Genomic DNA, 115343 nt, shown 5'->3' on the forward strand with positions numbered 1-115343 from the left:
TGGCTCCGCGCGGTTAAAATACGCAATAGAAGCCCCCATCCGAAGCGTCGGGTCGGGCCGAAGCTGCGTTGAGTCGTTATATCATGAGGCTAATCGATGGAACCGGGCGGCCTGAACGGCGCATGAATCGCGTCAGACCATCGCCATCAGGCTCGCATTTCCACCCGCCGCGGTGGTGTTGATCGAGGTGGACACCTCCTCCACCAGCCAGTCGAGCCGGTAGCTGCCGGCCTGCGGCAGCGCGATCGGCCCCGGCAGCGCGGCCAGCCCGGCCAGCGCCTCGCGCACCCGCGCGGGCTCGCCCTCGATCAGCGCGCCGGCGAACGGCCCGGCCTTCGTCCAGTCCGCCACGCGGGAGACACGCCGCGCCACCGACGGCGGCAGTTCCGGGAGCAGCGCGGCGCCTCCCGCGACCACCGCGTCATTGCCCCCGGCCAGCGCCGCGCCGAGCTGCGCGATCAGCCCCTCGCGCGTCTCCGGCAGCAGCAGCACCCGCCCGCGCGGATGGAGCGCATAGAGGTTGCGCTCGCCCACCGGCCCCGGCAGCTCCACCTCGCCGCCGAGCAGCGAGGCGCTGATCGCCGCGCGCACCCGCGCCGCCGCCGCGCCGTCGCCCGCTTCCTCCAGCCACAAGGCGAGGTCGCGCGCGGCGGGATCGGCGCTGTTCGAGGAAAGCCGCGGCGGCACCGGCGCCCCCGTCACCAGCCGGCCGAGATAGAGCGGCCCGCCCGCCTTCGGCCCGGTCCCGGAAAGCCCGCGCCCGCCGAACGGCTGCACGCCGACCACCGCGCCGATCACGTTGCGGTTGATGTAGATGTTGCCGACCTTCACCCGCGCCGTGACATGCGCGATCGTCTCGTCAAGCCGCGTATGCAGGCCGAAGGTGAGGCCGTATCCGGTCGCGTTGATCGCGTCGATCAGCCGGTCCAGCCCGGCGCGGCGGAAGCGCACGACGTGCAGCACCGGGCCGAAAACCTCGCGCGTCAGGTCCGCGATATCGTCAAGCTCGATGATCGTCGGCGGCACGAAGGTGCCGTGCGCGGTTTCACCCGCCAGCGCGATCTGCTCCACCGGGCGGCCGAGGCCGCGCATCCGCTCGATATGCTTCGCGATGGTCGCCTGCGCCTCGGCGGTGATGACCGGGCCGATATCGATCGCCAGCCGATCGGTCCGCCCGATCGACAGCTCGTGCAGCGCGCCCTTTATCATGTCCAGCGTGCGATCGGCGATGTCGTCCTGCAAGCACAGGATGCGCAGCGCCGAGCAACGCTGCCCCGCACTGTCGAAGGCGGAGGCGATCACATCCGCCACCACCTGCTCGGCGAGCGCGGAGGAATCGACGATCATCGCATTCTGCCCGCCCGTCTCGGCGATCAGCGGGATCGGCGCGCCATCGGCGGAAAGCCGCGTGGAAAGCTCGCGCTGGATCAGCCGCGCCACCTCGGTCGATCCGGTGAACATCACCGCCGCCGTCTCGGGCGCGGCGACCAGCGCCGCGCCGATCGCGCCGTCGCCGGGCAGCAGTTGCAGCACGTCCGCCGGCACGCCCGCCTCATGCAGGATCGCGACGCCCTGCGCGGCGATCAGCGGGGTTTCCTCGGCCGGCTTGGCCAGCACCGGATTGCCCGCGACCAGCGCCGCCGCCACCTGCCCGGTGAAGATCGCCAGCGGGAAGTTCCACGGACTGATGCACGTCACCGGCCCGAGCGCGCCATGCGCCGGCCCGAGCGTGCGCCGCGCCTGATCGGCATAATAATGCAGGAAGTCGATCGCCTCGCGCACCTCCCCGATGGCATTGGGCAGCGACTTGCCCGCCTCGCGCACGATCAGCCCGAGCAGCGCCGGCATCCGCTGCTGCATGATCGCCGCCGCGCGATCGAGGCATGCGGCGCGATCGGCCGGGGGCACCGCCGCCCATGCCGGGGCCGCCGCCAGCGCCCGCGCCGCCGCGGCGCGCGCCTGCTCCGCCGACGCCTCGACCACCGTGCCGACACGGTCGCGGTGATCTGCCGGGTTGAGCACCGGCCGCACCGTTCCCTCCCCGTCCGCCGGCGCGGCTCGCCACGCGTCGGACGCCCCCGCGCGCATCGTCTCGCCCAGCGCGGCAAGCGTGGTTTCATCGCTCAGGTCCAGCCCGGCGGAATTGGCGCGCGCGCCGTACAATTCGCGGGGAAGCGCGATCTGCGGATGCTTCTGCCCGATCACCGGCATCGCGCGCACCGCCTCGACCGGATCGGCGACCAGTTCCGCGATCGACACTTCGGGATCGGCGATGCGGTTCACGAAAGAGGAATTGGCGCCATTCTCCAGCAGCCGCCGGACGAGATAGGCGAGCAGGGTCTCATGCGTGCCCACCGGCGCATAGATGCGGCACGGCCGGTCGAGCTTGTCCTTGCCGACCACCTCGTCATACAGCGGCTCGCCCATGCCGTGCAGGCACTGGAACTCGTAGCGGCCGATCGCGAAGTCCGGCCCCGCCATGTGGTAGATCGTCGCCAGCGTCTGCGCATTGTGCGTCGCGAATTGCGGGAAGACGTGATCGGTCGCCGCCAGCAGCTTCCGCGCGCAGGCAACATAGGCGACATCGGTGTGGATCTTGCGCGTATAGACCGGGAAATCGGCCAGCCCGTCGACCTGCGCGCGCTTGATCTCGGCATCCCAATAGGCGCCCTTGACCAGCCGCACCATGATCCGCCGGTTGGCGCGTTTCGCCAGATCGACGATCCAGTCGATCACGAACGGGCAGCGCTTGCCGTATGCCTGCACGACGAAGCCGAGGCCGTTCCACCCGGCCAGATCGGGATCGAGCGCGAGGCTCTCCAGCAGGTCGAGCGACAGCTCCAGCCGGTCGGCCTCCTCGGCGTCGATATTGAGGCCGATGTCGTAACCCTTGGCGATCACCGCCAGCGCCTTCACGCGCGGCAGCAACTCGCCCATCACGCGATCCGCCTGCGACCGGGCATAGCGCGGGTGAAGCGCGGAGAGCTTGATCGAGATGCCCGGCCCGCCATAGACGCCGCGCCCGGCCGAGGCCTTGCCGATCGCGCGGATCGCCTCCTCGTAATCGCGATAGTAACGCTCGGCATCGGCCGCAGTCGTCGCCGCCTCGCCCAGCATGTCGTAGCTGTATTGGAAGCCGCGCGCCTCAAGCTCGCGCGCGCGCTTCACCGCCTGCCCGATCGTCTCGCCGGTGACGAACTGCTCGCCCATCATGCGCATCGCCATGTCGACGCCGCGCCGGATCACCGGCTCGCCCGCGCGCGCGATCAGCCGGGTGAGCGCCGCGCCCAGCCCGCTGTCGTTGACGCTGCTGGTCAGCTTGCCGGTGACGACCAGCCCCCAGGTCGCCGCGTTGACGAACAACGAGCGCCCGTCGCCCAGATGCGCGCGCCAGTCGCCCCCGGCGATCTTGTCGCGGATCAGCGCGTCGCGCGTCGCATCGTCGGGGATGCGCAGTAGCGCTTCCGCGAGGCACATCAGCGCCACGCCCTCCTGGCTCGACAGCGCATATTCGTGGACCAGCCCCTCCACGCCGCTGCCCTTGTGCTTGGCGCGCAGCGCGGTGACGAGCGCGGTCGCCGTCGCGGCGGCGGCGGCGCGGACCGGCTCGGGCAGCGTCGCCTGGTCGAGCAGCGCGGCGACGCATTCCGGCTCGGGCCGGCGATAGGCGGCGGTGATCGCCTGCCGCGGCGGCGTCTGCGGGCGGATCGGCGGGGCGAAATCGGCAAACAATGGTGCGAACGCGTCGGTCATCTCGCGCCATTAGCAGAGTCGATCGTGGCAATCCGACCGATCATCAGCCATAATATGACTGAATGGACTTCATTTTGGCATATGGTCAGGTGATATGAATGGCAAAACGGCGCTTCATGGTGAAATCGACGTGTTCGACAGCCGCATCATCGGCGCGCTGCGTGAGGACGGGCGCATGTCCGTGACGGAGCTGGCGCGGCGGGTCGGCCTGTCCAAGACGCCGTGCCAGGTGCGGCTCAGGCGGCTGATCGAGGAAGGCTATATCCGGGGCTTCCGCGCGGTGATCGATCCGGCCAAGCTCGGGCTGGACCATGTCGCCTTCGCCGAAGTGAAGCTGTCGGACACGCGCGAGACAGCGCTGGACGAATTCCGCCGCGCGGTGCTGAAGATTCCGGAGGTCGAGGAATGCCACATGATCGCGAGCAACTTCGACTATCTTCTCAAGGTGCGCACCGCCGACATCCGCCGCTACCGCATCGTGCTGGGCGAGCGCATCTCCAGCCTGCCGCATGTAGCGAGCACATCGACTTTCGTCGCGATGGAGACGATCCGCGACACGACGACGTAGAGCGGCGCATGGCCGCCCGGCGAACTATCGCGAAATCAATGTATTGAGGAGGAGGATGGTGGAGCCGAGGGGGATCGAACCCCTGACCTTCGCAATGCCATTGCGACGCTCTCCCAGCTGAGCTACGGCCCCATTTCCGTCCGGGAAGCGCCCCCTAGCGGGGCGCGACGGCCTTGGCAAGCGGCTGTTTCGCCGCTCGCCAAAAACCGTCAATTCTCTTCGTCGTCGCTCGACGTCTCGACGCCTAGGTCGTCGTCGCCGCCGAGATCCACCTCGTCGTCGGCCGAGGGCTCCTCGTCCTCGCCGGTGTCGATATCGACGTCGTCGTCGCCGGCCAGATCGCTGTCCGGCTCGCCCTTGTCGGTCTTCGCCTCCTCGAACGGAAGCGGCTGCTTGGATTTCAGGATCGGCTCCGGCTCCCATGCATAGCCGCAGCTGATGCAGGTGACGGGGTCGTTCTTTTCGAGGTCATAGAAACGCGTCGCGCATTTCGGGCACGTACGCTTCGTGCCCCATTCCGGCTTGATCATGCCGTGCAAAACCTTTCGGATGGGTGGTTCAACAGGCCATTCCCTGCGAAGTGGCGGGCGCCTTGCCATAGCATGACCCGGCTGGCAAGGCCGCTCGAACATGACCCATGTCGCCGCCCAACCCGTCACCGTCGCCGCCGCCAGCGCCCTGAGGGGCAGAATCCGCGTGCCGGGCGACAAATCCATCAGCCACCGCGCGCTGACGCTGTCCGCGCTGGCGGTGGGCGAAAGCCGCGTCGAGGGGTTGCTGGAGGGCGAGGACGTGCTCGCCACCGCCGCCGCGATGCGGGCGATGGGGGCCGGGATCGCGCGCGGCGAGGACGGCATCTGGCGTATCCACGGCGTCGGGGTCGGCGGGCTGCTCCAGCCACAGGCGGCGCTCGACATGGGCAATTCCGGCACCTCGACCAGGCTGCTGATGGGGCTGGTGGCCAGCCATCCGGTCACCGCGACCTTCATGGGCGATGCCTCGCTCTCGGCGCGGCCGATGAAGCGGGTGATCGACCCGCTCTCGATGATGGGCGCGGACTTCACCGCCTCCCCCGGCGGGCGATTGCCGCTGATGGTGCGCGGGCTCTGCCCGGCGGTGCCGATCGCCTATACTTTGCCGGTCGCCTCGGCGCAGGTGAAGTCGGCGATCCTGCTCGCCGGCCTCAACACGCCGGGCACGACCCGCGTGATCGAGCCGGTCGCCACGCGCGACCATAGCGAGCGGATGCTGACCGGCTTCGGCGCGGCGCTGAGCGTCGAGCAGGTGCCGGAAGGCCGCCTCATCTCGATCACCGGCGAGGCCGAGCTGAAGCCGCAATCGATCGTCGTCCCCGGCGACCCCTCCTCCGCCGCTTTCTGGCTGGTCGCCGCCTCAATCGTGCCGGGCAGCGACGTGGTGGTCGAGAATGTCGGGATGAACCCGACGCGCAGCGGCATCGTCACCGCGCTGCGGCTGATGGGCGCGGACATCGCGGAGCTGAACCCGCGAATCGTCGGCGGCGAGCCGGTGACCGACCTGCATGTCCGCCATGCCGCGCTCACGGGAATCGAGGTGCCGCCGGAACTCGCGCCCTCCATGATCGACGAATATCCCGCGCTGTTCGTCGCCGCCGCCTTCGCCGGGGGCCGCACCGTGGCCCGCGGGGCCGAGGAACTGCGCGTCAAGGAATCGGATCGCATCGCCGTGATGAAGGCCGCGCTGGAGGCGAACGGCGTGTCGCTGATCGAGCATGAGGACGGCCTGTCGATCGACGGGAGCGGCGGCGACGCCATTCCCGGCGGCGCGCGCATCGCCTCGAAACTCGATCACCGCATCGCGATGAGCATGGTGGTCGCCGGGCTTCACGCCCGCGCGCCCGTGACGATCGACGATGCGGCGCCGGTCAGGACGAGCTTCCCGACCTTCTTCGCGCTGCTCGAATCGCTCGGGGGGCAGGTGACGTGGAACTGATCGACAGGCGGCTGCTGCTTGCCGGCGGACTGGCGGCGCTCGTCCCGCTGCCGGCGCTGGCGCGCGGCCTCGCGAGCTATCCGCCGCCGACGCGCGAGGCGATGGTGCCGGTGGAGGGCGGCCGGGTCTACGTCCGCGTCAACGGCGATCTCGCCGGGCCGCGCCCGCCGCTGCTGCTGATCCATGGCGGCCCCGGCGGGACGCATGACGCGCTGCTGGAGGCGCTGCCGCTTGCCGACGAGCGCGCGGTGATCTTCTACGACCAGCTCGATTCGGGGCGCTCCGACCGGCCGGACGACCCCGCCAACTGGCGCGTCGCCCGCTTTGTCGACGAGGTGGAGGCGGTGCGCCGCGCGCTGGGGGTGAAGCGCTGGCATGTGCTGGGGCATAGCTGGGGCGGCACGGTCGCGCTGGAATATGGCGCGCGGCGGCCGGGGGCGCTCGCCGGCCTTGCGCTCGCCAGCCCGCTGATCGCGACGAAGAGCTGGATCGGCGACGCCAATATCCTGGTCGACGCCCTCCCCGCCCCGATCCGCGACGAGATCCGCCGCTGCGAGGCGATCGCCGCGCCGCAGCCGCCGGACTGCGGGACGGCGACCCGCGCCTTCTATGCCGCCTATAACGGGCGCGAACCGGCCTCCCCCGCGCGGCGCGCCTATGCGCAAGCGGCCGGCGGGCGCGGCTTCAACGCGAAGCTGTACGAGACGATGTGGGGATCGAGCGAGTTCGTCTCGACCGGCACGCTCAGCAAATATGACGGCGAGCCGTTGCTCGCCAGGCTCGATGGAAGGCGCACCTTGTTCATCTGCGGCCAGTATGACGAAGCCCGCCCGGCGACGATCGGCAACTATGCCGCGCGCGTGCCGGGCGCCGAGTTCGCGGTGATCCCCGGCGCGGCGCACAATATCTTCGGCGACCGCCCGGAAGAGACGATCGCGACCGTGCGCGGGTGGCTCTCGCGGCAGGACGCGCTGGCATGATCATCGCGGTCGACGGGCCGGCGGCGTCCGGCAAGGGCACGATCGCCAAGGCGCTCGCCCGCCATTACCACCTGCCGCATCTCGATACCGGGCTGCTCTATCGCGCGGTGGCGGCGACGGTGGAGCGGCTCGGCCTCGACCCGACGAAGGAGGCCGACGCGGTCGCCGCCTGCGATTTCGACGAGCTGACGCTGGCCGATCCGGTGCTGCGCGACGGCGAGATCGGCAAGCTCGCCTCGGTCGTCTCGGCGCATCCGCTCGTCCGCGCCGCGCTTCTCCGGCGGCAGAAACGCTTCGCGCATCAGGAGGGCGGCGCGGTGCTCGACGGGCGCGATATCGGCACGGTGATCGCGCCCGACGCCGACGCCAAATTGTTCGTCAAGGCGACGCCGACGATCCGCGCCCGCCGCCGCCATGCCGAGCTCCGGTCGCACGGCTCGACGCAGAGCTTCGATCAGGTGCTGGCCGATATCCGCGCCCGCGACGAGCGCGACAGCACGCGCAGCGCCGCCCCGCTCGTCGCCGCGCCCGATGCGGTGGTGCTCGACACCAGCTTCCTTTCGATCGAGGCGTCGGTGCGCAAGGCGATCGACATCGTCGAGGAGCAGCGCGCGCGCAAGGCGGCGGCGCGCGCCTGATCCGCTCGCGAATCCGCGCCGTTCCACCGCATCGCCACGCGCTTTCGCTTGTGGATAACCGTCACTTGCGCTAAGGGCGCGCGGTCCGGCGGGCTGGGGTCCGCGGGGGCCGGGCGCGGAGGTTGCTCTCTCGCGCCCTTTTCGCATGTGCGTTCCGGCCCTTCGCAAGCCCTGTCCGGCGGATGCCGCATCGGCACGGGGCTGGCGCGGCGGTGAAGGCCAAGACCAGCGGATTCAACCGCTTGGCCGGAAACGACATCAAGGAATCGAAAGTTTATGGCCTCTACGGCAACCCCCACCCGGGACGATTTCGCGGCGATGCTCGATGACATGTTCGGCGGCGCCGACAGCTTCGAGGGCCGCGTGGTGCACGGCACCGTCACCGGCATCGAAAATGACATGGCGATCATCGATGTCGGCCTCAAGAGCGAAGGTCGCGTGCCGCTGCGCGAGTTCGCCGCCCCCGGCCAGAAGGCCGAGCTGAAGGTCGGCGACGAGGTCGAGGTCTATGTCGATCGCGTCGAGAACATGCACGGCGAAGCGATGCTGTCGCGCGACCGCGCGCGCCGCGAGGCCGCCTGGGACAATCTGGAAGCCGAATTCGCCAAGACCGCGCGCGTCGAGGGCGTGATCTTCGGCCGCGTGAAGGGCGGCTTCACCGTCGACCTGAACGGCGCCGTGGCCTTCCTGCCGGGCAGCCAGGTCGATATCCGCCCGGTGCGTGACGTCACCCCGCTGATGGATATCCCGCAGCCGTTCCAGATCCTGAAGATGGACCGCAAGCGCGGCAACATCGTCGTCTCGCGCCGCGCGGTGCTGGAGGAAACCCGCGCCGAGCAGCGTTCGGGCCTGATCCAGAGCCTGCACGAGGGCCAGATCATCGACGGCGTGGTGAAGAACATCACCGACTACGGCGCCTTCGTGGACCTGGGCGGCATCGACGGCCTGCTGCACGTCACCGATCTCAGCTACAAGCGCGTCGCCCACCCGAGCGAGATGATCAACATCGGCGACACCGTGCGCGTCCAGATCATCCGCATCAACAAGGACACGCAGCGCATCTCGCTGGGCATGAAGCAGCTTGAGAGCGATCCGTGGGATGGCGTCGGCGCCAAATATCCGGTCGGCGCGAAGCTGTCGGGCCGCGTCACGAACATCACCGAATATGGCGCGTTCGTGGAGCTGGAGCCGGGCATCGAGGGCCTCGTCCACGTCAGCGAGATGTCCTGGACCAAGAAGAACGTCCATCCGGGCAAGATCGTCTCCACCTCGCAGGAAGTGGACGTCGTGGTGCTGGAGGTCGATGAGGACAAGCGCCGCATCAGCCTTGGACTCAAGCAGGCGCAGGCCAATCCGTGGGAGGCGTTCGCCGCCGCCCATCCGATCGGCTCGACCGTCGAGGGCGAAGTCAAGAACGCGACCGAGTTCGGCCTGTTCGTCGGTCTCGACAACGACGTCGACGGCATGGTCCACATGTCCGACATCGCCTGGGGCGTTTCGGGCGAGGACGCGCTGGCGCTGCATCGCAAGGGCGAGATGGTGCAGGCCATCGTGCTCGACATCGATCCGGAGAAGGAGCGCATCTCGCTCGGCATGAAGCAGCTTGAGCGCGGCGGCCCGGTGGTCGGCGCGGCGACGGGCGGCGAGCGCCTGTCGAAGAACGCGGTCGTCACCGTCACCATCCTCGAAGTCCGCGACGCCGGTCTCGAGGTGCAGGCTGGCGACGACGGCGCGACCGGCTTCATCAAGCGCACCGACCTCGGCCGCGACCGCGACGAGCAGCGTCCGGAGCGTTTCCAGGTCGGCCAGAAGCTCGATGCGATGGTGACCGGCTTCGATCGTTCGAAGAAGCCGACCTTCTCGGTCAAGGCGATGCAGATCGCCGAGGAGAAGCAGGCGGTGGCGCAGTACGGCTCGTCCGATTCGGGCGCGTCGCTAGGCGACATCCTGGGCGAGGCGCTCAAGGCTCGCGAATCGAAGAAGTGAGATCGGCGGAACCGGGCAGGAAAATTTCCTGCCCGGTTCTCGATCCGGCACAAAAATTACAGGGAATTGTCGTTTCGATCCTATTCCGATCGGCAGTTTCTCGGCTAATATCGCGATCCGCCGGTTCCGCGCGTCGGGGAACCGCTTCAGGACTTGCAGAATGATCCGTTCCGAACTCGTCCAGCAACTCGCCGAAGCCAATCCCGAGCTTTCGCTGCGTGAGGTCGAAGCGATCGTTTCCACCTTCTTCGACGAGATCGTCCGCCGCCTGGCCGAAAACGGCCGGGTCGAGCTGCGCGGTTTCGGCGCTTTCTCCACCCGCGCCCGCGACGCCCGCTCCGGCCGCAATCCGCGCACCGGCGAGACGGTGGACGTGAATGCCAAGCGCGTCCCCTATTTCAAGCCGGGCAAGGAAATGCGCGCGCGGCTCAACGTCGCTTGACGTAAGGCTCCGGGTAGCCTTCACGTCGCGTGCGATGCGCGGACGTGGCGGAATCGGTAGACGCTGGAGACTTAAAATCTTCTGCCCTTGGCGTGCGGGTTCGAGTCCCGCCGTCCGCACCATCGCGTGTGCCGCGCTGGCGCTGATCGCCGGCTGCGAGCGGCGCCCCGACGTCGGCCCGGTCGTGGCGAGCGTGATCGGCGGCGCTCCCGAATTGCGTGATTCCAGCCGGGGCGAACGACCGGAGAGCGACCGGCTGCTCGCCGACTCGGTCGCGCAAGGGCTGGTCCGCTTCGACGCGACGGGGCAGATCGAGCCGGGTATCGCGGAACGCTGGATCGTCACCGACGAGGGCAAGACCTATATCTTCCGCCTGCGCGAGACCTTGTGGTCGGATGGCCGCCCCGTCACCGCGCAGGAAGTGGTGGCGATCCTAAAGCGGCAGATCGCGGCGGCCTCGCGCAACCCGCTGAAGCCCTATCTCACCGCGATCGACTCGATCGTGGATATGACGCCTCAGATCATCCAGATCGAACTGTCCTATCCGCGCCCCGACCTGCTGAAGGTGTTCGCCCAGCCCGAGCTGGCGATCATCCGGCTGCGCGATCCGGCTGGCACCGGCCCGTTCCGCATCGCGCACCGGAGCCGCTATTCGCTGCTGCTGACGCCGGTGCGCGAGCTGAACCGCTCGCCCGACGAGACGCCCGAAAAGGCGCCGGAGGACAACGTCCGGCTGATCGGCGAATCGGCGGCGCGCGCTATCACCCGCTATGCCGCGCGTCGGTCGGATCTCGTCACCGGAGGAACGTTGCGCGACTGGCCGCTGCTGCAAATCGCCGCGGTCGCGCCGAACAATATCCACCTCGATCCGGCCGCCGGCCTGTTCGGGCTGGCGATCGTACGCCGCGATGGCTTCCTGGCGACACCGGAGAACCGCGCCGCCCTTGCCGGCGCCATCAACCGTAGCGCGCTGACCGGCGCCTTCTCTCCCGATTGGCCGGTGACCGAGCAACTGCTGCCCGAGCAGCTCGATTCGGCCACCGCGCCGGCGCTGTCGCAGTGGGTCGCGCTCGATCAGGATAGCCGCCGCCGGCAGGCGCTGGCGAGCGTCGCGGCGTGGCGACGCGCGCATCTCGAACCGCTTCAACTGCGCGTCGCGCTCCCCGCCGGGCCGGGCGGCAACCTGCTATGGGCGCGGATCGGCGCGGACCTGCTGGCGATCGGCATCCAGCCCGAGCGCGGCGCGGCGGACGATCCTGACGCGGACCTGCGCCTGATCGACGCCGTGGCGCCCTACGACAGCGCGCGCTGGTACCTCGCCCACGCCTGCGCGCCGTGCAACGAGGCAGCGAGCCAGGCGATCGAGGCGGCGCGGGTCGCCCCGACATTGGCCGAGCGCGCGACCGCGATCGCCGCCGCCGATGCGGCCATGGCCGCCGATGTCACCTTCATCCCGATCGCCCGCCCGCTGCGCTGGTCGCTGGTGTCGCTGCGGTTGCGGCAATGGCAGCCGAACGCGCGCGCATGGCACCCGTTGAACCGCCTGCGTGCCGCCCCCAAGTGATGCTGCATGAACCAGCGCACCACCCGCATCCACGCCGCCGCGCTCGATAACCTGCCGCTGAGCCGCGATCCGGCCCACGTCCGCCAGCGGATCGAGGCGATGGAGAAATTGCTCGAGGGGCTGTTCGTCGTGCCGGGGATCAACCGGCGCGTCGGGCTGGATTTCCTGCTCGGGCTGGTGCCGGTGGCGGGCGACGTGGTCGCCGCCGCGCTGGGCGCATGGATCGTGTGGGAGGCGCGCAACCTCGGCATGAGCCGCTTCCAGCTCGCGCGGATGAGCGCACGGGTCGGTTTCGACGCGCTGATCGGCATGGTGCCGGTGGTGGGCGACGCGGCCGATTTCTTCTATCGCTCGAACACGCGCAACCTGAAGACGATCAAGCGCCACCTCGACCGGCATCACCCATCGACGGTGACGATCGAACGATAAACCTCCGTCAATACAGCAGGAATGCGCGCCGGCGCTCATCCCATGCGCGCTCGTCGGGGATGGTGAGCGCATCGAGGTCGCCAGCCGCCGCACCGGCGTCGTCGACCCATTCGCGCAGCGCCGGCCCACCGTTGATGACGTCGATCGCCAGCTTGCCGAACTCATATTCATACGGGAAGTCGCGCCACAGCGGGTAATCCGACCACAGCCGCCGGATCGCCTTGAACGCCAGCGCCTGAAGCCGCCACGGCCGGAAAGCCGCGTGGTCGTACCCCGCGCCCTCGGCGTGGATGAACACGCCCGCGCAAAGCTGCCCGACATGCTTGTGGAAAGTCGGCTGGAACCAGAAATCGCGCAAGGTGCAGCCGGCGAGCCATGCCGGCGCCAGCGCGCGCATCTCCGCCATCACCGCGCGCGCGTCGATATCGGGCGCGCCGAACAGCTCCAGCGGGCGCGTGGTGCCCCTGCCCTCGCTCAGCGTCGTGCCCTCCAGCATCACCGTGCCGGCATAGGCGCGCGCCATGTTGACGTTGGCGGCATTGGGGCTGGGATTGATCCACACCCGCTCGGGCGGCCAGCCGTAACCGGGCGCCTCGTCGGGCCGCCAGCCCTCCATCGCGATCACGCGATAATCCACGTCGAGCCGGAAATGATCGACGAACCACCGGCCCATCTCGCCGAGCGTCAGCCCATGCCGCATCGGCATCGGCCCCGCCCCGACGAAGCTCTCCCAGCCCGGCCGCAGCGCCAGCCCCTCGACCGGGCGGCCGGCGGGGTTGGGGCGATCGAGCACCCATACCGCCTTGCCGTGCGTGGCTGCCGCCTCCAGCACATAGAGCAACGTCGTGACGAATGTGTAGATGCGGCAGCCCACGTCCTGAAGGTCCACCAGCAGCACGTCGAACGTGCCCATCGACTGCCCGGTCGGCCGCCGCACCTCGCCGTAGAGGCTGAACACCGGCATGCCATAGGTCGGATCGGTGAAGTCGGGCGACTCCATCATATTGTCCTGAAGGTCGCCGCGAACGCCGTGCTGCGGCCCGAACACCGCGCTGATCTCCACGCCCGCCGCGATCAGCGCGTCGAGGCTGTGCGTCAGATCGGCGGTGACGGAGGCGGGATGCGCGAGCAACGCGACGCGCTTCCCCTCCAGCGGCTTACGAAGGCTCGCATCGGCGAGCAGGCGGTCGATCCCGAACTTCATGGCGCCTCAGGTGCCGGGAGCCGCGCGACAAAGCAATCGTCGCGGTGGAAATCCGGCGCGCCCGGCGGATGCGCGAGCGACCAGAAGGAACGCCGCCCGCCGGTTTCCTCGATCACGGCGGTGAGGGCGATGCGCCGCCCGTTTACATCGTCCAGCCCGCTCACCGTGACGCCATCCCCACGCCGCTCGATGCGCGGATCGACCGGAAGCGGCAGGTCACGCATCCCCGCGCGATATCCATCGAACGCATAGGCCGCCCAACGTCCGGACGGCGAGAAATTGAACTCGGCATACCCTTCACCGCCATCCGGCTTCACGAACAGCTCGAAGCAGGTCGCCTTCCACAATTCGTCCATCCGGCCGGGCGCGGCGGGTTCCGGCCACACCAGCTCGCCTGCGCCCTCGACACGATAGTGCAGGCATAGCTCACCGCCCCGCCGCTCCACCTCGACGCTCACCTCTTTCACCGCCAGCGGGGGGAAATCGGGATGCGGGATCAGGGTGTAAATCGCCATGTCGCGCCCACCCTAGGAAAAGCGTGCGGAAATCGCTATGTGGCGCGCCTTCCTATGGCGACAAAACTCCCCTCCCCGCCCCGCGTGGGCATGGTCTCGCTCGGCTGCCCGAAGAACCTTGTCGACAGCGAGCGCATCCTGACCCAGCTCCGCGCCGACGGCTACCAGATGTCGGCCGACTATGCCGGGGCGGATGTCGTGCTGGTCAACACCTGCGGCTTCCTCGATTCGGCGAAGGAGGAAAGCCTGGAGGCGATCGGCGAGGCGATCGCGGAGAACGGGCGCGTCATCGTCACCGGCTGCATGGGCAAGGAAGCGGAGCTGATCCGCGCGCGCTTCCCCGACGTGCTCGCCGTCACCGGCGCGCATCAATACGAGCAGGTGGTGGAGGCGGTGCATGACGCCGCGCCCGCCAATATCTCGCCCTATGTCGATCTGATCCCCGACGCCGGGCTGAAGCTCACCCCGCGCCACTACAGCTACCTCAAGATTTCGGAGGGCTGCAATCATCGCTGCGCCTTCTGCATCATCCCTTCGCTGCGCGGCGATCTGGTCAGCCGCCGCCCGGATGCGATCCTGCGCGAGGCGGAGAAACTGGTCGCGGCCGGGACGAAGGAACTGCTGGTCATCAGTCAGGACACCTCCGCCTACGGGGTGGACCTGCGCCACAAGGCTTGGCCATGGAAGGGCGGTGAGGTGCGCTCGCACATGACCGACCTCGCGCGCGAGCTGGGCCGGATCGCGCCGTGGGTGCGGCTGCACTACGTCTATCCCTATCCGCACGTCGATCAGGTGATCCCGCTGATGGCGGAAGGGCTGGTGCTGCCCTATCTCGACATCCCCTTCCAGCACGCCAGCCGCGCGGTGCTGAAGGCGATGAAGCGTCCCGCCAACGAGGCGAAGGTGCTGGAGCGCATCCGCTCGTGGCGCGAGATCTGCCCCGATATCGCGATCCGCTCGACCTTCGTGGTCGGCTTCCCCGGCGAGACGGAGGACGATTTCCGCTACCTGCTCGACTGGCTGGACGAGGCGCAGCTCGACCGCGTCGGCGCGTTCCGTTTCGAGCCGGTGGAAGGTGCGGCGGCCAATGCGCTTCCCGATCCGGTGCCGGATGAGGTGAAGGAGGAACGCTACGCCCGCGTGATGGAAAAGACCGCCGCCATCTCCGCCGCGAAGCTTGCCGCGAAGGTGGGGCTCACGCTGGACGTCATCATCGACATGGTGGGCGAGGAAGGCGGCGCGACCGGCCGCTCCTATGCGGATGCGCCGGAAATCGATGGCGAGGTGCATCTGCGCGACGCGGGTCATCTGTCGCCCGGCGATATCGTGCGGGTGGCGATCGAGGACGCCGACGAGCACGATCTGTTCGGCGCGCCGTCCGACGCCTGAACTGGGCGCTTGACCGCTCCGGCGGCGCTGCTAATAGGCGCCCCTCGCTTCGGCGAAAAACGCCCTGGGGCGGAGTAGCTCAGCTGGTTAGAGCAGCGGAATCATAATCCGCGTGTCGGGGGTTCAAGTCCCTCCTCCGCTACCACCTTCATCCGAACAGATGACGCGACAGCGGCTCCCACTCGCCGCCGCGATACCACCATGACCCAAGGCCGGTGACCGTTACCGGCCGGGCACGAAACCCGGCGCGCAATGCCGCCAGCAAGACTCCCGCTTCCCTCGGCGCCACCTTGTTCTGGACCGTGACATGCGGCCGCCAACCCGCCATGTCTTGTGGCACCAGCAGGCCAGCGAACGCCTCGGCGAGCCTTGCGCGGACAGCCGCCAGCCCTTCGCTCTCGATCCGCCACGCGACGCCCTGCGCCAGCGAATAGGGCTCACGCAGCATCGCTGGCGGCGCTGGCATGCCGCGCGTTTCGTGGCTGAGGCGCTGCTTCACCTCCGCCTCCAGCGAGGGCGGCAGGTGGTGGAACAGCGTGAGGTGCGCGGGCACGCGGTTGCGCTCCGCCGGATAATGCGCGCGGCGCAGCGAATCGAACCATCCCTGATCGCCAGCGCCGAACAGCGCGGTGACGACGATCGGCGCGCTCAAATCTCGATCTGCGTGCCCAGCTCGACCACGCGGTTGGTCGGCAGGCGGAAGAATTCCATCGCACTTTCGGCGTTGCGCAGCATCCACGAGAACAGTTTCTCGCGCCAGATCATCATCCCCGGCCGCTCGGACGGGAGGAGCGTCTGCCGCGAAAGGAAGAAGCTGGTGTCGATCATGCGGATATCGGCGCCGCACCCGTCGAACCGCTTGAGCGCCGCCGGCACGTCGGGCGCCTCCATGAAGCCATAGCGCAGGATCACGCGGTGGAACCCCTGCCCCAGATCGTCGTGCAGGAAGCGATCGTCCTCCGGGAAATAGGGCAGGTCCGTCACCTTCACGGTGAGCAGGATCACCCGCTCGTGCAGCACGCGATTATGCTTCAGGTTGTGGAGCAGCGCGTGCGGCACGCCTTCGGGCGTCGAGGTCATGAACACCGCCGTTCCCGGCACGCGCGTCGCCGAGCTGGCGGCCGAGCCGATGAAGATCTTGATCGGCATCGCGCCCTCACGCATCCGCTGGATCATCAGCTTGCGCCCGGTCGCCCAGGTGGTGAGCATGACGAAGCAGACCATCGCGACCAGCAGCGGGAACCAGCCGCCGTCGAACACCTTGGTCAGGTTCGACGTGAAATACATGCCGTCGACGAACATGAACGTGCCAACGAACGGCACCACCGCATACCACGGCCAGTGCCACACCCGCCGGATCAGCACCCCGATCAGGCAGGTCGAGATGAACATCGTCCCCGTCACCGCGATGCCGTAGGCCGCCGCGAGGTTGGAGGATTCGCGGAAGCCGAAGATCAGCAGCACGACCATCACCATCAGCGTCCAGTTGATCGACGCGATGTAGATCTGCCCCGCCTCCGACGCGCTGGTGTGGCTGATGCGCAGGCGCGGCATCAGCCCGAGCTGGATCGCCTGCTGCACCACCGAATAGCAGCCGGTGATCACCGCCTGGCTGGCGATCACCGTCGCCACCGTCGCGAGGATGACGAGCGGCAGGCGCCATTGCTCGTTCGCCAGCATGAAGAACGGGTTCTGCGCCGCCGCCGGATTGCCGAGCAGCAGCGCGCCCTGCCCGAGGTAATTGAGCATCAGCGCGGGGAAGATGAACCACAGCCACGCATAGGCGATCGGCTTGCGCCCGAAATGCCCCATGTCGGCATAGAGCGCCTCCGCCCCGGTCAGCGCCAGCACGACCGAGCCGAGCGCGAGGAACGCCAGCCGCCCGTCCGTCGTGGCGAAGCGCACCGCCCAGCGCGGATCGAGCGCGAGCAGGATATGCGGTTGCTTGATGATATGGATCAGGCCCAGCGCGGCGATCGTGACGAAATAGACCGCCATGATCGGGCCGAAGAACTTGCCCACCCGCGCCGTGCCGACCGACTGGATGTAGAACAGGCCGACGAGGATCGCCACGGCGACCGGGATGACGAAGCTGCTGAACCCCCGCTCCACCGTCACCAGCCCCTCCACGGCGGAGAGCACGGATACGGCGGGGGTGATCATGCAATCGCCGAAGAACAACGCGGAGGCGAGCACGCCGAGGATGACGAGGCTCGGCCCCCATCTCTTCCCCGCCCCGCTGCGCCGCTGGATCAGCGCGAGCAGCGCGAGGCTGCCGCCCTCTCCCTCGTTATCGGCACGCAGGATCACCGTCACATATTTGAACGAGACGATCAGCAACAGCGACCAGAAGACGAGGCTGACCACGCCGAAGATGTGGAGTTGGTCGACCGTCAGCGGATGATGGCCGACGAACACCTCCTTCATCGAATAGAGCGGGCTGGTGCCGATATCGCCATAGACGACGCCGACCGCGCCCACCGCCAGCTTGGCGAGGCTGTCGCGGCGAAGGTCGTGGCCAGACGCCGCGCCCGAGGCTGGGGAGGTGCTCACGAAATGTTCGCAGATTCCGGAATCACGGCAGAAAGCCTGCAATCACCCTGTTGGAGCGGCGCGCCTAGCACGCCCCCCCGCGCCCCGCAACATGAGGCTCAGCGGGCCTGCGCGCCGCGTGCGGCCATCGCCAGCACGCGATCGAGCAGCAGGAGCTGGCGCGCGATCTCCTTCGCGTAATCCGATCCCGGCGCGGACAGAGCGAGCGCACGGCGCCACAATGGGCGCGCCGCGGCGAGATTGCCCGCGCGCAGATAGGCGAGCCCCATGAAATAGGGCGGCGCGGGATGTTTCGGGGCCAGTCGCATCGCCTGCCGGAACGCCGCCAGCGCGGGCGGTGACATCTGATCGCCGTCATGCAGGGCGAGGTTGGTGCCGAGCTGCGTCCACAGGATGAAACTGCCCGGCATGGCGCGAATGCCGCCGAGCACCACCTGGGTCGCGGCCGCCGTGTCGCCGGTGCGCAGCATCGCGTCCGACGCGACGAGATAGGCGGCGTCGGCGGTATAGCGCCCGCCCATCAGCCGGTCGCGCAACGCGATCACTTCCGGCTCCACCGCGATCGGCTCGGTCGCGGGGGTCGCCGGATGCGCGGGCAGCGCCGGCCGTCCCTGCCACGCATAGCCCGCCGCGCCGAGGAACAGCGCCGCGCCGGCGAAGGACCAGAGCGACTTCGGCAGGCGGAACAGGAGGAGCGCGGCGAACGCGAGCAGGCCTAGCAGCGCGAGGAAGGTATAGCCGATCATTGCTTCAGCGTCTTCGTCTCATGCATCTTGCCGGCGACTTCGGGCGGCATGTATTTCTCGTCGTGCTTGGCGAGCAGGTTGGTCGCGACGAACGAGCCGTCCGGGTGGAACTCTCCCTCCGCCACCACGCCGGAATCCTCCTTGAACAGATCGGGCGCGATGCCGGTGAAGGTGACCGGCGTGGTCGCGCGGCCGTCCGTGACGCGGAAATGGATCGTCACGCCGTCGCTCGCGCGCTTGATCGACCCCTTCTCGACCATCCCGCCGAGCCGCACCGCCTTGCCCAGCGGCAACGTCCGTGGCGTGACGTCGGACGGGGCGTAGAAGAACGCCGCCTGATCCTTGAGCGCGGACAGCGCGAGCAGCGCCGCGCCGACGATCGCCGCCACCGCCAGCAGCGCGAGCGTCAGCCGCTGATGCTTGGCCTTCACTTCTCCGCCTTCCGCATCGCGATCCAGCTCCACAGCGCGACCGCCGCCGCGCCGATCAGCGTCACCGCATAGGCCGCCGTCACGAAGGGCCAGGGGTTCATGCCGCCGCCTTCCGGCGCATCCGCGCCTCCGCCTTGGCGACCGCCAGGATCGCGCGCATCCGCATCAGCACGATGCCGATGAACAACAGGGTGAAGCCGCCCATCATGATCGGCAGCGGCCACAGCAGCGAGGAATCGATCGTCGATCCGGTCAGCCCGATGCTCGGCCCCTGATGCAGCGTGTTCCACCATATCACCGAATAGCGGATGATCGGCAGCAGCACGGTGCCGGCGATGCCGAACAGCGCCGGGATGCGCCCGTCGCCGCCGCGCTCGCGATCGGCGCGGGCCAGCGCGATATAGCCGAGATAGACGAAGAACAGCAGCAGCATCGAGGTCAGCCGCCCGTCCCATTGCCAATAGGTGCCCCAGGTCGGCCGCCCCCACAGCGCGCCGGTGACGAGGCAGATCAGCGCGAACGCCGCTCCCGGCGCCGCGATCGCGCGCGCCGCGACATCGGCGAGCGGATGGCGCCAGACGAGGAAGGCGATGCTGGACAGCGCGATCCCGCTCCACCCGCCCATGCCTAGCCATGCGGCGGGAACGTGGATGTAGAGGATGCGCACGCTCTCGCCCTGGAGATAGTCCGGCGGGGTCTGCGTCAGCCCCGCCCAGCAGCCGATCGCGATCAGCGCGACGCCGAGCCACATCGTGACCGGCGTGAGCGGGCGTGCCAGCTTCAGGAAGCGGGCCGGATTGGCGAAGGCGTGGAGTGCGGGCACGATGCCCGGCCAATATGGCAAGATCGCGCGGTCGTCACCCCTTGCCTGCCGCTTTCATTCCGGTTCGCGTTCGCCCCTGCGACGGCCGCCGGTTGACAGCCGCCGCCCCGCCTCATCATAACTTTGGTTACGGACGACGGACACGTCGGCCATGAAAGAGGATGCGCGATGGCGGAACTGACGGCGGAAGAGCGCGGGGCCTTGCTCGATTCGGTCCGCCGCCTGCTCGCCGACCGCTGCGCCGAAAGCGACGTGCGCCGCGTCATGGACAGCGACTCCGGGTTCGATCGGGCGCTGTGGCGGGCGCTGGCCGATCTCGGCGTCGTCGGCCTGACCGTGCCGGAGGAACATGGCGGCGCCGGACTCGGCCCGGTCGAACTGGAACTGGTGATGGAGGCCGCCGGCGCCGCGCTGCTGCCCGCCCCCCTGCTCTCGACCGCCGTGGCGGCGACGCTGCTCGATGGGGAACGGCTCGCCAGCCTCGCGGGCGGATACAGCATCGCGGCGGTCGCCTTCGCCGGCAGCCGTGACTGGACCGGGCGCGGCGACGTGCATGTGGAGGGCGACCGGCTCGCCGGCACCGCGCGCTTCGTGCCCGACGCCGCGATCGCCGACACGATCCTCGTCACGCTCGACGATGCGGTGTTCGCGGTCGCGCGCGAGCATGCCACGATCACTCCCCTTCCCGTCTTCGATCGCACGCGGCGCATGGCCGACGTGACATTCCACGGCCCCGCGACGCGGATCGGCGACGGCACGCGCATCGCCACGGCTCATGCCACCGCGCTCGTCGCGCTGGCGGGCGAGCAGGCGGGCGGCGCGCGGCGCATCATGGATATGGCCGTGGACTATGCCCGCGAGCGCCACCAGTTCGGCCGCGCGATCGGCAGCTTCCAGGCGGTGAAGCACATGGCGGCCGACCTGCTGCTAGAGGCGGAGAGCGCGACCAGCGCCGCCCGCGACGCCGCTCGCCAGCTCGCGCAGGGCGCGGCCACGCAGGACGCCGCCATCGCGCTGGCCGCCTTCGCCTGTGGCGACGCCTATGTCCGCTGCGCCAGGGATGCGATCCAGATGCACGGCGGCATCGCCTTCACCTGGGAGCATCCCGCGCATCTCTATCTGCGCCGCGCGCGATCCGGCGCGCAGCTTTACGGCGACGGTAATCATTGGCGCGAACAATATGTCCGCGCGCTGGAGGTTGGGGCATGACCGACGAACAGTTGAAAGCCGAGGTCGAGGGGTGGCTCGCCGCCAATTGGAAGGGCGTGAAACCGCACCATGACACCTTCGGCCGCGATCCGCGCAGCGAATGGCTGGCGAAGGTGCGCGACGCCGGCTGGGCCGTGCCGCGCTGGCCGGAGGAATGGTACGGGCGCGGCCTGCCGGACGATCAGGCGAAGATCGTCGAGCGCGCCTTCGCGGCGCTCGATGCGCCCGGCGCCGGGCAGGACCGCACGAACCTGTGGGCCAATACCGCGCTCGCCCATGCCACCGACGCCTTCAAGCGCGAGATCGTGCCGAAGCTGCTCGCCGGCGAGGTCGGCATGTGCCTGCTCTATTCGGAGCCGGGCGCGGGCAGCGACCTCGCCGCGATCCGCACCCGCGCTGACAAGGTGGAGGGCGGCTGGCGCGTCACCGGGCAGAAGGTATGGACCAGCGGCGCGAAGGTCGCCGATTACGGGATGCTGATCGCGCGCACCGATTGGGACGTGCCCAAGCATCGCGGCATCAGCTTCTTCTTCCTGCCGATGAAGCAGAACGGCGTGGAGGTGCGGCCGCTGCGCCAGATCACCGACGAGGCGCATTTCAACGAGGTGTTCATCGACAACGCCTTCGTGCCCGACGCCAACCTGCTCGGGCCGCTCGGCGGCGGCTGGGGCGTGTTGCAGACCGCGCTGGCCTACGAACGGTCGGTGATGGGCGATCGCGCGCGCGGGCCGCGTTCGGGCGCGGGCGGGCCGAAGGGCGATTATTCGCTGATCGGCCTGGCGCGCGAAGCCGGGAAGCTCGGCGATCCGGTGATCCGGCAGGAGCTGGCGCAGGCGATCGCGTGGCGCGCGCTCAACAAGCTCAACACGCAACGCGCCAAGGCCGAGCTGCGACAGGGCACATCGTCCTCGATCATGTCCCTGGGCAAGCTGGCGATGAGCCGCATCCTGCACGAGGAAGCGCGCGTCCGCACCCTGCTGCTCGGGCCGGAGAGCCTGTTGCAGGGGCCGGAGCATCCGCGCGCGGAGGACGCCAACTTCCTGACGCTCAACGCCTATTTCACCTCGATCGGCGGCGGCACGGACCAGATCCAGCGCAACATCATCGGCGAGCGCGTGCTGGGCCTGCCCAGGGAACCGGAGGTCGATCGCACCATCCCGTTCCGCGAGGTGCGGGCGGGGTAGGACTTACGCGGCAGCCCTCCGCGTCGGCGCGGGCGTCTTGGGCTTGTAGGCGCACAGGTCCACCTCCACGCAGCGCCAGCATTCCGGCTTGCGCGCCTTGCAGACATAGCGGCCGTGCAGGATCAGCCAGTGATGCGCGTGGACGCGGAACGGCTGCGGCGTCTCCTTATCCAGCTTCTTCTCCACGGCGAGCGGCGTCTTGCCGGGGGCGAGGCCGGTGCGGTTGCCGACGCGGAAGATATGCGTGTCCACCGCGAAGGTCTCCGCGCCGAACGCGACGTTCATCACCACGTTCGCCGTCTTGCGCCCGACGCCGGGCAGCTTCTCCAGCGCGTCGCGGTCGGCCGGCACCTCGCCGTCATGGTCGGCGATCAGCGCCTCGCTCAGCGCGATGACGTTCTTCGCCTTGGTGTTGAACAGGCCGATCGTGCGGATGTGCTGCTTCAGCCCTTCCTCGCCCAGCGCGACCATCTGCTGCGGCGTCCTCACCGCCTCGAACAAGCGCCGCGTCGCCTTGTTGACGCCGACGTCGGTGGCCTGCGCCGACAGCACCACCGCGACGAGGAGCTGATAGGCGTTGCCCGATTCCAGCTCCGTTTCGGGATGCGGGTTCAACTCGGCCAGCCGGCGGTAGAATTCGAAGATGTCGGCCTTCTTCAAAGCCCCAGCACCTCGGCCATATGATAGCGCCCGGCCGGCTTGCCCGCGAGCCACAGCGCCGCCTTCAGCGCGCCGCGCGCGAAGATCGTGCGGTCCTCGCCGCGATGGCCCAGCTCGATCCGCTCGCCCTCGCCCGCGAATACCACCTGATGATCGCCGACGACCGAACCGCCGCGCAGCGAGGAGAAGCCGATCGTCCCCTCGGTCCGCGCGCCGGTGAGCCCCGCGCGGCCGTCGACGCGCACCTCGGCCAGCGTGGTGCCACGCCCCGCCGCCGCCGCCTCGCCGAGCAGCGTCGCGGTGCCCGAGGGAGCGTCGACCTTGTGGCGATGGTGCATCTCGACGATCTCGATGTCCCAGTCCGCGCCCAGCCGCTGCGCCGCCTCGCGCACCAGCCCCGCGAGCAGCGTGACGCCGAGTGAGGTGTTGCCGGTCTGGAGCACCGCGATCCGCTCCGCCGCCTTGTCGATCATCGCGTGATGCGTCGCGGAAAGCCCGGTCGTGCCGATCACGATCGGCGTTCCCGCCGCGACCGCCGCCGCCAGATGCCCCTCCAGCGCGGCCGGCGCGGAAAAGTCCACCAGCACGTCCGCCGCCCGCGCCAGCGGCGCGGGATCGTCGCCGGTATCGACCCCGCCCGCGACCGTCACGCCTTCCTCGCCGGCGATCGCCGCGATCGCGCGACCCATCCGCCCCGCGCTGCCATAGATTCCGACCTTCGTCATATGTTCCTCGCGGTTTGGCGGTTCAGGCGCGCGCTCTTGGCACAGTTCGCCGGGCCGCGCGACACTTTCGGCCGCCTTGCGCCCCGCTTCGCCCGCTGCCAAACAACGCGCAACCGATCCCGTCACGGAGCATGTAATGCGTTCTCGCCCGCCCCTGTTCCTTCCCCGGACCGCGCCCATCGCGCGGGGCGCCGCGCAGTGACCCGCACGCCGCCGGCCGAATGGGCGCGCCACAAGGCGGTGTGGATCGGCTTCCCGTCCCACCCGGAATTGTGGCAGGACGATCTCGATCAGGCGCGGCACGAGGTCGCGGCCTTCGCCCGCGCGGTCGATGCGGAGGGGCGCGGGGAAAAGGTGCTGCTCGTCGCCGCCGATGCGGAGGCGGGTGTTGCGGCGGCAAGCCTCGCGCCGTTCGCGGAGGTGGTGGTCGAGCCGTTCGGCGATATCTGGCTGCGCGACACCGCGACGATCGTCACCGGCGACGGCACGGTGCGCGACTTCGCGTTCAACGGCTGGGGCGGGAAATACGATTTGCCCGGCGACGAGGATATCGGCGCGCGGCTCGCCCGCCGCCGGGGCAAGCGCATCGTGCCGTGCGACTGGGTGCTGGAGGGCGGCGCGCTCGACGGCGACGGCACCGGCCTTGTCGTCACCACCGAGCAATGCCTGCTCAACCCCAACCGCAACGGGCTGATCGGCAAGGCGGAGATCGAGGAGCGGCTGGAGCGCGACCTCGGCTATGATCGCGTGCTGTGGCTGGGCGACGGGCTGCTCAACGACCATACCGACGGTCATGTCGACAATCTCGCCCGCTTCGTCGGCGAGGGGCGGCTGGCCATCCCGGTCGCGGCGGAGAACGATCCCAACTGGCAGGTCTATCAGCAGGCCGCCGAACGCGCGCGGGCGTTCGGCGTGACGGTGATCCCCGTCCCCTCCCCCGGCCGCGTGATGCGCGACGACGAGATCGTGCCGGCGAGCTACATGAATTTCTACATCGGCAACGCCAGCGTGGTCGTGCCGGTATACGGCGCGCCCGACGATCAGGCGGCGGTGCAGCAGTTCCAGGCGCTGTTCCCCGATCGCAAGGTGATCGGCCTGCGCGCCGACGCGATCCTGACCGGCGGGGGTAGCTTCCACTGCATCAGCCAGCAGATTCCGGGGTGATGGCGGATTTTTTGGGTGGAGAACAGACCGGCGGCTTGCGCGAACAGCAGGCTGGAAAACGGCCGCAAGCACTTCATAATAGGGCATGGCTGTGACCCTGCTTTCACTTCCCGATGGCAACTCGTCGTTAGAGTTCACGCCCGATGAAATCGAAGCCGTGCGGCAGGCAATCTCCGACCTGTTTGGAAAGGTAAACAGCGAGCCGCACGCTACGTACTCTCAGATAGCATTCGGTGGTGAAGCCTTCATCTTCGAACAAGAATGGGATGAGCCGTGCCTTATCGCACTGACGGGAGCGGGAGGCCGTTTGCTCGCGGAGATCGAACGACATCTTTCAGGAACGACTTCATAGCATCGTTACGGCCGCAATTGGGGCGTTAGCCGTCACTCTCCACGCCCCGAAACAAAACGGGCGCCGCTCCCGCGACGCCCGTCTCGTTCCTCACGCAGCCAACGCGGAGATCACGCCGCGTCGCCGGCCTTCTTCTTCGCATTCTCGGCATAGACGCGGATCGGCTCCTTGCGGCCGTCCACCACGTCCTTGTCGATCATCACCTCGTCGACGCCCTGCATACCCGGCAGGTCGAACATCGTGTCGAGCAATATGCCCTCCAGGATCGAACGCAGGCCGCGCGCGCCGGTCTTGCGCTCGATCGCCTTCTTCGCGACCGACACCAGCGCGTCGTCGGTGAAGCCCAGCTTCACCTCCTCCATCTCGAACAGCTTCTGGTATTGCTTGACCAGCGCGTTCTTCGGCTCGGTCAGGATCTTGACCAGCGCCGGCACGTCGAGGTCCTCCAGCGTCGCGACCACCGGCAGGCGGCCGACGAACTCGGGGATCAGGCCGAACTTGAGCAGATCCTCCGGCTCGGTCTGGCGCAGCATCTCGCCGGTGCGCTTCTCCTCCGGCGCGGCGACATAGGCACCGAAGCCGATCGACTTGCCCTGAAGACGGTCGCCGATGATCTTCTCCAGCCCGCTGAACGCGCCGCCGCAGATGAACAGGATGTTGGTCGTGTCGACCTGCAGGAACTCCTGCTGCGGATGCTTGCGCCCGCCCTGCGGCGGAACGCTGGCGGTGGTGCCCTCCATCAGCTTGAGCAGCGCCTGTTGCACGCCCTCGCCAGACACGTCGCGAGTGATCGAGGGGTTCTCCGCCTTGCGGCTGATCTTGTCGATCTCGTCGATATAGACGATCCCGCGCTGCGCCCGCTCGACGTTATAGTCGCTGGCCTGGAGCAGCTTGAGGATGATGTTCTCCACATCCTCGCCGACATAGCCCGCCTCGGTGAGCGTCGTCGCGTCGGCCATCGTGAACGGCACGTCGAGGATACGCGCCAGCGTCTGCGCCAGCAGCGTCTTGCCGCAGCCGGTGGGGCCGACGAGCAGGATGTTAGACTTGGCCAGCTCGACATCGGCGCCCTTCGCGCCGTGGTTGAGCCGCTTGTAATGGTTGTGCACCGCAACCGACAGGACGCGCTTGGCCTGCTTCTGCCCGATCACATAATCATCGAGCACGTCGCAGATTTCCTGCGGCGTCGGCACGCCACCGTCCTTCTTGGAGACGAGCGCAGACTTCGTCTCCTCGCGGATGATGTCGTTGCACAGCTCGACGCACTCGTCGCAGATGAAGACCGTCGGGCCGGCGATGAGCTTGCGGACCTCGTGCTGCGACTTGCCGCAGAACGAGCAGTAGAGGGTGCTCTTGGAGTCGCCGCCGGAGAGCTTCGTCATTCAATCGATCCTTTCGCGCCCCCACGGCGGAGGCGGCTTTCGGGCCGGGCATGGTAACCCGGCCCGTCACGAAACGGCAATGCCTGAATATGCCTAATGGCTCAGGCGGCCGCCGCTACCTCATCGGCGGGCGCGGGGCGCTTGTCGAACACCTCGTCGATCAGCCCGAACTCCTTGGCTTCCTCGGCCGACATGAACTTGTCGCGGTCCATCGACTTCTCGATCTCATCCAGCGGCTTGCCGGTGTATTTCGCATAGAGCGAGTTGAGGAAATGCCGCATCCGCAGGATCTCGCGCGCCTGGATCTCGATGTCGGCGGCCATGCCCTGCGCCCCGCCCGAAGGCTGGTGGATCATGATCCGCGCGTTGGTGAGCGCGACGCGCATCCCCGGCTCGCCGGCCGCGAGCAGGAAGCTGCCCATCGAGGCGGCCTGGCCGATGCACACCGTGCCGACGCGCGGACGGATATATTGCATCGTGTCGTGGATCGCCATGCCCGCCGTGACGACCCCGCCCGGCGAGTTGATGTACATGAAGATGTCCTTCTTCGGATTTTCCGATTCGAGGAACAGCAACTGTGCGGTGATGAGGCTCGCCATCCCGTCCTCGACCCCGCCGGTGACGAAGACGATTCGCTCGCGCAGCAGGCGGGAGAAGATGTCGAACGAGCGCTCGCCGCGATTCGACTGTTCGATGACGATCGGCACCAGGCCCGCCTGGGTCTGCTGCAGGTCGAGGCCCGCGCTGGCCAGCTTGCCCGCGAAATCGCCGGTGTCGAACGGATTGTGCATGGAAGACTCTCTATATCCTGATGGACCGCCAACATCGGCGCTCCGGCGGGGTTGTTCAAGCCCCGCGCGACGGGGCGCGATGCGCCAGATAGGCCAGCCGCCGCACCTCGCGCCGCCCGCGCACCACGGTATCGAGGATCAGCCCGGCGAACCCGTTCAGCGCGGCGAGGATCGTCAGCCCGGTGACGGCGATCGCGGTGGGGAAGCGCGGCACCAGCCCGGTCTGGACATAGGTGATCGCCAGCGGCACCGCGAGGATCACCGCCAGCGCCAGCAGCAGCGCACCGATCGCGCCGAAGAACCACAAGGGCCGCTCGATGCGATAGAGCGTGATGATCGTGTTGAGGATGCGCCAGCCGTCGCGATAGGTCGACAGCTTCGAGGTCGATCCCTCCGGCCGGGCGAAATAGGGCGTCTCGATCTCCGCCACCGGCATCTTCAGCTCAAGCGCGTGGACGCTGATCTCCGTCTCGATCTCGAACCCGGCCGACAGCACCGGGAAGCTCTTGACGAATCGCCGCGAGAACACGCGATAGCCCGAAAGGATATCGGTGAAGCTGCGCCCGAACAGCCGCGCCAGCATCCCCGTCAGCAGCGCGTTGCCGAAGCGGTGGCCGCGCCGATAGGCCTCGGTAGCCTCGCCGATGCGGCTGCCGACCACCATGTCGAGCTGCTCGTCCAGCACCCGTGCGACCAGCGCCGGGGCGGAGGCGGCGTCATAGGTCGCGTCGCCGTCCGCCATCACATAGATATCGGCGTCGACATCCGCGAACATGCGACGCACCACCGCGCCCTTGCCCTGGATGCGTTCCGAGCGGACGATCGCCCCGGCGGCGCGCGCCACCTCGATCGTGCGGTCGCGGGAATTGTTGTCATAGACATGGATCGCCGCGCCGGGCAGCGCCGCGCGGAAACCGGCGATCGTCTGCGCGATCGCGGCTTCCTCGTTATAGCATGGCAGCAGGACGGCGATCGTCGGTTCGGTCGGCACGGACACCCCAGGGCAAAAACGCATCGAGCCTGTCGAGGCCCCCCGCCCGCTCCCTAACAGGAAAGGCGGCGGCCCGACAGGCTCGACGTAAAGCCCTCCCCTTCAGGGGAGAAGCCCGAGAGGTCCGGCTCAGCCTTCCTTCTTGGCAGCGGGCTTTTTGGCCGGAGCCTTCTTCGCGGCGGGCTTGGCGACCTCCTCGGCGAGAGCCTCGTCCTTGGCGGCCGCCTTCTTGGCCGGAGCCTTCTTCGCGGCGGGCTTAGCGGCCTCCTCGGCCGGAGCCTCGTCCTTCGCCACGGCCTTCCTGGCCGGCGCCTTCTTCGCGGCGGGCTTCTCGGCCGCTTCCTCGCCCGCGGCGGCCTTCTTCGTCGCCGCCGCCTTCTTCTGGCGCGGCTTGTGGTTGTCGTGGTCGTGGCTGTGCGTGCCGGTCGAGAAGCCGTCGTCGCTTTCGATCGCGGCTTCCAGCTCCTCGCGGGTGGTCTCGCGGTCGGTCACCTCGGCCTTGTCGAACAGGAAGTCGACGACCTTGTCCTCATAGAGCGGCGCGCGGAGCTGGGCGGCGGCCATCGGCTCCTGCTGGATATATTGGATGAAACGCTTCTGGTCCTCGCCGCGATATTGCTGCGCGGCCTGCGCGATCAGGCGGTTCATCTCCTGCTGCGTCACCTCGACGCCATTGGCCTGGCCGATCTCGGACAGGAGCAGGCCAAGCCGCACGCGGCGCTCCGCGATCTTGCGGTAATCGTCGCGGTCGTTCTCCAGCTCCTCCATCGCGGCCTTCGGATCGGCCTCATGGGTCGCCTCATGCTCGAGCTGCTGCCAGATCTGGGTGAACTCGGCCTCGACCATCGACGGCGGCACCTCGAAATCGTGGCCGGCGGCGAGCTGGTCGAGCAGCTTGCGCTTCATATAGGTGCGGGTGAGGCCGTTATGCTCCTGCTCGATCTGGCCCTTCAGCAGGCCCTTGAGCTGCTCCAGGCTTTCGAGACCGAGGTTCTTGGCGAGATCCTCGTCGATCTTGCTCTCGGCGGCGGTCTTCACCGACTTCACGGTGAGGTCGAAGGTCGCGTCCTTGCCGGCCAGCTCCTTCGCCGGATAATCCTCCGGGAAGGTGACCTTGATCTGGCGTTCCTCGCCGTTCTTCACGCCGACGACCTGATCCTCGAAGCCGGGGATCAGGCGGCCTTCGCCAAGCTCGATCGCCATGTCGGTGCCGGTGCCGCCCTCGAACGCCACGCCGTCCATCGTCTTGCCGACGAAATCGACGGTCACCTGGTCGCCCAGTCTGGCCTTGTGGCTCGGCTTGGCGTCTTCCCAGCGCTTCATCTGGTCGGCGAACTTCCTGAGCTGCTCCTCGACCGCCTCGTCGGCGACCGGCACGGTCAGCCGCTCCAGCTTCAGGTTCTCGATCGCCGGGGCCGGCACCTGCGGCAGCACCTCCAGCTCGACCTTCAGCTCGGCGTCCTTGCCCGGCTCATAGCCGTCGGCCAGCTCGACCGAGGGCTGCATCGCGGGGCGAAGCTGCTGGTCGGCGAGCAGCGACTGCACGCCTTCCTGGATCGAGGTGTTGAGCGCGTCCTGCAACAGCGCGGGGCCGTGCATCTTGCGCACCAGGTTGGTCGGCACCTTGCCGGGGCGGAAGCCGGGCATGCGAATCTGCGGCGCGACGCGCTTCAGCTCGGCATCGACCTTCTTCTCGATGTCCTTCGCGGTGATGGTGAGCGTGTAGGCGCGCTTCAGCCCTTCGTTCAACGTCTCGACAGTCTGCATCGTCAGCCTTCGTAAAGGAAAGAATCCGTAAGGAGGTGCCGCCCCGCGAGGTGCGGGTGACTGGTGCGGGCGAAGGGACTCGAACCCCCACATCTTGCGATACCGGAACCTAAATCCGGCGCGTCTACCAGTTCCGCCACGCCCGCATGGGACACCGCCGAAGTGGGCGCCTCTATACCGCCGCCGCCGCTTCGGCAAGCCGCAGGCGGCAACCGGGGCGCCGCCCCTGCGTTTCCCGTGGGAAAGGAGCGATCATGGCCACTCCGCCGCCACCCCCGCCGCCGCCCGATGTCCCGAAACCGGACCAGCCGCAGCCGCCCGCCCCGCCCCCGCCGGAGATCGCTCCGCCGGGGCCGGACGTGGACGTGCCGGAGCCGAACGCGCCCGGAAGCGATCCCGCGCCGGTCAATCCCGTTTCCGCTGTGTGAATGACGCCTTCCGCCGGGAAATGGCGCGAGTGACGGGGCTCGAACCCGCGACCTCCGGCGTGACAGGCCGGCGCTCTAACCAACTGAGCTACACCCGCTTGGAAAGCGTGAGGCGCGCCAACTAGGCGGGCGATCCGGGGCTGTCAACCGGGCTTGTCGAACCTTTTTCAAAACGGCGCGCGTGGCGGCGTTCCTGCCGCACCAGCGTGCCGTGCTCGAACAGGAATCCGGCGATATCCGGCTTGCCCGCCGCGCCCAGCACGGTCTGGATGATGACCAGCAGCGGCACCGCGAGCAGCGCCCCCGGCGTGCCCCAGATCCAGCCCCAGAAGCTGATCGAGACGAGGATCAGGATCGGGCTGATGGTGAGGCGATGGCCGACGATCAGCGGCGTCAGCACGTTCGCCTCGATCAGGTGACAGCCATACATGATCCCCGGCGCGGCGAGCGCGGTCCACACGTCGCCGAAGGTCATCAGCGCGCCGATCGCGATCAGCAGCGCCGCCACCACCGGCCCGAAATAGGGGATGTAGTTCAGCAGCGCGACGATCCCGCCCCACATCAGCGGGGAAGGCATGCCCAGCAGATGCAGCATGCCCGCGACGGTCAGCCCCAGCGCCACGTTGATGACGGTGATCGTGCCGAGATAGGACGATACGTGATCCACCACGTCCTGGATCACCCGCGCGGTGGCCATCGCCCCGCCGAAGCTGGTGCGGCTGGTGATCGTCCGCTCGCGCAGCCGCGTCCAGCCGGACAGGAAGAAGAAGGTGACGAGCACCGCGTAGAAAAGCTGGATGATCGCCGCCGGCGCGGAACTCGCCGCCAGTTCGAGAATCGACTGCGGCTGGGTGACGGTGGCGGTCGGCAGCGGCCGGATCGGGGTGGAGGCGATCTGGCGCAGCGTGCGGTTCGCGTAATGCTCGAGGTTCGAATAGAGATCGAGCAGCGGGGCGAGATTCTCCTGGATCCGGCCGATTCGCTTGGGCAGCAGGCGGAAGAAGTCGATGGCCGGAAAGACGATCGCCGCCACCACGATGTTCGCCGCGATCAGGAACAGCAGCACGCAGATCAGCGCCGCGATCGGCGACGGGATGCGGCGGCGCTCCAGCCATTCCAGCATCGGGATCAGCGCGATGCCGACGACCAGCGCGACCGTGGTGGGCAGGAAGAACTCCGCCCCCGCCTTCAGCGCGAACGGCGTGCCGAGCACGACGCCCAGCCCCGCCAGCAACGTCAGCGCGGCGAGCAGCCGGTCGCGACGCAGCGCGATCCGCGCGTCCTCGATCCCGCCGGCGGTCAGCGGCAGGCCGAACGCTCCCTCGGCGGCCGGGAGCGGCGACGGCGCGGCGTCGGAAAGATCAGGGGACCGGTCGGCCATCGGGCGACACTAGCGACAAACCGGGAACATCGCCAGCATCACCCGCCGCATTCATCCACCGTGCCACGGCCCGTCCTCCAGATAGAGATAGTCCGGGTCGAACTCCCCGATCCGCGCCAGTCGCGGGAAGTCCATCACATGCGCGTGACCGCGTGAAATCTCCACCACGCCATCCTCCCGCAGCCGCCGCAGCGTGCGGTTGACATGCACGCTGGTCAGCCCGCACGCCTCGCCCATGTCCTGCTGGGTCAGCGGCAGCGCGAACCGTCCGCCGACCGCCCGGCCCACCGCCGCCATGCGCAGGTTGGTCTCGCACAGGAAGTGCGCCACCCTGCCCGCCGCGTCGAGCCGGCCGATGCGGAAGATCCATTCGCGATGCAGCGCGGCGTCGAGCAGGGTGCTGAACCACAGCAGCCGCGCGAGATGCGGCATCGTCGCCATGATCGCGTCGAGCCGCTCATGCGGCACCAGCGCGATCCGCGATTCGGTCAACGTGGCGATGTCATGGTCGATGTGCCGGGTCGGATAGCCGTGCAGATCGACGAAATCGCCCGGCACCTGATAGGATACGAGCTGCCGGTAGCCGTCGCGCGCATCCATGTAGCGGCAGATGAAGCCGTCAATCAGCAGCGTGCTGTTGTGCAGGCGATCGGCGCGATGGGCGATGATCCGCCGCGGCGGCACGACCACCACCTCGGAAATCGCCGCCTCGAGCACCGCCATTTCCTCGGCGGTCAGCTCCGACCGCCGCCGCCCACGCAGAAAATCCCTCGTGCGATCCAAGCGCCGCTTCTCCGATCCGCAGCACCGTTGCTACGCCATCGTAATGTTCCGCGATCGGAACAGTTCCGCGCCATGGTCAGGCCGCCGCGCGATCCTCGAACAAGGTCTTGAGATCACGCTTCAGTATCTTGCCGTTGGCGTTGCGCGGCAGCGTCTCGGCGGCGAAGCGGATCGCCACGGGCACCTTGAACGCCGCCAGCCGCGCGCGGACCCATGCCTGAAGCTCGGCCTCGCTCGCGCTGGCGCCGGGCGCGAGATGCACCACCGCCGCCGGCTCCTCGCCCAGGGTGCGGTGGGGGATGCCGATCACCGCGCAATCCGTCACCGCCGGGTGATCGTAGAGGACATTCTCCACCTCGCTCGAATAGATATTCTCGCCGCCCCGGATCAGCATGTCCTTGGCGCGATCGACGATGTAGCAGAAGCCCTCCTCGTCCAGCCGCGCGAGGTCGCCGGTGCGCACCCAGCCGTCGACGAAGGTCGCCGCCGTCGCCTCGGGCCTGTTCCAATAGCCCTTCACGATCATCGGCCCGCGCGCCCACAATTCCCCGATCTCGCCGGCCGGCAGCTCGCGCGTCCCGTCCGCGTCCATCACCTTCAGGTCGGCCACCGCGACCGGCGGGCCGCAGCTTTCCGGCCGGTTGAGATAATCCTCCGCGCCGTGCGTGGTGACGGTCGCGGTGGTTTCCGTCATGCCCCAGCCGTTGGCGGGCAGCGCCTTCAGATCGGCCGCGATCTTGCGCACCAGCTCCGGCGCGGAGGGCGCGCCGCCATAGCCGATCATCTCCAGGCTGGAGAGGTCGAAGCGATGCCGCTCGGGGTGCTCCAGCAACTGCCAGGCGATGGTCGGCACGCCGCCGGTGGAATTGACCCGCTCGCGCTCGATGATCTCCATCGCGCGCAGCGGCTCGAACTTGCGCATGTAGATGGTGGTGCCGCCCGCCGCCATCGCGCCCATCAACCCGGCGGAGAGCGCCGTGGCGTGGAACAGCGGGATCACCGTCAGCGCGACCTTCGGCGTCGGCTCCGGCAACGGCTCGCCGCGCCGCACGAACATGCGCGCCATCGCGAAGCCGCTGGACAGGATGTTGCTCATGAAATTGCGATGCGTGCCGAGCGCGCCCTTGGGATTGCCGGTGGTGCCGCTGGTGTAGAGGATCGACACGTCGTCGTCGGGCGCGAGATCGGCCTCGGGCAGGTCGCGGTCGGGCAGCCCCGCCCAGTCGCGCGGCGCGCCGATCACGTCCTCCAGCCGCGCGGCGGGGCTTTCCGGCGGCGTCGCGGCGCGACTCACCAGCACGCGGGCGAGCGCCGGCAAGGCGGCGCGGTGCGGCGCGATCCGCGCCCAGCGCTCGTCGTCCGCGATTAGCACCTTCGCGCCCGAATCACTCAGGCCATACGCCAGCTCGTCGCCGGTCCACCACGCATTGAGCGGCACGACGATCGCCCCGATCACCGCCGCCGCAAAGAAGCCGACGATCCATTCCGGCAGGTTGCGCATCGCGATCGCCACGCGGTCGCCCTTCTCCACGCCGTGCGCGCGCAGGTCGTGCGCCAGCGCCGCGATCGCGCGGAACTGCGCCTCATAGCTGACCCGCTCGTCCTCGTGGATCGTCGCGAGCCGCTCGCCATGGGTGCGCGAGAAGCGGACGAGCGCCGCCATGTGCGGCGGGACGTTCTTCCACACCCGCGTCGGAATCCCGCGAATCTCCACCGTTTCCATTTCGAAACGGCTGCCGGGCGCGGTAAGGATCGCCGTTGCCTCCACCAGCGACACCGCCGGCCACGCCTTGCCCGCTGCCGATTGATTCTCCACGACGATCCTCTCTCACTAGAAAAACGGGTTTGTCATCGCCGAGGTTAGGATTGATTTCCGCGCCGCTCAAGCGATAGGGCGTGAAGACGATTTGAAACAGGGGTATGGAGCAGGCATGAAGATCGCCAGGCCAGAGAAACACGGTTTCAACCCCGGCCGGCTCGCCGCGATCGACCGCCTGCTGAAGGAACGATACCTCGATTCGGGCAAGTTCCCGCACGCCCAGCTATTGATCGCGCGCGACGGCGAGGTGGTGCATTTCTCCTCGCAGGGCGCGGCGCGCGAGGGGAAGAAGAAGCGGATCGACGAAGGCTCGCTGTTCCGCATCGCCTCGATGACCAAGCCGATCACCTCGCTCGCCTTCATGATGCTGGTGGAGGAGGCGCTGGTCGCGCTCGACACGCCGGTCCACCACGTCCTGCCCGAGCTGAAGGGCGTCGGCGTCTATGCCGGCGGCGGCGCGGGCGTGCCGTTCATGACGAAGCCGACCGACGAGCCGATGCGGATGGTGGACCTGCTGCGCCACACCGCGGGCTTCACCTATTCGTTCCAGAACCGCTCGAACATCGACGCGGCGCATCGCGAGCTGAAGCTGGAGAACTGGCACGGCAAATACGACCTCGACGGCTTCGTGGCCGCGCTGGGCGAGCTGCCGCTGGAATTCTCGCCCGGCACGCGCTGGAACTATTCGGTCGCGACCGACGTGCTCGGCCTCGTCGTGCAGCGAGTCGCCGGGATGCCGCTGGAGCGCTTCTTCGAGGAACGCATCTTCAAGCCGCTGAAGATGCACGACACCTTCTTCACCGTGCCCGCCGACAAGCTCGACCGGCTGGTCGATTGCCAGACCTTCGTGCCCGGCAAGGGCAACCAGATGTTCGACCGCGCCAGCGACAGCATGTGGGCGCGGCCGTTCACGCTCGTCTCGGGCGGCGGCGGGCTGGTGTCGACATCGCACGATTACAACCGCTTCTGCCAGATGTGCCTCAATGGCGGCGAGCTGGACGGCGCGCGCGTCGTCGGGCGCAAGACGATCGACCTGATGACGGTCAACCACCTGCCCGACAACGCCGATCTCAGCTCCATGTCCGATTCGATGTTCAGCGAGACGCAGAACGCCGGCACCGGCTTCGGCCTTGGCTTCGCGGTGACGATCGACGTGGCGCGGTCGATGATGCCGGGATCGGTGGGCGAATATTATTGGGGCGGCATGTTCTCGACCGCCTTCTTCGTCGATCCGGTCGAGCGGCTGTCGATGGTGTTCATGACGCAATTGTCGCCCTCGTCGCTCTATCCGGTGCGGCGCGAGCTGAAGACGATGATCTATTCCGCGCTGGCCTGACCGCCACGCCCTGCCGACCAACTGGAGAAACCCGACATGACTTCCCCCGTCCGCACCGAACGCCACGGCGACGTGCTCGTCATCATCTCGAATTCGCCGCCGGTGAACGCGCTCGGCGCGGCGGTGCGCGACGGGCTGGAGGCCGGCGTCAAGGAAGGCATCGCCGACGGCTCGATCGCCGCGATGGTGCTGCGCTGCGACGGCCGCACCTTCTTCGCGGGCGCGGACATCACGGAGTTCGGCAAGCCGCCGATGGGCGCCTCGCTGCATGAGGTGATCGACATGATGGACGCCTCGCCCAAGCCGATCGTCGCGGCGATCCACGGCACGGCGCTGGGCGGCGGGTGCGAGACGGCGCTGGCCTGCCATTATCGCGTCGCGGTGCCCTCCGCGATGATCGGCACGCCGGAGGTGAAGCTCGGCCTGCTCCCCGGCGCGGGCGGCACGCAGCGCCTGCCGCGCCTGATCGGCATGAAGGCCGCGCTGCCGATGCTGGCGATCGGCGATCCGGTGCCGGCGAAGAAGGCGGCGGAGCTTGGCCTGATCGATCGCGTGGTAGGCGAGGACAGCCTTGAGGCCGACGCGATCGCCTTCGCCCGCGAGATTGCCCACAAGCGGCCGATCCCGCGTATCCGCGACAAGGACGCGAAGCCCGATCCGGAAGCGGTCGCCGAATTCCGCAAGGCCAATGCGAAGAAGTTCCGCGGCTTCGACGCGCCGGAGGCGAACATCCGCTGCGCCGTCGCCGCGACCGAGCTTCCCTTCGACGAGGGCATGAAGTTCGAGCGTGACGAGTTCATGAAGCTGATGATGGGCGTTCAGTCCGCCGCGCAGCGCCACATCTTCTTCGCCGAGCGGCAGGCCGCCAAGATTGATGACGTCGATCCCAAGACGCCGCTCCGCCCGATCAACCGCGTCGGCGTGATCGGCGCCGGCACGATGGGCGGCGGGATCAGCATGAACTTCCTGTCGGCGGGCATCCCCGTCACCATCGTCGAGATGCAACGGGAGGCGCTCGATCGCGGCGTGGCCGTAATGCGCAGGAATTACGAGGCATCCGCCGCCAAGGGGCGCATCAAGCCCGATGCGCCGGAAAAGGCGATGGGCCTGCTCACCCCCACGCTCAGCCTCGAAGACCTCAAGGACTGCGACCTCATCATCGAGGCGGTCTATGAGAATATGGACGTGAAGAAGGACATCTTCGGCAAGCTCGACAAGATCGCGAAACCCGGCGCGATCCTTGCGTCGAACACCTCCTATCTCGACATCAACGAGATCGCCGCCGTCACCAGCCGGCCGGAGGACGTGGTGGGGATGCATTTCTTCTCCCCCGCCAACGTGATGAAATTGCTGGAGGTGGTGCGCGGCGACAAGACCGCGAAGGACGTGCTCGCCACCGTCATGGCGCTTTCCAAGAAGATCAGGAAGGTCGCGGTCGTGGCCGGCGTATGCCACGGCTTCATCGGCAACCGGATGCTCGCCCCGCGCCAGCAGGAGGCGAACAAGCTGCTGATGGAAGGCGCCACCCCGCAGCAGATCGACAAGGTCCACACCGATTTCGGCATGCCGATGGGGCCATTCCAGATGTCCGATCTCGCGGGCGTCGACATCGGCTGGCACCGCGATCCCAACCGGATCGAGACGATCCGCGACGCCTTGTGCGCTGAGGGCCGCTGGGGGCAGAAGAAGCAGGCCGGCTTCTATGACTACGACGAGAAGCGGAACCCCACCCCCTCGCCGCGCGTGGCGGAGATCATCGAGGAGTTCCGCCAGAAATCGAACCTGCCGAAGCGCGAGATCACCGATCAGGAGATCGTAGAGCGCACGCTCTACACGATGGTCAACGAAGGCGCACTGATCCTCGAGGAAGGCAAGGCGCAGCGCGCGTCCGACATCGATGTGGTGTGGATCTACGGCTACGGCTGGCCGGTCTATCGCGGCGGCCCGATGTTCTGGGCGCAGAGCGAGGGACTGAAGAAGGTGGTCGCGGGTCTGGAGAAGCATGGCTTCAAGGTCGCCGAAAGCCTCACGGCGGCGGCCGGGAGCGGCAGCCAGTTGAAGTGACCAATGCCGTCATCCCCGCGCGCGGGGATGACGAACCTCGCGAGGTATCCCGATGACCGAACGCTCCGCCCTTGAAACCGCCGCCGCCGTCCGCGCGGGCGAGACCACCGCATTGCTTGAAACCGAGGCGGCGATCGCCCGGATCGAGGCACGCGACGGGCCGCTCAACGCGGTGGTGGTGCGCGATTTCGCCCGCGCCCGCCACGCGGCGGCCGAACTCGACCAGCGCATCAAGGAAGGGTTCGACGCGCCCTTGCTCGGCGTGCCGATGACGGTGAAGGAAAGCTACGACCTCGCCGGCCTCAAGACCACCTGGGGCTTCACCGAGCATCGCGACTTCACGGCGAAGCGCGACGCGGTGCTGGTGCAGCGGCTGAAGAACGCCGGCGCGATCGTGCTGGGCAAGACCAACGTGCCGGTCGGGCTGGCGGACGTTCAGTCGAACAACCCGATCTACGGCCGCACGCACAACCCGCACGACCATGGCCGCTCGGCCGGCGGCTCCTCGGGCGGCAGCGGCGTTGCGCTGGCCTCGGGCATGGTGCCGCTGGAAATCGGCTCGGACATCGGCGGCTCGATCCGCACGCCAGCGGCCTTCAACGGCGTGTGGGGGCTGAAGCCGACGTTCGGCCTGCTCTCCACCACCGGCCACAGTTTCCCCGGCACGGACGGCGCGCGGGTCGCGCTCAGCGTATGCGGGCCGATGGCACGCAACGCCGACGACCTCGCGGCGGCGCTCGACATATTGGCGGATCATCCGGTCGTTCCCGCCCCCCCGCGCCGGCCGGACGAGTGGCGCATCCTGATCCTCGCCGATCATCCCGAGACGGGCATCTCAGCGGAGATGCGCGCGGCGCTGGAGAAGGTCGGCGCGGCCTTCGCCGGTGCCGGCGCGAAGGTGGACTATGAGAGCGACCTGCTGCCGGACCTGTCGCAGCAGCATCGCCATTACATGCACATGCTCAACATCGCGATGACGCGCGGCGCGCCCGATCCGGTGCGCGGCGTGCCGACGCTCACCGAATGGTTCGACCTCGCCGACCATCAGGCGCGCAACATCCGCCAGTGGCATGAGGTGTTCGGCCGCTATGACGCGGTGATCGCGCCGATCTTCGGCACCACCGCCTTCCCGCATGACGATGCGCCGCTGACCGGGCGCCGGCTGGAGATCGACGGGCAGGACACGTCCTTCGCCACCCAGTTCGCCTGGGCCGGGCTGGCCACCTTCGCCAACCTTCCCGCGACCAGCGTGCCGGTGGCGACCGGGGCGGGCGGGCTGCCGATCGGCGTGCAGGTGATCGCCGACCGTTATCAGGACCATCTTTCGATCGCGGCCGCGCGCGCGGCGCACGACCTTGTCTGGAGCAAATGATGAGCGACCTCGAACAATTCCGCGCCGAGACGCGCGCCTGGCTCGAAGCCAATTGCCCGCCGGAGATGCGCGAGCCGGTCCGCACCGAGAAGGATTCGGTCTGGGGCGGCCGCGACCAGAGCGCGATGACGCCCGCGCAGAAGCAGTGGATGGACCGGATGGGCGAGCGCGGCTGGACCGTGCCGGACTGGCCGAAGGAATATGGCGGCGGCGGCCTTTCGGCGGCCGAGACCAAGGTGCTGCGCGAGGAGATGGCCGCGCTGCGCTGCCGCAACCCGCTGTCGTCGTTCGGCATCTCGATGCTCGGGCCGGCGCTGCTGAAATATGGCAACGAGGCGCAGAAGAAGGAGCATCTGCCGAAGATCGCGCGCGGCGAAATCCGCTGGTGCCAGGGCTATTCGGAGCCGAACGCGGGGTCCGACCTCGCCAGCCTCGCCACCAAGGCGGAGGACAAGGGCGATCACTTCCTCGTCAACGGCCAGAAGGTCTGGACGAGCTACGCCGACAACGCCGACTGGATCTTCTGTCTCGTCCGCACCGATCCGACGAACAAGCATAACGGCATCAGCTTCGTGCTGTTCGACATGCGGACGCCCGGCGTCTCGACCAAGCCGATCCTGCTGATCTCCGGCTATTCGCCGTTCTGCGAGACCTTCTTCGACAATGTGAAGGTGCCGAAGGAGAATCTGGTCGGCGAGCTGAACAAGGGCTGGGACGTCGCCAAATATCTGCTCGGGCACGAGCGCGAGATGATCTCCGGCATGGGCCTCGGCGGCGGCGGCAAGAACCCGCTGATCGAAGGCGCGAGGAAGACGATCGGGCTGGACGCGGAGGGCCGCCTCGCCGATCCGCTGCTCCGCGCGCAGATCGCGCTGTTCGAGGTGCGGGCGAAGGCGTTCGCGGCGCAGTCCGAGCGGTTCATCGATGAGCTGAAGGCGGGCAAGGCGCACCCCGCCCAGCCTTCGATGATGAAATATTACGGCACGGAGCTGAACAAGTCCCGCCACGAGCTGATGATGGCGGCGGGTGGCTCCGACGAGCTGGAATGGGAAAGCGAAGCCTCCGACGGCGGCCGCGAGGCGCGCGCGTGGCTACGCACCAAGGCGAACTCGATCGAGGGCGGCACGTCCGAGGTGCAGCTCAACATCATCGCCAAGCGCATCCTCAATCTGCCGGGAGCGTGATTCCCCCGCGCGACCATCCAGCCATCAACCGTTCCGGCCGATCCGGGACGACGGAGTGAAAAATGCCGCTTTTCCTGAATGATGAACAATCGATGCTGCGCGACACGGCGAAGGATTTCGTCGGAGAGAAAGCGCCCGTCAGCCATATGCGCAAGCTGCGCGACGACAAGGACGCCACCGGCTTCAGCCGCGACCTGTGGAAGCAGTTCGCGGAGATGGGCTTCACCGGCATCCTGGTCGGCGAGGATCATGGCGGTCTTGGCCTCGGCCATGTCGAGGCGGGCGTGGTGCTAGAGGAGATCGGGCGCAACCTCTCCCCCTCCCCCTTCCTCTCCACCGCCGTCGCGGCGGTCGAGGCACTGAAGGGCACCGGCCATGCGGAACGCTGGTATCCCGGCATCCTGAAGGGCGAGACGGTCGCGGCGCTGGCGATCGACGAAGGGGCGAAGCACCGCTCCAGCGTCGGCCTCAAGGCGGAGCGGGCCGGCAACGGCTTCCGCCTTTCCGGCAGGAAGCAGTTCGTCACCCACGGCCATGTCGCCGACCTGCTGATCGTCGCGGCGCGCACGGCGGGCGCGGCGGACGACGAGGCGGGCGTCACTTTGTTCGCAGTGCCGCAGGGCGCGGCGAAGATGTCCGTCACGCCGGAACGGCTGGCCGATTCGAGCCTCGCCGCGCGGATCGAGTTCGACGGCGTCGAGGTGGATGCCGATGCGGTGATTGGCGAGGTCGACGCCGGGCGCGATCCGCTCGGCCGCCTGCTCCGGGCGGGCCGCACCGGCGCCGCGGCCGAGATGCTCGGCGTCGGCGCAGGCGCAATGGACATGACGGTCAACTACCTCAAGGAGCGCAAGCAGTTCGGCACGCTGATCGGCAGCTTCCAGGCGCTCCAGCACCGCGCCGCGCATCTCTACAGCGAGATGGAGGTGGCGCGCGCCGCCGTGCTCAAGGCGCAGCAGTTGCTCGACGCCGGCGACGACAGCACAGGTAGCGGGGGGGCGGACGCCGCCGTCTCGGTCGCCAAGGCGATGACCGGCATGGCGACCATGCTTTCGGTGCAGGAAGGCGTGCAGATGCACGGCGGCATCGGCATGACCGACGAGTACGACATCGGCTTCTACATGAAGCGCCAGCGCGTGCTGGCCGAGATGTTCGGCGACGCCAATTTCCACGCCGACCGTCTGGCGCAACTGGCGGGGTACTGAAGAAAGCCGGCTCGTCCCCCGGCGAACGTCGGGGCGACGGACGGCAGCCGTCTTGTCGAGGGACCGCGCTTTCCTCTACGCCAGCCGCATGGAGCCGACCGACGTGCCAGACACAACCACCCCGACCGAACTCGCCGCCGATCTGGTCGACCTGCTCGACGTGGAGGAGATCGACACCGATCTCTATCGCGGGCGGCGCTCGAACGGCGGGGTCGGGCGCGTGTTCGGCGGGCAGGTGATCGCACAGGCGCTCCAGGCGGCGCAGCGCTCCACCGACGGGCCCAAGATCGCCCATTCGCTCCACGCCTATTTCATGCGGCCGGGCGACGAGAACTACCCGATCGTCTATCGCGTGGTCCGCGATTTCGAGGGGCGCAGCTTCGCCACCCGCCGTGTGATCGCGATGCAGCGCGGCGCGCCGATCCTCAACATGGCCGCTTCGTTCCAGACCCCGGAGGAAGGCTTCCACCATCAGGACCGGATGCCCGACGTCCCCCCGCCCGAGGAACTGGAGAGCGAGGCGCAAATCCGCGCGCGCGAAAGCGAACATGTCGACGAGCGTTTCCGCCGCGCGCTCGTCCGCCCGCGCCCGATTGAGATCCGCCCGGTATATCCGCGCAAATGGTTCAACCCCACGCCGACCGCGCCGATCCAGCATAGCTGGTTCCGCGTCGTCGCGCCGGTCGGCGACGATCCGGCGATCCACCGCGCGATCCTGTCCTATGCGTCGGACATGTCGCTGCTCGGCACCTGCATGCTGCCGCACGGCGTGAACTGGACCACGCCCGGCTTCCAGACCGCCAGCCTCGACCACGCCGTGTGGCTGCACGAGGATTTCCGCGCCGACGACTGGCTGCTCTACGCCACCGACAGCCCGTGGGCGGGCCATGCGCGCGGCATGAATCGCGGGCAGATATTCACCCGCGACGGCCGGCTGGTCGCCAGCGTCGCGCAGGAAGGGCTGATCCGGCAGCGCGAGGTGCGCTCGTAAGATTCACGCGAGGGAGTAACGCCATGCAGATCGACCGCCGTGGGTTCGTCGCCGGAGCCGCCGCGCTCGGCGTCACCGCCACCCTGCCCTTCCGCGCGGTTGCCGCCACGTCGGGCGACGCCGCCGCGATGGCGCTGCTCGACCGGCAGGCGGAAGCGCTGCTGGCGAGCTACCCCGAGAACGCGGCCTTCCTCGGCATCGACACCGGCAAGCGCGCCGCGCTCAAATCCATGCTGAGCGATCACAGCATGGCGGCCGAGGCCCAACGCAAGGCGGACGCGGCCAGGCGCCTGTCCGAGCTGCGCGCGATCGACCTCACGCAGCTCTCCCCGAAGGTCACCACCCATGTCGAGACCGCCACCGTCGCGCATGAGATCGCGCTCGACGGCTGGCGGCGGATGCCGGTGGGCGACATGGCGTTCCTTTCCGCCAACGGTTATCGTTCGACGCCCTATGTCGTCAGCCAGGGCAATGGCGCGTTCGTCGACGTGCCGGACCTCCTGGAGAACAAGCACCAGATCGCCACCAGCGCCGACGCGGAAGCCTATCTCGCCCGGATGCGCGCCTATGCGAAGGAGCTGCGCGACGAGACCGAGCGGGTGAAGGCGGACGCGGCCAAGGGCGTCTATCTCCCCGGCTTCCTCAACGATATCACCGCGCGCCAGCTTCGCGACGGGGCGGCGAAGCCGGCGGAATGGACGATCGTCACCGGCCTCGGCGCGAAGCTGCATGCCGCCGCCTTGCCCGACGAATGGAGCGCCCGCGCCGCCCGCATCGCGGAGCAGGAGATCGCCCCCGCGCTCGCCGCGCAGGCCGACGCCTTCGTCGCCCTCCGCCCGAAGGCGCCCGACGTCGCCGGCATGTGGCGGGTGCCGGACGCGGACAACATCTACGGCTGGCTGGTTGAGGCCGGCACCACCACAAAGCGCACGCCGGAGGAGATCCACGCCGCCGGCCTCGATCAATGCAAGGCGCTGGCAGCGCAGATGGACCCGCTGCTCCGCGCACAGGGGCTGACGCAAGGCACCGCCGGCGAGCAGCTCGCCCAGCTCGGCAAGCGCCCCGACCTGCTGTTCGCCAATACCGACGCTGGCCGCGCCGAGCTGCTCGCCTATCTCAACGGTGTCGTCGCGAAGATCAGGCCGCTGATGCCGAAGGCGTTCGGCAAGCTGGTGCGCGGCAACCTCAACATCAAGCGCGTGCCGCCCGCGATCCAGGACGGCGCGCCGAACGGCTATGCGGGGCCGGGATCGATGGATGGCAAGATCCCCGGCACCTATTACATCAACCTGCGCGACACCGGCATCTGGCCGCGCTTCGCCCTGCCGACGCTGACCTTCCACGAGGGGATTCCGGGGCATATCTGGCAGGGCGAATATACCTTCGATCTGCCGCTGATCCGCACCTTGCTGAGCTTCAACGCCTATTCCGAAGGCTGGGGCCTCTATGCCGAGCAGATCGCGGACGAGGTGGGCTTCTACGCCGACGATCCGCTGGGCCGGATCGGCTATCTTCAGTCCATGAACTTCCGCGCCGCGCGGCTGGTTGCGGACACCGGGCTGCACCACAAGCGCTGGACGATGGAACAGGCGATGGAATGGTTCATGGCCACCACCGGCTTCACCGCCAGCCAGGCGCGATCGGAACTGAACCGCTATTGCACCTGGCCGGGGCAGGCGCTCGGCTACAAGACCGGACACAATGAGATCAACCGCCTGCGCGACGCGGCGAAGGCGAGGATGGGCGCACGCTTCGACGTGCGCGACTTCAACGACACGGTGGTGCAGACCGGCGGCGTGCCGCTCGGCGTGCTGGCGAAGGTAGTCGATCGCTGGGCTGGGGCGTGAGGCGGGCGCGTCGCCACACCGCGAAGTTCGATAGACGACCGCCCGACCTCTGCCTCAAGTCCGTCATGCCAGCGCAAGCTGCCTCTCCATCAAGGTGCGATACGCCTGCCACCGCGCTTGAGGCATGAGGCCCCATCTTTCGCTGGATGACGCAGCGGGAAGGGGGCGCCTAAACCGCCGTCCGCCCATATTCCTGCTTCGTCACCGGATGGCTCGACGACAGGCCGCCGTCCACCGCGATCGCCTGCCCGTTGACGTAACCCGCATCGTCCGACGCGAGGAACAGCGCCACCTTCGCCAGTTCCTCCGGCGCCGCCCCCCGCCGCAGCGGGTTCAGCCGCCCGAGCCGGTCCATCTTCCCGGCGTCGCGCGCATAATCGAAGGTGGGCTTGGTCATCCCCGTCTCGGTCAGGCCGGGGCAGATCGCGTTGACGCGCACGTTCGAGCCGGAAAGCTGCTGCGCGGAGACCTTGGCAAGGTTGATGACACCCGCTTTCGACGCCGAATAGGCGGGCGATCCCGCGCCGGAGCGGATACCGGCGACGCTGGCGGTAAGGATGATCGCGCCCTTGCCGCGTTCGGCGATGCGGGGAGCGGCGTGCTTCACGGCGAGGAACGGACCGATCAGGTTGACGCGGAGCACCTCCGTGATGAGGTCCACGCTGGTGTCGAAGATGTTCGCCATGCCGCCGGAGATGCCGGCGTTGGCGAACATCACGTCCAGCCCGCCGTAACGGTCGCAGGCGAGCGCGACCGCTTTCTCCACATCGGCCTCCGACCCCGCATCCATGCGGATCGCCTCCGCCACGCCGCCGGCGTCGCGGATCGCCTTCGCGGTTTCCTCCGCTCCGTCGGTCACGTCAGCGACGATCACCTTGCCGCCTTCCGCCGCGAACAGCGTCGCCGCCGCGCGGCCGATGCCGGAGCCGGCGCCGGTGACGATGATCGACTTGTCGGTGAACCTTGCCATTTCCGCTCTCCTGTTCAGATCGTCACGCCGCCGTCGATCACCATCACCTGCCCGGTCATGAAGCCGCTCGCCTTCGACGCGAGATAGACGACCGCGCCGGCGATCTCCTCCGGCTCGCCGATGCGGCGCAGCGGGGTGGTGCGGTTGCGCTCGGCCACCGCCGCCTCGTCCTCCCACAAGGCTTTGGCGAAATCGGTCTTGATCAGGCCCGGCGCGATGCAGTTCACGCGGATGCCATAGCGGCCATATTCATAGGCCAGATTGCGGGCGAGCTGCATGTCGGCCGCCTTGGAGATGCAATAGGCGCCGATCGTCGCCGATCCGCGCAGTCCGCCGATCGAGGAGACGATGACGATCGATCCCTCGCCGCGCTCCTTCATCTCCGGCGCGACCATCGTGATCAGCCAGTGGTTCGAGATGATGTTGTTGTCGAGAATCTTGCGGAACTGCTCGTCCGCGATCCCCTCCTGCGGGCCGTAATAGGGATTGGAGGCGGCGTTGCAGACGAGGCAGTCGATCCGGCCGAATGCGCGGCGCGTCTCGTCCACCAGATGCTGCAAGCCGGCCTTGTCGGAGATGTTGGCGGCGACGGCGATCGCCGTGCCCGCGCCGAAACGGTCGTTGATCTCCTTCGCCGCCGCATCGCAGGCGTCCTGCTTGCGGCTGGAGATGACCACCTTCGCCCCCTGCTCCGCGCAGGCGATCGCGGCGGACTTGCCGATCCCGCGCGACGATCCGGTGATGAGCACGACCTTGCCGGTCAGATCGAACAGCGACATACGGAGCTTCCCCTTTTTACGCCCCCGCCTTCACGGCGAATTCCCATGCCGCCTCGGCCAGCGCCGGCACGCGGGCGCTGGCGGCCTCGGCATTGGCGTTGGAGGCGGTGCCGATCAGGAAACGCTTCCTGATCCCCTGCACGATCGCGGCGAGGCGGAACATGTTGAACGACAGATACCAGTTGAGATCGGGCAGCCCCTCCGGCCGGCTGGTCTTTTCGCAATAGCGCGCGACGACCTCCTCGACGGTCGGGATGCCGGTCTCCGGCCCCGTCAGCCCCATCACGCCGGAACGCCCCTCAGGCTGCGTCACCCAGGAGATCAGGAAATAGGAGAAGTCCGCCAGCGGATCGCCGAGCGTCGACAACTCCCAATCGAGCACGGCCGCGACGCGCGGCTCCAGCCCCGGCGCGAATTTCATATTGTCGCAACGATAGTCGCCGTGGACGATCGAGGTGCGCGTCTGCGGCGGCAGGGTGCGCGGCAGCCATTCGATCAGCCGCTCCATCGGCTCCATATGCTCGGTCTCGGCGCCGCGATATTGCTTGGTCCAGCGCGACACCTGCCGCTCGAAATAATTGCCGGGGCGGCCGAATGTCTCCAGCCCCGCCGCGACATGATCGACGTTGTGAAGCTGCGCGAGCGTGTCGATCATCGCGTTGTAATGCGCGCGGCGCGTGTCGGCATCCATGCCGGGGAAGGCGCCGTCCCAGATCGTGCGTCCCTCAACCATCTCCATCACGTAGAAGGCGGAACCGATCACCGCATCGTCCTCGCACAGCCCGAACGGGCGCGGCACGGGAAAGCCGGTGGGGTGCAGCCCGGCGATCACGCGATATTCGCGATCGACCGCATGAGCGGACGGCAGCAGTTCCCCCAGCGGCTTGCGGCGCAGCACGTAATCGCGCGCCGGGGTGCTGAGCTTGTAGGTCGGATTGGACTGGCCACCGGCGAATTTCGCATAGGTCAGCGGCCCGGCGAAATCCGGCACCCTGTCCTTCATCCATGCCGAGAGGCGATCGGTATCGAGCCGGTCGCGCTCGGCGATGTCGGTCTGGAGGCTGGTGTCGGTCATTGATCGAACACGATCACGCTGCGCGTCGTGTCGCCCTTGCGAAGCTCGTCGAACGCATGGTTGATGCTGGCGAGCGGCATCCGGTCCGCGATGATCGTGTCGAGGTCGAGCAGTCCGCGCTGATAGAAATCGACCAGCCGGGGGATATCGACCGGGAAGCGATTGTAGCCCATGATCCCGCCCTGGAGCCTTTTGCCGGACAGCAGGTCCATCGCGGAGAGGCCGACCTTCTCGCTGAGCGGCATCATCCCGAGGATCGTCGCCGTGCCGCCGCGACGCAGCACCTTCACCGCGGTATCCGCCGATTGTGGGCGGCCGACCGCCTCGATCGCGTGATCGACGCCGCCCTTGGTGGCCTCCACCACTTCCGCGACAATATTTTCCGCGAGCGGGTCATAGCTATGGGTCGCGCCGAGCTTTTCGGCGATGGCACGCTTCTCCGGCACCGGATCGAGCGCGATGATCTTGCCCGCGCCCGCGATCTTCGCCGCGTTCACCGCCGCAAGCCCGATCCCGCCGCAGCCGACGACGCACACCGTCTCGCCCGGCGACACATCCGTGGTGTTGAACACCGCGCCCGCGCCTGTCGTCACCGCGCAGCCGATCAGCGCGGCGCGATCCAGCGGCATTTCCGGGTCGATCGCGACGCAGGCATGTTCGTGGACCAGCATCATCTCGGCATAGGCCGACAGGTTGAGCATCTGGTTGACCGGGCTGCCGTCCGGGAACCTCAGGCGCGGCTCCGCACCGGCCTGTCGCCGCGTCTCGCCGCCGAGGCAGAGATACATGCGGCCCGTCACGCAAAATTCGCAATGGCCGCAGAAGGCGGAAAGACAGGTGACGACATGGTCGCCCGGCTTCACCGTGCGCACCTCCGAGCCGACCGCCTCGACGATCCCCGCCGCCTCATGGCCGGGAATCGCCGGCAAGGGATGCGGATAGGCCCCGTCGATGAAATGCAGGTCGGAACGGCACACACCGCAGGCCAGCGTGCGGATCAGCACCTCATGCGCCGCCGGCTTGGACACGTCGACGTCCATCACCTCCAGCGGCTTCTTCGCTTCGAATAAAACGGCGGCCTTCATGCGCCTCTCCAGTCGATCAGGTCGTCCCGGTCGCGGCCGGGGCGCCAAGGGTCAGTCAACAAGCGGCTTTCAGCGCGAGACGCCGATGTCCCCGCTCGAAATCTCCACGCCGCCGCGCGGCGCGGGGCGCTCGGCCTTCCAGTCGGCGTATTTGCCGAACTCGTCGCGTGCGATCGCGCGGCAATGGACCTCGTCCGGGCCGTCCGCGAAACGCAAGGTGCGCATCGCCGCCCAGGCATGGGCGAGGCCGAAATCCTCCGCCACCCCGCCGCCGCCATGCGCCTGGATCGCGTCGTCGAGAATCTGAAGCGCCATGTTCGGCGCTTGCACCTTGATCATCGCGATCTCGAGCTTGGCTGACTTGTTGCCGGCCTTGTCCATCATGTCCGCAGCCTTGAGGCACAACAGGCGCGTCATCTCGATATCGATGCGCGCGCGGGCGATGCGCTGCTCCCACACGCTATGGTCGGAGATGCGCTTGCCGAACGCGACGCGGCTGACGAGGCGCTGCGCCATCTTCTCGATCGCGACCTCCGCCACGCCGATGGTGCGCATGCAATGGTGGATGCGGCCCGGCCCGAGCCGCCCCTGCGCGATCTCGAAGCCCCGGCCCTCGCCGAGCAGCAGATTCTCCACCGGCACGCGCACGTCGGTGAAGCTCACCTCGCCATGGCCGTGCGGGGCATGGTCATAACCATAGACGGAGAGCATCCGCTCGATCTTCACGCCCGGCGTGTCCATCGGCACGAGGATTTGGCTCTGCTGCTGGTGGCGCGAGCCCTCGAAGCTCGTCTTGCCCATCAGGATGCCGATCTTGCAACGCGGATCGCCCACGCCCGACGACCACCATTTGCGGCCGTTGATGACGTAATGATCGCCGTCACGCTCGATCCGCGTCTCGATATTGGTCGCATCGGAGGAGGCGACCTGCGGCTCGGTCATCAGGAAGACGGAGCGGATATCGCCGTTCATCAGCGGGCGCAGCCACTGCTCCTTCTGCTCGCGCGTGCCGTAGCGGTGCAGCACCTCCATGTTACCGGTGTCGGGCGCGGAGCAGTTGAAGCATTCGCTCGCCCAGCCGACCTTGCCCATCTCCTCGGCGCAGAGCGCATATTCGAGATTGGTGAGCTGGGTCCCCTCGAACTCGAACGTGTCGTCAACATGCGCCTGCCCGGAGTGCGGCGGCATGAAGAAATTCCACAGCCCGGCCTCTTTCGCCCTGGCCTTCACCTCCTCGATCACCGGGATCACCTTCCACGGATCGCCCTCGTGGTGCTGGCGCTCATATTCCGCCTGGCGGGGGCGGATGTGCTGATCGATAAAATCGCGTACCCGGTCGCGGAAATAGGTTTCGCGTTCGCTCAGCGTGAAGTCCATCGCATCCCTCCAAAGCCTGTTCAGCCAGCGGCTCTAGACCGTACCCATCTTTCGGTAAAGCGCCCGAATCATCATTTATCCCCTACGAAAACGCCCTGCCGCAACAAGCGCGAAAGGGACTGTTTCTTCGAATTGTTGCTGCTAAGGTGGCCGGATGCACGGCACGGGGGATACCGGCCGGGGGGAGGAGACGAGCACGCGGCGCTTCCGGGCGAAACGTGATGCGATCCTCGCCGCGGCCGCTGAGGCGATCAACGAACAGAGCGCGAAGGGCATGACCTTCGCCGATGTCGCGCGGCGCGTCGGGCTGAACACCACCAGCGTCACTTATTATTTCAAGCGCAAGGAGGACCTTGCCGCCGCCGCGTTCGAGCATACGCTGGATTCGCTGCTGTCGATGCTCGACGAGGCGATGGAGGAGGTGACGCCGGAGGCGCGGGTCGAGCGTTATCTCGCGCTCAACATGGCGCGGCTGATGCGCGTCCAGCGCGGCGAGGAACGGCAGATGGCCGGGCTTTCCGACCTTCGCGCAATGGACGAGCCGGTGCGCTCGCGGTTGATGGCGCGGTGGCGCGAGGTGTTCCGCCGCACCCGCCTGCTGTGGGGCGCGGCGGACGCGCGGCAGCAGACCGACCTCAACGGCGCGCGCGCGCACGTGCTGCTGGAGAACACCTTCTGGCTACCGGTGTGGCTGGGCCGCTACGAGCCGGATCAATATCCCCGTGCCGAGGCGCGGCTGATGGAGGTGTTCCGCCACGGCATCGCACGGCCGGAAGCCGAATGGCGGCCAGCGCCGATCGACCTGCCGCATGACGAGGCGGTGCCGGGGCGCGAGGCGTTCCTGCTGGCGGCGACGCGGCTCATCAACGAGCTTGGCTATCGCGGTGCCTCGGTGCAGCGCATCGCATCGGAGCTGAACGTCACCAAGGGCAGCTTCTACCACCATCTCGACGCCAAGGACGATCTGGTCGTCGCCTGCTACAAGCGCAGCTTCGATACGATCGCGGCGGCGCAGCGGCTCGCCGACGAGCGCGGCGGAAGCCATTGGGACCGGCTGGCGGGCACGATCGCGACCTTGCTCGACGTGCAATTCTCGGAGCTTGGGCCGCTGCTGCGCACCACCGCGCTCACCGCGCTACCGCCCGGCGTGCGCAATGTGATGGTGGAACGATCGAACCGCATCGCGCGCCGCTTCGCCGGCACGATCTCCGACGGGATCGCGGAAGGGACGATCCGCGCGGTCGACGCGCTGATCGCGGCGCAGGCGCTGATGGCCTTCCTCAACGCCGCATTCGACATGCGCAAATGGGCGTGGTCGATGCCGCGCGAGCGGGCGATCGCGCTCTACGCCTCCACCCTCACCTTCGGCCTGTTCGACGACCGGGTTATCGCGGAATAGGCACGCGCCATTCCGGCTGACGCCCCGCCCCAATGCCGAAACAAGGGGCGGGCGCGGGCCGAAAGACCTCAATAACCGTTGAGCCGCCCGAAACGGTCGCGGTGATAGGAGGCATTGCCCCACATCGCCTCCAGCACCGCCGCGCGCTTGAGGAAGAGGCCCGCGTCGAACTCGTCGGTCATGCCGACGCCGCCGTGGAGCTGCACCATTTCGCGGCTGACGAGACGCAGCGTGTCGTTGGCCACCGCCTTCGCGAGGCTCACCGCCTGATCGACATCCGAGCGCCCCGCGTCGATCGCCTCCAGCGCGCCCTCCACCGCCGAGCGCATCAGCTCCAGCTCGGTCAGCATCTTGGCCATGCGGTGCTGGAGCGCCTGGAAGGTCGAGAGCACCTGTCCGAACTGCACGCGCTGCTTGAGATAGTCGAGCGTCTGGCCGAACGCGCTTTCCGCCATGCCGAGCATCTCGGCGGCGGTGACGGCGGCGGCGCGATCGGCCACCGCCTGCGTCAACGCCTTGTCGCCGAGCTTCTCGGCCGGGGCATCGCTGAACGTCACCTCCGCGTGGCTGCGGCTGTCCGCCATGCGCCGCGACGCCACCGTCACGCCCTCGCCTTTTGGCACCAGATAGAGGCCATCGGCCGCCGCGACGACGAACACGTCCGCGCCGTCGCCCTCCGCGACGAATTTCTTGGTGCCGCTCAGCTTCCCGCCGGAGACGGTCGCCGCGATCTTCATGTCGTGGCCCGGCCCCTCGTCGATCGCCAGCGTCGCGGTCGCCTCGCCGCTGGCGAGCCTCGGCAGCCATTCACTCCTGGCCTTGTCAGACGATCCCATCGCGATCGCGCTCGCCGCCACGGCGGTCGAGGCGAGCGGGGTCGCAGCAAGGTTGCGGCCGAGCTGCTCCAGCACCAGCCCGAGCGAGAGATAGCCGAACGCCGAACCGCCGAACTCCTCGGGGATGACGATCCCGGCCCAGCCCATGCCGCCGATCGCGCTCCACGCCTCGGGATCATATCCCTTGCCGCCACCCGCGTCGCGCAGCTTGCGGAAGGCGGCGATCGGGCTTTCGTTGTCGGCCCATTCGCGCGCCATGTCGCGCAGCATCACCTGTTCTTCGTTCAATGCAGCCATGTCGTTTCCCTTTCGCCGGGTACCGGGGAGGATGAGGTCTGCCGCCTCATCCTCCACCCGGCCCTCTCCAGACGCTTCCCGCGCCCAACCGAACTCACTGGTGATCGAGCATCCCGAGGATACGCTTGGCGATCACGTTGTTCTGGATCTCGCTCGACCCGCCGTAGATCGACACCGCCTTGCCCCACAGCCAGGTGCGGGTCTGCTCCAGCTCCTCGCGCGAGAAGCCCTCGCCTTCCCAGCCGAGGCCCTGCATCCCCATGATCTCGACGTTCAGCTCCGCGCGATCCTGCGTGATGCGCGCGCCGACGTTCTTCATGACGCTGGTCGCGGCGGACGGGCCGGCATTGCCCTTCGCCTCCAGCGCGGCACGGCGCAGCGTGAGCGCGAAGGCGCGCTGGTCCATCTCATGCCTGATGATCCGGGTGCGCAGGTCCGCGTCGGCGAGGCGCCCTTCGGCGTCGGTGCCGCGATATTTCTTCGCGATCTCCGGCACGGTGTTGCCGGCGTTCATCCGCGCGGCCGAGCCGCTGCCGCCGGAAAGCGAGTTGCGCTCGTGCTGGAGCAGGCGGGTGCCGATCTCCCAGCCCTGCCCCTCGCGTCCGACGAGATTCCCCTTCGGCACCTTCACGTTGGTGAAGAAGGTCTCGCAGAACGGCGACGCGCCGGAGATCAGCCGGATCGGCCGCGTCTCCACGCCCTCGCTCTCCATGTCGATCAGCAGGAAGCTGATGCCGGCATGTTTCTGCGACTTGTCGGTGCGCACCAGCGCGAAGCATTTGTCCGCCCATTGGCCGCCGGAGGTCCAGGTCTTCTGCCCGTTGACGAGATAGTGATCGCCCTTGTCCTCGGCGAAGGTCTGCAGGCTGGCGAGGTCCGATCCCGCGCCCGGCTCCGAATAGCCCTGGCACCAGCGCACCTCGCCGCGGACGATGCCGGGGATATGCGCCTGCTTCTGCTCCTCGCTGCCATATTCCAGCAGCGTCGGGCCGAACATCATCACGCCCATGCCGCCGATCGGGTTCCACGCGCCGATCCGGGCCATTTCCTCCTGCAACACGCGCGCCTCGGCACGCGAGAGGCCGCCGCCGCCATATTCCGTCGGCCAGGTCGGCACGCCCCAGCCCTTGTCGCCCATCGCCTCGCGCCACTTCTTCTGCGCGGGCGTCTCGGCGGTCGGCCCGTCGACGGCGGACATCGCATTGTCATGCCCCTTCAGCGCGGGATCGAAATTCGCCTCCAGCCACGCGCGCGCTTCCTTTCGGAAGTCGTCCAGGCTGTCTGCGGGGCGGTCCAGGTCGGCGGCGGTGGCCATCGTCATCACTCCACGAATCCGAATCTGAATATCGGGTATGGCGAGCGGCATCGCATGACTTGCGCCAAGATGCAAAGGGACAACGCCATCGCAAGCCGATAGAATGCGCGCGATCGAACGAGGCGCCCATGCAGCGCCGCTGGAGGGGCTGCTTGATCCGATTCCATCACCGCGCGGTGCCGATCGCGCTGGCCGCGATCCTGATCGATTCGATCGGCTTCGGCATCGTCATGCCGGTGCTGCCGACGCTGATCGTCCATCTCGCGCATGTCGGCCTGCCCGACGCGACGCGCATCGGCGGCTATATGCTGATCGCCTTCGCCCTCGCGCAGTTCCTTGCCGGGCCGGTGCTCGGCAACCTCGGCGACCGATTCGGCCGGCGTGTCGTGCTGCTGGCGGCGATGACCGCCTTCTCCGCCGATTACGCGCTGATGGCGGCGGCGCCGACGATCGGCTGGCTGTTCCTCGGCCGCGTCATCGCCGGCATCACCGGCGCCACCTATGGCCCGGTCAATGCGGTGATGGCGGACGTGACCCCGCCCGAGAAGCGCGGCGCGACCTTCGGCCTCGTCGGCGCGGCATTCGGCGCGGGCTTCATCATCGGCCCGGCGATCGGCGGGTTGCTCTCGACGCTCGGCCCGCGCGCGCCGTTCATCGCCGCCGCCTGCCTCGCGCTGGTCAACGCCGCGACGATCGCGCTGATCATGCCGGAAACATTGCCGCCCGAACGCCGCCGGCCATTCGAATGGAAACGCGCCAATGTGTTCAGCGCCTTCGCTCCCCTGCTCCATGCCGGCGGCGCGACGCCGCTGCTGAGCGCCACCCTGCTCTGGCAGATCGCCCACATGGTCTATCCGGCGACCTGGGCCTTCTATGCCGAGATCGCGATGGGCTGGGACGGGCGCGCGATCGGCTGGTCGCTCGCGGCGGTGGGCGTTTCGATGATGGTGGTGCAGATCTTCCTGGTCGGCCGCGCGATCAAGACGTTCGGCGAGGAGCGCACCGTGCTGATCGGCCTGGTCGTCGGGGTGATCGAATTCACGCTGATCGCCTTCGCGACCAGGGGCTGGGAGGTCTATGCGCTGATCCTGTTCGGCGCGCTGGCGGGGCTGGTGTTCCCCTCGATCAACGCGATCCTGTCGAACCGGGTCGACGCCAGCCATCAGGGCGCGTTGCAGGGCGGGATGGCGAGCCTGTCGAGCATCGCGGCGATCGTCGGCCCGCTGGTGATGACGCAATCGCTGGCGGCCGGCGCGGATCACGGCCTGCCCGGCGCGGCCTTCATGCTCGCAGGGATATTGGCGGCGCTGGCGCTGGCGACGATCTGGCTGGGCGTGGTGCGGCGGCGCGGCGCGCTTGCGTGATCGTCGACGCCTTCCCATCTTCGCCGAAACGCGCTTGAGGGAGGCACGATGATCGACCTGCATTTCTGGCCCACGCCGAACGGCCACAAGATCACGCTGTTCCTGGAGGAAGCGGGGCTGGACTACGTCATCAAGCCGGTGAACATCGGCGCGGGCGACCAGTTCAAGCCGGAATTCCTGAAGATCGCCCCCAACAACCGCATGCCCGCGATCGTCGATCACGCGCCGGCCGACAGCGGCGAGCCGATCGCGATCTTCGAATCCGGCGCGATCCTGCTCTACCTCGCCGAAAAGACCGGCCGGTTCGGCGGCGAGGGGCTACGCGAGCGGACCAAGGTGAACCAGTGGCTGATGTGGCAGATGGGCGGACTCGGCCCGATGCTGGGGCAGAACCATCATTTCAACCGCTACGCGCCGGAGAAGATTCCTTACGCCATCGACCGTTACGTGAAGGAGACCAACCGGCTCTACGGCGTGCTCGACCGGCGGCTGGAGGGCCGCGCGTTCATCATCGGCGACAGCTACACGATCGCGGATATGGCCTGTTATCCGTGGATATTGCCCGAAATCCAGGGGCAGGACATGGCCGGTTTCCCCCATCTCGCCCGCTGGCACGCCTCGATCCGCGCCCGTCCCGCCACGGAGCGCGCCTATGCGCGGGGCAAGGCCGTCGCGCCGCAGCAGCAGACGTTGAGCGAGGAGGCGAAGAAGATGCTGTTCGGCCAGACGGCGAAGGCGGCGTCGTAACGATCCGCGCGCCGGGATAGCTTCCGGCGCGGCGCCGCTCTAAGGGGCGCGCTCCCAACCGCCGGAGTCCAGCCCGACGATGATCGGCGCCATCGCCCTGCTCCTCACCTGCCAGCTCGCCGGCGAGATCCTCCGCCGCCTGACCGGCGTTCCCCTGCCCGGCGCGGTGATCGGGCTGGTGTTGCTCGTCGCATGGCTGGCGTTCGTCCGGCGCGAGCGGCCGGTGCTCGGGGCGGTGACGGGCTGGCTCACCGCGCATCTGGCGATCATGTTCGTGCCGGCCGCCGTCGGGGTGATCGAGCAAGGCCCGATGCTGGCGCGCTACGGCATCGGCCTGATCGCCGCCACGCTCGTTTCGACCGTGCTGACGATGATCGTCACGGTGCTGGTGTTCCGCTGGGCCGCCGGCCGCGCGCAGGGCGACGAGGAAGCGGCGCGATGAGCGGATTGCTGTCCACCCCGCTGCTCTGGCTCGCCGTCACGCTGATCGTGTTCGAGGTGGCCGATGCGCTGTCGCGACGCAGCGGGCGGCATCCCATGTGCCATCCGGTGCTGCTCGCGACGCCCGTGCTGATCGCGATCCTCATCGCGTCGCACACCCCCTATCCGGTCTATCGCGACGCGACGGCGGCGTTGAGCTTCCTCCTCGGCCCGGCGGTGGTCGGGCTGGCGGTGCCGATCTGGGCGCGCCGCGCGCTGATCCGCCGCCTCGCCTTCCCGATCGCCGCCGCGCTGGGCGCGGGCGCGCTCACCGCGATCGTCAGCGCGGTCGGCGTGCTGTGGCTGTTCGGCGCGCCGCACGCGCTGCTCGCCTCGATCGCGCCGCGCGCGACCACGACGCCGGTGGCGATGGACATGGCCGCGCAGATCGGTGGCATCCCCTCGCTCGCCGCGATCATCGTGATATTCGCCGGGATATTCGGCGCGATGACCGCGACGCCGATCTTCAACGCGCTGAAGATCGCGGACTATCGCGCGCGCGGCTTCGCGGTCGGCATCTCCGCGCACGGCATCGGCACCGCGCGCGCCTTCCAGGTGGATGACACCGCAGGCGCCTTCGCCAGCCTCGCGATGGCGCTCAACGCGGTGTTCACCTGCGTCCTGCTCTCGCTGTTCGCGCTGCTGGCCTAACCCATCTCCCGCCCCGGCCGACGGCTCAGCCCCACGTCGAGGTGCGCACCGGCATCGATCCGCCACACCTCGCCGGTGATCGCGCGGCCGGCGGGATCGAGCAGCATCTCGATCGGCCCGGCGATATCCTCCGCCTGCGGAGCCATCGCCATCGGCACCTGCGCGGCGATGCGCGTGTCGAGCGCCGCCTTGCCCTCCGCGCCGAGCGCTTTCTCGAACCAGCTGGTGCCGACATAACCCGGCGCGACCGCATTCACCCGGATGCGCGGCGCAAGTACCCGCGCGAGGCTCTGCGTCATCGTGATCATCGCGCCCTTCGACGCGGCATAGGCGATCGACGAGCCGATGCCGTACAGCCCGGCGACAGACGCGACGTTGACCACCGCGCCGTGCGGGCTGTTGCCCATCCCGGCCGCCGCGACCGCGCGGGTCATCTGGAAGGCGGCGATGGTGTTGAGGCGATAGATATCAATGAAATCCTCCGCCTCCAGCCCGTCGAGCCGCTCGTGCGCCATGTGCTTGGTCCGCCCGGCGTTGTTGACGAGGAAGTCGATCCGCCCGAGCCGCTCCACCGCCGTCGCCGCCAGCGCGCGGCAGGCGGCGTCCTCCGCGATATCGGCCCGCACCGCGATCGCGCCCTCCCCCACTTCCGCCGCCAGCGCCTCCGCCTCGTCGCGACTGTGCGCATAGTTGATGACGCAGGCGACGCCGCGCCGCGCGAGTCGCCGCACCACCGCCGCGCCGATCCCCGTGCCGCCGCCGGTCACGATCGCCACCGAGCCTTTCATCCGAGCCTCCATCCGCTTTTTCGAAAATCGCGTATGGCATTCGGCGATCGCATCGCCTAGCGGCTTGATTCATGACCGATGCCGCCGAAGCGCTCGCCGAGCCGTTCGGGTTGCTGCCCGACCTCATCCGCCTCCACGCGCGCCGCCAGCCGGACAAGCTCGCGATCGCGGACGACACGTCGCGGGTGACCTATGCCGCGCTGGACCGCGCGATGGATCGCGTCGCTGCCGCGCTGCAACGCGACGGCACGCAGCAGCGGCAGGCGGTGGCGATGGTGTCCTATCCGTCCGTCGAGCAGGCGATCGTGTTCCTCGGCGCGTTGCGGGCGGGCAGCATCGCCGCGCCGATCCAGCCCTCCGCCACGCCGGAGCAGATCGCCGGCATGATCGCGGACAGCGGCGCGAACCTCGTCTTCCTCGACGCCGCTAATGCCGAGGCGCTGAACAGCCAGACGCTCGCCGCGCGCGTCGTCCGGCTGGAGGCGCTCGGCGACTGGCTCGCGCCGGAGGACGCCAAGCCCGCCCCGGTCGAAATCGCGCCGGAGGACGGCTTCAACATCATCTATTCCTCCGGCACCACCGGCATCCCCAAGGGGATCGTGCAGAGCCATGCAATGCGCTGGCAGCATTTCTCGCGCAACTCGGCCGCCGGCTTCGCCACGGCGGTAACCTTGCTCTCCACCCCGCTCTACTCGAACACCACGCTCGTCAGCTTCCTGCCGACGCTGGCGTGGGGCGGCACGGTGGTGCTGATGAAGAAGTTCGACGCGCACCGCTTCCTCGAGCTGGCCGAGAAATATCGCGCGACGCACACCATGCTGGTGCCGGTGCAGTACCAGCGCATCATGGCGCTGCCCGATTTCGACCGCTTCGACCTCTCGTCGTTCCGCTTCAAGACCTGCACCTCCGCGCCGTTCAAGCCCGAGCTGAAGCGCGACGTGCTCAATCGCTGGCCCGGCAAGCTGGTGGAATATTACGGCATGACCGAGGGTGGAGCGTCCTTCGCGCTGGTCGCGGATGAGTTTCCCGACAAGCTCCACACCGTCGGCCGCCTGCTGCCGGGGCATGAGGCGAAGCTGCTCGACGAGGAGGGCAATGAAGTGCCGCCTGGCGGCGTCGGCGAGATCGTCGGCCGCTCCCCGGCGATGATGAACGGCTATCACGGCCGCGAATCCGCGACGCGCGACGCCGAATGGTTCGACGCGGACGGAGAGCGCTGGCTGCGCCACGGCGATGTCGGCCGGTTCGACGAGGACGGCTTCCTGACGCTCATGGACCGCAAGAAGGACATGATCATCTCGGGCGGGTTCAACGTCTTCCCGTCCGATCTGGAAGCGGTGCTGGCGCAGCATCCGGCGGTGGCCGACTGCACCGTGGTCGGCGTGCCGAGCGATGAATGGGGCGAGACGCCGGTCGGCTTCTACGTCCCGCGCGCCGGCGCGGCGGAGGGCGCGGAGGACATCCGCACATGGGCCAATGCAAGGCTCGGCAAGACGCAGCGGCTGTCGGCGCTATACGTCGCCGACGAGCTGCCGCGCAGCGCGATCGGCAAGGTGTTGAAGCGCGAGCTGCGCGACCGGCTCGCGGCGGGGGAGTTCGCATGACCAGCCTGAAACAGATCCTCGACGGCCTCGCGCCGATGCCCGACGCCCCCGGCTGGCGCGGGACGATCTCCGACGACTGGCTGCAGGGCCGCACCTCCTATGGCGGGCTGTCGGCGGCGATCGCGCTGCATTGCGCGATGCGGTCGGACGAGGATTTGCCGCCGCTGCGCTCGGCGCAGGTGTCGTTCGTCGGCCCGCTCGCCGGCCCGATCCTCGTGACGACGCATCGCCTGCGGCGCGGCAAGAACGCCGCCTTCATCGAGGCCAGCATCGAGAGCGAGGCCGGGCTGGGGCTGCGCTGCACCTTCGTCTTCATGCGCGCGATCAAGAGCGAGGTGGATTACCAGACCACCAGCCTCCCCGATTTCCCTCGCCCCGGCCCGGACGACACGACGTTCAAGGGCGCATCCGCCGTCGCCTTCACGCGCAACTTCGAGTTCCTCGACCGTCGCGACGGGCCTGGGCTGAAGCCGGCGGAATGGCTGCGCTGGACGCGGCTCAACGAACGCGAGGGGCTGGACCCGATGGTCGAGCTGATCGCGGTCGGCGACTGCCTGCCGCCCGCCGCGCTGCGCCTGATCGGGCGGAACGTGCCGATGAGTTCGATGACGTGGATCCTGAACGTGCTCGGCCCCACGCCCTCGACGGAGGACGGCTGGTGGCTGCTGCGGTCCAACGCCGATTACGCGCGCGCCGGGAGCTCCTCGCAGCAGATGGGCATCTGGAACGCCGCCGGGGAGATGGTCGCGGAGCAGATGCAGTCGGTGGCGCTGTTCGCCTGATCCGCGCGACAAGTTGCGACAATTTCCGCCCGCGCCGGACATATCCGCGCGACAGCTCGCCGATAGATCTTCCGTCAACGGCCGGGGAATCCTTCCCGCCGCATGACGAGGATCGATGATGAAGAAGCTGCTTCTGGCTCTCGCTCTAGGTTCCACGGCACTGTCCGGCGCGTCGCCGGCGCTCGCCCAGACCACGCCGCCCGCACCCACCGCCGCGCACCCCGCGCGCGACCCCAACCGCGTCGTCACCCGCGAGGAAACGCTCGCCCGCGCCGACAGGATGTTCGACGCGATCGACACCAATCACGACGGCAAGATCACCCCCGACGAGCGCAAGGCCGCGCATGAGAGAATGCGCGAAAAGATGCGCGAGCGCTGGCAGGCCCGCCATGCCGACCAGGCCCGCCCCGCGCCAGACGCGAACGGCGCGACGCCGCCGGAGGGCCACCGCTGGCACGGTCACGGCGGTCACGGGATGCGGATGGGCATGGGAATGGGAATGGGGATGCGCGGCGGCGATCCGAACCGCGTCATCACGCGCGAGGAATGGCGCCAGAAGGCGATCGAGCGCTTCGACCGCATGGACCTGAACCATGACGGCAGGATCACGCCGGACGAGCGCAAGGCCGCCCGCGAGCAGATGCGCGAGAAGTTTCGCGAGCGGATGCAGATGCACCGCGAGCAGCGCGGCGCCCCGCCGGCGGACGGCACCCCCGCTCCCGCGCCGACACCGCGCGCGAACTGACCGGCCCTCGGGCCGGCCCCGCCGGGTGGCGCTCCTCCCGCCACCCGGCGCTTTTCTCGGGATCACGACATGATAAACATGGACTGGATGGGGGAGACGCCGCACCTTCTGCTCGTCGACGACGAACGCTCTATCCGGGAGCCGCTCGCCGCCTATCTGACGAAACAGGGCTTCCGCGTCACGCAGGCCGGCGATGCCGAGCAGGCACGCGCGCGGCTGGCCGCCTATGCGATCGATCTCGTCGTGCTGGACATCATGATGCCGGGCGAGGACGGCCTGTCGCTCACCCGCCATCTCCGCGAGACGAGCGAGCTGCCCGTCATCCTGCTCACCGCCCGCACCGAGGAGACCGACCGTATCGTCGGGCTGGAGATGGGCGCGGACGATTATGTCGTGAAGCCCTTCTCCCCGCGCGAGCTTTCCGCGCGGATCAAGGTGGTGCTGCGCCGCGTGCAGGCCGGCGGCACGCGGCAGGCCGCGCCGGAGAGCAATGCCTATGCCTTCGCGGGCCGCCTGCTCAAGACGGGCGAACGCACCCTGGTCGATCGCGACGGCGTGTCGGTGCCGCTGTCGACCGGCGAATACAACCTGCTGCTCGCTTTGGTGTGCCGCCCGCGTCAGGTGCTGACGCGCGATCAGTTGCTCGATCTGACGCAGGGGCGCGAGGCGGCGGCGTTCGACCGTTCGATCGACAACCAGATCAGCCGCCTGCGCCGCAAGATCGAGGACGATCCCAAGGCGCCCGAGATCATCAAGACCGTCTGGGGCGGCGGCTACACCTTCGCCGCCGAAGTCACCCGGCTGTGAGCACGCCGGGCCGCAGGCCTCTCCCCTGGCCGCGCAATCTCGCCGGGCAGATGGCGCTGCTGATCGCGCTGGCATTGTTCGTGGCGCAGGCGGTGAACTTCGCGCTGATCGTGCATGACCGCGCCGCCGGGCGGCTCGAACAGGCCTCCGCCGTGCCCGCGCTGCGCATCGCCGACGCGATCGGACGCGAGGCGGAGGGCGAGCTGATCGCCGCCGACCGCGGCCGCATCCGCCGCGTCGCCGCCAATCCGCTCTCTCCCGCACTGCCGCGTCGCCCGGAAGTGGCGGAAGCGGTGCGCGCCAACCTGACGCGGCTCGGCGTGCCGGTCGGGCGGGTGGATGCCGCCATCGTCCGCCTCGCGCCGCGCGCCGGCGCGAGCGGCGAGGCGGACGGACGGCACGCCGGCCGCCATCGTCCGCGCCGCCTGCTGGTGATCGCGGTGGAGCAGCCCGGCCGGGGCTGGCTGATCGCACGCACCTTCTGGCCCGAGGCAGGGCCGGCGATCCTGTGGCGGCTCGCCGCGCAGACCCTCGTCCTCTACCTCATCGTGCTGGTGCCGGTGCTGTGGCTGGCGCGGCGCATCTCGCGCCCGCTGAACGCGCTGACGCTGGACGCGCGGCGCTTCTCGCTCGACGGCGACACCCCCGCCGTGCCGGAGGAAGGGCCGGCGGACGTGCGCGCGGTGATCGCCGCCTATAACACGCTGCGCATCCGCGTCCGCGCGATGCTGGACGAGAAGGACCGGATGCTCGGCGCGATCGGGCATGACCTGCGCACCCCGCTCGCCGCGCTGCGCGTGCGGATCGAATCGGTCGAGGATGAGGCCGATCGCGCGCGGATGGCGGATACGATCGCGGAGATGAACCGCACGCTGGACGACATATTGAGCCTCGCCCGGCTCGGCCGGCCGAGCGAGCCGGTGACGGAAGTCGATCTCGCCGCGCTGGTCGATGCGGTGGTGGAGGACTTCCGCGACCTCGGCCATCGGGTCTCCTTCGATGAGGCGGCGCGGCTGCCGGTACGGCTGCGGCCGGCGCTGATCCGCCGCGCGGTGCGCAACCTGATCGAGAATGCGGTGAAATATGCCGGCGCGGCGGAGGTGCGGATCGCGCCGCGCGGACCCGTGGTGGCGATCGTCGTCGCCGATCGCGGGCCGGGCATCCCGCCGGAGCGCCTCGCGGACGTGTTCGATCCGTTCACCCGGCTGGAAAGCTCGCGCAACCGCGACACCGGCGGGGCCGGGCTGGGGCTGGCGCTCGCCCGCGCGATCGCGCGCGAGGCCGGCGGCGATATCGCGCTCGCCAATCGCGACGGCGGCGGGCTGGAAGCGACGTTGACGCTGCCGATGCGCTAGGAGAACGCACACTTCTTTGCAAAATCGCAGGATTTGCCCGCTAGCCCGGCGCGATGCGTTTCCCGTTCCGCAGCCTTGCCGCCATTTCGCTCGCGCTTCCGGTCATCGGCTGCGGCGGATCGGACGGCAGCGGTTCAGCCGGCAGCGTCGCGTCGACGCCCGCCGCGACCCCGACCCCCACGCCTTCCTCAACCTCGTCGCCCCCGTCGAGTTGGGCGACCGGCGCGACCGCGCTGTTCGACGTGCAGCCCAGCCTCGCCAATTGCACGTCCGGCACGCTGAAGGCGAGCGTGAAGGCCGATTTCCTCGCGAAACTGAACGGCATCCGCGCGCTGCACAACCTGCCGCCCGTCACCTATTCGAGCGACGAGGACCAGCAGGAACAGGATTCCTCGCTGATGATGGCGGCGGCGAAGCAGCTCAGCCATTCGCCGGATTCGAGCTGGCAATGCTATAGCGCGAGCGGTGCGGCGGGCGCGGGATCGAGCAACCTGGTCGGCGGCTGGGGCACCGGCCTGCCGCTCAGCGGCGAGGACGATTATCTCGGCCTGTGGCTCACCGAGAACGGCTCCGCCGACATCGGCCACCGCCGCTGGATATTGAGTCCGTTCCTCGGCAAGACCTCCTATGGCCGCGTCTCGCTGGTCCTGCCGGACGGCTCGCGCGCCAGCGCCGCGTCGATGCGGGTGTTCAAATTCGACGCCGATCCGCCGGTGCCGGCGGGCATCCCGCCATTCGTCGCTTATCCTTATGGCGACTATCCCCAGCGCTATTTCGGGACGGGCGACTATCTCTCGTTCACCGCCATCGCCAGCACGACGAGTTCGTGGGCCAACCAGAGCGTCAGCTTCGCCAGCGCCACCGTAAGCGTCACCGGGCCGTCGGGCGCGCTGCCGGTCACGGATATCAGCACGGACAATCGCGGATATGGCGTGCCCAACTCGATCCAGTGGCGCGTCTCCGGGCTTGCGACGGGAGTCACTTACACCGTGAACATCGTGGGCGTGTCGGGCAGTTCCCGGACCAGCTATTCCTATACCTTCCGCGTCGTCCCCTGACCCGATTGCAATCGCGGGGCGTTTCGGCTAGGGCGCGCGCTTCCTCGTGAAACCGTGGAAAAATGCTTGCGGGAGGGCTGACGCCCGCTCGTACCGCTAGACTTGAAACCAGGCCGTTCCCTCGGGGCGCGGCCGGATTGAGAGAGTGACATGGCAAAGAAGATTACCGGCTATATCAAGTTGCAGGTGCCCGCCGGCGCCGCGAATCCCTCCCCGCCGATCGGCCCCGCGCTCGGTCAGCGCGGCGTGAACATCATGGAATTCTGCAAGGCGTTCAACGCGCAGACGCAGGACATGGAAAAGGGCGCGCCGCTCCCGACGATCATCACCGTCTATGCGGACCGCTCGTTCTCGTTCGAGACCAAGACGCCGCCGGCGACCTTCCTCATCAAGAAGGCGCTGAACCTGAAGTCCGGCTCGAAGGAGCCGGGCAAGGTGACCGCGGGCAAGATCAAGCGTTCGCAGCTTTCGGAAATCGCGCAGGCGAAGATGAAGGATCTCAACGCGAACGATATCGAAGCCGCGACCAAGATCATCGAAGGCAGCGCGCGGGCCATGGGCCTCGAAGTGGTGGAGGGCTGAACATGGCGAAGCTGACCAAGAAGCATAAGGCCATCCAGATCGACCGTGAGAAGCTGCACGGCGTCGACGAGGCGATCGCGCTGGCCAAGGCCAACGCCACCTCCAAGTTCGACGAGACGATCGAGATCGCGCTGAACCTCGGCGTCGATCCGCGCCATGCCGACCAGATGGTGCGCGGCGTCGTCACGCTCCCGGCCGGCACCGGCAAGACGGTGCGCGTCGGCGTGTTCGCCAAGGGCGCGAAGGCTGACGAGGCGCGCGCCGCCGGCGCCGACGTCGTCGGTGCGGAAGACCTGATGGAGACGATCCAGGGCGGCACGATCGACTTCGACCGCTGCATCGCCACCCCGGACATGATGGGCGTCGTCGGCCGTCTCGGCAAGGTGCTCGGCCCCAAGGGCCTGATGCCGAACCCGAAGCTCGGCACCGTGACGATGAACGTCGCCGAGGCGGTGAAGGCGGCCAAGGGCGGCCAGGTCGAGTATCGCGTCGAGAAGGCCGGCATCATCCACTCCGGCATCGGCAAGGCGAGCTTCGCCACCGAGGACCTGCGCCGCAACTTCGATGCGCTGGTCGATGCGGTGGTGAAGGCCAAGCCGTCGGGCGCGAAGGGCAAGTATGTCCGCAAGATCGCGGTCAGCTCCACGATGGGGCCGGGCATCAAGATCGACGTGGCGGAAGTCGCCGGCGCCTGAGCGTCGCGGCATCGCAAGGATATGAAGGGCCGGGAGCGATCCCGGCCCTTTGTTTTTGCGCGCGCGGTGCGGACCCGGCAGGTTGACCGCCCCCTCCGCCCGCGCCATTGCATGACGCGCATCGAGGTGCTTCCAAATAGTTTGATCTCCCACTAAAGGCGCCTGCATGATCCGTCCGCTGGCCATCGCCCTGCTTTGCTCCGTCGCCACGCTCGCCGAGGCGCAGACCGTCGACGCCAATGCGCAGCCCGACATCGTCGTCACCGGGCGCGGGCTGGACGACCGGCCGGGCGACCGCGCGTTCGACGTGGTGGCGATCGATCGCGACCGCATCACCGACAATGCCAGCACCCGGCTGGAGAGCATCCTCGCCGATGTCGCCGGGCTACAGCAGTTCCGCCGCTCGGACTCGCGCTCGGCCAATCCGACCAGCCAGGGCATCTCGCTGCGCGGCATCGGCGGCAACGCCTCCAGCCGCGCGCTGCTGATCCTCGACGGCGTGCCGCAGGCCGATCCGTTCGGCGGCTGGGTGCCCTTCCCCGCTTACGCCACCGAGCGGCTCGGTCGCATCCGCGTGACGCGCGGCGGGGGCAGCGGCTATTTCGGGCCGGGCGCGCTCGCCGGCACGGTGGAGATGGATAGCGCAACGCCGGACCAGCTTTCCCCGCTCGCGCTCGGCGTGGCTTATGGCAGCCGCAACTCGCTGGAGGCGGACGGCAGCGCGGCGCTGGTGCGCGGCGCGGGCTTCGCCACCCTCTCCGGCAGCTATGCGCGCGGCGACGGCTTCACCCCCACCGTCGCCGAATCGCGCGGGCCGGTCGATCGGCCCGCACCTTACGAGCAGGCAAGCGGCGCGTTCCGCGGCGTGATCGGCATCGCGCCCAACACCGAGCTTCAGGCGAACGTCAGCGCCTTCACCGACACGCGCGATCGCGGCACCGCCTATACCGCCAACACCAGCCAGGGCGCTGACGCCAGCCTGCGCCTCGTCGGGCGTGGCGCCTGGGGGTGGTCGGCGCTGGGCTATCTGCAGACCCGCGCCTTCTCCTCGCAATTCGCCAGCATCAACGCCGCGCGCACCACCGCGACCGAGACGCTGAACCAATATAACACCCCCGCCACCGGCATCGGCGCGCGGGTGGAGGTATCGCCGCCGCTCGGAAAGGACCTGTCGCTGCGGATGGGCGCGGACGTGCGCGCCGTCTCCGGCAAGACGCAGGAATTGTTCAGCTACGTGAGCGGGCTGCCGACCCGCCAGCGCTTCGCCGGCGGCGAGACGCGCAACATGGGCCTGTTCGCGGATGGCAGCGCCGATCTCGGCCGCTTGACGCTCGACCTCGGCGGGCGGATCGACTGGTGGCGGATCGCGAACGGCTATCTCGACGAGCATATGATCGCCACCCGCGCGTCGGTGAACGACCTGCATTTCCCTAACCGCGACGGCACCGAGGCGACCGGGCGCGCGGGCATCGCATGGCGGCCGATCGACGCCGTGACGCTGCGCACGGCGGCCTATCGCGGCTGGCGGCTGCCGACGCTCAACGAGCTTTACCGCCCGTTCCGCGTCGGCGCGGACGCCACCGCCGCCAACGCCGCGCTGAACCCGGAGAAGCTCACCGGCTATGAGGGCGGGCTGACCGTCACGCCGACCGGGGCCATTTCGCTCGCGGTCACGGTGTTCCGCAACCGGCTGGAGGATGCGATCGCCAACGTCACCGCCGGCACGGGGCCGGGCAACTTCCCCGGCGTCGGCTTCGTCGCGGCGGGCGGCGTCTATCGCGTGCGGCAGAACCTCGACGCGATCACCTCGACCGGCGTGGAGCTGGACGCGAGCTGGCGCGCCGGGCCGTTCAACGCGCGCGCCTCGTGGCAGCATGTCGATGCGCGGGTGGAGGCATCCGGCGCGGCCGCCGGACTGGACGGCCTGCGCCCGGCGCAGACGCCGATCGACCAGGTTTCCGGCACGCTCGGCTGGCGGGCGGGCGACGCCTCGCTCTCCACGACGATGCGCTACATCGCCCGGCAGTTCGACGACGACCAGAACACGCGCAGCCTGCGCCCGGCGACGACGCTCGACGCGGTGGCGACGCTGCCGCTCGGCCGCGCGTGGCTGATCGAGGCGCGTGCCGAGAACGCCTTCGACGCACGGGTGGAGGCCGGGATCAGCGGCAACAACATCATCGAGCAGGCGACGCCGCGCACCCTGTGGCTGGGCGTGCGATACCGGATGCGCTGATCCTTGACGCCGTGACCTGTCTCGCCCGACAACTGGGCCGGACACAGAAAGCGGAGAGGCAGATGCCGCACTACGGCGATTTCCAGACATTGATCTACGGCGCGGGCCTCTCCGGCGTGCAGCCGACGCTGCCGGTCGATTTCGCGACGCTCAAGGCGCGGGCGGAGGCGGCGATGCCCCCCTCGGTGCTCAATTACGTGCAGGGCGGCTGCGGCGACGAGTTCACGCAGGACGAGAACGCCCGCGCCTTCCACCATTGGGGCATGGTGCCCCGCATGATGGTGGATTGCACCAACCGCGACCTGTCGATCGACCTCTACGGGCGCAAGCTCGCCTCGCCCCTGTTCATGGCGCCGATCGGCGTGACCGGGATCGTGACGCAGGACCAGCACGGCGACCTCGCCGCCGCACGCGCCTCGGCCATGACCGGCGTGCCGCTGTGCGCCTCCACCCTGTCGAACGATCCGCTGGAGGACGTGAAACGCGCCTGTGGCGACACGCCCGCGCTGTTCCAGCTCTACACACCGCGTGACAAGGACGTGGCCGCGAGCCTCGTCGGCCGCGCCGAGGCGGCGGGGTATGACGCGATCGTCGTCACGCTCGACACCTGGGTCACGGGCTGGCGGCCGCGCGACCTCAACGTCTCGAATTTCCCGCAGCTTCGCGGTGCTGTGCTGACCAATTATTTCGTCGATCCCGCCTTCCGCAAATTGCTCGCCAAGTCACCGGAGGAGGATCTGCGCACCGCGATCGGCACCTGGGGCGCGACGTTCGGCAAGGTGCTGACGTGGGGCGACCTGCCGTGGCTCAAATCGCTGACGAAGCTGCCGATCGTGCTCAAGGGCATCTGCCACCCCGACGACGCGCGGCGCGCGATCGACGGCGGGGCGGACGGCATCTACGTCTCCAATCATGGCGGACGGCAGGCGAACGGCGGGATCGCCGCGATCGACATGCTGCCCGGCGTGGCGGACGCCGTAAGGGGCCGCGTGCCGGTGCTGTTCGATTCCGGCATTCGCTCGGGCAGCGACGTGGTGAAGGCGATCGCGCTCGGCGCGGATGCGGTGGGGATCGGGCGACCCTATGCCTATGGGCTGGCGCTCGGCGGCGCGGAGGGCGCGGCGCATGTGCTGAAATCGATCCTCGCGGAGGCGGACCTGCTGATGGCGGTCAACGGCTATCCCACGCTCGCGGCGGCGCGGGCGGAAGGGGCACGGCGGACCGACCGCTAGGTTGACTTTCGCGGACGCTCGTATATTGGCTCCCGCGCGTCCGCCGGCCTTGCGCCGTCGGGCACCGTCCGAGACAGCGGGTGCCGGTTTGCCGGCTTAATCCTCCCGCCGAGACGGGGACAGGATTTTTCCGGCCAGCCATTCGCGGCGCGCCGGTCTGCCGCATCGCCGTTACGGCCATGCGTCTGCTTCCCATTCCCCATCGCTGGACAACTCCATGCGCCCCGAAAAGGCGCGTGGGGAAATGTAACCGGGCATGGGTTTCGGCTCATGTCCAGAACGTGGAGAATGGCATGGATCGTGGTCAAAAGGCCGCAGCCGTCGCCGAGCTGAACCGCACCTTTTCCGAGGTCGGCGTGGTGGTCATCACCCGCAACCACGGGATGACCGTCGCGCAGTCGACCCAATTGCGCAACAAAATGCGGGAGGCCGGCGCCAGCTACAAGGTCTCGAAGAACAGGCTTGCCAAGATCGCGCTCGACGGCACCGACTATCTCTCGCTGGGCGACATGCTCACGGGTCCGGTCGGTCTCGCCACCTCGATCGACCCCGTCGCCGCGGCGAAGGTGGTGGTCGAGTTCGCGAAGACGAACGACAAGTTCGAAATCGTGGGTGGGGCGATGGGCGCGAACGCGCTCGACGTGGAGGGCGTGAAGGCGCTCGCCACGCTGCCGTCGCTGGACGAGCTCCGGGCGAAGATCGTCGGGCTTCTCGTGGCACCCGCCACGAAGCTGGCGACCATCACCCAGGCGCCCGCCGGGCAGCTCGCGCGCGTGCTCAAGGCCTATTCGGAGAAGGAAGCGGCCTGATCTCAGGCGGCTTTATCAAGCGAAACTGAAGCCCCTCGGGGCTTGCGATTTGAAGGAAGTGAACAATGGCAGACCTGAACGCGCTGGTTGACCAGCTTTCCGAACTGACCGTCCTCGAGGCGGCCGAGCTTTCGAAGCTTCTCGAAGAGAAGTGGGGCGTGAGCGCCGCCGCCGCCGTTGCGGTTGCCGCTCCGGCCGGTGGCGCGGCTGGCGGTGCGCCGGCGGCCGAGGAGAAGACCGAGTTCGACGTGGTCCTCACCGGCGACGGTGGCAAGAAGATCAACGTCATCAAGGAAGTCCGCGCCATCACCGGCCTGGGCCTGACCGAGGCGAAGTCGCTGGTCGAGTCGGCGCCGAAGCCGGTCAAGGAAGGCGTCTCGAAGGACGAGGCCGAGAAGATCAAGAAGCAGCTCGAGGAAGCCGGCGCGACCGTCGAGCTGAAGTAAGCTGCGGCGGGAATGCGGGCCGTTCCGGCCCGCATTCCCGCAAGGCCGGCCGGCGCGGCCAAAAGCCGCGTTCGACGTCACGGGGCTTGCTCCCGTGACGCGGCCAGAAAAAGAAAGGGCGGTTCCCACCACGGGAGCCGCCCTTTTTTGTTGCCGTCATTCCGCGAACGCCGGGATGATGATCGTTACTTCTTCACCGTCGTCCCGTGCGCACGGATGCCGATCGCGTCGTGCATCCGCGCCGGCTCGTCGAGCCACAGCGGGCCGAGCTTGCCGCCATCCGGTCGTTCCACGCCGACCGCGAAGGCGGCGGTGGTCTGCCCCGGCGTTCCCGCGCCGGCATCGTAAAGCAGGTTGAGCGCGACCACCGGCACGAACATCGGCCGCCCGGCGGCGGTGAGCGCGACGATCGCCTCGCGCGGCAGGGTGGCGATGCCGCGCACCCCCCGCTCCTCGCCCGGTGCGAGATCGAACGGCGGCACGATCGGTCGCTCGACCGGCTCGGCGAACAAGGCGTCGAGCACCGCGTCCTGCCCCGGCTGCGCGCTGGTCAGGCGGATCGCGAGCCGAACATCGCGCGCCACGGCGTTGCCCTCGTTGCGCACGAGCAGCGCGACATCGGCGGTGGCGGTGACGAGATTGATGCCCGCGCGATGCACTTCCGGCGCGGCGAGATCGAGCCAGGCGCGCTCGCTCGGCGCCGGACGCTCTAGGAATTGCGGCGCGTCCGGCACGGGAGTGGGCGCAATTGGCGGAACCGCCGGTTCGGACGGCACCGGCGCGACGGGCGTGACTGCAACCTCATCCTCCTTTGCCTCACCGCCACGCCGCCGCCAGATAACGAACGCTGCGATCAGCGCGATCAGCCCCCCTAGAGCCACAGGCACGAGCCAGCCGCGCCGGGATTCGCCTGTTTCGGATTGCACGATCGGCGCAACAGGCATCGCCATCGCTGTTGGCCCGGCGGAAGGAGCCGTCAAAGGCGTGGGCGCAGGCGCGGGTGTCGGGGCAACCGCCCGCGGCACCGCCTCGCGCGGCGCTGACGTTGCCCGCGCGGTCGGACGCGGCGCCCGCTCCCGGCGCGGCGGAGCGGCGACAGGCACCTCACGCGAAGTCGATCGCGCGCGCGGCGGAGCCTGCGGCGCGCTCGACGGCTCGATCGGCACCACGACCAGCGGTTGCTCGCTAACGGGCGTTCCCGAGGGAGCCGGCGTCGGCAACGGCAACGGCACCTTGAGCGGGGCGGGCGCGAGGTTTTCCGGGGTGGTCTTCGGGATCGCCTGCGCGATCGCCTGTCCGCCAGCCAGCGCCGTCCCGGTCAGCGCCAGCCCCATGATAGCCGTTCTCATCCCGCGCGCGTTATCCCCATCAAGCTGAACCGCACCAGACCGTCATTATTCGCCCGGTCGCGCCACCGGCACGATTGGCAGCCACACCGCGCTCGCCTGCGCGCCGCCGCGCATCAGCGTGACGGTCGCCCTCTGATAGTCGCCGGGTTTCGCGAGGAAAATGTTCGGCACATATTTCTGCGGGTTGCGGTCATAGAGCGGGAACAGCGTCGACTGCACCTGCACCATGATGCGATGCCCCGGCTCGAACACATGGTTCACCGTCGGCAGGCGGAAGCGATAGCGCTGCACCTTGTTGGCGGGAATCGCCGAGGGATGCTCGAAGCTGTCGCGGTAGCGGCCACGGAAGATGTCGAGGCTGACCGCGAGCTGGTATCCGCCCTTCTTCGGCTCGTCGGCATATTGATCGGGATAGACGTCGATCACCTTGACGACGAAATCGCCGTCGGTGCCGGTCGTCTTGGCGAACAGGTCCGCGATCGGCGGGCCGGACACGCGCATCGCCTGCGTCAGCGGCGCGGTCTGATAGGTCATCACGTCCGGGCGGCCGTCATAGCTGCGCTGGTCCTGCACCAGCCACGCCCCCCAGCGGCCGTCGCCGAAATTCACCGGGCGCGGCAGGTGCGGCACCGGCTTGGCGGGATCGGAGACGTAGCTGTCGCCCCCCTCCCCACCCTTGTCGAAGCCCAACCCGCCGTCCGCCTCCAGATAGATCGGCTTCAATGGCGCGGCGCAGCCCGCCTCGCACGCCAGCGGCCATTGCGCGAATTTGTCCCAGTGGTTCTCACCGGTGTTGTAGATCAGCGCCTGCGGCGGCGCGAACGCCGGCTGACCATCGCGCAGATACTGGTCGAAGAACGGGAACAGATATTTCTCGCGCCACTCGGTCGCGGTATCGCCCTTCCACTTGAAGTCGCCGAGCGAGGAGCCGTCGTAATTCGCCTGGCTGTGCCGCCACGGCCCCATGACGAGGAAGTTGTTGCCGAGCTTGCCCTTCGCCTTCAGCGCCTCCCACGTATGGATCGTGCCATACATGTCCTCCTGATCCCACAGCCCCTGTTCCCACATCGTCGGGACGTTCGAGGGATTGGCCGCGACCAGCTTGTCGAGCGCCTGCCCCTGCCAGAAGGCGTCATAGGAAGGATGCGCCACCATCCTTTGCCAATAGGGCAGCGCGGCATAGCCCGATTGCTCCGCCCATGCCCCCGCCGAGCCGACGCGGCGGAAGCGATCGTAATCGTCGTAGATGCCCGAGGCCGGCTCCTCCGCCGCGCCCTTGAAGCCGGTCTGCGAGCCGAGCCAGCCGATATTGGCGAGCCGGAACGCGCCGTAGTGGAACCAGTCGTCGCCCATCCAGCCGTCGATCATCGGGCTTTCCGGCGCGGCGACCTTCAGCGCCGGATGCGGATGGAGCAGCGCCATGACGACGGTGAATCCCTCATAGGACGATCCGATCATCCCGACGCGGCCATTGGATTCGGGTAGGTTGGCCTTGTTCACCAGCCAGTCGATCGTGTCCCAGGCGTCGGTGGTATGGTCCACCTTGGTCGGATTGAGCGGGCCGACCACCGGACGGGTGACGACATAATCGCCCTCCGACCCGTATTTCCCGCGAATGTCCTGGAACACGCGGATATAGCCGGCGCGGACGAACGGCTCGTCGCCTTGCGGCAGGATCGAGATCATGTGCGGGCTGGCCATCCGCGCCACGCGCCCCGAGGCATTATAGGGCGTGCGGGTGAGCAGGATCGGTGCGTTGGTCGCGCCCTTGGGGATGACGATGACGGTGTGAAGCTTCACCCCGTCGCGCATCGGGATCATCACGTCGCGCTTCACATAATCGTTCGCCTCGGTCGGATAGGCGAAGCTCGCGGGGATATCGCCGCCCGGCGGCGGCGCGCTCACCTGCTGCGCGGCGAGCGGCGCGGCGGTCAGGGCGAGGCAGGCGAGGATCAATGACTTGCGGTGCATGGGATTTCCCTGTTCCGATGGTATGCCGCCGGTTATGCCCGTACCGCCGCGCGGATCAACCTGCCGCGCGTACCTTGACGTTGTTGGAACGACCCCCTACATCGCCGCTCTTGCCGGAGCTTCGGGACATGATGCGGCGTCGCGCACCGTATCGGACGAATGGAGGTTTCCGGTTTCATAAGACGCTCAAGGCTGCCGTCACCCCGGATGGGGATGGACTGCGGCCTTTTGGCGTCTGTTCTCGCGCTCGAACGGTTTTTGACTGAGGGCTGACAGCTACATGGCAACCAAGGCGATCGAGGGCGCAACCACGCCCAAGCGGCGCATCCGCAAGGTGTTCGGCAACATCCACGAAGTCGTGCAGATGCCGAACCTCATCGAGGTGCAGCGCGAAAGCTACGAGCAGTTCCTGCGCTCCGATCCCTCGATCGGCTATGTCTCGGGCCTCGAGAAGACGCTGCGCAGCGTTTTCCCGATCCGCGACTTCGCCGGCACCGCCGAGCTGGATTTCGTCAACTACGAGCTTGAGCCGCCGAAGTTCGACGTCGAGGAATGCCGCCAGCGCGGCATCACCTATGCCGCGCCGATGCGCGTCACGTTGCGGCTGATCGTGTTCGAGGTGGACCCGGATACGGAAACCCGCTCCGTGCTCGATATCAAGGAGCAGGACGTCTACATGGGCGACATGCCGCTCATGACCGAGAACGGCACCTTCTTCATCAATGGCACCGAGCGCGTCATCGTCAGCCAGATGCACCGTTCGCCCGGCGTGCTGTTCGACCATGACCGCGGCAAGACCCATGCGTCCGGCAAGTATCTCTTCGCCGCCCGCGTGATCCCCTATCGCGGCTCGTGGCTCGATTTCGAGTTCGACGCGAAGGACATCGTCAACGTCCGCATCGACCGGAAGCGTAAGCTGCCGGTGACGGCGCTGCTGTACGCGCTCGGCCTCAATTCCGAGGAAATCCTCAATCATTTCTACAACCGTCTCACCTTCGTCCGTGGCGAAGGCGGGTGGAAGATTCCGTTCCAGCCGGAGAACTGGCGCGGCGTGAAGCCGATGTTCGACATCGTCGACGGCAATTCGGGCGAAGTGGTGTTCCCGGCCGGGCAGAAGATCAGCCCGCGTGCCGCCAACAAGGCGGCGAAGGACGGCCTTACTGACCTGCTGATCCCGACCGAGGAAATCTACGGCCGCTATTCGGCCTATGACCTCATCAACGAGGCGACCGGCGAGATCTACGTCGAGGCGGGTGACGAGATTTCGCCCGAGAACCTTGAGAAGCTCGACAAGGCCGGCGTCGATCGCATCGAGCTGCTCGATATCGATCACGTCACCACCGGCCCGTGGATCCGCAACACGCTGAAGGCCGACAAGGCCGAGGAGCGCGAGCAGGCGCTGTCCGACATCTATCGCGTGATGCGCCCCGGCGAGCCGCCGACGCTGGAGACGGCAGAGGCGCTGTTCGCCGGCCTGTTCTTCGATCCCGACCGATACGACCTGTCGGCGGTGGGCCGCGTCAAGCTCAACATGCGCCTCGGCCTCGATGCCGAGGACACGGTGACGACGCTGCGCACCGAGGATATCCTCGCGGTGGTCAAGACGCTCGTCGACCTGAAGGATGGCAAGGGCGAGATCGACGATATCGACAATCTCGGCAACCGCCGCGTGCGTTCGGTGGGCGAGCTGCTGGAGAACCAGTATCGCGTCGGCCTGCTGCGCATGGAACGCGCGGTGAAGGAGCGCATGTCGTCGGTGGACGTGTCGACCGTCATGCCGAACGATCTGATCAACGCGAAGCCGGCGGTCGCCGCCGTGCGCGAGTTCTTCGGCTCGTCGCAGCTCTCGCAGTTCATGGACCAGACCAACCCACTTTCCGAAGTGACGCACAAGCGCCGCGTCTCGGCGCTCGGGCCGGGCGGTCTTACCCGCGAGCGCGCGGGATTCGAGGTCCGCGACGTCCATCCGACGCATTACGGCCGCATCTGCCCGATCGAGACGCCGGAAGGCCCGAACATCGGCCTGATCAACTCGCTGGCGAGCTTCAGCCGCGTCAACAAATACGGCTTCATCGAGACGCCGTACCGCAAGGTCGTGGACGGCAAGGTCACCAACGAGGTGGTCTATCTCTCCGCGATGGAGGAGGCCAAGCACACGATCGCGCAGGCCAACGCTGAGGTCGACAAGGACGGCCGTCTCACCGAGGAACTGATCTCCGCGCGTCAGGCGGGCGAGTTCCTGATGGCGCTGCCCGAGACGATCACGCTGATGGACGTGTCGCCGAAGCAGCTTGTGTCGGTCGCCGCCTCGCTGATCCCGTTCCTTGAGAACGACGACGCGAACCGCGCGCTGATGGGCTCGAACATGCAGCGTCAGGCGGTGCCTTTGGTCAAGGCCGAGGCGCCGTTCGTCGGCACTGGCATGGAGGAGACGGTCGCGCGCGATTCCGGCGCCGCCATCGCCGCCCGCCGCGCGGGCGTGATCGATCAGGTCGATGCCAGCCGCATCGTCGTCCGCGCGACGGGCGAGGTTTCGGCCGAGGAATCGGGCGTCGACATCTACACGCTGATGAAGTTCCAGCGCTCCAACCAGTCGACCTGCATCAACCAGCGCCCGCTGGTGAAGGTGGGCGACGTGGTGCGCGCCGGCGACATCATCGCCGACGGCCCGTCGACCGAGTTCGGCGAACTGGCGCTGGGTCGCAACGCGCTCGTCGCGTTCATGCCGTGGAACGGCTACAATTATGAGGACTCGATCCTCATCTCCGAGCGGATCGTGAAGGACGACGTGTTCACGTCGATCCACATCGACGAGTTCGAGGTGGCCGCCCGCGACACGAAGCTCGGGCCGGAGGACATCACCCGCGACATCCCGAACGTCGGCGAGGAAGCGCTGCGCAACCTCGACGAGGCGGGCATCGTTTATATCGGCGCCGAGGTGGAGCCGGGCGACATCCTCGTCGGCAAGATCACGCCGAAGGGCGAAAGCCCGATGACGCCGGAGGAGAAGCTGCTCCGCGCGATCTTCGGCGAGAAGGCGAGCGACGTGCGCGACACCTCGCTGCGCCTGCCGCCGGGCGTGGCCGGGACGATCGTCGACGTGCGCGTCTTCAACCGCCACGGCATCGACAAGGACGAGCGCGCGATGGCGATCGAGCGCGAGGAGATCGAGCGCCTGAAGAAGGACTCGGACGACGAGCGCACGATCCTCAACCGCGCCACCTGGTCGCGCCTGCGCGAGATGCTGCTGGATCAGGTCGCCACGGCGGCCCCCAAGGGCGTCCGCAAGGGTGTGACGATCGACGCCGAAGTGCTCGATTCGGTGGACCGCCACGAATGGTGGAAGTTCGCCGTGCAGGACGACAAGGTCCAGGGCGACCTGGAGACCGTCAAGGCGCAGTATGATGAGGCCGCCAAGCGGATCACCGACAAGTTCCACGACCGGCGCGAGAAGCTGGAGCGTGGCGACGAGTTGCCGCCGGGCGTGCTGAAGATGGTCAAGGTGTTCGTCGCGGTGAAGCGCAAGCTCCAGCCGGGCGACAAGATGGCCGGCCGTCACGGCAACAAGGGCGTCATCAGCCGCATCCTGCCGCAGGAGGACATGCCATTCCTCGCGGACGGCACGCCGGTCGATCTGGTGCTGAACCCGCTGGGCGTGCCGTCGCGCATGAACGTCGGGCAGATCTTCGAGACCCATCTCGGCTGGGCCGCGCGCGGCCTTGGCCAGCAGGTCTCGCAGGCGCTGGAGGACTGGCGCGAGGCGAATCCCGATGCCCGCCCCGGCGCGATGCCGGAGCCGGTGAAGGATCGCCTGCGCACGATCTACGGCGAGCATTATCTCGCCGATATCGACGCCCGTGACGGCGAGGGCATCGTCGAGCTGGCGGAGAACCTGACGCGCGGCGTGCCGATGGGGACGCCGGTGTTCGACGGCGCGGTCGAGGCGGATGTCGCGGACATGCTGGAGCTGGCGGGTCTCGACCCGTCGGGCCAGTCGGACCTGTTCGACGGACGCACCGGCGAGAAGTTCGACCGCAAGGTGACGGTGGGCATCATCTACATGCTCAAGCTGCACCACCTCGTGGACGACAAGATCCACGCGCGCTCGATCGGGCCGTACAGCCTCGTCACCCAGCAGCCGCTGGGCGGCAAGGCGCAGTTCGGCGGCCAGCGCTTCGGCGAGATGGAGGTGTGGGCGCTCCAGGCCTATGGCGCGGCCTACACGCTCCAGGAGATGCTGACGGTGAAGTCCGACGACGTGGTCGGTCGCACCAAGGTCTATGAGGCGATCGTCAAGGGCGACGACACGTTCGAGGCCGGCATCCCGGAGAGCTTCAACGTGCTCGTCAAGGAAATGCGCTCGCTCGGCCTCAACGTCGATCTCAAGTCGATGGACGAGGACGATGGCCTGGCCGAGGCGGCGGAATAACGGGATCGGGCGTCGCCGCGACGACGGCGCCCCCTGTCTCCGCCCAGCAGAATTACCCTCCAGAGGGATGAAGTTATGAACGAGATGACCCCCTTCGCGAACCCGGTCGCGAAACCCGAGACCTTCGACCAGATCCAGATCGGCATCGCATCGCCGGATCGCATCCGCTCGTGGTCGTTCGGCGAGATCAAGAAGCCGGAGACGATCAACTACCGCACGTTCAAGCCCGAGCGTGACGGCCTGTTCTGCGCGCGCATCTTCGGCCCGATCAAGGATTACGAATGCTTGTGCGGCAAGTACAAGCGCATGAAATACAAGGGCATCGTCTGCGAGAAGTGCGGCGTGGAGGTCACCGTCTCCAAGGTCCGCCGCGAGCGCATGGGCCATATCGAGCTGGCCGCGCCGGTCGCGCACATCTGGTTCCTCAAGAGCCTGCCGTCGCGCATCGGCCTGCTGCTCGACATGCAGCTCAAGCAGCTTGAGCGCGTGCTCTATTTCGAGGCCTATATCGTCATCGAGCCGGGCCTGACCCCGCTGGAGAAGTATCAGCTCCTCACCGAGGACGAGCTGCTCGAGGCGCAGGACGAATATGGCGAGGACGCCTTCTCCGCCGGCATCGGCGCGGAGGCGGTGCGCGTCATGCTCGAGAACCTCGATCTCGAGGGCGAGAAGCAGCAGCTTCTGGAGGAACTGGCGACCACCAAGTCCGAGCTGAAGCCGAAGAAGATCATTAAGCGCCTTAAGGTCGTCGAGAGCTTCCTCGAATCCGGCAACCGGCCGGAGTGGATGATCCTCGAGGTGATCCCGGTCATCCCGCCCGAGCTGCGCCCGCTGGTGCCGCTGGACGGCGGCCGCTTCGCGACGTCGGACCTCAACGACCTCTATCGCCGCGTCATCAACCGCAACAACCGCCTGAAGCGGCTGATGGAGCTGCGCGCGCCGGACATCATCGTCCGCAACGAAAAGCGCATGTTGCAGGAAGCGGTCGACGCGCTGTTCGACAACGGCCGCCGCGGGCGCACGATCACGGGCGCCAACAAGCGTCCGCTGAAGTCGCTGTCCGACATGCTCAAGGGCAAGCAGGGCCGCTTCCGCCAGAACCTGCTCGGCAAGCGCGTCGATTATTCGGGCCGCTCGGTCATCGTGACCGGGCCGGAACTCAAGCTGCACCAGTGCGGCCTGCCGAAGAAGATGGCGCTCGAACTGTTCAAGCCGTTCATCTACGCCCGCCTCGACGCGAAGGGTCTGTCGATGACCCTGAAGCAGGCGAAGAAGTGGGTCGAGAAGGAGCGCAAGGAAGTCTGGGACATCCTCGACGAGGTGATCCGCGAACACCCCGTGCTGCTGAACCGCGCGCCGACGCTCCACCGTCTCGGCATCCAGGCGTTCGAGCCGGTGCTGATCGAGGGCAAGGCGATCCAGCTTCACCCGCTGGTCTGCTCGGCCTTCAACGCCGACTTCGACGGCGACCAGATGGCCGTGCACGTCCCGCTGAGCCTTGAGGCGCAGCTCGAAGCGCGCGTCCTGATGATGTCGACCAACAACATCCTCAGCCCAGCGAACGGCAAGCCGATCATCGTGCCGTCGCAGGACATGGTGCTCGGCCTCTATTATCTCTCGATGGAGAAGCAGAACGAGCCGGGCGAAGGCATGCTGCTGGCCGACATGCAGGAGGTGCATCAGGCGCTCAACGCCGGCGCGGTGACCTTGCACACCAGGATCACCAGCCGCGTTCCGCAGACCGACGAGCAGGGCAACCAGTATCTCAAGCGCTATGAGACGACGCCGGGCCGCATGCTGCTCGGCGAGTGCCTGCCCAAGAGCCACAAGGTGCCGTTCGAGACGGTCAATCGCCTGCTGACCAAGAAGGACGTCACCGACGTCATCGACGAGGTCTATCGCCACACCGGCCAGAAGGAGACGGTGCTGTTCGCCGACGCCATCATGGCGCTGGGCTTCCGCCACGCGTTCCGCGCCGGCATCTCGTTCGGCAAGGACGACATGGTCATCCCGGGCGACAAGGAGAAGCTGGTCGACGAGACGCGCGATCAGGTGAAGGACTTCGAGCAGCAATATCAGGACGGCCTGATCACGCAGCAGGAGAAGTACAACAAGGTGATCGACGCCTGGAGCCGCTGCGGCGACCAGGTGGCGAACTCGATGATGAACGAGATCAAGGCGGTGAAGGTCGACCCGGAGACGGGCCGCGAGAAGCCGATCAACTCGATCTACATGATGGCGCACTCCGGCGCGCGTGGCTCGCAGGCGCAGATCAAGCAGCTTGCCGGCATGCGCGGCCTGATGGCCAAGCCGTCGGGCGAGATCATCGAGACGCCGATCATCTCGAACTTCAAGGAGGGCCTGACCGTCCTTGAATACTTCAACTCCACCCACGGCGCCCGCAAGGGCCTCGCGGACACGGCGTTGAAGACCGCGAACTCGGGCTACCTGACCCGCCGCCTCGTCGACGTGTCGCAGGATTGCGTCATCGTCGAGGAGGATTGCGGCACCGAGCGCGCGCTGGAGATGAAGGCGATCGTGCAGGGCGGCTCGACCATCGCGTCGCTCGGCGAGCGCATCCTCGGCCGCACCACGGCGGAGGACATCGTCGATCCGAAGACCAACGAGGTGGTCATCGCCACCGGCACGCTGCTCGACGAAGCGGCGGTCGCGGTGATCGAGGGCATCGGCATCCAGTCGGTCAAGATCCGCAGTCCGCTGGTCTGCGAATCGAAGGTTGGGGTGTGTGGCAAATGCTACGGGCGCGATCTCGCGCGCGGCACGCCGGTCAACATCGGCGAGGCGGTGGGCGTCATCGCCGCGCAGTCGATCGGCGAGCCGGGTACCCAGCTCACGATGCGCACCTTCCACATCGGCGGCGCGGCGCAGCTCAACGAAACCTCGAACCTGGAGGCGCATGCCGACGGCACCGTGGAGTTCCGCGACCTGCGCGTGATCGAGGACCAGCGCGGCCGCCGCGTCGTGCTGAGCCGCTCGGGCGAGATCGTGATCAAGGACATGGACGGCCGCGAGCTGTCGGTCGATCGCATCCCGTATGGCGCCTATGTCATGTTCGACGACGGCCATATCGTCTCCAAGGGCGATCGCATGGCCGAGTGGGACCCGTTCACCATGCCGGTGATCACCGAGACCGGCGGCATTGTGAAGTTCCAGGACCTCGTGGAGAACAAGACGCTGGCCGAGCAGGTCGACGAGGCGACGGGCATCGCCCAGCGCGTCGTCACCGAATTCCGCGCCGGTTCCAAGTCGAAGGAGGATCTGCGTCCGCGCATCACCCTGCTCGACGAAGGCTCGGGCGAGACCGCGCGCTACATGCTGGCGTCGGGCGCGGTGCTGTCGGTCGAGGACGGTGCCACGGTGCAGGCCGGCGACGTGCTGGCGCGTGTCGCGCGTGAAAGCGCCAAGACCCGCGACATCACCGGCGGTCTGCCGCGCGTCGCCGAGTTGTTCGAGGCGCGCAAGCCGAAGGAGAATGCGATCATCGCCAAGGTCTCCGGCCGCGTGGTGTTCGGCAAGGATTACAAGGCGAAGCGCAAGATCGGCATCCAGCCGGAGGACGGCGGCGAGGTCGTCGAATATCTGGTGCCGAAGTCGAAGGTGATCGACGTCCAGGAAGGCGACTACGTCAAGCGTGGCGACAACCTGATCGGCGGCAGCCCCGATCCGCACGACATCCTGGAAGTGCTCGGCATCGAGCCGCTGGCCGAGTACCTCGTCAGCGAAATCCAGGAGGTCTATCGACTGCAGGGCGTGAAGATCAACGACAAGCACATCGAGGTGATCGTTCGCCAGATGCTGCAGAAGGTCGAGATCACCGACGCCGGCGACACCACCCTGCTCCCCGGCGAGCAGGTGGATCGCGAGGAGATGGACGAGGTGAACGCCAAGCTCGCCAAGGGTCAGCAGCCCGCGCAGGGCAAGCCGATCCTGCTCGGCATCACCAAGGCGTCGTTGCAGACCCGCTCGTTCATCTCGGCCGCGTCGTTCCAGGAAACGACGCGCGTGCTCACCGAGGCGGCCGTGCAGGGCAAGCAGGACACGCTGATGGGCCTCAAGGAGAATGTCATCGTCGGCCGCCTGATCCCGGCGGGCACCGGCGCGGGCATGAACCGCCTGCGCGTCGCGGCCACCTCGCGCGATGCGGCGCTGCGCGTGCAGCAGCGCAAGCTGGCCGAGGCGATGGCGATCACCGCCCCGGCAAGCGCGGCGCAGGAACATGCCGCCGAACTGGCCCGCTCCCCGCGTGACGCGCAGGGCACCGGCCCGGACCCGCTCGCCGCGGTCGTCTCCTCCGGCGACGGCAGTGACGAGGCCGCGGGCGAGTATCTGAACGACTGATCCGCCGGATCACCGTTCGACACCGAAAGAGCCGCCGTCCGGGATGCCGGGCGGCGGCTCTTTTGAGGTTGCATGGTTTTAAGCGAAAGGCCGCTGTCGCCGCAATGGTGATCGTTCGTGAGCTCAATCGACTTACCCCGGACCGCCGTTCGTTCAAGTTCTTGGGATGAGGCAATCTACGAAACTGACTGGCACAATTATCGGGTCATTGCTGGCAGTTGTGATCCTTGTCGCGGTTTTCGGTGGAATTGCCCTGCTCACATTGAGCGATATATAGGCGTGCGCAAAATTAGACCGTTTGCCCGAGAAATTATCGTTTTTGCGAGCGGCATTGTCGTCGGGCTTGCTGCCGCGCTTTACTGGACCACAGCGCAACCTCCGTCGCCTCTTACCAAGAACTTACCCAGCGGTTGGAACGACGCTTCTTCTCAGTTCGATGCGCGCATTCGAAGACGTTTTCCCATAGGCACTTCCGCGCAAAAGCTGATCGATGAGCTCGCAGCAGAGGGCTTCAAACCTACGTGGTTCGAGGCGGCCGGCGAATATGGAGCAAAGCGTGAGGAGGGCAGTTTTGTCTGTAACATCGCTGCGCGAGTATTTTGGCGGTTGGATCAAAATGGTGCGGTGTTGGCTATTCGTGGAACCTATCACGAGGAAGGCTGTCTCTAGCTCTTTGGAAACGGTTGTCTGCTTCGGGCTGGTCACTGCCCGTAAGCCCCCTTTCCGCAAACCACCAATTCCCGCCGCTATCGCACCAACCTCACGAAGCTATACCCCGGTCGCCCATCCTCCGCCGAATGCTCCTCTCGCGCCACCTCGCGCCAGCCGTCGAACGGGGCGACGAGGGTATCACCCTCCGCCGCGAGATGCACCTCGGTCAGTTCAATCCGGTCGGCCAACGGCAGGAACAGCGCGAACACCTCCGCGCCGCCGATCACCGCCGCATCCTCTCCCGCCAGCGCCAGTGCTTCAGCGACGGTGGACGCGACTTCCGCGCCATGCGCATGCCATGACGGATCGCGCGTCAGGACGATGTGCCGCCGCCCCGGCAACGGCGCGGGAAAGCTCTCGAAGGTCTTGCGCCCCATGATCATCGGGCGGCCCATCGTCTGTGCCTTGAAGCGCTTCATGTCCGCCGGCAGACGCCACGGCAGCCCGCCGTCGCGCCCGATCACGCCATTGTCGGCGCGCGCGAGATGCAGCGAGACGCGCGTCATGCCCACCGTCCCGCCATCAGCGCGGCGCCGCTCCCGGAGGCGGCGGCGGAGTCAATGCCGCAACGGGTGGCGGCGGCGGGCTCTGCTGGAGCAGCCATGCCGCCGCTGTGGCGGTGATGATCGTAATGAGATAATCCCGCATCGCACCTTCTCCACAACCGCTGATTACATTTGTAGTCATAGTGGCTGAACGGTGGATGAACCAGACAGATCATGAGGCGAGCTTAGGCGAAACTCCTCCCGAGTGAAAGCGCTGCGCGTGGATCAGCCGCGACCGAGCAACGTGCAGCAGGCGAAACCGATCAGGACCACGGCGATGAAGATATCGCTGACCATCGCCACCGTTTCGTTCGTTCCGCGATGCGTCGACCTGACATGTTCCAGCGCGGCGACGGCATAGAAGATGCCGGCGCCGATCGCCGCGGGCAGCACGAATGTCGGCATGGCGATCGACGCCAGCCCCACGATGCCGCTCGCCAGGTTGGCGCCGCCCAGTTCGCGCACGAGGACATGCGCCTCGGACTGCTCGATCCCCATGATGTCGCGGCTCGTGAAGGCAGGCTGGAAATATTGCCGCAGACCGGCCAGCAACAAGCGCACGCCGACCGCCCAGAACACGAACCACTTGCCGACCAGCCACAATAAAGGAAGCTGCCCCGTCCCCAGTTCGAACAGGATCGACGCCACCGGGAGAACCAGCATCGTCAGGCAAACTATCAGGATATAGACCATCTTGCCCCCTCGCCCGGCAGCCTTTGATCCTATCCGCGCGCCTTCGCCTCCGCCCGGAACTTGTGGAGCAACGGCTCGGTATAGCCGCTCGGCTGCTCGACGCCTTCATATACCAGCGCCCTGGCGGCGCGGTAGGCGATATTCCCCTCTCCCGCTCCCGCCATCGCGCGATAGGCGGGATCGCCGGCATTCTGAGCATCGACCTTCGCCGCCATCCGCTCGAAAGCCTGGTCCACCTGATCCTTCGTCGCCACGCCGTGCAGCAACCAGTTGGCGATATGCTGCGAGGAGATGCGCAGCGTCGCGCGATCCTCCATCAGGCCGACATCGTGGATATCGGGCACCTTGGAGCAGCCAATGCCCTGATCGATCCAGCGCACGACATAGCCGAGGATGCCCTGCGCATTATTGTCCAGTTCCTCGCGCACCTCCTCCGGCTGCCAGTTGCGGCCGGTCGCGACCGGCACCGTCAGCAGCTTCGCGAGCGGCGCGACCGGCTCCGCGGCGCGCTCGCGCTGGCGGGTGAAGACGTCGACGCGGTGGTAATGGGTCGCGTGCAGCGTCGCGGCGGTCGGCGACGGCACCCAGGCGGTGTTGGCGCCCGATCGCGGGTGGCCGATCTTCTGATCGAGCATGTCAGCCATCCTGTCGGGCGCGGCCCACATGCCCTTGCCGATCTGCGCCCGGCCGGAGAGGCCGCAGGCGAGGCCGATCTGGACGTTGCGGTCCTCATAGGCGGCGATCCACGGCGCGGCCTTCATCTCGCCCTTGCGGATCATCGGCCCGGCGCGCATCGCGGTGTGCATCTCGTCGCCGGTGCGATCGAGGAAGCCGGTGTTGATGAACATGATGCGGTCCTTCACCGCATGGATGCACGCGGCGAGATTGGCGGAGGTGCGCCGCTCCTCATCCATCACGCCGACCTTGATCGTATTTCGCGCGAGGCCGAGCAGATCCTCGACGCGGCCGAACAGCCGGTCGGTGAAAGCGCATTCCGCCGGACCGTGCATCTTCGGCTTGACGATATAGACCGATCCCGCGCGGCTGTTGGCGTATTTCCCGCGCCCCTTGCGGTCATGCAGCGCGATCAGGCCGGTGACGATCGCGTCGAGGATGCCCTCGGGCGCATCGCCGCCCTCCGCCAGCTTCACGGCGGGGGTGGTCATCAGATGGCCGACGTTGCGCACCAGCAGCAGGCTGCGCCCCGGCAGCGTAAGCGTGGAGCCGTCCGGCGCGGTATAGTTGCGGTCGGCGTTCAACCGGCGCGTCATCGTGCGGCCGTTCTTGTCGAACGTATCCTCCAGATCGCCGCGCATCAGCCCGAGCCAGTTGGCATAGGCCGCCACCTTGTCCTCGGCATCGACCGCCGCGATCGAATCCTCGAGGTCGCAGATCGTGGTCAGCGCGGATTCGAGGATCACGTCGGCGATCCCGGCCGGATCGTCGCGCCCGATCGGATGGTCGCGGTCGAACAGCACCTCGATATGCAGGCCGTTGTGGCGATAGAGCCGCGATTTGTCGGTGCGACCGACGAACTGCGCGGGGTCGCGCAACACCGGCTCCCCGGCAAGCTCCGCCCACGATCCGCTCGCCAGCGGCACCGCTTCGTCAAGGAATGCCTTGGCCCAGGCGATCACCTGCGCGCCGCGCGCCGCGTCATAGCCGCCGGGCGCGGCCGTGCCGGGGATGGCGTCAGTGCCGTAGAGCGCATCATACAGGCTGCCCCAGCGCGCATTGGCGGCGTTGAGCAGGAAGCGCGCGTTGAGGATCGGCACGACAAGCTGCGGCCCGGCGAGCCGCGCGATCTCGTCATCGACATTGGCGGTGCCGACCGCGAACGGCACTGGCTCGTCGACCAGATAGCCGATGCCGCGCAAGAATGCCTCGTCCACCGGCTCGCCCGCGATATAGCGCGCGTCGATCGCCTGTTGCAGCCGCTCGCGTTCGGCGAGCAGCGCCCGATTCTGCGGCGCGAGGTCGGCGAAGATCGCCGCCGCGCCGCGCCAGAAATCCTCCGCCGCGACGCCGGTGCCGGGCAGCGCCCGCTCGTCCACGAATTGCGCCAGCTCCGCCGCGACCTGCAACCCCGCCTTGTCGATCATCGCCATCACTTGCTCCTTCGCCACCCTCGATAGACGATGCGCTTTCTGTTCGGTAGGCTTGAAGAAGTTGAAGCAGCTTTTCGTCATGGGAAATAATGTCGCTCGATCCGGATTATGAGCTGTTCGTCCACGTGGTCGATTCAGGCAGCCTCTCCGCCGCAGGCCGCGCGCTTGGCATCTCGCCGGCAATGGTGTCGAAGCGGCTCGCGCGACTGGAGGAACGGTTGGGAGTCCGCCTCGTCCACCGCACGACGCGGCGGCTGGCGCTGACCGAGCCGGGCGCACGTTTCCATGCCGACCTTGCCGCGATCCTCGCCGGGGTGCGCGAGGCGGAGGCGCGCGTCACCGGAGTCCGCAACGCGCCGAGCGGGCCGCTGCGCGTTTCCGCGCCCACTTCGTTCGGGCGGCTGCATATCGCGCCGCATCTGCATCGCTTCATCGACGCGTATCCGGCGGTGGCGCTGGAGTTCGACCTGTCGGACGATTTCATCGACCTGCTCGACGCGCGCATCGACCTCGCCATCCGCATCGCGCCGGAGATCGCGCCCGGCCTCGTCGCGCACCGGCTCGGCGGCAGCCGGCGGGTGCTGTGCGCCGCGCCCGGCTATGTGGAGCGACACGGCGCGCCGGAGACGATCGCATCGCTCGGGCAGCACCGCCTGCTCGCCGCGACGGGGCAGATGCCGTGGCGGCTGGTGAATGGAACGCGGCGCGCGACGGTCGATCGCGCCAGCGCGGTCACCACCAATTCCAGCGAGATCGTCCGCGAGTTGGCGCTGACCGGCGTGGGCATCGCGCTGCGCTCGCTGTGGGACGTGGGCGAGGCGCTGGAGAGCGGCGCGCTGGTCCGCGTGCTGGCGGATTGGGAGGGGTCGGCGGACGTCGGCATCTATGCCGTCCATCCACGCTCGCCGACCGTGCTGCCGGCGGTCACGGCATTCGTGGGTTTTCTGCGGGAGGTGCTGGCGGAAGGGAAGTTCTGACGCACCGCCTCCAGAAAGTGCCGCCCTTACACCGCCACAGGCGCGGCGATGTGCGGGTGGGGATCGTAGTCGGTCACCGCGAAATCCTCGATCCGGTAATCGAAGATCGTTTCGGGCCGGCGCGCGATCGTCAGGCGCGGGTGACCGCGCGGCTTTCGCGCGAGCGTCTCCTCCACCAGATGCGCGTGGTTCAGGTAGATATGCGCGTCGCCTGCGCTCCACACCAGCTCGCCGGCTTCCAGATCGCATTGCTGCGCGAGCATCCTGAGCAGCATCGCCGCCGAGAAGGCGTTGAACGCGAAGCCCAGCCCGAGATCGCACGACCTTTGCCACAACATGCCGGAAAGCTTCCCGCCGGCGATATGATATTGATAGGTCATGTGGCACGGCGGCAACGCCATCCCGCCCAGCTCCGCGACGTTCCAGCCGGTGAACAGCAGCCGCCGCGACGTGGGGTTGTGGCGGATCGCCTCGACCAGTTCGGCGATCTGGTTGACCGGAGCGCCCTTGCGGAATAGCCCCTCGCCCGCCGCCTCATAAGTGTCCCACGCCACCCATTGCTTGCCATAGACCGGACCGAGATCGCCCCATCGCGCGGCGAAGGCGTCATCGGAGAGGATGCGCGCCTCGAACGCGTCGCGGTCGATCGCCTCGCCGCTCTCGCGGCGGTAGCGGTCGAGCGGCCAGTCGGTCCAGATATGCACCTTCTGCCGCACCAGCTCGCGGATGTTGGTGTCGCCGGTCAGGAACCACAGCATCTCGCGCGCCGCCGTCTTCCACGCGACGCGCTTGGTGGTGATGAGCGGCACGCGGTCGTCCGACAGGTCGAAGCGCAGCGTCGGGCCGAACAGGGATCGCGTGCCGACGCCGGTGCGGTCGCGGCGCTCGTCGCCATGCTCCCACACCTCGCGCAGCAGCCGGAGATACTGGTCCTCGAAATGCACCATATCGCTCATGCATCAGCAGTGGCAGGCGCGCGCGCCGCGCACAAGGGCCGTGCCAACCGCCGCCAAAATAGTCCGCAATGGAGGAAATGCCCTGATTCCTTGATGTTAACCATAGTAGCCGGGGATGATGATCGACCCGTTGATGAGCGGCCTGTTCGCGCCGATCGCCCGCGCCGCAACCGAAGTGGCGGCGTTCGCCTATCTCGATGCCGGCGGCCGGCTGCTGGCCCTGCGCCATGTCCCGTCGGGCGAGGTGCTGCGCGTCGAGGTGCCGATCCGCACGATCGCCGGGGATGCGCTGGCATTCGGGGCGGATCTGGTGGTGATGGCTCACAACCACCCTTCCGGCGACGCGGAACCGAGCCGGGACGACCTGATGGCCACGCGGCGCATCGCGACAGCGCTGGAGGCGTTAGGAATCCGGCTCGTCGACCATCTTGTGCTGGCCGGCGACGCCGTCACCAGCCTTCGTGCGCGAGGCCTGATCTAGCGATTGCTGGCGGCAAGGCTCGATCGCGGCCGGGTCCGGTCGGGAGCCCACCGGCCTGAAGGTCGCGAGATAGCCGCCCGCCGACGGCATGACCTCCATCGTCACGAGCTGATAGCCGACCGCCCCGAACTCGCACTGCAACAGCGCCGGCGGCGTGCCGTGATCGGCCGTCGGCCGGTTGGCATCGACCACCACCACCAGCCCGTCGGGCCGCAGCGAGGGGCGCATCCGCCAGAGGAACTCGTAAGGCTGCTCGATCTCATGGTACATGTGCACCATGAAGACCCGGTCGAAGCTCGCCTCGGGCAGCTTGGGATCGGCCGGCGCGCCCAGCCGCACGCTGACATTGTCGAGCCGCTCGCGCGCGACGCGCTCGGCCAGCGCATCGCGCACCGCCGGCACGATATCCTCCGCCAGCACGCGCCCGTCCTTGCCGACGCGCTGCGCGAGACGAATGGTGTAATAGCCCTCGCCCGCGCCGATATCGGCCACCGTCATGCCGCGCGCGATCTTCGCGCGGTTCATCACCTCGGTCGCCTCGTTCAGCCGGTCGCGCGCTTCCTCGGTGGACCAGCGGGAAGAAACGATATGCGCGACCGGACGGTCGGCCGCGGGAAACGGCCCCGGCTCCTTCTCCTCATGCCGGATCAGCGGCTGCGATCCGTCGCAGCCGGCCAGCACGAGCAGCAGGAGGAAAGCGGGCGCCAGCCTCAATCGACGTCCTCCACCTCCACCGTCTCGCCCGTCACGCGCTGCGACAAGGCGGCGGCCATGAAGTCGTCGAGGTCGCCGTCGAGCACGTCACCAGGCGAGGTGGAGGTCGTGCCCGTGCGCAGATCCTTCACGAGCTGATAGGGCTGGAGGACATAGGAGCGGATCTGGTGCCCCCAGCCGATGTCGGTCTTGGTGGCGTTGACCGCGTTCGCCTCCTCCTCGCGCTTGCGCAGCTCATGCTCGTAGAGGCGCGCGCGGAGCTGGTTATAGGCCTCCGCGCGGTTCTTGTGCTGGCTGCGCTGGTTCTGGCAGGCGACGACGATGCCGGTCGGCAAGTGCGTGATGCGCACCGCCGAATCGGTGGTGTTGATGTGCTGCCCGCCCGCGCCGGACGCGCGATAGGTGTCGATGCGCAATTCGCTTTCGTTGATCTCGATGTCGATCGAATCGTCGATCACCGGATAGACCCATACTGACGAGAAGCTGGTGTGCCGCCGAGCCGAGCTGTCATAGGGCGAGATGCGCACGAGGCGATGCACGCCGCTTTCCACCTTGGCATAGCCGTAAGCGTTCTCGCCCTTCACCAGCAACGTGGCGGACTTGATGCCGGCCTGCTCCCCCGCGTGATAGTCGACCAGCTCCACCTTGTAGCCGCGCCGCTCCGCCCAGCGCGTGTACATGCGCTGGAGCATCTCGGCCCAGTCCTGGCTCTCGGTGCCGCCGGCGCCGGCGTTGATCTCCAGATAGGTGTCGTTGGCGTCGGCCTCGCCGGCGAGCAGCGCCTTCACCTTGTCCTGCTGCGCGCGCTCGGCGAGCTGGGCAAGCGCCTCGGTTCCCTCGCTGGCCATCGCCTCGTCGCCCTCGGCCTCCGCCATCTCGATCAACTCGCTGGTGTCGGCCAGCTCGCGCTCGATATTGCGGGTGGCGGTGACCGCCTCGTCCAGCCGGCGACGCTCGCGCATCACCTCCTGCGCCTGCTTGGGATTCTCCCACAGGGCCGGGTCCTCGACCCGCGCGTTCAGTTCGTCGAGCCGGCGGAGCGCGCGGTCCCAGTCGAGGAAGCGACGCAACAGCGCCAGCGCCTCGTTGATGCTTTCGACATGGGCCTGCGCCTCGGCGCGCATTTCAATTCTCCAATCAATCGTCGTTCCGGCGGCACGATATATCCAGCCACCGGGTGCGCCGGCCTTTGCCGGTTGACATGCTCAATTCAAATCCAGCCGGCGGGACTTAGTAAATCCCCCCCTGCCGCTGCAAGAAATCACTATCGTTGGGCTGGGCGCGCGGCGCGGCGGCCGAAGCGGCGGCGCTGGGCGCGGCTTCCGGCCGGCGCGCGGCGCGGCGCGCCTCGCTCTGCGGCTTGAACGCTTCCCAGATCACCGCGGGCTTGGGATCGCCGACCGACGGCCAGACGCCGAACACCGGCCGCCCCGAGGCACGGTCGATCCGCACCATGCGGATGCCCTCCGGCGCGCGGAACGGCAGCTTCTCCAGCCCGTCATAGGCTTTGACCGCGAATTCCCTGAAGATCGGCGCGGCCATCGTGCCGCCCTGCGCATAACCGCCGAGGCTCGAGGGAGTATCGTAGCCCATATAGAGTCCGCCGACCATCTGCGGGGTGCCGCCGATGAACCACACGTCGGTCGGCCCCGAATTGGTGCCGGTCTTGCCGAACATCGGCCGGTCGAGATCGCGCAGCACGGTCGCGGTGCCGCGCTGGATCACGCCTTCGGTGATATGGATCATCTGATAGGCGGTCATCGCATCGACCACCTGTCGCCCGCGCGTGGCCGGTCGCGGCATCGGCTTGCCGTCCCAGTCGGGCATGTTGCAGCGATCGCAGGCGCGCCAGTTCTCCGGCCAGATCACCTTGCCGTGGCGGTCCTGCACGAAATCCACCAGCGTCGGCGCGTGCCAGCGGCCCTGATTGGCGAGCACGCCATAGGCATTGACCATCCGCATCACCGTCGTCTCGCCCGCGCCGAGCGCATAGGAGAGGTACGGCTGGTAATCGCCGATGTTCATCGCCTTCATCAGGCCGACGACGTTGGTCATGCCGGTCTGCGCGGCGGCGCGCACCGTCATAAGGTTGCGCGACTGCTCGATGCCCCAGCGCATCGTATGCGGCCCCGAGCCGGCGCTGTTGCCGAAGTTGCGGAAGCATTTCTGCCCGAGCCGCGCGCCCTGATAGACGCAGAACGGCCCGTCGATGATGATCGACGCCGGGGTCATGCCGTGCTCCAGCGCGGCGGAATAGACGATCGGCTTGATCGTCGAGCCGGGCTGACGCATCGCCTGCGTCGCGCGGTTGAACGACTGGATCGAGCTGTCGAACCCGCCCTGCATCGCCAGGATGCGCCCCGTGGACGGCTCCTGCACGACGAACCCGCCCGACACCTTGGGCACCGCGCGCAGCGCGAACCGCCCGCCCTCCGGCGCGACCGCGATCACGTCGCCCGGCTTGATCGCGGTGAATGCGTTTCCGCCCTTGCCACGCACCGGCATCTGCGCGAGGTCGCGCGGCAGCTCGCCGGTCTGCCCGTTGACGAAGCCGATCCGCCACGCATCGCCATCCCGCGCGATCGCGATCGCCGCGCGCCAGTCGTTGTAGTTGATGCTGACGTTGGCGTTGATGAACGGGCCGAGCCAGCTATCGCCCTCAAAATCGACATGGCGCAGCGGCCCGGCCCAGCCGCGCCCGCGATCGTAGCGCAGCAGGCCGTCGCGCAGCGCCTGCGCGGCATAGGCCTGGATCTTCGGATCGAGCGAGGTGCGCACCCACAGGCCGCCGGAATAGACGCTGTACGGCCCGTCGCGGGCGGTCTCGCCATATTTGCCGATGAGCTGGCGGCGCACTTCCTCGACGAAATAGCCGCCGACCGGCTCGAACTTCGGCGCGCGATGCGCGATCGCGCCGAGCGGCTGGGCCTGCGCCTCGTCGCGCTGGGCGGCGGTGATGAAGCCGTTCTTCGCCATCTCGCCCAGCACCCAGTTGCGCCGGGCGAGCGCGCGATCGGTGTCGCGGAACGGATCGTAGTTAGACGGCCCCTTCGGCAGGATGGCGAGATAGGCCATCTGCGGCAGCGTCAGCTCGTTCAGTTCCTTGTCGAAATAGGCATGGCTCGCCGCCTCGACGCCGTAAGCGTTGCGGCCGAGGAATATCTGATTGAGGTACAGTTCGAGGATCTGCTGCTTCGACAGCGCATTCTCGATCTTCCACGCGAGGATCGCTTCCTTCGCCTTGCGGGTGGCGGAATATTCGTTGCCGATCAGCAGGTTCTTCGCCACCTGCTGCGTGATCGTCGAGCCGCCGCGCGCGCGCCGCCCGCTGCCGATCTTCGACACATAGTCGATCACCGCGCCGGCGATGCCGGTGTAGTCGACGCCGTGATGCTCGAAGAAGGTCTTGTCCTCGGCGGAGAGGAAGGCGTTGACCAGCATCGGCGGATACTCGGCGAACGACAGCTCGACGCGCCGCTCGCGCGCATAGGAATAGATCGGCGCGCCATCGATGCCGCGCACATTGGTCGGCAGCGGCGGCTCATAGGTGCGGAGCTGGTCGACCGATGGCAGGCCGCGCGCGAAGATCAGCCAGAAAGCGCAGAACGCCACCACGACCGCCCCGACAGCAATAGCAGCCAGCTTCACCCAGCGCCTCTCCCACGCCGCCGCGAACGCCCGCCGCAACTGGCCGGCATCGCGATTCAGCTTGATCGTTGCGGGTTCGGGGGGAGTGGACGCCATAAGCGAGCGCGGGTTTAGGGGCCAAACTCAAACAGGGGAAGCCCGCCCGCCGCTATTTCGCCGCCAGCCGGCGCGCGAAATGGATCTCCACCGCGCGCTTCACGCTTTCCGCGATCCGCTCGCGCCCCTTGCGGCTGTCGAGGAAGGCGGCGTCCCCGGGATTGGAGATATAGCCGGTCTCGAACAGGATCGAGGGCATGTCGGGCGCCTTCAGCACCATCAGCGAGGCCATGCGATGGAAATTCGCCTTCACCGGCATCAGCGGCTTCGCCTCGCGCCCGAGCAGGCGGGCGAAGCCGGCGGAGGCGTTCATCGTCTCGCGCTGCGTCAGGTCGATCAGGATCGAGGAGACGTCCGGGTTCTGGTCGAGATCGACCCCGGCGATGATGTCGGCCTTGTTCTCGCGCGCCGCCAGCCGCGCCGCCTCCTTGTCCGAAGCGACCTCGGACAATGTATAGGCCGTCGCGCCCGAGGCGTCGCCCGCGCCGACGCTGTCGCAATGGATCGAGATGAACAGATCGGCATGCAGCCGCCGCGCGATGCCGAACCGCTCGCGCAGCACCAGATAGCGGTCGTCGTCGCGCGTCAGCGCCACGCGCACCCGGCCGGACTCGACCAGCGCGTCGCGGATCGCGCGGGCGATCTTCAGCGTCACGTCCTTCTCGCGCAGCCCGGTGGCGGTGTTGATCGCGCCGGGATCGACCCCGCCATGACCGGCGTCGATCACCACCAGCGGGAGATCGGCATCGCCCGTGACGCGCGGCAACGGTGCGCGCTTCACCGGCGGGACGGGGATCGAGATCTTGTATTTCGGCCGCGCGCCGAAATGGAGGAAGCTCAGCGGCCGCGCGCCGCTCGCCTCCGCGAACCTGCTGGCGCTGGCGCGCTCCAGCGTCAGTTCGAGCGTGTGCCCCGCGTCACGGAACACGCCGCCCGCCACGACCATCGGCCGCGCGAGATCGAGCACGACGCGCGCGCCGTCGCTGCCGCGCCAGCCCTGGCGGATCGCGCTCACCGCGCCGTCCCCGTCCAGCGACGGGCCGGGCCGCGCGCCATCGATGTCGATCGCGATCCGGCGCGGTCCGTCGAGCACGAAGCTCGACGCCCGCGCCACCGCCTCGTCGAAATGGATCAGCACGCGCGGGCCGTCGATCTCGACGCCCTTCACCGTCCCGGCATCGGCGGCGGAGGCGGCCAGCATCAGCGCGAGCGCGGCCGGCGTGGCGGCACGGCGCCGCCACCGTCCGCTGCTATCGGCCCGCCGCCCCATCATCCGCCCTACGCCCTCGCCGCCCTTTTCATGCCCCCGTTCGCGGGCAATTCGTCACCAAGACTGTCCTTTTCCAAATTAACAGGGGCTTGACGCCATCGCGAGCATTTTGCGGCAAGACGTTCCGGTTGATGCGTGACAAGTCCGGTGCTAGTCACCATCTCGACCGGAAAGGTGCGTTCATTTCACGCGCACTTTCGGCCCACCGCCCGCCCGCCTTCCGGCGGGGCCGGGCATACAGGTTGACGTTCGATAATGCCGCATCTTTTCCCACCGCTGAACCGCCCGGCCTTCGCCGGCGGCGCGGGTTCGGGCTTGTTCGGGGGCGATGCGCCCTCGGGTGCGGCGCGGACGAAGGCGATTTCACCAACAATCCGCATGGCCGGGCAGATTTCCGCCCCGCCAGCGACATACCAACGCACGAACGCGCCGCCCGCCGGCGCGCGTGCGCGGAGACTATTCAATGACCATGCGTATGCTGATCGACGCACGCCACCGGGAGGAAACCCGCGTGGCGGTCGTCAAGGGAAACCGGATCGAGGAATTTGATTTCGAGAGTGCCGAGCGCAAGCAGCTCAAGGGCAATATCTATCTCGCCAAGGTGACGCGCGTCGAGCCGTCGTTGCAGGCGGCGTTCGTCGATTACGGCGGCAATCGTCACGGCTTCCTCGCCTTCAGCGAAATCCATCCGGATTACTACCAGATCCCCAAGGAGGATCGCGACGCGCTGCTGCGCGAGGAGGCGGAACACGCCGCCGAGGAAGCCGCGCTGCGCGCCGAGCAGGAAGCCGCCGAGGAGGCGGATGAACCGGCCGACGACGATATCGAGCGGTTCGAGGACGACGGCGGCATGGACCCCGACGTCGCCGAGGAGCTTGAGGGCGAGAACGAGGGCGCGCGCCCGCGCCGCTCGTCCGTCAACGACGATCAGGTGGAGGCGCTGCGCCAGCGCCGCATGAACCTCAGGCGCCGCTACAAGATCCAGGACGTGATCCGCCGCCGGCAGGTGCTGCTGGTGCAGGTCGTCAAGGAGGAGCGCGGCAACAAGGGCGCGGCGCTGACCACTTATCTCAGCCTCGCCGGCCGCTATTGCGTGCTGATGCCCAACACGTCGCATGGCGGCGGCATCTCGCGGAAGATCAGCAACGCGGGGGACCGCAAGCGGCTGAAGACGATCATGGCGGAGCTGAAGCTGCCGCCGTCGATGGGCTGCATCGTGCGCACCGCCGGTCTCCAGCGCACCAAGACCGAGATCAAGCGCGACTTCGATTATCTCGCCCGGCTGTGGGACGGGATTCGCGAGCAGACGCTCGCCTCCTCCGCGCCGGCGCTGATCTATGGCGACAGCGACCTCATCAAGCGCGCGATCCGCGATATCTACAACAAGGATATCGACGAGGTGATCGTCGAGGGCGACGAGGGCTATCGTCAGGCCAAGGACTTCATGAAGCTGCTGATGCCCAGCCACGCCAAGCGCGTGAAGCATTACAGCGACCCGATCCCGCTGTTCCAGCGCAGCCATGTCGAGGACCAGCTCGCCGCGATGTATCATCCGGTGGTGCAGCTCAAGTCGGGCGGCTATCTGGTCATCAACCCGACCGAGGCGCTCGTCTCGATCGACATCAACTCGGGCCGCTCGACGCGCGAGCATAATATAGAGCAGACCGCCACCGCGACCAACCTGGAAGCCGCGCACGAGATCGCCCGCCAGCTCCGCCTGCGCGACATGGCTGGCCTCGTCGTGATCGACTTCATCGACATGGACAACAATTCCAATGTCCGGAAGGTCGAGAAGGCGATGAAGGAGGCGCTGAAGAACGATCGCGCCCGCATCCAGGTCGGCCGCATCTCCTCCTTCGGGCTGATGGAGATGAGCCGCCAGCGGCTGCGCACCGGCGTGCTGGAGGCGTCAACCCGCGCCTGCCCGCATTGCGAGGGTACCGGCCTCGTCCGCACCGCCTCGTCGGCGGGCCTCTCGGCGCTCCGGCTGATCGAGGACGAGGCGGCGCGCGGGCGCGGCTCGATCCTCACGCTGCGCGCCAGCCAGGAGGCGGCCTTCTACGTTCTCAACCGCAAGCGCGCCGACATCGCCGAGATCGAGGATCGCTACGGCGTGCGCGTCGAAATCCTGCCGGACGGCGAGCAGGAAGGCGCGCGCATGTCGGTCGAGGCGGCGGGGCCGCCGCCGGCCTATGCGCCGAAGTTCGACGCCCCGGTGGAGGAGATCGAGGACGATATCCCCGAGGATATCGAGGACGAGATCGACGAGGAGGAAGAAGAAGCCGAGGAGCATCGCGACGACCGTCCGCGCGACGACGGCGAGCGCGAGGGCAATGGCCGCCGCCGCCGCCGTCGTCGCGGGCGGCGCGGTCGCGGCCGCCCCGAGGGCGAGGGCGTCGAGGGCGCGGCCCATGATGAGGACGAGGGCGAGGCGGAAGCCGCCGAGCAGCCCGAGGCTGTCGAAGCGGCGGACGAAGGCGAAGGCGGACGCCGCCGCAGCCGTCGCGGCCGCCGTGGTCGTGGCCGCAGCCGCGAGGAAACCGGCGTGACGGCCGAGGAAGCGACCCAGGAAGCCCCGGTGGCCGAGGCCCCCGCGGCGCCGGAGCCGATCGAGGCTGAGGCCGAAGCCGAGGTCGCGCCCAAGACGCGCCGCCGTCCGCGCGCCCGCGCCGCCAAGGCCGAGACGCCGGCGATCGAGGCCCCGGCCCCGGTCGAGGCGGCTGAAGAAGCCGCGCCGAAGCCGAAGCGCGGCCGCCGCAAGAAGGCGGAGGTGGAGGCTGAAGCCGCCGCCGCGCCGGCCGAGCCTGCTCCCGTCGCCGAAGCGGCCGAAGCGCCGGCCAAGCCGAAGCGCACCCGCCGCAAGAAGGTCGAGGCCATCGCCGAGACCGCGGCGACGGGGGAAGCGTCCGACGCCAACACCGACGCCGAGGACGAAGCGCCGGAAGCCGCGAACGACGCTCCCGGCGGGCCGCGCCGCGGCTGGTGGCAACGGACGTTCGGCGCCTGATCGTGATCGGCCGGGTTTCAGCGAGGGTTCATCGCCACCGTCGCAGAAACCCGGCCGTCACCGCCCGCATGCGGGCCAAGCGCAGGGAAGCAGCAACCTGATGAAGCGGACGCTGGCCGCCTTCGCCACCGCGATCCTGATCTGGACGCAACCCGCCCACGCCCAGTCGCTGTTGCGCGATGCGGAAACGGAGTCGCTGTTCCACGACATGTCCGCGCCGCTGGTGAAGGCCGCCGGGCTCAATCCGCGCGACGTGCAGTTCGCGCTGGTCAACGACGATTCGATCAACGCCTTCGTGATCGGCGGGCAGACCGTCTATATCCACAGCGGGCTGATCCAGGCGGCCGACAACGCCAACCAGGTGCAGGGCGTGATCGCGCACGAGCTTGGCCACATCGCCGACGGGCATATCGTCAACGCCGGCGCGGGCACCAGGCCGGCGATGGCGATCTACCTGCTCTCGATGGTGCTGGGCATCGCGGCGGCGGCGGCCGGCGCGGGCGAGGCCGGGATGGGCGTGATGGCCGCCGGGCAGCAGGCCGCGCTAGGCAAGTTCCTCGCCTTCACCCGCACGCAGGAATCGACGGCGGACGCCAGCGCGGTGAAATATCTCAACGCCGCCGGCATCACCGGCAAGGGCATGCTGTCGTTCTTCAAGACGTTGCAGCAGCAGGAATATCGCTACGGGCTGAACAATATCGACCCATTCATGCAGACCCACCCGCTTTCCGGCGAGCGCATCCAGACGATGACGGCGGACATCACCGCCTCTCCCGCCTACAACAAGCCGCCCGATCCGGCGTTGCAGGAGCGGTTCCTGCGCGTGAAGGCGAAGCTGATCGGCTATGTGAACCCGCCGCAGCGCACGCTGGCCGCCTATCCGGAGAGCGACAAGTCGATCTATGCGCATTATGCGCGCGCCTATGCCTATCACAAGGCCGGCTATCCCGACAAAGCCGACGCGGAGGCTGAGGCGCTGGTGAAGGCCGCGCCCCACGATCCCTATTTCCTTGAGGTGAAGGGCCAGATCCTGCTGGAGGCGGGCAAGCCGGCCGACGCGCTGGCCCCGTTGCGCGAGGCGACCGACCTTTCCCGCAATAACCCGCTGATCGCCACCACCTTCGGCCACGCGCTGATCGCCACCGAGGACAAGGCCAACCTGCCCGAGGCGATCAAGGTGCTGCGCGGCGCGGTGGCGCGCGACGACGAGAATCCCTTCGCCTGGTATCAGCTCGGCACCGCCTACGAGCAGAGCGGCGACGAGGCGCGCGCCGCGCTCGCCACGGCGGAAACCGCCAGCATGAACGGCGACATGCGCACCGCCGCCTATAGCGCCCGCGTCGCGATGGCCGGCGTCCCGAAGAACACGCCGGACTGGATTCGCGCGCAGGATATCGCGATGACGGCGCAGAACGAGATGAACGACAACCCGAAGAAGTATAAGCGCAAATGAATCGAACATTGGTGGTGGCGCTGGTGGTGATCGGCGCCGCATTCGGCGCGGTGGGCACCTGGCTGGCCGAGCGCGTGGCCCCCGGCGAGCTTTCCGGCGCGGATCGCGCGCGGATCGAGCATACCGTCCGCGACTATATCCTCGCCAACCCGGACATCATCCCGGAGGCGATGCAGCGGCTCAACGACCGCGAGAACGCCAGGGTGATCGCCACGATGCGCTCGGCGATCGAGACGCCCTATGGCAACGCCTATATGGGCAACCCCAATGGCGATGTGACCCTGGTCGAATATTACGACTATAATTGCGGCTACTGCCGCGCATCGCTGCCGACGCTCGACAAACTGGTGCAGGCCGATCCGAAGCTGCGCATCGTGTTCCGCGAGATGCCGGTGCTGGCGGAGAGCAGCCTCGCCGCCGCGCGCGCCGCGCTGACCGCCGCGTCGCAGGGCAAGTTCAAGCCGTTCCACGACGCGCTCTACGCCGCCGGGCCGGTGAGCGAGCAGACGATCGCCGCCGCCGCACGCGCGACCGGCGTCGATCTTTCCAAAACCCCGTCCGACGCCGACGACGAGATCCGCAACAACCTCGCCACCACCGCCAAACTGGGGATGCGCGGCACGCCGAGCTGGGTGGTCGGCGATCGCGTATTGTCCGGCGCGCTGCCGCTCGACAAGCTGCAAGAGGCGATCGCCGCCGCGCGGGCGGCGCGCTCATGAGCGAGGACGCGATCCTCCGCGTGGAGGGCGTCGCCAAGACCTATGCCGGCGGCGTCACCGCGCTGGAGCCGGTGGACCTCGCGATCCGCAGGGGCGAGATATTCGCGCTGCTCGGCCCGAACGGCGCGGGCAAGACGACGCTCATCAGCATCGTCTGCGGCATCGTCACCCCCTCCGCCGGCACGATCACCGTCGCGGGGCATGACGCGATCCGCGACTACAAGGCCGCGCGCCGCGCGATCGGGCTGGTGCCGCAGGAGCTTTCGACCGATTCGTTCGAGAGCGTGCTCGCCACCGTCACCTTCTCGCGCCGGCTGTTCGGGCTTGGCCCCAACCCCGGCTATATCGAGCAGATCCTGCGCGACCTTTCGCTGTGGGACAAGCGCAAGGCGCGGATCATGGAGCTGTCCGGCGGGATGAAGCGCCGCGTGCTGATCGCCAAGGCGCTGGCGCACGAGCCGCAGATATTGTTCCTCGACGAGCCGACCGCCGGGGTGGACGTGGCCCTGCGCCGCGACATGTGGAAACTGGTCCACCGCCTGCGCGAAAACGGCGCGACGATCATCCTCACCACCCATTATATCGAGGAGGCGGAGGAGATGGCCGATCGGGTGGGCGTGATAAATCGCGGCCGGCTGCTGCTGGTCGAGGAGAAGGACGCGTTGATGAAGAAGCTCGGCCGCCGCGAGCTGGCGCTGGCGCTGGCCGAGCCGCTCGGCGCGCTGCCCGCCGGGCTGGAGCAATGGCATCTCGCGCTGGAGGACGAGGGGCGTACGCTGCGCTACGTGTTCGACGCGCAGGCCGAGCATACCGGCATCCCCTCGCTGCTGCGCGCGCTGTCGGACCGGGGGATCGCCTTCACCGATCTGGAGACGTCGCGATCGAGCCTGGAGGATATCTTCGTCGATCTGGTGGGGGAGAAGGCGTGAACCTCAACAGCGTCTGGGCGATCTACCGCTTCGAGATGGCGCGGTTCGGGCGGACCGTGTGGACCAGCCTGCTGGTGCCGGTCATCACCACCTCGCTCTATTTCATCGTGTTCGGCTCGGCGATCGGGTCGCAGATGCGCGAAGTATCGGGCGTGCCCTATGGCGCGTTCATCGTGCCGGGGCTGATGCTGCTGGCGATCTTCTCCGAAAGCATCATGAACGGCAGCTTCGGCATCTACATGCCGCGCTTCACCGGCACGATCTACGAGTTGCTGTCAGCGCCGGTGTCACCGCTGGAGATCGTGCTGGGCTATGTCGGCGCGGCGGCGAGCAAATCGATGCTGATCGCGCTCATCATCTTCGCGACGGCGCATCTGTTCGTGGACCTCCACGTGCTGCATCCACTGGCGATGATCGGCTATCTCGCGCTGATCTCGGTCACTTTCTGCATGTTCGGCTTCGTCATCGGCATCTTCGCCAAGGGGTTCGAGCAGTTGCAGGTGATTCCGCTGCTGATCGTGACGCCGCTCACCTTCCTCGGCGGGGCGTTCTATTCGGTGCTGATCCTGCCCGAGCCGTGGCGGACGGTGACCTTGTTCAACCCGGTGGTCTATCTCATCAACGGCTTCCGCTGGACCTTCTTCGGCGCTAGCGACGTGGCGGTGACGGTGAGCCTCGCGGTGACGCTGACGCTGCTGGCGGCATGCCTCGCGACGATCGGCGTGGTGTTCCGCACCGGCTGGCGCCTGAAGAACTAGGGTCAGGACTCGTTGATCAGAGCCAGAAGATGACGGTGGCTGCGAGTGCGATGGCAGAGAAGAACACCCGCGGGCACCGGTCGTAGCGTGTGGCGACGCGCCGCCAGTCCTTGAGGCGGCCGAACATGATCTCGATGCGGTTACGGCGTCTGTACCGGCGCTTGTCGTATTTGACGGGCTGCAGCCGAGATTTGCGGCCCGGAATGCAGGGCTTGATGCCCTTCGCCTGCAAAGCCTCTCTGAACCAGTCGGCGTCATAGCCGCGGTCACCCAGCAGCCATTTCGCTTTGGGCAGGTCGTCCAACAGAGCCGTAGCTCCGGTGTAGTCGCTGATCTGCCCGGCGGTCATGAAGAAGCTGAGCGGGCGGCCGTTGGCGTCGGTGACGGCGTGAAGCTTGGTGTTCATGCCGCCCTTGGTGCGGCCGATCAGGCGCCCGAGATCCCCTTTTTAACCCGCAGGCTCGAAGCTGTGCGGTGCGCCTTCAAATAGGTCGCATCAATCATGATCGTCGCTGGTTCGGCGCCTTCAGCAGCCAGCCCTTCCATCATGCGAAGGAACACGCCCATATCGCCCCATCGCTTCCACCGGTTGTACAGCGTCTTGTGGGGGCCATACTCCTTGGGCGCATCGCGCCAGCGTAGCCCGTTGCGGTTCACGAATACGATGCCGCTCAACACCCGCCGATCGTCAACACGCGGCTTGCCGTGGCTCTTGGGAAAATAGGGGCGCAGACGATCCATCTGCTCGTCAGTCAGCCAGTACAAGTCGCTCATTCTCAGTCTCCTCACGGAGCCTGAATCAGATCGCGCTTCTCATATCAATGGGTCCTGACCCTAGCGTCGCAAGGGCGCGTCATGCCGGGCGAAACCGGCAGCGGCACGCGGCCCCGCTTTCCGGATAAGCCGTAAGCCTCAGCTATTCGCGGCGATCCACTGCTCCACCACCGGGGCGATGCGGTTGCGCCATCTGGAGCCGTTGAAGATGCCGTAATGGCCGACGCCCTCGGCGAGCAGATAATGCTTCTTCTCCTCCGGCAGCTTCGTCGCCAGCGTCAGCGCCGCCTTGGTCTGGCCGATGCCGGAGATGTCGTCGCGCTCGCCCTCGATCGCCAGCAGGCCGATGTCGGTGATCGCGGCCGGATCGATCGCGCGCCCGCGATGCGTCATCAGCCCGCGCGGCAGCTTGTGCTCCTGAAACACCACGTCGATCGTCTGGAGGTAGAATTCCTCGGTCATGTCGCAGACCGAGCGATATTCGTCGTAGAATTCCTTGGTCGCCTCGGCGCTCTCGCCATCTCCGCGGACGAGATGCTTGAACATCTCCCAATGGCTCATCATGTGGTTGCCGAGGTTCATCGACATGAAGCCGGTGAGCTGGAGGAAGCCGGGATAGACCCGTCGCCCGCCGCCCGGATACATCGCCGGCACGGTGGCGATCACGTTCTGGCGGAACCAGGCGTGCGGCCGCTCGGTGGCGAGCGTGTTCACCGCCGTCGGCGCCTCGCGCGTGTCGATCGGGCCGCCCATCATCGTGAGCGTCCTGGGCCGGCACGGATTGCCGTCCGCGCTCATCAGCGCGGCGGCGGCGTAGCACGGCACGGAGGGCTGGCACACCGCCAGCATATGCGCGCCCGGCCCGATCGCCTCCATGAACTCGACCAGATAGTCGATGTAATCGTCGAGGTCGAAGCGGCCAGCGTCGGTCGGCACCAGCTTCGCGTCGCGCCAGTCGGTGATATGCACGTCGCAGGTCGGCAGCATCCGCTCGACCGTGCCGCGCAGCAGCGTCGCGAAATGGCCGGACATCGGCGCGACGATCAGCAGCTTCGGCCCGCCCTTCACGCCCTTGCGCGCGAAACGCTTCAGTTGCCCGAACGGCTTTTGCAGGACGATCTCCTCGACCACCTCCACCTCGCGGCCGGCGACGGTGGTGCGATCCAGCCCGAACGCCGGCTTGCCGCGCGGCGCCGCCGCATGGGCGAACACCTCCAGCGCGCTGCCCAGAATCGTGCCGCCGCCGAAATAGGCGAACGGGTTTGCCCGGCTCTGCAACATCCCCGCGCCGAAATTGGCCCAGGCGCTGGCGCTGGCGAGCATCGACCGCTGGAATTCATACGCGTCGTAGAGCATCGGGTATCCTGATCCGGCCATTCTTCGAATTCGAACTAGGTAGCGCGTTTCAGATCGATGACAAATTAAAATGCTGCAATCGCGAAACCATATGTGACATATTGTCCACCATCGGGACGCGCCGTTGAGCCGGAGGGGCCGTCCTGCTAGGCGCGGGGCATGTCGACCGAAGCGCCAACCGAAGCCCCACGCCGTCGTCTCGGCAACCTCGCGCTGGTGTGGGATCATGCGCGGCGCTACCCCGCCCGCATCGCCGCCGCCGGCGCGGCGCTGACCGTCACCTCGCTGGCGACGATCGCGATCCCGTACAGCTTCAAGCGCGTGATCGATCGCGGCTTCGGCCCCGGCGCGCAGCAAGGCGACATGGCCAGCGCCTTCCACTATCTGCTGATGATCGTGCTGGTGCTGGCGGTGGCGACAGCGATCCGCTTCTATTCGGTGTCGTGGCTGGGCGAGCGCGTGGTGGCGGATATCCGCGCCCGCGTGCAGCGCCACCTGCTGACGCTGACGCCGCGCTTCTTCGAGGAGAACCGCCCGTCGGAGATCGCCTCGCGCCTCACCGCCGATACCGCGCAGATCGAGAATGTCGTCGGCTCGACCATGTCGGTCGCGCTGCGCAACGTGTTCACCGGCATCGGCGGGATGATCTACCTGTTCGCGATCTCGCCCAAGCTGGCGGGGATGCTGGTGCTGGGCATCCCGGTGGTCATCCTGCCGATCGCGCTGCTCGGGCGGCGCGTGCGTGCCTATTCGCGCACCTCGCAGGACCGCATCGCCGACGTCGGCGCGATGGCGACCGAGACATTGGGCGCGATGAAGATCGTCCAGGCATTCGGGCAGGAGGAGCGCGAGGCGCAGCGCTTCGCCGACGCGGTGGAGGCGACGATGGCCGCCGCCCGCCGCCGCATCCTGGTGCGTGCGGTGATGACCGCGATCGTCATCGGGCTGATCTTCGGCTCGATCACGATGGTCTTGTGGGAAGGCGCGATCGACGTCGCCGCCGGCCGCCTGTCCGGCGGCGCGATCGCGGCGTTCGTGCTGACCGGCGGGATCGTCGCCGGCGCGTTCGGCGCGCTGACCGAGGTCTATGGCGACCTGCTGCGCGGCGCGGGCGCGGCGGGGCGGCTGGCCGAGCTGCTCGCCGAGAAGCCGGAGATCGCCGCGCCCCCCGCCCCCCTGCTTCTCCCGCTGCCGCCGCGCGGGGCGGTGGCGTTCGAGCATGTCGAGTTTCGCTATCCGAGCCGCCCGGATGCCCCGGCGCTGCACGATTTCAGCCTGTCGGTGACGCCGGGCGAGACGGTGGCGTTGGTCGGCCCGTCCGGCGCGGGCAAGACGACGCTGTTCCAACTCCTCCAGCGTTTCTACGACCCGCAGGGCGGGCGCATCACGATCGACGGCGTCGACCTGCGCGACGCCGATCCGGCCGCGATCCGCAGCCATATCGCGATGGTGCCGCAGGAGACGGTGATCTTCGCCGCCTCCGCCCGCGACAACCTGCGCTACGGCCGATGGGAGGCGAACGACGACGAATTGTGGGCCGCCGCCGAGGCCGCCAATGCCGCCGATTTCCTCCGCGCGCTGCCGGAGGGGCTGGACACCTATCTCGGCGAGGGCGGCGCGCGGCTGTCGGGCGGGCAGCGCCAGCGCGTCGCGATCGCCCGCGCGCTGCTGCGCGACGCGCCGATCCTGCTGCTCGACGAGGCGACCAGCGCGCTCGACGCGGAGAGCGAACTGCTCGTCCAGCAAGCTCTAGACCGGTTGATGACCGACCGCACCACGCTGGTCATCGCGCATCGCCTCGCCACCGTCCGCGCGGCGCATCGCATCGTCGTGATGGACGACGGCCGGATCGTCGAGGAAGGCACCCACGCCACGCTCATCTCGCGCGGCGGCCTCTATGCCCGGCTCGCCAGCCTGCAATTCAGCGAAGCGGCGTAGCGCCCCCCGCGCCTTTCTGCTCTAATCGCCGGCAAGGCATTTGGGAGAGCAGTGATGGCGCGCGAATTCGATGTGATCGTCTATGGCGCGACCGGTTTCACCGGGCGGCTCGTGGCGGAATATCTGCAACAGACCTATGGCTCTGGCGGCCCGAAATGGGCGATGGCCGGGCGCTCGCTCTCCAAGCTTCAGGAGGTGCGGGACGAGATGGGCGTAGCGGCCGACGTGCCGCTCATCACCGCCAATTCCGACGATCCCGCAAGCCTGCGCGCGATGGCCGCGCGCGCGACGGTGGTGATCTCCACCGTCGGGCCGTACCAGCTCTACGGCGGCGATCTGGTGGCGGCCTGCGTCGAGACCGGCACCGCTTACGTCGACCTGTGCGGCGAGCCGGGCTGGATGCGGGCGATGATCGACGCGCATGACGCGCGGGCGAAGGAGACCGGCGCGCGCATCGTCTTTTCCTGCGGCTTCGATTCGATTCCGTTCGATCTCGGCGTGCTGACGCTGCAGGAGGCGGCGATCAAGCGCTTCGGCAAGCCCGCGCCGCGCGTCAAATGCCGCGTGCGCACGATGAAGGGCAAGTTCTCCGGCGGCACCGCCGCGAGCCTCAAGGCGACGCTGGCAGCGGCGGCGCGCGATCCGTCGCTGGTCGCGCTGCTCGCCAGCCCCTTCGCGCTGACGCCGGGGCATAGCGGGCCGCGCCAGCCGACCGGGCTGATCCCGGAATATGATTCGACCATCGCCGCCTGGGTCGCGCCGTTCATCATGGCGCCGATCAACACCAAGAACGTCCACCGCACCAACTTCCTGCTCGGCGAGAAATACGGCAAGGATTTCGTCTATGACGAGATGATCGTCGCCGGACTGGGCGACGTCGGCAAGGCGGCGGCCGAGGCGCTGGCGAAGATCAACCCGCTCGCCGGCGACAAGGGGCCGAAGCCCGGCGAAGGCCCCTCGAAGGAGGAGCGCGACAGCGGGCATTACGACGTGCTGTTCGTCGGCCTGATGCCGGACGGCGCCCGGATCGACGCGGTGGTGACCGGCGACCGCGACCCCGGCTACGGCTCGACCAGCAAGATGCTCGCCGAAAGCGCGCTGTGCCTCGTCGAGGACGTGACCGGCAGCGGCGGCGTCTGGACGCCCGGCGCGATCATGGGCGACGCGCTGGTGAAGCGGCTGGTCGCGAAGGCGGGGATGACCTTCACGGCGGGGTGAAAGGCGCGCCCGCAGCCCGCGCCGGAAAAGGGATCGGGATGAGCGAGGGAACGGCAAGGGGATGGCGGGCGCCGTGGGCGATCTACGTCGTCGCGTCGTTCCTCGCGGCGGTCGCCATCGCCAGCGCCCTGCTGCTGGGCGAAGATCCGGCCGAACGCGCGCTGCTGGCGGCGCGCTATACCGCGCGCGTTTCGTTCCTCGCCTTCACCATCGTGTTCATCGCGGGGCCTGCAAGCCGGCTGTGGCATGGTCCGGCCGTCCACTGGCTGGCGCGGTCGCGGCGCCATCTCGGCCTCGCCACCGCCTTGCTGCTGTTCATCCACCTCGCCGCGCTGCTCATCAACATCACCATCTATCACCCGCGCCCGTGGAAGGCGCAGGTCGGTGGCGCGATCATCTACCTCCTGCTGGCGGCGATGGCGCTCACCTCGTCGAACGACGCGCAGCGATGGATGGGGCGGTGGTGGCGACGCGTGCATCTGCTCGGCCTGTCGGGGCTGTGGCTCGCCTTCTTCGCCGCTTATGCCGGCCGGCTGCTCGCGCGGGAACAGTTCCTCACCGGCCTGATCTTCACGCCGGTCGTGCTGCTGATCCTCGCGGTGCGGCTCTATGCGCTGGCGCGGCGACGGGTCACCGCCCCATCGCGATAGCGCCCGCCGCTGCGAAGCCGGTGAGCGCGATCACGCCGAGCAGCCGCGCCAGTTCCTCCTTGCGGAAATTGACCAGCGCGCCTTCATCGAGGAACCAGCGCCCGCCCTCCGCCGGCCGCACCGCGCCGAAGCGCGTCATGCGGCGGAAGACGCGTTTCTGCGCGCGGCTGTCCGGCTCGAACGCGATGGCGCGCTCGGCGCTGGTCGCCTTCGCATCGGTGAAATGCCTGATGATCGCGGTCTGGGCGCGGATGACCACGCCCTCGGCGATGCGGCCGACGATATTGAGCTTCATTTCCTGCGCCCCTGATGCCGGATGTTGGCGGGGCGGCCGCGCCGCTTGATCCCCCGCCTCGGCCCGTCGCGGCGCGGCGGCGGCAGCGCCCCCTTCCCCTCCGGCAGCTCGAAGCGCAGCGCGCCGGAAACCGGGTTCGCCTCCGCCAGCCGCAGCCGCAGGTGCTGGCCGAGCACATATTCCTCGCCGCTCGTCTCTCCCACCAGCCGGCGCGAGGCTTCGTCGAAGCGGAAATATTCGCCGCCGAGATCGCGCACCGGCATCAGCCCGTCGCCGCCGACGCCCTCGACCGTCGCGAAGAAGCCGAAATTGACCACGCCGGTGATCCGCGCCTCCACCAATTCGCCGACGCGCTCGGCGAGATAGGCGGCGACATAGCGGTCGATCGTGTCGCGCTCCGCCTCCATCGCGCGGCGTTCGAGGCCGCTGATCGCCTCGCCGATCCGCTCGAAATCCTCGTCACCGGCAAGCCCGCCCGGCCCGAGAGCATAGGCCGAGACGAGCGCGCGATGCACCATCAGGTCCGCATAGCGGCGGATCGGCGAGGTGAAATGCGCATAGCTGCCCAGCGCCAGCCCGAAATGGCCGTGGTTGCCGGGGGCGTAATAGGCCTGCGTCTGCGTGCGCAGCACCTGCTCCATGATCTGCGGCCGGAAATCGGCCTCGCCTACCTTGTCGATGATGCGGTTGAAGGTGGCGGGCCTGATGACCTGCCCCAACGCGAAGCTGATCCCGAACGTATCGAGATAGTCCTTCAGCGCCACCAGCTTCTCGCGCGCGGGCGGCTCGTGGACTCGGTACATGACGGGCGCCTTCTTCGCCTCCAGCGCCCTGGCGGCGGCGACGTTGGCGGCGATCATGTAATCCTCGATCAGCCGGTGCGCGTCGAGCCGCTCGCGCGGGGCGACCGACATGATGCGGCCCTTCTCGTCCAGCACCACGCGCCGCTCGGGCAGGTCGAGATTGAGCGGCTCGCGCTGGTCGCGCGCCGCCGCCAGCGCCTGCCAGCAGCCCCACAATGGCCGCAGCGCCTCCAGCATCGGCCCCGCGCCAGCGTCGATCGTCGCCTGTGCGTCCTCATAGGCGATGTTCGCCGCGATCCGCACCGTCGCGCGGGTGAAGCGCCACGATTTGAGCGCCCCGCCTTTCGTCACCTGGAGATGGCAGGCGAGCGCCGCGCGATCCTCGCCCTCTTTCAGCGAGCAGACATCGGCCGACAGCACCTCCGGCAGCATCGGCACGACGCGATCGGGGAAATAGACCGAATTGCCCCGCCCGCGCGCATCACGGTCCAGCGCCGAGCCGGGGCGGGCGTAGAAGCTGACGTCCGCGATCGCGACGATCGCCTGCCACCCGCCCGCGTTGGCGGGGTCGTCATCCGGCGCGGCCCATACCGCATCGTCATGGTCGCGCGCATCGGCGGGGTCGATCGCGACGATCGGCAGGTGGGTGAGGTCCTCGCGCCCGTCGCCGAGCGGCTGGCGCGCGACGCGCTCCGCCTCCTCCAGCGCGCCCTCGGAGAAGCGATCCGGGATGCCGAACTGGTGGATCGCGATCAGCGAGAAACTGCGCGGGGCGAAGGGATCGCCGAGCCGCTGCACCACGCGCGCGGTAATGCGCGGCGGCCGCCCGGCGCGCTCGGCCAGCACGAGATCGCCCGCCTCCGCGCCGCCGGCCTCGGAGACGGGGAACTCGCGCCGCTCCTTCTTCTCCACGCCTTGCAGCCACAGCCGGTCGCCCTCCCCGCGCAGCACGCCGATCATCTGCTCCGACGAGGGCGCTAGTGCCTTCATCGGATGCGCGATCCACCCACCGCCGGCCTCCTCGGTCCGCGCGAGGATGCGCGCGCCGATCGCCAGCGCGCCGCGCTTGCGCTCGCGCACCCTGAGGCGCGGCGGCGGCGTCTCCGCCTCCCACCGCTCCGGCACCGCCCAGACGTTGCCGCCATCGTCCACGTCGGCGACGCGCAGCACCGTCACCTTGGGCACGCCGCCCATCTTGTGGAAGGCGCGGCCGGGCGCGGAATCGATCAGCCCCTCATCGGCCATGTCCTTGAGCAGGGCCTTGAGCGCGATCTTCTCCTGCGCGGTCAGGCCGAAGGCGCGCGCGATCTCGCGCTTGCCCGCCGGGTGATCGCTCTCGGCGATGAAGTCCATGATCTGCTGGCGGGTCGGCAGGCCGGCCTTTGGTTTTCGCATTGGCCGGAGATAGGGCCTGTGTGCGCCAGCGTCACCCGCGAAGACGCGGATTCCAGCCGGCACATGATTTCGGATGCGTTTCAACCAGATGATCCAAAATGAACCATATTCATTTATCACGTTGATATAGAATGATTTCGTATCGGCAGCCATTAATTCTTAAGCGTGATCGCTAACCTGATCCCAACGCGTTTCCCGTTACGGGGCGGGAATGAGCAAATCCCGTCGCCCTGCGCCGCGTACCGTTTCGGCCACTTCCCGTTCCTTGCTGGACGCGCTGGGGCTTGCGCCGGTTTCCGACCCGGCGATCGAGACGGCGCGGGTCGAGAAGCTGCGCGAGGCGCGGACGATCTGGCCGTTCGCACTGGCGATGCTGGTGCTCGGGCCGCTTGCGGTGCTCGGGCGGCATCTGTTCGACGGGAACAGCATCGGCATGTTCCCCGATCACAGCGTGATCGCCGCGCTCACCGGCCTTGCGATCCTGGCCGTGCTGGCGTTTCCGCGCGTCGAGGCTCTTGCCGCCTACCAGCGCACCGCCGCCGTCGCGCTGCTCGCGGCGGTGCTGGCGGCGGCGCTGTCGCTGCTGCTTGATTCCGCCCGCACGCTGGCCACGCAGGAGATACGCATCGCCGCCTTCGTCGCCGGATTCGGCGCGGTGGTCGCGGCCGCCGTCTCGCTGCACGCGATTCGCGCGGCGAGCATCGCCTTCGCCGTCACGCTGGCGGCGATGGTGCTGGTGACGGCGGGACCGGGTTTCCCTTTCGCGACGGCGACCGTGCTGGCGATCTTCTTCACCGGCGGCATGGTCCGCGCCGCGCGGCGCGACATGGTGATGCACGCCGAACGCGTCATCGAACGCGACGCCAGCCGCCTCGCCGCGCGGCTGGTCGACGAGTTCGAGGCGCACGGCACCGGCTGGTTCTGGCAGACCGACCGCGCGGGCAACGTCACCTATATCACCAGCAAGGTGGCGGACGAGCTGGGTCGCATGGGGATGCCGCCGGTCGGCGAGCGGCTGGTGAACATCTTCCGCGTCGATTCGGAGCTGATCGATACCGAGCGCACGCTGACCTTCCACCTCTCCTCGCGCACCAGCTTCTCCGATTATTCGGTGCGCGCCGCGTTCGACGGCGCGGTCGATCGCCGCTGGTCAATATCGGGCCGTCCGATCCTCGACGATTACGGCTATTTCCAGGGCTTTATCGGCTCCGGCTCGGATCTCACCGAAAAGCGCCGGGCGGAGGCGGAGATCAACCGGCTGGCGCTGTTCGACAGCCTGACCGGCCTCGCCAACCGGCAGCAGATGCGACGGTCGCTCGAGAAGACGCTGATCGCGGATCGCAACACCCCCTCGGCCACCGGCCTGTTCCTGCTCGACCTCGATCGCTTCAAGGCGGTGAACGACACGCTCGGGCACCAGATGGGGGACGAGTTGCTCAAGCAGGTCGCGCTGCGGCTGCAACGCACGGTCGGCGACGCGGGGCTGGTCGGCCGGCTCGGCGGCGATGAATTCGAGATCATCTTTCCGCGCGATGCCGGGCGCGACCATCTGGCGGAGATCGCGCGGGCGATCATCGCCGCGCTCTCCGCGTCCTATGTCATCGCTGGGGCGACGCTGTCGATCGGCTGCTCGATCGGCATCGCGATCGCGCCGGAGCATGGCGAGGATGTCGAGACGCTCGTGCGCAACGCCGATCTCGCGCTCTACGCCGCCAAGGCCGAAGGGCGCGGCGTCCACCGCTTCTATCGCCCGGAGCTGCTCGCCGGGGCGCAGAACCGCAAGCGGCTGGAGGACGACCTGCGCCAGGCGCTGGCGGGCGACGAGTTCCACCTCGCCTATCAGCCGGTCGTCTCCACCGCGGAGGCGCGGATCGTCGGCTATGAGGCGCTGCTGCGCTGGGAGCATCCGTCGCGCGGGCCGATCAGCCCGGCGGAATTCGTGCCGGTGGCGGAGGAATGCGGGCTGATCGAGCAGATCGGCGAATGGGTGCTGCGCACCGCCTGCGCGGAGGCGGCGCAATGGCCCGATCACGTGCGCGTCGCGGTCAACGTCTCGCCGCTGCAATTCGCCAATCCGGTGCTGCCGGCGATCGTCACCAGCGCCATCGCCGGATCGGGCATCGCGCCGCAGCGGCTGGAGCTGGAGATCACCGAGAGCGTGTTCCTCGACGAGGAAGGCTCGACCGAGCTGATGTTCCGCGCGCTGAAGGGCATCGGCGTGCGGCTGGCGCTGGACGATTTCGGCACCGGCTATTCCAGCCTCGGCTATCTGAAGAAGGCGCCGTTCGACAAGATCAAGATCGACCAGAGCTTCGTGCGCGGGGCGATCCAGCCGGGCAACCGCAATGCCGCGATCATCAAGGCGATCGTCACGCTCGCCGACACCCTGGGCATGGAAACCACCGCCGAGGGCGTCGAGCAGCAGGACGAGATCGGCCTGATCCGCGACTTGGGATGCAGCCATATCCAGGGCTTCGTCTATGGCCCGCCGCTGCGCGCCGACGAGGTGCTGGAGCAATGGCGCGGCGCGACCGGCATCGCGCGGCCGATCGGCCACCGCATCAGCCGCGCGGCGCGCACCTCGATGCTGCGCACCGCGCGGCTGGAGATCGGCGACGCGGCGGGCGATATCCGCATCCGCAACGTCTCGGCCGGCGGGGCGATGATCGACGGGCTGGAGCTGCCGGAGGATGCGGTGGGCACCGACGTGCTGATCGAGCTGATCGAGAACCAGCTCTTCCCGGCGAAGGTCCGCTGGGCGCGCGACGGCCGCGCCGGCATCCAGTTCGCCGAGGCCTTCGACATCGACCGCCTCACCCACGCGACCGGCGGGATGCGCCAGCGCAAGGTCGCCTGAAGGCTCAGTCGCGCCCTTCCGGCGCGCCGAGCGGGAACATGTGGCGATACGGCCGCGCCTCGTTCAGCGCGCGGGCATAGCTGGGCCGGGCCAGCAGCCGCGCGCGATAGGCGTGGAGCGCCTGATGCCGCGACGGGATCGCATGGGTCCAGTCGGCATAGAGCAACGCCGGCGCGGCGGCGCAATCGGCGAGCGAGAAACCATCCCCCGCCGCCCATTCGCGCTTGCCGAGCCACGCCTCCAGCCAGTCATAGGCGGTTTCCAGCGCCGCGCGCCACTGCGCCTCGCGCGAGGCGTCGTCGCGCCCGATCCGCCCGACGACAATGCGTTGCTGCGGATAGTTTACATAGTGGTCGAAGAAACGATCGAGCATCCGCACCTCCGCCGCGGCGAGCGGATCGGCGGGGAGCAGCGGCGTCCCGCCCGGAAAGCGCGCGTCGAGATATTCGATGATCGTCGTCGCGTCGAACACCAGCCGCTCGCCGTCGGTCGCTACCGGGAACTTGCCGATCGGCCACAACGCCGCGAACTCCGACGCCACCGGCTCCGACCCGTCGAGCATCCGTGTCTCGAACGGCACGCCCTTTTCGTAGAAGGCGGTTTTCGCTTTCTGGCAATAGGATGAAAGCGGATGCTCATACAGGACGAAAGCCATTTTCCTCTCCCCGGTCGCGCTCAGACGAGCGACATGCCGCCGTCGATATCGACGATCGCGCCGGTCATATAGGGATTCGCGGCGCAGGACAGGATCTGGAAGGCGACTTCCTCCGGCGTGCCGATGCGCTTCACCGGCAGACCCGGCGGCACGCTGACCCCGGCCCCGGCGGCGCGCAGCATCGCGGTGTCGGTCAGGCCGGGCGAAACGCAATTGACCCGCACCGGCGCAAGCTCGGCGGCGAGCACCTTCGTCAACGCCTCGATCGCCGCGCAGGCCGCCGCGACCGGTCCCCGCCCCGCGCGTGGCCGCCGTCCGGCGGCGCCCGACACCAGGGTCAGCGATCCATCGTCGTTGAAGCGCGCGAATCTGGCGACGAGATACGGTCCCCAGAATTTCGAGGCGAAGGTCGCCTGTGCCGCCGCCAGCGGCAGATCGCGAATGGGGCCGGAACGAAGCGCGGCGGCGGTGACGACGATATGATCGAACGGCGCGGCGGCGGCGAGGAACGCCTCGACCCGCGCCGCGTCGGTCATGTCGAGCACCTCGCCGGTGGCGCCGCCGCCGATGCCCGCGACCGCCTCCGCCAGCCTGCCGGGATCGCGCGCGGCGATCGTCATCCGCGCGCCGCCGGCGGCGGCGGATCGCGCGACCGCCAGCCCGATACCCGAGCTGCCGCCGACCACCAGCACACGCCGCCCGGCCAATGCCGGAAATGCCTGTAGCATCACGACGAACCTCCTCCTGAACGTCACGATACCTAGCATCCGAAGCACCGTCTGTCCTCGCTTGTCCCCGACGTAAAAGCGGCTAGCGTGGCGGCATGGCGCGAGCGGACGTTATCGCCGGAATGTCGGTGGCCGGGCTGCTCCTGCCGGAAGCGGTCGCCTATGCCAGCATCGCCGGGCTGGAGCCGGCGCGCGCGATCACGGCGGCGGTCGCGGGATGCCTCGCCTATGCCGCGATCGGCCGCAGCCGGTTCGCGATCGTCTCCCCCACCTCGTCCTCCGCCGCGATCCTCGCGGCGGCGCTCGCGGCGATACCCGACGATCCGGCGATGCGCGGCGCGCTGGCGACGGCGGCGGTGGCCTTCGCGGGAATGCTGTTCCTGATCGCCGCCGCGTTGCGGCTGGGGGCGCTGACCAGCCTGATCGCCCGGCCGGTGCTGCGCGGCTTCGCGCTGGGCATTGCGGTCACCATCATCCTGCGCCAGCTCCCCGCGATCACCGGCGTTCCGGCGCCGGGTGGCAACCTGCTGCGGCTGATCGGGCGGCAGCTCGGCGCGATCGGCGCGTGGCATGGCGCCAGCGTGGCGACGGGCGTGCTGGCGCTCGCGCTGCTGATGGCGCTGCGGCGGATGCGGGGCGTGCCGGCCGCCTTCATCGTGCTCGCGCTGGGCATCGCCGCGTCGATGCTGCTCGACCTGCCCGCGCATGGCGTGCGGACGGTGGGCGTGATCGCGCTCGCGCCCGGCCTGCCGGCCATCCCCGCGCTCACCTTCCGCGAAGGGTCGCAGCTCGCGCAGCTCGTCGTGCCGCTGGCGCTGATCCTGTTCGCGGAAAGCTGGGGCACGATGCGCGCGCTGGCGTTGCGCCACGGCGACACGATCGACCCGGATCGCGAGCTGGCCGCGATCGGCGGCGCCAACCTCGCCGCCGCCCTGGTGCGGGGGATGCCGGTCGGCGCGGGCTTCTCCGTCGGCTCGGCGAGCGAGGCGGCGGGGGCGGCGTCGCGCTGGACGTCGGTGGTCGCGGCGGTCGCGCTGGCGCTGCTCGCATGGTTCGGGCGGCCGGCGATCGCGCATTTGCCCGATGCGGTGCTGGCGGCGGTGGTGATCGCCGCCCTCACCCACGCGCTCTCCCCCGCGCCGTTCATCCATTTGTGGAAGATCGGCCGCGACGAGGTGGTGGCCTTCGCGGCGGCCGCCTCGGTGCTGGCGTTCGGCGTGCTCGACGGGATGCTGATCGCGATCGGCCTGTCGCTCGCGGCGCTGATCCAGCGCATGGCCGCGCCGCATCTCGCGACGCTGGGGCAGCTCGACGGCGGGCACGATTTCGTCGATCTCGCGCGTCATCCGGAGGCGAAGGC

General features: G+C 68.2%; 95 protein-coding genes and 5 tRNA genes (1 of these 100 only partly in view). 55 read left to right on the forward strand and 45 right to left on the reverse strand.

Going from position 1 to position 115343, the window contains the following annotated elements; genetic code table 11:
• Nucleotides 1–132 precede the first annotated feature (132 nt).
• A complete protein-coding gene (putA, locus tag F9288_RS19135) occupies nt 133–3753 on the reverse strand; it encodes a trifunctional transcriptional regulator/proline dehydrogenase/L-glutamate gamma-semialdehyde dehydrogenase (protein WP_174838249.1) in 3621 nt (1206 codons plus the stop codon).
• 94 nt (nt 3754–3847) lie between these two features.
• On the opposite strand from putA, the gene F9288_RS19140 reads away from it, so the two are divergent.
• Nucleotides 3848–4321 (forward strand): Lrp/AsnC family transcriptional regulator, encoded by a 474-nt coding sequence (locus tag F9288_RS19140; protein ID WP_174838250.1) that lies wholly within the window; start codon nt 3848–3850, stop codon nt 4319–4321.
• Between the two features lie 56 nt (nt 4322–4377).
• Here the strand turns inward: F9288_RS19140 and F9288_RS19145 are convergent.
• Both F9288_RS19145 and F9288_RS19150 read right to left on the reverse strand, forming a co-directional pair.
• Nucleotides 4378–4453, reverse strand: a tRNA-Ala gene (locus tag F9288_RS19145).
• Nucleotides 4454–4530: 77 nt separating this feature from the next.
• Nucleotides 4531–4851: a TIGR02300 family protein gene (locus tag F9288_RS19150; protein WP_174838251.1), complete on the reverse strand. Its 321-nt coding sequence runs from the start codon at nt 4849–4851 to the stop codon at nt 4531–4533.
• Nucleotides 4852–4951: 100 nt separating this feature from the next.
• On the opposite strand from F9288_RS19150, the gene aroA reads away from it, so the two are divergent.
• The 8 genes from aroA to F9288_RS19190 all read left to right on the forward strand — a co-directional run bounded on the left by aroA (nt 4952) and on the right by F9288_RS19190 (nt 12331).
• Entirely contained in the window at nt 4952–6292 is a 1341-nt protein-coding gene (gene aroA / locus F9288_RS19155; RefSeq protein WP_174838252.1) for a 3-phosphoshikimate 1-carboxyvinyltransferase, read from the forward strand.
• Nucleotides 6283–7272, forward strand: coding sequence for a proline iminopeptidase-family hydrolase (locus F9288_RS19160; RefSeq protein WP_254620968.1), 990 nt, complete (start codon nt 6283–6285; stop codon nt 7270–7272). Before aroA ends, F9288_RS19160 begins: the two co-directional genes overlap by 10 nt.
• On the forward strand, nt 7269–7910 hold the full coding sequence (gene cmk / locus F9288_RS19165) for a (d)CMP kinase (RefSeq protein ID WP_174838253.1): 642 nt from the start codon (nt 7269–7271) through the stop codon (nt 7908–7910). Before F9288_RS19160 ends, cmk begins: the two co-directional genes overlap by 4 nt.
• Before the next feature lie 276 nt (nt 7911–8186).
• Nucleotides 8187–9896 (forward strand): 30S ribosomal protein S1, encoded by a 1710-nt coding sequence (rpsA, locus tag F9288_RS19170; protein ID WP_174838254.1) that lies wholly within the window; start codon nt 8187–8189, stop codon nt 9894–9896.
• A 160-nt stretch (nt 9897–10056) separates the two neighbouring features.
• Complete coding sequence (locus F9288_RS19175) at nt 10057–10338, forward strand: integration host factor subunit beta (RefSeq protein ID WP_174838255.1); 282 nt, start codon at nt 10057–10059, stop codon at nt 10336–10338.
• A 38-nt stretch (nt 10339–10376) separates the two neighbouring features.
• Nucleotides 10377–10460 (forward strand) — tRNA-Leu (locus F9288_RS19180).
• 62 nt (nt 10461–10522) lie between these two features.
• On the forward strand, nt 10523–11902 hold the full coding sequence (locus tag F9288_RS19185; protein ID WP_254620969.1) for an ABC transporter substrate-binding protein: 1380 nt from the start codon (nt 10523–10525) through the stop codon (nt 11900–11902).
• Between the two features lie 6 nt (nt 11903–11908).
• Nucleotides 11909–12331, forward strand: a complete 423-nt coding sequence (locus tag F9288_RS19190) for a DUF4112 domain-containing protein (RefSeq protein ID WP_174838256.1) — start codon at nt 11909–11911, stop codon at nt 12329–12331.
• Nucleotides 12332–12338: 7 nt separating this feature from the next.
• Here the strand turns inward: F9288_RS19190 and F9288_RS19195 are convergent, their stop codons facing one another.
• Nucleotides 12339–13535, reverse strand: coding sequence for an exo-beta-N-acetylmuramidase NamZ domain-containing protein (locus F9288_RS19195; protein ID WP_174838257.1), 1197 nt, complete (start codon nt 13533–13535; stop codon nt 12339–12341).
• Nucleotides 13532–14050: a DOMON-like domain-containing protein gene (locus F9288_RS19200; RefSeq protein ID WP_174838258.1), complete on the reverse strand. Its 519-nt coding sequence runs from the start codon at nt 14048–14050 to the stop codon at nt 13532–13534. Before F9288_RS19200 ends, F9288_RS19195 begins: the two co-directional genes overlap by 4 nt.
• 54 nt (nt 14051–14104) lie before the next feature.
• On the opposite strand from F9288_RS19200, the gene rimO reads away from it, so the two are divergent.
• Together rimO and F9288_RS19210 are read left to right on the forward strand one after the other, a co-directional pair.
• A complete protein-coding gene (gene rimO / locus F9288_RS19205) occupies nt 14105–15439 on the forward strand; it encodes a 30S ribosomal protein S12 methylthiotransferase RimO (RefSeq protein WP_174838259.1) in 1335 nt (444 codons plus the stop codon).
• A 68-nt stretch (nt 15440–15507) separates the two neighbouring features.
• Nucleotides 15508–15584 (forward strand) — tRNA-Met (locus F9288_RS19210).
• Between the two features lie 3 nt (nt 15585–15587).
• Here F9288_RS19210 and F9288_RS19215 read toward each other — a convergent pair.
• The 5 genes from F9288_RS19215 to ccmC all read right to left on the reverse strand — a co-directional run bounded on the left by F9288_RS19215 (nt 15588) and on the right by ccmC (nt 19992).
• Nucleotides 15588–16091: a 2'-5' RNA ligase family protein gene (locus F9288_RS19215; protein ID WP_174838260.1), complete on the reverse strand. Its 504-nt coding sequence runs from the start codon at nt 16089–16091 to the stop codon at nt 15588–15590.
• Nucleotides 16088–17992: a potassium transporter Kup gene (locus F9288_RS19220; RefSeq protein WP_254620970.1), complete on the reverse strand. Its 1905-nt coding sequence runs from the start codon at nt 17990–17992 to the stop codon at nt 16088–16090. The genes F9288_RS19215 and F9288_RS19220 overlap by 4 nt, the downstream gene beginning before the upstream one ends.
• A gap of 98 nt (nt 17993–18090) precedes the next feature.
• Complete coding sequence (locus F9288_RS19225; RefSeq protein ID WP_254620971.1) at nt 18091–18738, reverse strand: hypothetical protein; 648 nt, start codon at nt 18736–18738, stop codon at nt 18091–18093.
• A complete protein-coding gene (gene ccmE, locus F9288_RS19230; RefSeq protein ID WP_174838261.1) occupies nt 18735–19169 on the reverse strand; it encodes a cytochrome c maturation protein CcmE in 435 nt (144 codons plus the stop codon). The genes F9288_RS19225 and ccmE overlap by 4 nt, the downstream gene beginning before the upstream one ends.
• A 97-nt stretch (nt 19170–19266) precedes the next feature.
• Entirely contained in the window at nt 19267–19992 is a 726-nt protein-coding gene (ccmC, locus tag F9288_RS19235; protein ID WP_174839200.1) for a heme ABC transporter permease CcmC, read from the reverse strand.
• 168 nt (nt 19993–20160) lie between these two features.
• Here ccmC and F9288_RS19240 point away from each other — a divergent pair, with 168 nt between their 5' ends.
• Together F9288_RS19240 and F9288_RS19245 are read left to right on the forward strand one after the other, a co-directional pair.
• On the forward strand, nt 20161–21201 hold the full coding sequence (locus tag F9288_RS19240) for an acyl-CoA dehydrogenase family protein (RefSeq protein ID WP_174838262.1): 1041 nt from the start codon (nt 20161–20163) through the stop codon (nt 21199–21201).
• A complete protein-coding gene (locus F9288_RS19245) occupies nt 21198–22385 on the forward strand; it encodes an acyl-CoA dehydrogenase family protein (RefSeq protein ID WP_174838263.1) in 1188 nt (395 codons plus the stop codon). Before F9288_RS19240 ends, F9288_RS19245 begins: the two co-directional genes overlap by 4 nt.
• A gap of 3 nt (nt 22386–22388) precedes the next feature.
• Here the strand turns inward: F9288_RS19245 and nth are convergent, their stop codons facing one another.
• Together nth and dapB are read right to left on the reverse strand one after the other, a co-directional pair.
• Nucleotides 22389–23045 (reverse strand): endonuclease III, encoded by a 657-nt coding sequence (gene nth / locus F9288_RS19250; RefSeq protein ID WP_174838264.1) that lies wholly within the window; start codon nt 23043–23045, stop codon nt 22389–22391.
• Entirely contained in the window at nt 23042–23770 is a 729-nt protein-coding gene (gene dapB, locus F9288_RS19255) for a 4-hydroxy-tetrahydrodipicolinate reductase (protein WP_174838265.1), read from the reverse strand. The genes nth and dapB overlap by 4 nt, the downstream gene beginning before the upstream one ends.
• 198 nt (nt 23771–23968) lie before the next feature.
• Here dapB and F9288_RS19260 point away from each other — a divergent pair, with 198 nt between their 5' ends.
• Both F9288_RS19260 and F9288_RS19265 read left to right on the forward strand, forming a co-directional pair.
• Nucleotides 23969–24934, forward strand: a complete 966-nt coding sequence (locus F9288_RS19260) for an agmatine deiminase family protein (protein ID WP_174838266.1) — start codon at nt 23969–23971, stop codon at nt 24932–24934.
• A gap of 85 nt (nt 24935–25019) precedes the next feature.
• Nucleotides 25020–25286 (forward strand): hypothetical protein, encoded by a 267-nt coding sequence (locus tag F9288_RS19265; RefSeq protein ID WP_174838267.1) that lies wholly within the window; start codon nt 25020–25022, stop codon nt 25284–25286.
• Between the two features lie 110 nt (nt 25287–25396).
• On the opposite strand, the gene clpX is transcribed toward F9288_RS19265, so the two are convergent.
• The 5 genes from clpX to F9288_RS19290 all read right to left on the reverse strand — a co-directional run bounded on the left by clpX (nt 25397) and on the right by F9288_RS19290 (nt 30363).
• Nucleotides 25397–26668: an ATP-dependent Clp protease ATP-binding subunit ClpX gene (gene clpX / locus F9288_RS19270; RefSeq protein ID WP_174838268.1), complete on the reverse strand. Its 1272-nt coding sequence runs from the start codon at nt 26666–26668 to the stop codon at nt 25397–25399.
• Nucleotides 26669–26769: 101 nt separating this feature from the next.
• On the reverse strand, nt 26770–27459 hold the full coding sequence (locus F9288_RS19275) for an ATP-dependent Clp protease proteolytic subunit (protein ID WP_254620972.1): 690 nt from the start codon (nt 27457–27459) through the stop codon (nt 26770–26772).
• 55 nt (nt 27460–27514) lie between these two features.
• The gene (locus F9288_RS19280; protein ID WP_174838269.1) at nt 27515–28474 is read right to left on the reverse strand and encodes a glycosyltransferase family 2 protein; all 960 of its coding nucleotides are present in this window, start codon (nt 28472–28474) and stop codon (nt 27515–27517) included.
• A gap of 105 nt (nt 28475–28579) precedes the next feature.
• Nucleotides 28580–30217 carry a trigger factor gene (tig, locus tag F9288_RS19285; RefSeq protein ID WP_174838270.1) on the reverse strand — a complete coding sequence of 546 codons (1638 nt, stop codon included), beginning with the start codon at nt 30215–30217 and terminating at the stop codon, nt 28580–28582.
• Nucleotides 30218–30278: 61 nt separating this feature from the next.
• Nucleotides 30279–30363, reverse strand: a tRNA-Leu gene (locus tag F9288_RS19290).
• A 108-nt stretch (nt 30364–30471) separates the two neighbouring features.
• Between F9288_RS19290 and F9288_RS19295 the strand changes: the two genes are divergently transcribed.
• Nucleotides 30472–30645 (forward strand): hypothetical protein, encoded by a 174-nt coding sequence (locus tag F9288_RS19295; protein WP_174838271.1) that lies wholly within the window; start codon nt 30472–30474, stop codon nt 30643–30645.
• A 21-nt stretch (nt 30646–30666) separates the two neighbouring features.
• Here F9288_RS19295 and F9288_RS19300 read toward each other — a convergent pair.
• The 4 genes from F9288_RS19300 to F9288_RS19315 form a co-directional block, all read right to left on the reverse strand.
• Nucleotides 30667–30743, reverse strand: a tRNA-Asp gene (locus F9288_RS19300).
• A 23-nt stretch (nt 30744–30766) separates the two neighbouring features.
• Nucleotides 30767–32026: an AI-2E family transporter gene (locus F9288_RS19305; RefSeq protein WP_174838272.1), complete on the reverse strand. Its 1260-nt coding sequence runs from the start codon at nt 32024–32026 to the stop codon at nt 30767–30769.
• A gap of 51 nt (nt 32027–32077) precedes the next feature.
• On the reverse strand, nt 32078–32809 hold the full coding sequence (locus F9288_RS19310) for a Crp/Fnr family transcriptional regulator (protein WP_368076172.1): 732 nt from the start codon (nt 32807–32809) through the stop codon (nt 32078–32080).
• A 76-nt stretch (nt 32810–32885) separates the two neighbouring features.
• The gene (locus F9288_RS19315) at nt 32886–34625 is read right to left on the reverse strand and encodes a class I adenylate-forming enzyme family protein (RefSeq protein ID WP_254620973.1); all 1740 of its coding nucleotides are present in this window, start codon (nt 34623–34625) and stop codon (nt 32886–32888) included.
• A gap of 115 nt (nt 34626–34740) precedes the next feature.
• Here F9288_RS19315 and F9288_RS19320 point away from each other — a divergent pair, with 115 nt between their 5' ends.
• From F9288_RS19320 to F9288_RS19350, 7 genes are all read left to right on the forward strand, one after another.
• Nucleotides 34741–35964, forward strand: coding sequence for a serine hydrolase (locus F9288_RS19320; protein ID WP_174838273.1), 1224 nt, complete (start codon nt 34741–34743; stop codon nt 35962–35964).
• Nucleotides 35965–36000: 36 nt separating this feature from the next.
• Nucleotides 36001–38028 (forward strand): 3-hydroxyacyl-CoA dehydrogenase NAD-binding domain-containing protein, encoded by a 2028-nt coding sequence (locus F9288_RS19325; protein ID WP_174838274.1) that lies wholly within the window; start codon nt 36001–36003, stop codon nt 38026–38028.
• A gap of 52 nt (nt 38029–38080) precedes the next feature.
• The gene (locus F9288_RS19330; RefSeq protein WP_174838275.1) at nt 38081–39400 is read left to right on the forward strand and encodes an amidase family protein; all 1320 of its coding nucleotides are present in this window, start codon (nt 38081–38083) and stop codon (nt 39398–39400) included.
• Entirely contained in the window at nt 39397–40584 is a 1188-nt protein-coding gene (locus tag F9288_RS19335; protein WP_174838276.1) for an acyl-CoA dehydrogenase family protein, read from the forward strand. Before F9288_RS19330 ends, F9288_RS19335 begins: the two co-directional genes overlap by 4 nt.
• 62 nt (nt 40585–40646) lie before the next feature.
• Nucleotides 40647–41789: an acyl-CoA dehydrogenase family protein gene (locus F9288_RS19340; protein ID WP_174838277.1), complete on the forward strand. Its 1143-nt coding sequence runs from the start codon at nt 40647–40649 to the stop codon at nt 41787–41789.
• Between the two features lie 88 nt (nt 41790–41877).
• Nucleotides 41878–42780, forward strand: a complete 903-nt coding sequence (locus tag F9288_RS19345; protein WP_174839204.1) for an acyl-CoA thioesterase II — start codon at nt 41878–41880, stop codon at nt 42778–42780.
• Between the two features lie 23 nt (nt 42781–42803).
• Nucleotides 42804–44627, forward strand: a complete 1824-nt coding sequence (locus F9288_RS19350; RefSeq protein WP_174838278.1) for a DUF885 family protein — start codon at nt 42804–42806, stop codon at nt 44625–44627.
• Nucleotides 44628–44796: 169 nt separating this feature from the next.
• Here the strand turns inward: F9288_RS19350 and F9288_RS19355 are convergent, their stop codons facing one another.
• The 5 genes from F9288_RS19355 to F9288_RS19375 form a co-directional block, all read right to left on the reverse strand.
• On the reverse strand, nt 44797–45597 hold the full coding sequence (locus F9288_RS19355) for an SDR family NAD(P)-dependent oxidoreductase (protein ID WP_174838279.1): 801 nt from the start codon (nt 45595–45597) through the stop codon (nt 44797–44799).
• A gap of 14 nt (nt 45598–45611) precedes the next feature.
• Complete coding sequence (locus tag F9288_RS19360; RefSeq protein WP_174838280.1) at nt 45612–46376, reverse strand: SDR family NAD(P)-dependent oxidoreductase; 765 nt, start codon at nt 46374–46376, stop codon at nt 45612–45614.
• A gap of 16 nt (nt 46377–46392) precedes the next feature.
• Nucleotides 46393–47451, reverse strand: a complete 1059-nt coding sequence (locus F9288_RS19365) for a phosphotransferase family protein (protein WP_174838281.1) — start codon at nt 47449–47451, stop codon at nt 46393–46395.
• Complete coding sequence (locus tag F9288_RS19370; protein WP_174838282.1) at nt 47448–48536, reverse strand: Zn-dependent alcohol dehydrogenase; 1089 nt, start codon at nt 48534–48536, stop codon at nt 47448–47450. Before F9288_RS19370 ends, F9288_RS19365 begins: the two co-directional genes overlap by 4 nt.
• Nucleotides 48537–48605: 69 nt before the next feature.
• Nucleotides 48606–49913, reverse strand: a complete 1308-nt coding sequence (locus tag F9288_RS19375; protein WP_174838283.1) for an acyl-CoA dehydrogenase family protein — start codon at nt 49911–49913, stop codon at nt 48606–48608.
• A gap of 154 nt (nt 49914–50067) precedes the next feature.
• Here F9288_RS19375 and F9288_RS19380 point away from each other — a divergent pair, with 154 nt between their 5' ends.
• A complete protein-coding gene (locus F9288_RS19380; RefSeq protein ID WP_174838284.1) occupies nt 50068–51312 on the forward strand; it encodes a TetR/AcrR family transcriptional regulator in 1245 nt (414 codons plus the stop codon).
• A gap of 68 nt (nt 51313–51380) precedes the next feature.
• On the opposite strand, the gene F9288_RS19385 is transcribed toward F9288_RS19380, so the two are convergent.
• Both F9288_RS19385 and F9288_RS19390 read right to left on the reverse strand, forming a co-directional pair.
• Entirely contained in the window at nt 51381–52445 is a 1065-nt protein-coding gene (locus F9288_RS19385) for an acyl-CoA dehydrogenase family protein (RefSeq protein WP_174838285.1), read from the reverse strand.
• A 94-nt stretch (nt 52446–52539) separates the two neighbouring features.
• Nucleotides 52540–53760, reverse strand: a complete 1221-nt coding sequence (locus tag F9288_RS19390) for an acyl-CoA dehydrogenase family protein (protein WP_174838286.1) — start codon at nt 53758–53760, stop codon at nt 52540–52542.
• Nucleotides 53761–53912: 152 nt separating this feature from the next.
• Between F9288_RS19390 and F9288_RS19395 the strand changes: the two genes are divergently transcribed.
• The 4 genes from F9288_RS19395 to F9288_RS19410 all read left to right on the forward strand — a co-directional run bounded on the left by F9288_RS19395 (nt 53913) and on the right by F9288_RS19410 (nt 57002).
• Nucleotides 53913–55124 carry a TCR/Tet family MFS transporter gene (locus tag F9288_RS19395; RefSeq protein WP_254620974.1) on the forward strand — a complete coding sequence of 404 codons (1212 nt, stop codon included), beginning with the start codon at nt 53913–53915 and terminating at the stop codon, nt 55122–55124.
• Nucleotides 55125–55172: 48 nt separating this feature from the next.
• Entirely contained in the window at nt 55173–55871 is a 699-nt protein-coding gene (locus F9288_RS19400) for a glutathione binding-like protein (RefSeq protein ID WP_174838287.1), read from the forward strand.
• A gap of 79 nt (nt 55872–55950) precedes the next feature.
• On the forward strand, nt 55951–56313 hold the full coding sequence (locus F9288_RS19405) for a CidA/LrgA family protein (RefSeq protein WP_174838288.1): 363 nt from the start codon (nt 55951–55953) through the stop codon (nt 56311–56313).
• On the forward strand, nt 56310–57002 hold the full coding sequence (locus tag F9288_RS19410) for an LrgB family protein (protein ID WP_174838289.1): 693 nt from the start codon (nt 56310–56312) through the stop codon (nt 57000–57002). The genes F9288_RS19405 and F9288_RS19410 overlap by 4 nt, the downstream gene beginning before the upstream one ends.
• Here the strand turns inward: F9288_RS19410 and F9288_RS19415 are convergent.
• Nucleotides 56999–57790 carry an SDR family NAD(P)-dependent oxidoreductase gene (locus tag F9288_RS19415; protein WP_174838290.1) on the reverse strand — a complete coding sequence of 264 codons (792 nt, stop codon included), beginning with the start codon at nt 57788–57790 and terminating at the stop codon, nt 56999–57001. The two genes, F9288_RS19410 and F9288_RS19415, sit on opposite strands and share 4 nt — an antisense overlap.
• Before the next feature lie 71 nt (nt 57791–57861).
• On the opposite strand from F9288_RS19415, the gene F9288_RS19420 reads away from it, so the two are divergent.
• The 12 genes from F9288_RS19420 to rplL all read left to right on the forward strand — a co-directional run bounded on the left by F9288_RS19420 (nt 57862) and on the right by rplL (nt 70141).
• Nucleotides 57862–59394 carry a class I adenylate-forming enzyme family protein gene (locus F9288_RS19420; protein WP_174838291.1) on the forward strand — a complete coding sequence of 511 codons (1533 nt, stop codon included), beginning with the start codon at nt 57862–57864 and terminating at the stop codon, nt 59392–59394.
• Nucleotides 59391–60176, forward strand: a complete 786-nt coding sequence (locus tag F9288_RS19425; protein ID WP_174838292.1) for a thioesterase family protein — start codon at nt 59391–59393, stop codon at nt 60174–60176. The genes F9288_RS19420 and F9288_RS19425 overlap by 4 nt, the downstream gene beginning before the upstream one ends.
• Nucleotides 60177–60294: 118 nt before the next feature.
• Nucleotides 60295–60921, forward strand: a complete 627-nt coding sequence (locus F9288_RS19430; protein ID WP_174838293.1) for a hypothetical protein — start codon at nt 60295–60297, stop codon at nt 60919–60921.
• An 87-nt stretch (nt 60922–61008) separates the two neighbouring features.
• Nucleotides 61009–61728: a response regulator gene (locus F9288_RS19435; RefSeq protein WP_174839206.1), complete on the forward strand. Its 720-nt coding sequence runs from the start codon at nt 61009–61011 to the stop codon at nt 61726–61728.
• Nucleotides 61729–61778: 50 nt separating this feature from the next.
• Nucleotides 61779–63083 carry a HAMP domain-containing sensor histidine kinase gene (locus F9288_RS19440; RefSeq protein ID WP_174839207.1) on the forward strand — a complete coding sequence of 435 codons (1305 nt, stop codon included), beginning with the start codon at nt 61779–61781 and terminating at the stop codon, nt 63081–63083.
• 53 nt (nt 63084–63136) lie between these two features.
• Nucleotides 63137–64141 carry a CAP domain-containing protein gene (locus F9288_RS19445; protein ID WP_174838294.1) on the forward strand — a complete coding sequence of 335 codons (1005 nt, stop codon included), beginning with the start codon at nt 63137–63139 and terminating at the stop codon, nt 64139–64141.
• Nucleotides 64142–64291: 150 nt separating this feature from the next.
• Complete coding sequence (gene rplK, locus F9288_RS19450; RefSeq protein ID WP_174838295.1) at nt 64292–64723, forward strand: 50S ribosomal protein L11; 432 nt, start codon at nt 64292–64294, stop codon at nt 64721–64723.
• Nucleotides 64724–64725: 2 nt separating this feature from the next.
• Nucleotides 64726–65418: a 50S ribosomal protein L1 gene (gene rplA, locus F9288_RS19455; protein WP_174838296.1), complete on the forward strand. Its 693-nt coding sequence runs from the start codon at nt 64726–64728 to the stop codon at nt 65416–65418.
• Nucleotides 65419–65584: 166 nt separating this feature from the next.
• Entirely contained in the window at nt 65585–67654 is a 2070-nt protein-coding gene (locus tag F9288_RS19460) for a TonB-dependent receptor (RefSeq protein ID WP_174838297.1), read from the forward strand.
• A gap of 62 nt (nt 67655–67716) precedes the next feature.
• Nucleotides 67717–68886, forward strand: coding sequence for an alpha-hydroxy-acid oxidizing protein (locus F9288_RS19465; RefSeq protein ID WP_174838298.1), 1170 nt, complete (start codon nt 67717–67719; stop codon nt 68884–68886).
• Nucleotides 68887–69179: 293 nt separating this feature from the next.
• Nucleotides 69180–69695 (forward strand): 50S ribosomal protein L10, encoded by a 516-nt coding sequence (rplJ, locus tag F9288_RS19470; protein WP_174838299.1) that lies wholly within the window; start codon nt 69180–69182, stop codon nt 69693–69695.
• Between the two features lie 65 nt (nt 69696–69760).
• Nucleotides 69761–70141, forward strand: coding sequence for a 50S ribosomal protein L7/L12 (gene rplL / locus F9288_RS19475; protein WP_174838300.1), 381 nt, complete (start codon nt 69761–69763; stop codon nt 70139–70141).
• 185 nt (nt 70142–70326) lie between these two features.
• Here the strand turns inward: rplL and F9288_RS19480 are convergent, their stop codons facing one another.
• Entirely contained in the window at nt 70327–71490 is a 1164-nt protein-coding gene (locus tag F9288_RS19480) for a hypothetical protein (protein WP_174838301.1), read from the reverse strand.
• Nucleotides 71491–71535: 45 nt separating this feature from the next.
• Nucleotides 71536–73461, reverse strand: coding sequence for a CocE/NonD family hydrolase (locus F9288_RS19485; protein ID WP_174838302.1), 1926 nt, complete (start codon nt 73459–73461; stop codon nt 71536–71538).
• A 280-nt stretch (nt 73462–73741) separates the two neighbouring features.
• Here F9288_RS19485 and rpoB point away from each other — a divergent pair, with 280 nt between their 5' ends.
• The 3 genes from rpoB (at nt 73742) to F9288_RS19500 (ending at nt 82918) form a co-directional block, all read left to right on the forward strand.
• Nucleotides 73742–77890: a DNA-directed RNA polymerase subunit beta gene (rpoB, locus tag F9288_RS19490; RefSeq protein ID WP_174838303.1), complete on the forward strand. Its 4149-nt coding sequence runs from the start codon at nt 73742–73744 to the stop codon at nt 77888–77890.
• Between the two features lie 75 nt (nt 77891–77965).
• Nucleotides 77966–82249, forward strand: coding sequence for a DNA-directed RNA polymerase subunit beta' (rpoC, locus tag F9288_RS19495; protein ID WP_174838304.1), 4284 nt, complete (start codon nt 77966–77968; stop codon nt 82247–82249).
• Nucleotides 82250–82366: 117 nt separating this feature from the next.
• A complete protein-coding gene (locus tag F9288_RS19500; protein ID WP_174838305.1) occupies nt 82367–82918 on the forward strand; it encodes a hypothetical protein in 552 nt (183 codons plus the stop codon).
• A 77-nt stretch (nt 82919–82995) separates the two neighbouring features.
• Here the strand turns inward: F9288_RS19500 and F9288_RS19505 are convergent, their stop codons facing one another.
• From F9288_RS19505 to F9288_RS19515, 3 genes are all read right to left on the reverse strand, one after another.
• Nucleotides 82996–83466: a dihydrofolate reductase gene (locus F9288_RS19505; RefSeq protein WP_174838306.1), complete on the reverse strand. Its 471-nt coding sequence runs from the start codon at nt 83464–83466 to the stop codon at nt 82996–82998.
• Nucleotides 83467–83730: 264 nt separating this feature from the next.
• Nucleotides 83731–84198, reverse strand: a complete 468-nt coding sequence (locus F9288_RS19510; protein WP_174838307.1) for a DUF6790 family protein — start codon at nt 84196–84198, stop codon at nt 83731–83733.
• Between the two features lie 29 nt (nt 84199–84227).
• Entirely contained in the window at nt 84228–86300 is a 2073-nt protein-coding gene (locus F9288_RS19515) for a malate synthase G (protein WP_174839208.1), read from the reverse strand.
• 95 nt (nt 86301–86395) lie between these two features.
• Between F9288_RS19515 and F9288_RS19520 the strand changes: the two genes are divergently transcribed.
• Nucleotides 86396–87283, forward strand: a complete 888-nt coding sequence (locus F9288_RS19520; RefSeq protein ID WP_174838308.1) for a LysR family transcriptional regulator — start codon at nt 86396–86398, stop codon at nt 87281–87283.
• A 26-nt stretch (nt 87284–87309) separates the two neighbouring features.
• Here F9288_RS19520 and thyA read toward each other — a convergent pair whose 3' ends face one another.
• Nucleotides 87310–88239, reverse strand: a complete 930-nt coding sequence (gene thyA / locus F9288_RS19525; RefSeq protein ID WP_174838309.1) for a thymidylate synthase — start codon at nt 88237–88239, stop codon at nt 87310–87312.
• Nucleotides 88240–88354: 115 nt separating this feature from the next.
• Between thyA and F9288_RS19530 the strand changes: the two genes are divergently transcribed.
• Entirely contained in the window at nt 88355–88720 is a 366-nt protein-coding gene (locus F9288_RS19530) for a JAB domain-containing protein (RefSeq protein ID WP_174838310.1), read from the forward strand.
• Here F9288_RS19530 and F9288_RS19535 read toward each other — a convergent pair.
• The 4 genes from F9288_RS19535 to F9288_RS19550 form a co-directional block, all read right to left on the reverse strand.
• Nucleotides 88643–89434 (reverse strand): class I SAM-dependent methyltransferase, encoded by a 792-nt coding sequence (locus F9288_RS19535; protein ID WP_174838311.1) that lies wholly within the window; start codon nt 89432–89434, stop codon nt 88643–88645. The two genes, F9288_RS19530 and F9288_RS19535, sit on opposite strands and share 78 nt — an antisense overlap.
• Nucleotides 89431–90558 (reverse strand): peptide chain release factor 2, encoded by a 1128-nt coding sequence (gene prfB, locus F9288_RS19540; protein ID WP_174838312.1) that lies wholly within the window; start codon nt 90556–90558, stop codon nt 89431–89433. Before prfB ends, F9288_RS19535 begins: the two co-directional genes overlap by 4 nt.
• Before the next feature lie 106 nt (nt 90559–90664).
• Nucleotides 90665–93178, reverse strand: coding sequence for a penicillin-binding protein 1A (locus F9288_RS19545; protein WP_174838313.1), 2514 nt, complete (start codon nt 93176–93178; stop codon nt 90665–90667).
• A gap of 52 nt (nt 93179–93230) precedes the next feature.
• A complete protein-coding gene (locus F9288_RS19550) occupies nt 93231–94379 on the reverse strand; it encodes an N-acetylmuramoyl-L-alanine amidase (RefSeq protein ID WP_254621224.1) in 1149 nt (382 codons plus the stop codon).
• A 544-nt stretch (nt 94380–94923) separates the two neighbouring features.
• Between F9288_RS19550 and F9288_RS19555 the strand changes: the two genes are divergently transcribed.
• The 5 genes from F9288_RS19555 (at nt 94924) to F9288_RS19575 (ending at nt 101314) form a co-directional block, all read left to right on the forward strand.
• The gene (locus tag F9288_RS19555) at nt 94924–97455 is read left to right on the forward strand and encodes a ribonuclease E/G (protein WP_174839209.1); all 2532 of its coding nucleotides are present in this window, start codon (nt 94924–94926) and stop codon (nt 97453–97455) included.
• Nucleotides 97456–97555: 100 nt separating this feature from the next.
• Nucleotides 97556–98908 carry a M48 family metalloprotease gene (locus F9288_RS19560; protein WP_174838315.1) on the forward strand — a complete coding sequence of 451 codons (1353 nt, stop codon included), beginning with the start codon at nt 97556–97558 and terminating at the stop codon, nt 98906–98908.
• Nucleotides 98905–99627, forward strand: a complete 723-nt coding sequence (locus F9288_RS19565; protein WP_174838316.1) for a DsbA family protein — start codon at nt 98905–98907, stop codon at nt 99625–99627. Before F9288_RS19560 ends, F9288_RS19565 begins: the two co-directional genes overlap by 4 nt.
• Nucleotides 99624–100556: an ABC transporter ATP-binding protein gene (locus F9288_RS19570; protein ID WP_174838317.1), complete on the forward strand. Its 933-nt coding sequence runs from the start codon at nt 99624–99626 to the stop codon at nt 100554–100556. The genes F9288_RS19565 and F9288_RS19570 overlap by 4 nt, the downstream gene beginning before the upstream one ends.
• Nucleotides 100553–101314 carry an ABC transporter permease gene (locus F9288_RS19575; protein ID WP_174838318.1) on the forward strand — a complete coding sequence of 254 codons (762 nt, stop codon included), beginning with the start codon at nt 100553–100555 and terminating at the stop codon, nt 101312–101314. The genes F9288_RS19570 and F9288_RS19575 overlap by 4 nt, the downstream gene beginning before the upstream one ends.
• Before the next feature lie 16 nt (nt 101315–101330).
• Here the strand turns inward: F9288_RS19575 and F9288_RS19580 are convergent.
• Together F9288_RS19580 and F9288_RS19585 are read right to left on the reverse strand one after the other, a co-directional pair.
• Nucleotides 101331–102088, reverse strand: a protein-coding gene (locus tag F9288_RS19580; RefSeq protein ID WP_174834848.1) for an IS5 family transposase whose coding sequence is annotated in 2 segments (ribosomal slippage) — nt 101331–101755 and nt 101755–102088 — 759 coding nt in all. Because the reading frame shifts where the segments join, the coding sequence is not laid out codon by codon here.
• A gap of 138 nt (nt 102089–102226) precedes the next feature.
• Nucleotides 102227–103444 carry a polyhydroxyalkanoate depolymerase gene (locus F9288_RS19585; RefSeq protein WP_174838319.1) on the reverse strand — a complete coding sequence of 406 codons (1218 nt, stop codon included), beginning with the start codon at nt 103442–103444 and terminating at the stop codon, nt 102227–102229.
• A 159-nt stretch (nt 103445–103603) separates the two neighbouring features.
• Between F9288_RS19585 and F9288_RS19590 the strand changes: the two genes are divergently transcribed.
• From F9288_RS19590 to F9288_RS19600, 3 genes are read left to right on the forward strand one after another with little or no spacing between them, the layout of a single operon-like run.
• Nucleotides 103604–105382: an ABC transporter transmembrane domain-containing protein gene (locus F9288_RS19590; RefSeq protein ID WP_174838320.1), complete on the forward strand. Its 1779-nt coding sequence runs from the start codon at nt 103604–103606 to the stop codon at nt 105380–105382.
• A 54-nt stretch (nt 105383–105436) separates the two neighbouring features.
• Nucleotides 105437–106600: a trans-acting enoyl reductase family protein gene (locus tag F9288_RS19595; protein WP_174838321.1), complete on the forward strand. Its 1164-nt coding sequence runs from the start codon at nt 105437–105439 to the stop codon at nt 106598–106600.
• Nucleotides 106601–106638: 38 nt separating this feature from the next.
• Nucleotides 106639–107250 (forward strand): hypothetical protein, encoded by a 612-nt coding sequence (locus tag F9288_RS19600; protein ID WP_174838322.1) that lies wholly within the window; start codon nt 106639–106641, stop codon nt 107248–107250.
• On the opposite strand, the gene F9288_RS19605 is transcribed toward F9288_RS19600, so the two are convergent.
• Together F9288_RS19605 and F9288_RS19610 are read right to left on the reverse strand one after the other, a co-directional pair.
• Nucleotides 107231–107545 carry a hypothetical protein gene (locus F9288_RS19605; RefSeq protein WP_174838323.1) on the reverse strand — a complete coding sequence of 105 codons (315 nt, stop codon included), beginning with the start codon at nt 107543–107545 and terminating at the stop codon, nt 107231–107233. The two genes, F9288_RS19600 and F9288_RS19605, sit on opposite strands and share 20 nt — an antisense overlap.
• A complete protein-coding gene (locus F9288_RS19610; RefSeq protein WP_174838324.1) occupies nt 107542–109743 on the reverse strand; it encodes a ribonuclease R family protein in 2202 nt (733 codons plus the stop codon). Before F9288_RS19610 ends, F9288_RS19605 begins: the two co-directional genes overlap by 4 nt.
• A gap of 211 nt (nt 109744–109954) precedes the next feature.
• Between F9288_RS19610 and F9288_RS19615 the strand changes: the two genes are divergently transcribed.
• Nucleotides 109955–112600: an EAL domain-containing protein gene (locus F9288_RS19615; RefSeq protein WP_254620975.1), complete on the forward strand. Its 2646-nt coding sequence runs from the start codon at nt 109955–109957 to the stop codon at nt 112598–112600.
• A 4-nt stretch (nt 112601–112604) separates the two neighbouring features.
• Here the strand turns inward: F9288_RS19615 and F9288_RS19620 are convergent, their stop codons facing one another.
• The gene (locus F9288_RS19620; protein WP_174838325.1) at nt 112605–113255 is read right to left on the reverse strand and encodes a glutathione S-transferase family protein; all 651 of its coding nucleotides are present in this window, start codon (nt 113253–113255) and stop codon (nt 112605–112607) included.
• A gap of 20 nt (nt 113256–113275) precedes the next feature.
• Entirely contained in the window at nt 113276–113983 is a 708-nt protein-coding gene (locus F9288_RS19625; RefSeq protein ID WP_174839211.1) for an SDR family oxidoreductase, read from the reverse strand.
• 95 nt (nt 113984–114078) lie between these two features.
• Between F9288_RS19625 and F9288_RS19630 the strand changes: the two genes are divergently transcribed.
• Nucleotides 114079–115343 carry the 5' portion of a SulP family inorganic anion transporter gene (locus tag F9288_RS19630; protein ID WP_174838326.1) on the forward strand. 403 nt of this gene lie beyond the right edge of the window, so the window shows 1265 of its 1668 coding nt (coding positions 1–1265); the start codon lies at nt 114079–114081; its stop codon lies beyond the right edge, outside the window.

The organism is Sphingomonas sp. CL5.1 (assembly GCF_013344685.1).
GTDB lineage: Bacteria > Pseudomonadota > Alphaproteobacteria > Sphingomonadales > Sphingomonadaceae > Sphingomonas.

What these genes read in the sequence shown, in the direction of transcription:
- putA (WP_174838249.1), bottom strand. Translation starts at nt 3,753, where the DNA reads ATGACCGACGCGTTCGCACCATTGTTTGCCGATTTCGCCCCGCCGATC.
- F9288_RS19140 (WP_174838250.1), top strand. Translation starts at nt 3,848, where the DNA reads ATGAATGGCAAAACGGCGCTTCATGGTGAAATCGACGTGTTCGACAGC.
- F9288_RS19150 (WP_174838251.1), bottom strand. Translation starts at nt 4,851, where the DNA reads ATGATCAAGCCGGAATGGGGCACGAAGCGTACGTGCCCGAAATGCGCG.
- aroA (WP_174838252.1), top strand. Translation starts at nt 4,952, where the DNA reads ATGACCCATGTCGCCGCCCAACCCGTCACCGTCGCCGCCGCCAGCGCC.
- cmk (WP_174838253.1), top strand. Translation starts at nt 7,269, where the DNA reads ATGATCATCGCGGTCGACGGGCCGGCGGCGTCCGGCAAGGGCACGATC.
- rpsA (WP_174838254.1), top strand. Translation starts at nt 8,187, where the DNA reads ATGGCCTCTACGGCAACCCCCACCCGGGACGATTTCGCGGCGATGCTC.
- F9288_RS19175 (WP_174838255.1), top strand. Translation starts at nt 10,057, where the DNA reads ATGATCCGTTCCGAACTCGTCCAGCAACTCGCCGAAGCCAATCCCGAG.
- F9288_RS19190 (WP_174838256.1), top strand. Translation starts at nt 11,909, where the DNA reads ATGAACCAGCGCACCACCCGCATCCACGCCGCCGCGCTCGATAACCTG.
- F9288_RS19195 (WP_174838257.1), bottom strand. Translation starts at nt 13,535, where the DNA reads ATGAAGTTCGGGATCGACCGCCTGCTCGCCGATGCGAGCCTTCGTAAG.
- F9288_RS19200 (WP_174838258.1), bottom strand. Translation starts at nt 14,050, where the DNA reads ATGGCGATTTACACCCTGATCCCGCATCCCGATTTCCCCCCGCTGGCG.
- rimO (WP_174838259.1), top strand. Translation starts at nt 14,105, where the DNA reads ATGGCGACAAAACTCCCCTCCCCGCCCCGCGTGGGCATGGTCTCGCTC.
- F9288_RS19225 (WP_254620971.1), bottom strand. Translation starts at nt 18,738, where the DNA reads ATGATCGGCTATACCTTCCTCGCGCTGCTAGGCCTGCTCGCGTTCGCC.
- F9288_RS19240 (WP_174838262.1), top strand. Translation starts at nt 20,161, where the DNA reads ATGGCGGAACTGACGGCGGAAGAGCGCGGGGCCTTGCTCGATTCGGTC.
- F9288_RS19245 (WP_174838263.1), top strand. Translation starts at nt 21,198, where the DNA reads ATGACCGACGAACAGTTGAAAGCCGAGGTCGAGGGGTGGCTCGCCGCC.
- dapB (WP_174838265.1), bottom strand. Translation starts at nt 23,770, where the DNA reads ATGACGAAGGTCGGAATCTATGGCAGCGCGGGGCGGATGGGTCGCGCG.
- F9288_RS19265 (WP_174838267.1), top strand. Translation starts at nt 25,020, where the DNA reads ATGGCTGTGACCCTGCTTTCACTTCCCGATGGCAACTCGTCGTTAGAG.
- clpX (WP_174838268.1), bottom strand. Translation starts at nt 26,668, where the DNA reads ATGACGAAGCTCTCCGGCGGCGACTCCAAGAGCACCCTCTACTGCTCG.
- F9288_RS19275 (WP_254620972.1), bottom strand. Translation starts at nt 27,459, where the DNA reads ATGCACAATCCGTTCGACACCGGCGATTTCGCGGGCAAGCTGGCCAGC.
- F9288_RS19280 (WP_174838269.1), bottom strand. Translation starts at nt 28,474, where the DNA reads ATGCGTTTTTGCCCTGGGGTGTCCGTGCCGACCGAACCGACGATCGCC.
- tig (WP_174838270.1), bottom strand. Translation starts at nt 30,217, where the DNA reads ATGCAGACTGTCGAGACGTTGAACGAAGGGCTGAAGCGCGCCTACACG.
- F9288_RS19295 (WP_174838271.1), top strand. Translation starts at nt 30,472, where the DNA reads ATGGCCACTCCGCCGCCACCCCCGCCGCCGCCCGATGTCCCGAAACCG.
- F9288_RS19305 (WP_174838272.1), bottom strand. Translation starts at nt 32,026, where the DNA reads ATGGCCGACCGGTCCCCTGATCTTTCCGACGCCGCGCCGTCGCCGCTC.
- F9288_RS19320 (WP_174838273.1), top strand. Translation starts at nt 34,741, where the DNA reads ATGAAGATCGCCAGGCCAGAGAAACACGGTTTCAACCCCGGCCGGCTC.
- F9288_RS19325 (WP_174838274.1), top strand. Translation starts at nt 36,001, where the DNA reads ATGACTTCCCCCGTCCGCACCGAACGCCACGGCGACGTGCTCGTCATC.
- F9288_RS19330 (WP_174838275.1), top strand. Translation starts at nt 38,081, where the DNA reads ATGACCGAACGCTCCGCCCTTGAAACCGCCGCCGCCGTCCGCGCGGGC.
- F9288_RS19335 (WP_174838276.1), top strand. Translation starts at nt 39,397, where the DNA reads ATGATGAGCGACCTCGAACAATTCCGCGCCGAGACGCGCGCCTGGCTC.
- F9288_RS19340 (WP_174838277.1), top strand. Translation starts at nt 40,647, where the DNA reads ATGCCGCTTTTCCTGAATGATGAACAATCGATGCTGCGCGACACGGCG.
- F9288_RS19345 (WP_174839204.1), top strand. Translation starts at nt 41,878, where the DNA reads ATGGAGCCGACCGACGTGCCAGACACAACCACCCCGACCGAACTCGCC.
- F9288_RS19350 (WP_174838278.1), top strand. Translation starts at nt 42,804, where the DNA reads ATGCAGATCGACCGCCGTGGGTTCGTCGCCGGAGCCGCCGCGCTCGGC.
- F9288_RS19355 (WP_174838279.1), bottom strand. Translation starts at nt 45,597, where the DNA reads ATGGCAAGGTTCACCGACAAGTCGATCATCGTCACCGGCGCCGGCTCC.
- F9288_RS19360 (WP_174838280.1), bottom strand. Translation starts at nt 46,376, where the DNA reads ATGTCGCTGTTCGATCTGACCGGCAAGGTCGTGCTCATCACCGGATCG.
- F9288_RS19365 (WP_174838281.1), bottom strand. Translation starts at nt 47,451, where the DNA reads ATGACCGACACCAGCCTCCAGACCGACATCGCCGAGCGCGACCGGCTC.
- F9288_RS19370 (WP_174838282.1), bottom strand. Translation starts at nt 48,536, where the DNA reads ATGAAGGCCGCCGTTTTATTCGAAGCGAAGAAGCCGCTGGAGGTGATG.
- F9288_RS19375 (WP_174838283.1), bottom strand. Translation starts at nt 49,913, where the DNA reads ATGGACTTCACGCTGAGCGAACGCGAAACCTATTTCCGCGACCGGGTA.
- F9288_RS19380 (WP_174838284.1), top strand. Translation starts at nt 50,068, where the DNA reads ATGCACGGCACGGGGGATACCGGCCGGGGGGAGGAGACGAGCACGCGG.
- F9288_RS19385 (WP_174838285.1), bottom strand. Translation starts at nt 52,445, where the DNA reads ATGGCTGCATTGAACGAAGAACAGGTGATGCTGCGCGACATGGCGCGC.
- F9288_RS19390 (WP_174838286.1), bottom strand. Translation starts at nt 53,760, where the DNA reads ATGGCCACCGCCGCCGACCTGGACCGCCCCGCAGACAGCCTGGACGAC.
- F9288_RS19400 (WP_174838287.1), top strand. Translation starts at nt 55,173, where the DNA reads ATGATCGACCTGCATTTCTGGCCCACGCCGAACGGCCACAAGATCACG.
- F9288_RS19405 (WP_174838288.1), top strand. Translation starts at nt 55,951, where the DNA reads ATGATCGGCGCCATCGCCCTGCTCCTCACCTGCCAGCTCGCCGGCGAG.
- F9288_RS19410 (WP_174838289.1), top strand. Translation starts at nt 56,310, where the DNA reads ATGAGCGGATTGCTGTCCACCCCGCTGCTCTGGCTCGCCGTCACGCTG.
- F9288_RS19415 (WP_174838290.1), bottom strand. Translation starts at nt 57,790, where the DNA reads ATGAAAGGCTCGGTGGCGATCGTGACCGGCGGCGGCACGGGGATCGGC.
- F9288_RS19420 (WP_174838291.1), top strand. Translation starts at nt 57,862, where the DNA reads ATGACCGATGCCGCCGAAGCGCTCGCCGAGCCGTTCGGGTTGCTGCCC.
- F9288_RS19425 (WP_174838292.1), top strand. Translation starts at nt 59,391, where the DNA reads ATGACCAGCCTGAAACAGATCCTCGACGGCCTCGCGCCGATGCCCGAC.
- F9288_RS19430 (WP_174838293.1), top strand. Translation starts at nt 60,295, where the DNA reads ATGAAGAAGCTGCTTCTGGCTCTCGCTCTAGGTTCCACGGCACTGTCC.
- F9288_RS19435 (WP_174839206.1), top strand. Translation starts at nt 61,009, where the DNA reads ATGGGGGAGACGCCGCACCTTCTGCTCGTCGACGACGAACGCTCTATC.
- F9288_RS19440 (WP_174839207.1), top strand. Translation starts at nt 61,779, where the DNA reads ATGGCGCTGCTGATCGCGCTGGCATTGTTCGTGGCGCAGGCGGTGAAC.
- F9288_RS19445 (WP_174838294.1), top strand. Translation starts at nt 63,137, where the DNA reads ATGCGTTTCCCGTTCCGCAGCCTTGCCGCCATTTCGCTCGCGCTTCCG.
- rplK (WP_174838295.1), top strand. Translation starts at nt 64,292, where the DNA reads ATGGCAAAGAAGATTACCGGCTATATCAAGTTGCAGGTGCCCGCCGGC.
- rplA (WP_174838296.1), top strand. Translation starts at nt 64,726, where the DNA reads ATGGCGAAGCTGACCAAGAAGCATAAGGCCATCCAGATCGACCGTGAG.
- F9288_RS19460 (WP_174838297.1), top strand. Translation starts at nt 65,585, where the DNA reads ATGATCCGTCCGCTGGCCATCGCCCTGCTTTGCTCCGTCGCCACGCTC.
- F9288_RS19465 (WP_174838298.1), top strand. Translation starts at nt 67,717, where the DNA reads ATGCCGCACTACGGCGATTTCCAGACATTGATCTACGGCGCGGGCCTC.
- rplJ (WP_174838299.1), top strand. Translation starts at nt 69,180, where the DNA reads ATGGATCGTGGTCAAAAGGCCGCAGCCGTCGCCGAGCTGAACCGCACC.
- rplL (WP_174838300.1), top strand. Translation starts at nt 69,761, where the DNA reads ATGGCAGACCTGAACGCGCTGGTTGACCAGCTTTCCGAACTGACCGTC.
- F9288_RS19480 (WP_174838301.1), bottom strand. Translation starts at nt 71,490, where the DNA reads ATGAGAACGGCTATCATGGGGCTGGCGCTGACCGGGACGGCGCTGGCT.
- F9288_RS19485 (WP_174838302.1), bottom strand. Translation starts at nt 73,461, where the DNA reads ATGCACCGCAAGTCATTGATCCTCGCCTGCCTCGCCCTGACCGCCGCG.
- rpoB (WP_174838303.1), top strand. Translation starts at nt 73,742, where the DNA reads ATGGCAACCAAGGCGATCGAGGGCGCAACCACGCCCAAGCGGCGCATC.
- rpoC (WP_174838304.1), top strand. Translation starts at nt 77,966, where the DNA reads ATGAACGAGATGACCCCCTTCGCGAACCCGGTCGCGAAACCCGAGACC.
- F9288_RS19505 (WP_174838306.1), bottom strand. Translation starts at nt 83,466, where the DNA reads ATGACGCGCGTCTCGCTGCATCTCGCGCGCGCCGACAATGGCGTGATC.
- F9288_RS19510 (WP_174838307.1), bottom strand. Translation starts at nt 84,198, where the DNA reads ATGGTCTATATCCTGATAGTTTGCCTGACGATGCTGGTTCTCCCGGTG.
- F9288_RS19515 (WP_174839208.1), bottom strand. Translation starts at nt 86,300, where the DNA reads ATGATCGACAAGGCGGGGTTGCAGGTCGCGGCGGAGCTGGCGCAATTC.
- F9288_RS19520 (WP_174838308.1), top strand. Translation starts at nt 86,396, where the DNA reads ATGTCGCTCGATCCGGATTATGAGCTGTTCGTCCACGTGGTCGATTCA.
- thyA (WP_174838309.1), bottom strand. Translation starts at nt 88,239, where the DNA reads ATGAGCGATATGGTGCATTTCGAGGACCAGTATCTCCGGCTGCTGCGC.
- F9288_RS19530 (WP_174838310.1), top strand. Translation starts at nt 88,355, where the DNA reads ATGATGATCGACCCGTTGATGAGCGGCCTGTTCGCGCCGATCGCCCGC.
- prfB (WP_174838312.1), bottom strand. Translation starts at nt 90,558, where the DNA reads ATGCGCGCCGAGGCGCAGGCCCATGTCGAAAGCATCAACGAGGCGCTG.
- F9288_RS19545 (WP_174838313.1), bottom strand. Translation starts at nt 93,178, where the DNA reads ATGGCGTCCACTCCCCCCGAACCCGCAACGATCAAGCTGAATCGCGAT.
- F9288_RS19550 (WP_254621224.1), bottom strand. Translation starts at nt 94,379, where the DNA reads ATGCTGGCCGCCTCCGCCGCCGATGCCGGGACGGTGAAGGGCGTCGAG.
- F9288_RS19555 (WP_174839209.1), top strand. Translation starts at nt 94,924, where the DNA reads ATGCTGATCGACGCACGCCACCGGGAGGAAACCCGCGTGGCGGTCGTC.
- F9288_RS19560 (WP_174838315.1), top strand. Translation starts at nt 97,556, where the DNA reads ATGAAGCGGACGCTGGCCGCCTTCGCCACCGCGATCCTGATCTGGACG.
- F9288_RS19565 (WP_174838316.1), top strand. Translation starts at nt 98,905, where the DNA reads ATGAATCGAACATTGGTGGTGGCGCTGGTGGTGATCGGCGCCGCATTC.
- F9288_RS19570 (WP_174838317.1), top strand. Translation starts at nt 99,624, where the DNA reads ATGAGCGAGGACGCGATCCTCCGCGTGGAGGGCGTCGCCAAGACCTAT.
- F9288_RS19585 (WP_174838319.1), bottom strand. Translation starts at nt 103,444, where the DNA reads ATGCTCTACGACGCGTATGAATTCCAGCGGTCGATGCTCGCCAGCGCC.
- F9288_RS19590 (WP_174838320.1), top strand. Translation starts at nt 103,604, where the DNA reads ATGTCGACCGAAGCGCCAACCGAAGCCCCACGCCGTCGTCTCGGCAAC.
- F9288_RS19595 (WP_174838321.1), top strand. Translation starts at nt 105,437, where the DNA reads ATGGCGCGCGAATTCGATGTGATCGTCTATGGCGCGACCGGTTTCACC.
- F9288_RS19600 (WP_174838322.1), top strand. Translation starts at nt 106,639, where the DNA reads ATGAGCGAGGGAACGGCAAGGGGATGGCGGGCGCCGTGGGCGATCTAC.
- F9288_RS19605 (WP_174838323.1), bottom strand. Translation starts at nt 107,545, where the DNA reads ATGAAGCTCAATATCGTCGGCCGCATCGCCGAGGGCGTGGTCATCCGC.
- F9288_RS19610 (WP_174838324.1), bottom strand. Translation starts at nt 109,743, where the DNA reads ATGCGAAAACCAAAGGCCGGCCTGCCGACCCGCCAGCAGATCATGGAC.
- F9288_RS19615 (WP_254620975.1), top strand. Translation starts at nt 109,955, where the DNA reads ATGAGCAAATCCCGTCGCCCTGCGCCGCGTACCGTTTCGGCCACTTCC.
- F9288_RS19620 (WP_174838325.1), bottom strand. Translation starts at nt 113,255, where the DNA reads ATGGCTTTCGTCCTGTATGAGCATCCGCTTTCATCCTATTGCCAGAAA.
- F9288_RS19625 (WP_174839211.1), bottom strand. Translation starts at nt 113,983, where the DNA reads ATGCTACAGGCATTTCCGGCATTGGCCGGGCGGCGTGTGCTGGTGGTC.